The sequence below is a fragment of the Streptomyces sp. NBC_01298 genome (assembly GCF_035978755.1).
GTDB lineage: Bacteria > Actinomycetota > Actinomycetes > Streptomycetales > Streptomycetaceae > Streptomyces.
In genome coordinates this window covers 226988-342330 of sequence record NZ_CP108415.1, presented here as the reverse complement: position 1 = coordinate 342330, position 115343 = coordinate 226988, and the positions used below count along the sequence as shown (strand labels likewise).

The following is a 115343-nucleotide window of genomic DNA, read 5'->3' as shown; positions in this document are numbered from 1 at the left end:
GGACGGCCAGCGTGGCCAGGAGCGTGGCCGTGGTGCCCGAGAGGCTCTGTGCGATGGGGTCGAGGATCTCGGGGAGGAGGCCAGGCCGCTGAGGATCCTCCGGGGTGGCCATCGCGACGTGCGGGAGGTCGCTGCCGGCCTCGGGACGGTAGCGGCCGTTGTGGTCCAGGGCGAAGTGGAAGGCGGCAAGGGGCGAGAAGAGCTTGCCCCTGCCCCATTCGGTCGAGAAGTAGGCCTCCATGGCGTACCCGTCCTCGGCCGGGCGGCTGGTGACGAGCCAGCCGATGGCTGTCACCGGCCCCAGGGAGTTGAGCTTTTGCGCTTCGATGAACGTGAGCTGGTGCCGGGGAAGAACGGATTGGTGGCGCAGGCGTGCGAACAGCTCCGGTGCCGGGGTACGGGAGACCTTGTCGTGGACCGCTTCGGCGGCGACGACGCGGGCACCGTGGAGTTCGCGTACGGACAAGCCGGTGCCGCCGGGCCGGACCTGGCGGGCCAGACGCGCCGCTTCCGGGGAGGCCAGCAGCCTGCGGACTCTCATCGCTCGGGGGCTGTCGTCGCCAGTTGCCTGCACGGTCTGCAGGAAGTCGTAAAGCGAGGGCGGCTGGGGCTGGGCGAGTTGCCGGTCGAACAGACGCGTCATGGGGGCCTCTTTGTGGTCAGGCACGGCTGGGGTCAGGACCGTGCTGCGCGTGCGGGGCCGCCGGGTGCGGGGGTGCCGCACCCGGCGCGGCGGTTGGGCTGGATCAGACGGATCCGGCGCCGGTGATGTGCTGGGGGGCGAGGCCGCCCAGCAGCTGCTGAGACAGGGCGCCCGGGTCGATCTGGGCGGCTTGGTCGGGAGCGGTGGCCTGTTCGCCCTTGCCGACGCGCAGCACCAGGGCGAACTTGTTGCTCTTGGCCGTGTCCGCGAGCGGGGCGAGGTCCACCGATACCGTGCTCAGGGCACCGTTCTTGATGGCGAAGTCGGCGGTGACGGGCTTGTCCGGGGCGCCTTTGAGGTCCTGGCTGGTCGGCAGGTTGGCGCCCGGCGGAAGGTCGCCCGCCAGCGGGCGGAGTTCGTCGACCAGGCCGGTGAGGAGGGTCTTGAAGGAGGCGGTGGCGGTGATGTGGTCGGCGCCGTTCTTGGTTCCGGTGTCCTTGAGCTGGACCTCGCGGGTGATCAGGTCCTGCAGGCCCTTGATGGCCTTCTTCTTCCGGGCGTCGGCGGCGGGGTCGCTGGAGGGGCCGGTGTCCTTGCCCGGGGCGTTCTTGGTGAGGCTGTCGGCGGGCATCTTCACCCAGCCGCCGCCGAGGATCTCCTTGAGCGCGGTGGCGTCCGGGGGCAGCTGGCCGGGAGCGGGGAGCTTGCTGCCGGCGGCCTTCTCGAGCGCCTTCACCCCGGCGCGCAGGTAGGCCCAGTCGCCGACCTGGCGGTACTCCAGCAGGTCGCCGTCCGGGCCGGAGACCTTCACCGCCATGCCGGTGATGTCGGTGTCGGAGGAGTCCTGGAGCGGCTTCTTCGACTGCACGGAGACCGACACGCGGGCGCCGGCCAGGAGCTGGGCAACCTGGTCGGGCATCTCCTTGCCGGGGGCGGAGCCGGAGTCCAGTTTCTTGAGGGTGGCGGCGTCGGTGTCGAGGCCGAGTTCGAGGGAGATGGCCTTCTGCCGGCCGAGCTTGTCGACGGACTGGTCGAGTTTCTGCGCGGCGGTGAGGTTCTCGGCGGTGCCGCAGGCGGCGGTGCCCGCGAGGACGGCGGCGGCGACAGCGGTGGCGGCGAGGGTTTTGCGTATGGCGGGAATGTCGGTCTCCGGAAGGTGGGTGGGTGCGGCAGTCGCTGGCCGCTGGACGTTGCGCATGACACCCGGCATGGCCCAAGGTCCTTGTGGGTGCGCGCTGTTGAAGGCATCCCGCCGAGCGGGCGGGGGTGTTGCGGTGGCCCCCAGCGGAAACACCGCGGGGCGCAGGAGGCTGCAGGTGCCCGCGGACCCGTGGTGCGGCCCGGGGCTGGGGGTCAGCTGGAGGGGGCGCGGAACATGAAGACGCCGGGTCCGGGACTTGAGCCGGTGGTGATCGTGGCCAGGCTGCCGGAGGCGTAGTCGATGATCGCGGAGTTCAGCATGAAGAGGCTGTCGGGGGCCTTGACGGTGCTGATCTTGGTGCGGTCGCCGGTCTTGGCCGAGTACGCGTAGAACTCCATGTCGGAGATGCTCTTGCCGCCGAGGACGTAGACGGTGTCGTCGTCCGCGCCGACGAAGCGGGGCTGGGCGGCCGCGCCGACGGGGCGGGTCCAGCGGTGGGCTCCGGTGGCCAGGTCGAAGGCGGCGACCTGGGTGGGGGCGCCCTCCATACTCAGGCTGTCGCCAGCGGCGACGTAGACGGTGGTGTCGGTGAGCTGGACGTTGTACTTCTCGGCCCGGCCCAGCAGGTTGAACTGGCCGATGGTCGCGGGCCCGGCCTGCGTTGCCAGCTTGATGCGCCGGGCGACGGCGCCCTCGCGGGTGAGGGTCACCAGCTCGGGCGGTGTGGTGTGGTCGAAGGAGTCCGGGCGGACCAGCGCGGTCATGGGCGCGGCCGAGACCAGGTCGATGCTTCCGTCCTTGGGCGTGGGCATCGGTTCGGGGGTGGCGGAGAGCTGCTTGCCGTTCGCGTCGAGGGTGGCGATCTCGTAGGTCCAGGTGGCACCGTGCTCGGTGCCGAGCAGGACGACGATGCGGTCGGGGCCGATGGCCATGTCCCAGTTCAGGACGTAGGTGTCGGTCCGGACGCCGGGGTTCTTCCAGGTCCAGGCGGTGGACTTGTCGGTGCGCAGGCCCACGACGGTGTTGCCGGTCATGACGGCGAGGACGTCACCGGTGAAGCCGAGGCGGGTGGTGTCGTCGGTCAGCGGCTTGCCCCCCAGGAGTTCGGCGCTGACGGTGGTCGTCCACCGGGCGGTGTTGCCTTTGCGGGTGTCGATGAGGGTGATGTGGTCGCAGGTGGCCTTGGGACTGTCGGGGTCGCCCTTGAGCCAGGCGAGCGCGCCCAGGCCGTCCTTGCTCAGGCCGTCGCTCATGCCGCAGGGGCTCATGCCGGGCTCGGGCGGCTCGATGGTGCCCAGCTGCTTTCCGGTGACCGGGTCGAGGACGGTGATGCCGGTGCCTCGGCCGACGTAGAGCGCGGTGTCGGTGCGCCAGCTGCCCAGCAGCTTGGTGCGCAGGAGGTCGCCGGTGACCGGGGCGCTCTTCCAGGCCTGTTCGAGGCGCGGGGGCGCGAACGGGCCCTTCGGGGCTTTCGTCTTCGTGCTCGGTGTCGCGGTGGGCTTCTTCTTGCTGCCGGGGCCGGGGGCGGCGTTGTTCGCGCAGGCCGTGAGCGCGGCGGCGAGGACGACCGCGCCCAGGCCTGCGGCGAGGACCCGGCGCCCGCCGCGTCGTCGTGCGGTCCTCCGGGCCTGGCCGCTACCGGGGGCCTGCTGGAGGTTGTCGTGGGAGGGGGTGGTCATCGGGGCGCGCCTTCCTGCTGCTTGATGCTGTCGTGGACGCGAAGGCCCTCGGCCGCGGCCCGGCGCAGGGTCCGCACTGCGCGACGCATCCAGCCGGGACGGGCGGCGCGGCGGGCACGGCGCTGGCGGCGGCGCTCCGCGGCCGCGGCCGCGACGAGGCGCTGATGGCCGGCGACGCGCAGCCGCTCCTGCATCTCGGCCTGGATGGCTTCGGGGGTGTGGTGAATCAAGAGGAGGCTTTCCGTTCGGGTCCAAGGCGCCTTTGGTCCTGTCCTTCACGGCGAGTGTGCTCAGAGGTGGGCCGACCGGGAGCCCGGCGGCAGCCTCGTCCCGTCGGGCGGGACGAGGGGGCGGGTTGATGTGCTTCCGGTTGCGCAGGGCGGGAACGGGGCCGGACCGGGCACCGGTTGGGGCAGGCCGGATCTTGCTCTCGGTGGGCGCGGGTTCCGTCGGTGTCTCTGGCCGGGCAGTGGCATTTGATCTTGATTGCCCGGGTGACGGTCATCCACTGGCCGGCTGACGGCAACCGGCCTTCCAGGGAAGCCCATCGGCATCCTGTTGCCGCTTTTCCTGCGGATTGAAGTATTTTGACCTGCCGGTTCTTCATGCCCGCAGGACTTGTGTGCTCATCTACCGCGTGTTGTTTGACCAGACATGCGTTTCTGGAGTTAAGTGACGCGCAGCTTCAGGTGGCAGAGGGTCACTCACTCTGGGGCCTGTTCGTTTCACGGTCGGCCGGTGGCGGCCGCTCGCAGATCAAGGGCTTTTGTGATGTTGGACTTGGCTGAGTTGATGCGGCCGCGGTCGCAGCGGTGGGTCGCTGCGCGCGCCGGGGTGGGAACGCAGACTCTGCGCAACCTGCATCGGATCGGGCTGATGCCCGCCGCCGAGGAACTGCAGGCCGTTGACGCCGTCCTGGCGCTCTGTGCGACCACCCTGAGTGCCAACCGCTCCACGAACCGCAGGACGAAGGCCGGCGCGCGGACCGAGGAGGCTCTCGCGCGCGACCACCAGGTGATGGCGCTGGCGCGGCAGATGCTGGAGGCCGGCTCCGTCGAGGCGCGGACGACCCTGGTGGTCGACGGCAACCGGGTGGAGGCGCAGCACGCCCTGGAGGCTGTCGCGGACTGGATGCATCAGGACGTGGAGGCGCCCGAGCCCCTGGTCCTGATCCCTCTCGGCCGGTGGGCCACCTCGATGCTGAAGGTCGTGGCGGAGGAAGGGGATGGTGACCTTGCGAGCGTTCCCGCTCTGGTCGGCTGACCCCTCTTCGTTCGCGACGGCGGCCGGTTGGCCCGAAGGCGCTCCCGGCGCCGGAGCCGGCCGCGGCGGCGCGCTGCCGTACGGGGAGGCGGGCGGCCGTGGAGAGTAGGGCGGGCGAAGTCGCCGCCTGGTGCGCCCGGCGGGGGTGGCCGGTCTTCCCTCTGCGCGCTGGCCACAAGACGCCCCGGCCCGGCTGCGGCCGGTGCCGGCTGTCGAGCACCCAGTACGAGCCGCACGCACCGGCCGGGTGCCCTTGCATCGAACAGGGGCGCTGGTGCCACGGCTTCTATGCCGCCACGGTCGAGCCCGAGCGGATCGCCCGGTGGTGGAGCGAGCAGCCGGTCCCCGGCGTGGGCGTCTCCACGGGGGCGGCCGGTCTCGTGGTGGTCGACGTGGACTGCCATGTCGACGGCCCGGTGGAGGCAGAGCGTGTGCTGCCCGGCTTCGAGGTCTCGGCGGAGGACGCGCGCCAGGTGCGCACCGGGCTGGACACCCTCATGCTTCTGGCACGCCTGGCCGGAGGGCCGGAGGCGGTGGAGGACATGGGGACGCTGACGGTGCAGACGCCGTCCGGCGGCCTTCACCTCTGGTTCGCCGCTCCCCGCAACACCCGCTGGGCCAGCTCCGCGGGCGGCGACCACGACGGACGGGCACTGGGCTGGCAGTTGGACGTGCGTGCTCAGGGCGGCTACATCGTGGCGCCGGGGACCCGTACCGACGCCGGGGTCTACCGGGCGCTCGGCGACGTCCGCGTTCCCGCCCTGCTGCCGAGCTGGCTGGCCGGTGCCCTCCAGCGCACCGGCCACCTGCTTGGCGCCGCTCCCCGGCCGCGCGTAGCCCGGGTTCCGAACCTGGCTCGGCGGATCGCGGCTCCGCAGTCGGAGTCCGCGTGGGCGAGCGCGGTGGTGACCACGGCGCTCGCGCAGGTGGCCGAGTGCGAGCGGCTGTCGGAGGGCAGCGGCTGGAGCAGCAAGCTCAACAAGGCCGCCTTCACCATGGGGGGGCTGGTCGCGGCCGGCTTGGTGCCGAGCGATGCGGAGGCCCGGAACGCCCTCATCGAGGCGGCTGTGCAGGCCCGCCCGCACCGTGAACGAGAAGCGCACCGGATCATCCAGTCCGGGCTGATCGCTGGGCAGCGACGCCCCCTGAACCCGACGAAAGACCGCTGAGTCATGAGCTACACAAGCGCCAGCTCGGCCGTACCAACGAGCCGGGTCCCGGGCGACGCGTCCTACCAGCCGGGCCGCGCCGCCCACCAGCTGACGGCTGGGACTGCCCTTGCGCAGCCCCAGCTCCTGCTTCCCGAGAGCCTCACCGACTGGGGCATGGCCCATCTGTTCCTGTCCGTGTACGGCGACTACTACCGGTACGTGCGCGACATGGGCTGGTACCGGTGGGCGGACTACCGATGGCTCCCGGACAGCAACACCACCGGCATCCGGTACTCCGCCATGCAGCTGGCGAACAGCATGCCCCGCAGGGATCCCCGGACCGATGAGAACGTGCGCTACCCGGACGGCGAGATGGCTCGCTACCGCAAGCGCGCCCTCAGCGCAGCGGGGGCGGCCGCCTTGGTGAAGATGGCCGAGACCCTGCCCGAGCTCACCCTGGAGCCCGAGGAGCTGGATTCCGATCCGTACGCCCTGTGCACCCCTGGCGGGGTGGTGGACCTGCGCACGGGCGGGATGGTGCCGGCCTCCCCATCGCAGAGCCACACCCACGCGACCGCCGTCACGCCGCGGGTCATGCCCACACCCATGTGGAACCGCTTCCTGACCGACACCTTCGGCGACGACGAGGCCGGAGAGGAGATGAAGACCTACCTGCAGAGCCTGTGCGGGTACTCGATCTCCGGCGATCAGGCCGCGCAGATCCTGGCCTTCCTCTACGGCCTGGGGCAGAACGGCAAGTCCGTGCTGGTCGACGTCCTTTTGTCCCTGCTCGGCGAGTACGCCGACTCCGCACCGCCCAACTTCCTCATGGCCTCCCCCTATGCCGACCACCCGACCGAGCTGGCCGACCTCCAGGGGCGGCGGCTGGTGGTGTGCTCGGAGATCAATCAGGGATCCAGGTTCGACGAGGCGAAGTTCAAGCTGCTCACCGGCGGCGACCGCATCAAGGCACGCCGCATGTACGAAAACTTCTACAGCTTCGCGCCCACGCACAAGCTGTGGCTCGTGGGCAACCACAGGCCTGTCGTGCAGGCCGGCGGATTCGGCTTCTGGCGGCGGATGCGCATCATCGAGTTCAACCGCATCGTCCCCAGCGAACTGGTCGTCGACAACCTCGGCCACCGGCTGGTGGAGAGCGAGGGGCCCGGCATCCTGCAGTGGCTGGTCGACGGGGCCAAGCAGTACTTCAACGGCAAGGATCTCCAGCTCAACGGCCCTCAGCGGGTGAGGCTGGCCACGCAGGACTACGAAGAGTCGGAGGACTCCGTCGGCCGGTTCCTCAAGGACTGCTGCGTGATCGGCAGCGAATACCGCGTGCTCCAGCCGCATCTGGGGAAGGCCTACCGGGCGTGGTGCCAGTCGGAGGGCCTGACGCCCGTGTCCCCTCGGGACCTCGGTGGCGCCGTCCGGCAGAAGCTGAACATTCCTTCCGGAGAGCTGCCCAAGACCAACGGGCAGCGCTACTTCCCCGGCCTCGGGCTGCTGGCCCCGGGCGCGGACGAGAGGACTGGAGCATGAGGCAGGGGCTCATCCAGGGGCCGATGCAGGGGCTGTCCGCACACCCCGTCCCGCCCTCAGGAAACCGCAGGTCAGAGCCCTTCCCGACCCTCCCACAGGGGCTGAAAGGGGCCGACTTTGGGGAATCTCCTCCAATCACTAGTCCCACCTTTGCAGCTCAACAATCTAAGAAGTCAGCCCCTTTCAGCCCCTGCGAGCTTTCCAATGACGCCTGAGAACCTCTCTGACCTGCTGTTTTCCTCACAAGAGGGTGGCAGGGGCGCAGGGCGCGAGTCAGCCCCTTTCACGGCCCCTGTGCCGGCCCCCCGCCACGAACTGACGTATCCGGGAGTGACACCGATGTCCGACGCAGGGGCGACGAGCCTCTCCCAGGAGGTGAAGATCGTCTGGGTCGAGGGCTGGGCGACCGTCGACGCCAAGTACGACTACGTCCGCTGGATGTTCGAGAAGACACGGAACCGGACGGGGAAGCCGCGTGGAGCGATGAGGGCAGGCCGCATCGTGGGGTACGCCGAGCTCGAGGAGACCGCGGAGCCCACGGAGCCGTCACGGCGCTACCGCCGGCGCGTCTTCTACGTCAAGGACAACGACCGAAGCGAACCCGGTGGCCAGTATCAGGACGCGACCCCGCACGAGGCCGTGGACCCCCGAACACTGCAGCCCGGGGCCAAGGGCAAACTCACCGACCGCGCCCGGGGCCGTCGCGTGGGCAAGCCCGATTCCAGCAGCGCGGAGTCCGGTCCTTCCGACGGCATGCTGTTCTGACCGCACTTTTGGCGGAACCCGGCCCCTTCAGCCACTGCCCCCGCTGACACCACGACCGGTGAGGATTGCATGCCCTCGGCCCCTTCAGCCCCTTCCCGGAGAGCCGCAACGCTCTGACCAGCACTTACGTGGAGGGGCCGACCGTGGCTGAGGCTCCACCCCACGGGCCTTGTGAGCCCCTCAGCTCGCCTGTGGATGCCCCTGCTCATCGCGGGCGCCTTCAAGGACCTTGCGCCAGGAAGTGACGTCGGGCCTGCGGCGCAGCAGTGCCCGGCGTTCGCGTTCCGTCATACCGCCCCAGATGCCGAACTCGATGCGGTTGTCGAGGGCTTCGGCCAGGCATTCTGTGCGGACCGTGCATCCGGTGCAGACGCTCTTCGCGCGCTTCTGCTGCGTGCTCTCCACGAACATCTCGTCGGTGTTTGTGTTCCGGCAGGCCGCGTCCTCGTCCCAGTGCGCTCCCGTGCTCGGCACCTCTGCCCTCCCCCGTCGAACCATGATCCCCACAGCGAGCCTATGCCGTTCCGGCGCCATCTGTTGATGAGCGAACCAGCGGGGTCGCGCGGGACTGCCCATGGTGGTCCCGCCACGATGTGTGCGCCTGGTCATTTCCGGCGCCGCCGCCTCGGAAGCCACCAGCCCCTGGGCCGGTCCGGTGCTGGGGCGGGGGTGGGGGCGGGGGTGAGCTGCAACGGATAGTCCTCCGTCAGCGGCGTCTGCAGCCGGGCCTGGACTGCGGCCAGCTCCTCTTCACGGAGGCGCTGGTCCTCGCGGGCGCGCAGGTCCGCCTGCCGTATCTCCTCCTCCAGCTCGGCGGCATACTGCGCGGCTCTCTCCCGTCTCCGCTGCTGCTCCTGCTGGCGGCGGCGTTCGGTGTCCTGGCTCTGCCGCTCCTGCAGCGCGTCCAGGCGTTCTTGGGCGGCTTCCTGATCGGCGAGAAGCCGGATGCGCTCCTGGCGGTGCCGTGCGCGTGCCGAGGTGAGGAGCTCGCCGGCAGACAGGTCGATACGGCACTCCTCCAGTGGATCAGCCGCGATGTAGCAGGCGCGGAAGTTGTGTTCCGGGGGCAGGGCGTAGAGGGCAGGGTTGCGGACGAGCCGGCTGGTCCGGCTTCGGGGCGGTGCGGCGGGGGCGAAGAGCGCGGTGGCGGTACCTATGGTGCGGGCCGTGGGGTCGAGCCACAGCGGGACCACCTCGTCCTGGAGCATCGCCTGGTGCAGGCCGCTGAGGCCGACGGCAGCCGTCCAGCCGGGATCGCGGTGGGCGAGCTCCTCCCGGCGGGCTGGGCCGGAGGCTGCCCGGCTGCGCCACTGGGGCCCGTGATGGGCGAAGACCCAGATGTCGACCACACCGGCCCGGGCGTAGAAGCCGTGCCGTGCGCGCCACTCTTCCCCGGTCAGTGTCGAGTACTGGACCTCCAGCGCCACTCGGGCGGAGCCGTCCGGAGAGACCGCCAGCACGTCGGGGCGCCGCCAGCCCTCGGGCATGGAGATAGGGGTGTCGTCGATATGCAGCCGCCAACCGTGCAGGCTCGGCTCTGCGGCGGCCCACCGGGCCAGCAGTTCCTTCGCGCTCAGGTGCCACAGGGTCTCCGGGCCGGTGCCGCTGGCGTGGTCAGCACCAGCCCGGTGGGCGAAGTGGTGCCGCCTCGACGGGCTCGCGACGACGCGGGCGAACGGCCCGCAGCCGGGCATCGGGCACAGCAGCATGCCGCCCCGGATGTAGGCGCGCCAGGTCACTCCCGGGCGGATCTCGCCGTCGGCTTGGCCGTCGGGCAGGTACACCAGCGCCTTGGTATCCCCGTCACGCGCCCACACCTGCCGCTTCTCCTGCTGAAATGCCCGAGGGAAGTCAGCGTGACCGCTCTGCCCCTGCGTACTCATGCGCCCATCCCGCCTGCCGTGCCCACCCGTTCCCCTCCATGGCCAGCCGTCGTTGCCCGCAGTCTCCGCAGAACAAGAGGCTGTGGGGCAGGTCGTGAACTGTCGTCCCGTACGACGGGAGGTCCGGCGGAGCCGACACCTGGGGACGTAGCGCTCCACGGAATCCACGCCGGGCGGCTGCCCGCGGGCACGTCCTGGCACGGTGACGGATGCCAAGCTGCTACCGTGCCGGTTCAGGCCGCTGCTGAGCGGCCCGACCGCTTGCGCCAACGCCCAACCCCGGCTACCTGGCGCTTCTTCGGGCGGCGAACCGTGCCACGGGCTCGGGCCTCACCTCACACCCACAGGACGTCTCCTTGAGCCTGCGGTGCCGGGACGCAGGCTGGCCAGGAGTTCGCCATGTCCACCAACACCAGCCGCCGCGCCCGCCTGCGAAGCGCGTACACCGGCGAGCCGCACCAGACCGCCTTCCACCAGGTGCGCAGCCACCGCGGCCTCGTTCCTCAAGCCGCCAGTGATGCCCAGCGCGCTCTTGAAGCCCGCACGCTGTCCGCCCTCGTCGCAGAGTTCGGCGCCCATCACCCCGGCGCCCTCGGCGGTCCCTTCGCGCTGTCGTGGGTGGGCCCCCGAGAGGACTCACTCCTCCTCTCAATCGCCGAGCCCCACCGCGAGCGAGTACTGCGCCGCCTGCTCAGCCACCTGCCCACCAACCCGGCCGGCGGGCAGTATCCCGAGCCTCAGGGCGGACGAAGCACCGTGCTCGAGCTGACAGTAGGCGGGGGCGCGCTCCTCTTCCCGGCGGACCATCGCGAGGCCCTTGCCGCCGCGAAGGCAGCTGTACCGGCACCGTCAGCGCCGGCGTATCCAGCCTGGATGAACCGGCCTGACGGCCAGGGGGCAGCCAGTACCGTCCTGCGCCGCATCCGCCTGTTCGCCGAATCCGGCCTGCTGGACTTCAGCGAACACCTGCCGGCGCCCGGCATCCTGGACGGGCCGCACCCCGAACAGCTGCACGCTGCCGCCCGCCCGCGGATCATCTCGGTCTGCAACGCCAGTGGCGGCCACGGCTGTACCTCCCTCGCGGCCGGTCTGGCCGAGGCGCTCTCGCAGCAGGGGCACCGTGTCCTCCTCCTACGGACCGCCGTCGCCAGGACGGGGCAACGGTCGTGGGATGGCGATCACCAGAGCCACGGTCCCGATGCCCCGTCCCCACTTGGGGTGATGATCGAGGACCCAGCCGCCCATCTCCACCAGCCCCCTGGTTCTTCCCACACCTTCGCGAGCGTGTCGGTAGACCGAGACGGCGAGGAACAAGCACGCCAGCTCGCGCTCCTGCTGCGCCACCCTGACCTCGACGCCCGGTTCAGCCATGTCGTCATCGACGCCTCCCCCACCGGACTTCCGGCGGCCGCAGCATCCGGCGCGGACCTCGTTCTCGTGCCCTGGCGAAACGCGCCCACGAAGGCGCCCGGCTCCACGGTCACCGAGCGCCAGCTGACCGAACGCGGCGAGATCTGGACGTGGCTGTCAGACACTTACCAGCGCTGGTCACCGGGATCTCTGTCCGGCAAGGACGAGGAGCCCTCCGACCTCGACGAGGACGACAACCCCTTTGGCGCTGGAGACACCTACTCCCCCAGCGACCAGCACCTCGACGATCTCGAAGCCCGGATCCAAAAGCAGTTCCTGGACGAGGTGGAACCGTTCGCCGCCGACCGCTGGGGTGCGAGGTGGGCAGACGCACTAGCCGGATGGGCCGCTCACCTGCAGCGGGTGGAGAGCAGCCCCAGGGGGTGGGACACGGAGGCCGGCGCGGACGTCACCCGCGAACTATCCGCTGAGGAGCAGACCGCCGCTGCCGAAGCGAGGGTCGCGCAATCCGCCGGATGGTGTCTGGACGGCCTTCCCCCACTCCGCGGCCGGCACCGGTATGTGCTGGTGCCCACGACGGACAGGGCCGCGCAGCCCAGCCCGGAAATCCGCGCCGCCTGCGACACCCTGGGCCACGCCGTTGCTTCCACCGCCCTGCCGCTGATGAGCAACTACCCGACCAGCGGATCACAGGAGCGGTACCAGAGGGCGGTCGCGGGGCTCGCCGAGGAAGCCGTGGCACTGCTCCCCCGCTGAGTACCCGCCCACTCCGTCGGCCCGACGCGCGGCAACCCGCTGCGTGTGGTGTGCGCAGTCCCCCGCCGGAAGTACGCGACCGTCGGGGGATTGGGCAGAGGACGGTATGAGTGATACGCCAACCGGCTGTGGCCTGCAACGAGTAGCATCCGGCACCAACGCACATCCCCTTGAGGAGCGAGGACTGCCGTGGCCAGTGAACCGGTCAACACCCCGATCCAGAGCAAGTATGCGGAGCAGCTGGCCGCCGACCTCGCATCGAACCAGGCCGAGCAGGCGACGCTGACCGCCCGCCTGTCCCAGCTCCATGCCGAGGAGAAGTGGCTCACCGCGGCGATGGAGTCCATGCCGCCCGTGGGTGATGCCCCGGCACCCACGGGCGCCGATCTGGTGGCCGCCGCTCCGGTGGCCGTCGGCGTAGCGGAGGCTGCCGTGCCGAAGCCCCGGGCGAACAAGAAAGCCGACGGCGCGGGTCCGGCGAAGAAGACCGCGGCCAAGAAGACCGCCGAGGCCCCGGCCAAGAAGACGGCGGCCGCCAAGAAGGCCCCGGCGAAGAAGACCGCGGCCGCCAAGAATGCCGCGGCCACGGTTCCTGCAGTTGAGGAGGCCGTGAAGCCGTCGGAGCCCACCCTCGGGCAGCTCCTGTCGGACGTGCTCTCCCTGCAGCCTGGCGAGCCGAAGAAGGTGACCGAGATCCGCACCGAGCTGGAGGCCGCGCATCCCGAGCGCGCAAAGTCAGACCCCGTCGTCCGCGCCGCTCTGGAGAAGCTCGCGACGAAGGGCGTGCTCGAGAAGAGCAACCAGCAGGGCACCGTGTTCTACACGTGGCCGAAGGCCTCCGCTCCCGCGGCAGAGGTACCGGCGCAGGAGAACGCCGAGGCGGTCCCGGCCGGCGCCTGAGCGCAGCAGCCGGATCCTGGCGGCCGGGTTTGGTGCTTCAGCGCATTCCAGGGCGCGGAGCGCTCTGCGGGACCTGGCCGTCGTGGATGTGCCCGGACGGCTGGGCCTTGCGTGAGAGGCCTCCGACGGGTTCGGCCTCGGAGGGTGTGTGCTGGGCTCGTTCGCGTGACTGGGCGGTGATCTGCGCGATGCGGGCGGCTCGTCCCTCCGGGCCCGTCGGGGCGAGCCCCTTGATCCGGTCGAGTGCGTTGAGCGCTTCCAGCGTGCGGGGCTGGCTCACCGAGAGGTCGTCGAAGTGCTGCTCGGCGGCGGCATGGCGGGCGGATGCTGCGGCGACCTGCTCAGCGGTGACCGGGGGCTGCCCGAACTCCGCTGTCCCGCTCGCCAGCCGGCTGCTGAGCTCTTCCAGGGCCCGGCCGGTGTCGCCGACGGCCTGGTAGGCCTGCTGGTAGGAGTCGGGACCGAGGCCTGCGCGGTCCATGAGGCGTGTGCGCAGCTCGTACATGGCGGTCTGGGGGAAGTGCCGCTGCAGGGCGTTGCGGGCATGCTGGCGCTGCTCGGCCAGCACCTGGTCGATGCGTTGTTCGGCTGTGGTGACGTGCGCCATGAAGGCGTCGTGGTCGGCTTCGGTCTCGGCGACGGTCGTGCGGGGTGTGAGCGGCAGGGTGGCCTGCGCGGCGTCCACGACGGCCTGGTGCTTGGCCTGCACGGCGGCCGTCTCTGCCTCGGCCAGGACGGAGCCGTGCATGAGCACGCTGTGCCGGGCGTTGAGGTCCTTGAGTCTCTGCTCGAAGTAGTCGCGCGAGTCGACGGCTGCGGCTTCGGCGGGGTCGCGCGGCCGGGCGTTGAGCCATCCCACCCCCTGTGCCGCCGCATCTGCGGAGGCGGTGACCAGGCGGGTGTGCGCGCGGACCAGGTCGTCCATGTACATCTCGGCATCGCGGCGCGCGGCCGGCGAGCGGGCCCGCCAGGCGGCGGCCGCCTCGAGGTCGGTCAGCAGCCTGGGGTGGCCGGGCAGCGCCGTGGGCGGGCCGTCCGGGGCGGTCGGCTCAGTGCGGGCAGCCGATTCGGCGATGGCGGCGGTCAGCGCGTCGTGGGCCTCGCGTACGGAGGGGTTGTCCGGGTGGGGGCCGGGGCCCAGCCGTGCGAGCCGGTGCAGATAGGTCGCCGCGGCCTTGCGCACGGGGTGCTCGGGGTCGGGGTGGGTAGCGCTGACGTCGGCTGTCTCGGGCAGGCGGGTGGCGAGCTGGTTCAGGATGTTGTCCTGCGCGGGGAGCACGAGGGCGTGCAGCTGTCCGGCGGGGAAGGTGAGCAGTTCCAGGCGTTGGTAGGCCTGGAGGAGTTCGGGCACGTCGGTGCCCTGGGGTGACTGGGCGGTGGCGAGGGCGTCGAGGGTCTGGCGGGCTGCGGCGCGTGCCTGGTCGGGGCCTTCGGGCTGCGGGTCGGCGTACTGGGCCGTGAGGCGTTCGAGGACGGGGTCCGGGGGGACGGTGCCCAGGGCCAGGGCCCAGACCTCGCCGCCGCGTTGCCAGCCGAAGAGGGTCGGGGTGTCCGGCCGGTAGGGGGCGGGGTTGTCGGGTTCGACGAAGCGGATGCGGCGGTCGATCCACGCGGTGGCGTCCGCGTCGAGTTGCTCGCGCAGCGCGGCCGCGGCGTGCCGTACGGGTTCCTCCGGGCTCTGGGCGGCGGAATCGAGGTGCTGGAGGGTGTGCGCCCACAGTTCGCGTGGCGGCAGCACCTGCCATGTGGCGCCGTTGTCGGTGCTGATCCGGGCGGCGACGGCGAGGTTCTCCTCCTGCTCGTTGTCGAGGTACCAGCGCGCGGCCATGACGGGGTCGTTGATGAGCAGGGAGGGGCCGGGCTCGGCCGGCCACCAGGGGTTGGTGTAGGTGCTGGTGAGCGCGTACAGGCGGCTGGTCTCGGGCACGGTGCTGTCCTTCGGTCCGGGTGTCCGCTGTGGCCTTTCAGCGGGTGACGGTCGTGGCGGCGCGGCGCCGGGCGGCGGTGAGGACGGTCAGGGCGGTGGCGGCCCCGGCCAGGGGCAGCGTGGCGGCGGCGAGCGGGTGGGCGGCGAGGGCGCCTGCCAGGGCGGTTCCGGAGGCCGTTCCCACGCCGAGGGACAAGATCATCCAGGCGTACGTCTCGGTGATGTTCCCGGCGGGTGCGAGACGGTCCGCAGTCATGAAGGAGCTGGTGATCACGACGGGGAGGAAGAGGCCCGGGAGGAGGGCGAGGGCGATGGCCGGGTGGGGGCCGGGAAGGGTGAGCAGGGGCAGCCAGGCGGCGGCGAAGGCGGCGGTGCCGGCCAGGAGGTGGGAGACGGTGGATCCCGGCCAGGGCCGTCGGCCGTAGAGGAGGCCTCCGATCAGTGAGCCCGCGGCGTAGGCGCCGGGGATGAGGCCGGTGAGCATGTCCATCTGGTGGCGCTCGGCCATTCCCACGGCCCAGACGGTTACCGCGCCGTTGGCGACGCCGACGCCGGCCAGGGCGAACAGAAGCTGGAGCAGCGCGCGGTTGTGCAGGGCGCTGCGGGTGCCGTGGTGCTTGGCGGGGGAACTCCAGGCCCGGGAAGGCGCGGAGGTCAAGACGATGAGGGAGCCGGTGACTCCGGTGGCGGCGGTGGCGGCCAGGGCGGTCCCCGGGCCGTACTGGCTGGCGAGGAAAGCGGCCAGGAGGGGGCCGGTCACGAACAGCAGGCCCTGGCTGCCGGTGTCGGCGGCCAGTGCGGCCCGGCGCTGGCCCGGGTCGGGCAGCACGCTCGACCACAGCGCGCGCAGGCCTGCCTCCAGCGGGGGCGTGCAGGAGCCCGCGAGGGCGACGAGGGCGGTGGCGAGCACCGGCTGGGACTGGGCGCTGACCGTTGCGAGGGTGAGCAGGCTCAGGGCGTTGATGAAGGCGGCCGGGCCCGAGACCCGGGTCTGTCCGTAGCAGTCCAGCAGGCGGCCCTTGACCGGCTGGGAGAGGGCGGAGGCCAGGATGTAGAGGGCGCTGAGGATGCCGCCGAAGGCGACGGAGCCGCCGGAGTGCGTGATGAGGAGGACGAGTGCGGCGGGGGCCATGCTGTTGGGCAGGCGGCCCAGGAGCGTTCCGGCGAGGAGCCGGGCGACGTGCGGGGTGGCCATCACGTCTTTGAGGGCGGTGGGCGGGGCCGGGGCCGGGCGGCGGCCGGTGAGAGTCATCTGGGACAACGGAGTGGCTCCGGTGGAGTGGTGAGCGGGGTCGCTGCGGGTCGGCGCAGTGGCGGGGAGGGGTGGCCTGCCCGTGCCCTGCGGGTGGCTTCGGGCTCCGACCGGGGTGCGGAGCCCGAAGCGCAAGGTCGGCGTCAGCCGCTGTGGGTGCGGGCGAGGCGGCGCCGGTTTCCGGCCCACACGGCCGTGCCTCCGGCCGCGAGGAGCACGCCGCCGGCCGCGATCAGCCAGGTGGTGCTGGAGGCGCCGGTGTGGGCGAGCTGTCCGGAAGGGGCCGGCGGCTGGGCGGCCGGGGGTTTGGCCGCGGGCGGCGGTGTGGTGGGGGGTGGGCTGATCGGGGTGGGGGACTTGGTGTCGGCGAGGGTGACGGTGACCTGGGCGCCGGGCTTGGCGGTGAACTGCTGGGCGGCGGCGTCCGCCTCGTACCCGGCGGGCGGCTTGGCTTCGGTGGCCCAGTAGGTGGTGCCGTTCTTGAGGGTCACGTCGAGCTTGAGCTTGGCCGTGCCGTCCTTGCCGGTGGTGAGCTGCGTGAGCTCCTTGCCCTTGGTGTGCTTGCCGGACGCGTCGACGGTGTCGGCGTTGATGGCGATGACCGCTCCGGCCAGCGGCTTGCCGGTGGCCTTGTCGATCTTCTTGACCAGCAGCTCGCCCTGCTTGAACGGGTCGACGATCGTGATCGGGTTGGCGGCCGCGGTCTTGCCCTCGGTGATGGTGATGTCCTGGTCGGGCACCGTGGCGTGCAGGGGGCTGCCGCTGTCGGTCTCGCGCAGCCGGTAGGTGCCCGGGGCGAGGTTGTCGAAGACCAGCACGCCGTCGGCGCCGGTCTTGCCCTCGGCGACTGTCTTGCCGGTGGCCGGGTCGAGGAGCTGGAAGGAGGTTCCGGCCAGGGCCTCGCCGCCCGGGTCCTTCTTGCGGATGGTGACACCGCCCGGCGCGGCGGTGACCTTGATGGCCGTCTGGTCCTTGGCCGTGGTGGTGTCGCCCGCCAGGAGCATCCGCTGGGCGGTGTCGTCGCGGGGGGCCAGGACCTTGAGCTGGGAGCCGGGCAGCCCGTCGGCCTCGGCGCCCACGGTGGTGGTCCCCTTGGCGTCGGCGGTGAACTCCCAGGTGGCCGTCCCGTCCTGGCCGGTGGTGACCTGCCCCTTCTCGCCGTCCGTGCCGGACTCGGTGAGGCGGACCTTCACCCCGGGCACCTTGGTCCCCGAGAGCGTGGCGGTGACGGTGGCCGTGACCGCGACCTTCTTGCCCGCCGGGGTCTCGGTGACCTTCGGCGTGAGGGTCAGGCGGTAGGGGCCCGCGTACTTCTTGGCTTCTTCCAGGTAGTCGGCGGCCAGGGTCCGGGCCGTGGACGACACGTTCGGGTAGCCGAGGCGCTGCTTGCCGCGGGCGCCGTCGATGCCATAGGCGCCGCCGGCCAGCCACTCGTAGACGACCGCGTCGACTGCGGCCGCCTGGGCGGCGTTCTGGGTCTGGCCGTACTTGCCGACGATGTAGGAGGCGTAGGCGAGGTGGGCGTCGGGGACCTGTTTGCCTGTGACGGAGGAGGTCCAGTGCTCGACGGTGGCCGGGCCGCTGTACCCGCCCGCGGCGTCGGGCCCCTTGCGCTCGGGGTCGGCGCAGTAGGTCTCCCACTGGCCGTAGACCGTCATGCCCGGGGGGCCGTAGGCACCGATGTGGGAAGTGGCGGCGTTGCCGTCGCTGTCGGGGATCGCGTAGCCGGGGCCGTACTTGTCCGACTGGGCGGGGGCGGCCGCCGCCGACCAGGACAGGGTGCCGGCTGCTGCGGCGGCGATGGTGATGGCGGTCAGGCGCGTTGTCGCGCGGGCGAGAGGTGCGTGCATGGGGAGAGGGGGCTCCTTGTGCTGGTGGCGGGATGCGCAGGGTCCGGACGCGAGAGCGCCCGCCCGGACTGGCTGGACGGAGGGCCCGGGCGGGCGCTGAGGGTGGGACGCGCCGTGGTCGCTACGGGCGTCTGCGGCCGGCTAGCAGGGGCGCGCGGAGAGCGTCTCGCCGAGGCCGGCGGTCACGGTCAGACACGGGCGGTACTTGAGCGGGCACTGGTTCATCGTGGGGCTCCTTGAGAAGGGGCGACGTGTGGTCGGACAGCAGTGATCTCAGCAGGGACGCCCCTGCTCCGCCAGGGACATTTAGGGGCATAGTCCGCTTATCCCTAGGGGTGGGAAAGGAGTTGGCCCCGCGGTCTCGGTGGCGGGAGAAACCCGGCGGCCGCCACTGGCGGCGGTCCGTCGTACGGACCGTGCGTGTTGGTCGGCAGATGGACACGAGGCCCGCTCCGGACGGGGAGCGGGCCTCGCGTGCGCGGCTGCCTGCGAACGGTCGGCCGCTGGCGGGAAGTCACAGTCAGCAGGCGGGGTCCTCGGGGATGCACGTGTGGATGTCCTCCTCGGGGTGGTGCATCAGGTCGCTGCGGACCCATCCCGTCACGCCCGTCCGGTCGATGCGGAGCTTGTACCAGGACTGGCCGCCCACGTACGCGGAGTCCCAGGTGGTACAGCCCCAGCCGCGGTAGGCGACGCCGTTGATGCGGGCGCCGGTCGACGGGCTGGAGCGGACGTTGGCGGCGGAGGCGGTGATGTAGCAGCCGCCGGCCGCGCTCGCGGAGGTCGCGGTGACCAGGCCGCCGGCGGTCAGCGCGAGGGCGACGGAGGCGGTCGCGGCCATGCGGGTGCGCATCTTCATGGTGATGGTCTCCTGGGTGAGAGGGGTGTTGGGAGGCTGTTCATGGGGAGCCTGTGGGCCCGGAGTGCGGGCGAACGGCGCGAGGGCGGTGCGGTGTCAGGGCCCGGCACGGTCATCTGAGGGGTGGTCCCGGCGTGCGGGACCGGGCCGCGTCGGGGCCACTCAGGCCGTGGCCGCGGCCGCCGAGGGGCGCAGGGACATGCGGGTGCTGAGCAGCAGCGTGCACAGGGCGGCGGCGAGCAGGGGTACGGCGAAGTGGCCGCCGAGGGGCCCTGCGAGGGCGGTGCCGGCTGCCAGGCCCAGGCGCATGGCGCTGGAGAGCCAGCCGACGGCCTCGGTGGAGGTGCCGGGAGGGGCCAGGGAGGTCAGGGTGAGGCTGGCCACCGTGAGCAGCGGCACGAACAGGGCGCCCGGGAGCATGGCCGCGGCCAGGAGCAGCGGGGCGGGCAGCGGGGCGAGCAGCGGGAGCCAGCAGGCCGCGTACAGGGCGGCGATGAGGGCCAGGTGGCGGGGGCGGGGGGCGGTTGAGGGCTGGAAGCGGGCGAAGAGGATGCCGCCGAGGATTCCGGCGGCGGAGAACGTCGCGGGCAGGGCGCCGGCCAGCCAGGCCGCGTTCTGCTGCTCGGCGGAGGCGATCCCGGCGACGTCGAGGGCGCCCACGGTGGCTCCGAGGAAGACCAGGGCGGCCAGCAGCGGGCGCATGGCGGGCGGGCGTAGCGCGCCGAGCCGGTCGGGGTTGCGGGATTCGGCGCGCCAGGTGCGGGCGGGGTGGGCGGTGGCGAAGGCGAGGGATCCGGCGAGGGTCGCGGCGGCGGCCAGGGCGAGGGCGGCGGCCGGGGAGACCGCGCCGGCCAGGGCGATGGCGAGGGCGGGGCCGGTGACGTAGACGATTTCCTGGGTGGAGGAGTCCAGGGTGTAGGCAGTGCGTACGTGGGCGTCGTCGGGGAGCACGGTGGGCCACAGGGAGCGCAGTCCACCCTCCAGGGGCGGGCATCCGGCGCCCGCCAGCAGGACGCACACGGCGGTCAGCGGGAGGTTGGCGGTGCCCGCGAGGGCGAGCACGCTCAGTGCCGCGGCGACCAGGCCCGCGCCGAGGTAGATGGGAAAGGGCAGGCCGCGGTGGTCGGCGATGCGGCCCAGCAGCGGCAGTCCCAGTGCGGGGGCAATGCCGTACAGCGCGGCCAGGACGCTCGCGGTGGCCAGGGAGTGGCCGTCGGCCTGCGCCGCGAGGATCAGTGCGACGGGTGCCATGCCCAGCGAGAGGCGGCCGGTGACGGAGGCGATGAGCAGGCGGCTGCAATATCGGTGGCGCAGTACGGCCCGGAAGGACGGCGGAGTGCCGGCTGGCGCAGGCGCGGGCGCGCGGGCAGGGGCAGGGGCAGGTGCGGGCGTGGGCGCGGGGTGGGTGAGGCGGCGGAAGTCGGACGCCTTCGGGAAGGGCCCCCGGGCCGGAGTCGTGTGCGCAACGGCGCGGGCCGGAGCGGGCATCGGGTGGGCCGGGCGGCGGAAGTCCGTCGCCTTCGGAAAGGGCCCGCGCGCCGAGGCGGTGCGGGGGACGTCGCGGACCTGCGCGTGGGCCATCAGCTGCCTGCCTCGGTGCGGGGGTGGGCCTGTCGGTTGAGGCCGCCCGCACGCCGAGGCGCTCATGGCTGGCGCGCGGCGTGCGGGCGGCGGCAGCGGGGTCGGGGGGCTCATCCGCTGTGTCGGCAAGCCCAACAGGGCCGTGGCCGGGCTTCAACGCCGCTTCCCCGCCTGCGGGCGGCCGTGGTGGCTGCGTCCCAGCTTCTGGTGCTGCCACCGGCGCCGTCGGTCCGCCACGTGACACCGGGCCCGGGCCCGGCCGCCCCGGGGGCGGTTCGCTTCCCAGGGCCCGCAGAAGGCGTCGCGGCTGAGGGGGCCGGGGTGCGGGCGGCTATCGGATGTGGCGGTGGCCAGGCTGCTGGCTGCCGAGGGACTCGGACTGGGCGTGTGGCAGCTGTGCGGTGGTGTCCGGGGTGTGGGAGGCGCGCCGCTGTGACTCTGCCGCGATCTGCCGGGCCCGGTCCATGAAGTGGCTGAAGGCGGCTACCGGTGGCGAGAGCGGCGTCTGTGCAGTTGCCGGGCTGGCGGTGGCCGGGGGTTGGTGGAGTAGTGCGCTGAGGGTCTCGCCGCTGACTCTGCCGTTCCTCTCCAGGAGCGCGCCGGCGGCGAGGATGGCCGCCCAGTGGCGGTCACGCAGCGCCAGGGCGGTGGTCTGCGCCTGCCGGAGCTGTTCTGGAGCTGCCCCTGTTGCCGCGGCCGCCGCGTAGTCGTGGCTCGCCAGGGCCTCCACCGCGGAGTCTCTCAACGGACTCCACAGCTGCTGCTCGTGGAGCCACCGCTGCTGGGCGGCGGCCCCTCCGTACAGCAGGGTGAGGTGGGCATCGAGCGAGTCCCACCTGAGCTCCGTGTACGCGGAGGCCTCGTCCCCGGATGTGGTCTTGGTCGGGGCGATCACGCACTCGGAGACGGAGGCCTTGCCCGTGGCCAGGGCGACGATGGCGTGCCCGGCTTCGTGGAGAGCGGTGAAGCGGCGCCAGAGGGAATCGTCGAACTGCAGGGCCTGCTCTACCGTCATGCGCCCCCGTGCTTGGGGGGCCGCTTGGGCCGGATCCTTGTCCGCTGCCATCGTCGGGTAGGGGCGGCGGCGGGTGGCTCAGCCGGCCAGGTTGACCAGTCCGTCGTTGCGGACCCATCCCTTGGTCCCCTTGGGGATCCCGGACGTGGAGCGCTGCGAGAGCTGGCTGTAGTTCCAGTCGCCCCGGCTGCACAGGACGGTGAGCTTGTCTCCTCGGTAGAGGTAGCCCTTGCTGGCGTAGCCGGTGCCCGGGCCGCTGCGGTAGTTCCAGGCGTTCTTGCTCACCGAGGCGCCGAAGTTGGGCCAGTTGACGGTGCACTGGCTGTTCTCTCCGACGGCGTGGGCGGCCGGGGCGGTGGTCACGGTCAGGGTGGCGGCCGCGGCCATGGCCAGGGCGGCGGGGACAACGGAGCGGATCGCGGTACGGCGGAGCATCGGCGGGGCCTTTCAACGGGGACGTCGCGGACGGGCGGGGCGCAGCCGATGCTGGGCGCGGTGCCCGGCCCGATCGCGGGTGTCCAGTGGCTTGTCCCGTCTGCCGGGTCGGCGACTTCGCCGGGTGTCCCGTCGTGCGGGCTCGGGCGGATGCCGGGGCCTGTGGCCGCCGCCGGACGCGGCCCGGCGCCCTCGGGACGGAGGTCCGCGGGGCGGGAGCCGGAAGGGGTTGGCGCACCGTGTTCTCCCGCCCTGCGGTGCCCACGGCCGCCATCACGCCCACGACGGCGCGGGCCGGGCGTAGATGGGATGCCCCCTTGCCGTCGACCTGCGTGGAGCCGCTGACGTGAGCGCACACCCTGCCCCGATCCCGCTGGATGCGGGTCTGGCCATCGAGGATCTGCCGTCGGACACAGCCGCGGACGTCGGCCGGCTCCACGCTCTGGCCTCTGTCATGCGCGACGAGCGAGAACAGGTGCTCGGCTTTCCCGGGAACCTCGACTTCTCGCTGGAGGAGCTCGCGCCGCTGCTCGGCATGCTGTTCAACAACGTCGGAGACCCGGACTGCCGCGATGCCTCCGACATCGGCGCCAAGCTGTACGAGCTCGCCGTGCTGGAGTACGTCACCCGTCTCGCGGGCGCGCTGCCGTCCGACGTCTACGGGTACGTCGCGTCCTCCTCCAGCGAGGCTCTCCTGCACGGGCTCGCCGCAGCCCGCCGCCGCATGCCCGACGCCCCGGTGTACGCCTCCGACCAGGCGCACTACAGCATCGGCCGTGCGTGCGAGCTGCTGCGCATGGAGCTGGTGACCGTGGCGTCGCTGCCCGACGGATCGATGGACGCCGCCGATCTGCGCCTGCAGGTCCTGCTGCGGCGCGGCACGGCCGGCGGCGCGATCGTGGCGGCGACCTGCGGGACGACGATGCGCGGCGCGGTCGACGACATCGCCGCGCTGCGTGGTGCGGCCGCCGCGGCCGGCCCGGTCCATGTGCATGTCGACGCGGCCGCAGGCGGGTTGGTCGCCGCGCACACCAGCCCGCAGCCCAGCTGGTCATTCGCGCACGGCGCCGACAGCCTGAACATCTCCGGCCACAAGATCCTCGGCCTGCCGGTGCCCGCCGGGATCTCCCTGACCCGGCGCGAGCTGATGCCGCAGGTCATGGGCGGCGAGTACGTCGGGACGGCCGACCGCACCCTGGCCTGCTCGCGCTCAGGCCTGGCGTCGCTGCTGATGTGGGCACGGCTGCGATCGCTGGGGCGCAGCGGCATGGCCGCGCTGGTGATGCGCTGTCAGGACGTCGCCGCCTACGCGGTGGACCGGCTGGAGGAGGCCGGGGTCCGTCCGGAGCGGGTGCACGGTTCGCTGACGGTCACCTTCGACCGGCCGCCCGCGTGGGTCGTTCAGAAGTGGCATCTGGCGTGTGCCGGGCCGATCGCGCACCTCGTCGCGGTCGGTCACGTCACCCGCGCGGCCGTCGATGAGCTCGCCGCCGATCTGGCCGGGGCCCGCTGGGAGGCCGCCGCGTGACGCCTGCCGTGCCGCTTCCCGCTTCCTTGCTCGCCCTGTCGGTCAAGGTCGGGGACATGATGGACCACACCCCGGAGTCCGCCTACGCGCACCTGCGCGACACCCGGCCGAGCTGGTTCCTCACCCCGCCCGGCGAGGGAGGCATCAGCATCGTGCACTGGCCGATGACCGAGGGGCAGGTCGTCTACCGCGACCAGTGGTGGATCCTGCTGCAGGACCCGGTCGTCTTCCCCGACGGAACGCCGGGCCGCTACCTGCGCATGCTTGCGCCCCATACCGACCCCGCAGTGGCCGTGCTGCCGGTGCTGGACGAGGGGAAGGTGGTGCTCATCGAGCACTTCCGGCATGCCACCCGGTCCTGGCACTGGGAGATCCCCCGCGGCGGCGGCAGTCCCGGCCTCGACGGCGAGGAGAACGCCGCCAAGGAGCTCCAGGAAGAAGTCGGCGCCTCGCCACGTGAGCTGATCAGCCTGGGAACCCTCCATCCCGACACCGGGATTCTCGCCAGCGAGGTCGAGCTGTACGCCGCGCGGATCGACGCGGTCGGCGACCTGGAGAGCGGTGAAGGGGTCCGTCGCGCGCGGACCGTCTCCTTCGCGGAGGCCGAACAGATGGCAGAAAGCGGCCGGATCACGGACGCCTTCACCATCGCCGCGCTTTTCAGGGCCCGCCGCGCGGGACTTGCCGCTTGACCGGCTGAGCAGGTACCAGGCGGCGGGGCCCGGTCCGGTGCCGGGCCGCGAGATCGAAGCAGGCGGCGCACGGGGTGAGCACGGCGAACACGGCCAGTCCCGCCTTCCCTGCCATGGCCAGCAGCGCGGCCGCCACGGTGGCCACGGTCAGCAGCCCGAGAAGAACGGCCGCCGTACCGCCGTTGCCTGTGTCGGGCCGTACGGCCACCAGGCCCCGGCCTGCCGCCACCACGGCTGCCGAGGCCGACAGCGCGGCCGCGGACCCCGCCAGTGCCATGACGGCCAGGGCAAGGCGGGGCAGACCGCGCCGGACCAACGGCGCCACCAGCAGGGTGAGGACGCGGGTCACGGCTGCATACCGAGCGGGCCGGACTGCTGCAGATTCAGGCCGTGGTCGTGGAGGACAGACGGCAGCAGCACCTGCCCTGTGGCCGGTGCCGCAGTGGCGGCCATGATCTGCTCCACCCGCCGCCGGATCGCGTCCTCGTCCAGCCCGGCCTTGAGACTCTCCCCCACGGGCAGATGAGGGACGACGGTGTCCCGCACTGCTGTCAGGAGGGCAAGCTCGCCGGGGGTCGCCTTCCGCCGGTGCGCCGGGATGGGCTCCTGCTGCAGATAGCTGATCTGCCCGTCCAGAGCCGTCAGCGCCCGCTCGTGGGTTCCGAAAGCATCGGCCAGACGCCGCGCGGGCACCTGGAGCGCGATCTCACGCAGGTCTCCTGGCACCTCGTGGGGAACGGATAGGGGGGCGGCCAGGCGGCCCAATGCATCGTGGACCATGTCGATCCGGCCCTGCCACGCGGTCAGGTAGACGGACTCGGCATGCAGCCGCTCCGGGTCGGCGAAGTACGCCGTGTCGTCCTCGGCCGTCGCCGCGGCGCGGCGCGTCGAGACCGCTTCCAGGGCGTGACGGGCGGTGAGCGAGACCTGCCGCCATGCCTGTGCCGGTGCGCTGGCCTCCAGCGAACGGGCGGGCGCGGGAAACACGTTGCGCAGCAGATCCGCTTCCTCGGTGCGTCCGGAGTAGAAGGCGGCGGTGTAGGAGCGGACGGTCTGACGGGCCTGCGCCAGCTGGGCGGTGCGGGCCGCGTCGAGAGCCGGGCCGGGAGCGTGGAGGGGGCCGCCGGCTATCCGGAGGTCGCGAAGGTGATCGCTGATGTCGGGCTCGAGGACGGCGCGCAGCTGCTGCGCGGGGGCGTCGCGCAGCGCGATCTGGTCGAGCAGCCAGTCCGCTCCCGCCCTCAAAGCGGGGACGGCCGCAGCCAGGGGCTGGATGGTCCTCCAGTCCGCGACCAGGTCGGCGCGGGTGCGGTGCGGTGCGTGCATCCGGTCGATCAGGTCCGCGAGCTTCAGGCTGGTGCGCACGATGAGCTCGTCCGTGGCCGGGCCGTCGTCGCCCGCGAGCTCGCGGGCGGCGGAGAGCACAGCGGTCAGGGGGACATCGGCCAGCGCGCGCATGTGGCAGGTCCAGGCGGCGGCCGCGGCCGCCCATCCCGCCTCCATGCTCTGCGGCCCCGGGGCGAAGCGGCGCGAGAACCAGCGGCTGATCGCCTGAAGGAGCTCGGCGTCGCCGGACGCGGAATCCCGCAGCAGGCGGGCCGCCAACTCGCCGGGCGTGTGCTCGGCCGGGGCCTGCCCGGTGGTGACCAGGGCCAGTTGCCCCTCTCCGTCGTCCAGCTCCAGCCACCTCAGCAGAGCCTCGCGCCGCCCCTGGCAGACCTGCAGAACGGATACGCCCTCCCCCGTCGACCGCGTACGGAGCAGGCCGGTCTCCCCCACCACGGGTGCCGGTGCTTCCTCCCAGGTGACCAGGTCGAGACCGGTGTCGGTCTCGACCAGAGCGACGGCATCGGGTCCGGCGGCGGCCAGGAGAGAGGACAGGTCCTCGGGCAGGGGGGAGGTGGGCTCGCTCATCGAGGGACTTTCTGCTCGGCGGTGGGGGCGCCGCGCGGGTCCGGGAACGGGCGGCTGGCCGCAGCATGCCCGCGATCATCAACGCCCTGCGCACTCCAGCCGGGTTCTCCCGTCCGGCGGGAGCACCCGACGCGGTATTGGCGGATCCGTCCCGCCGGGCGGGACGCACCCGCCGTGGCCCCACACTGACGAAGGCCTGCTCGCCCAGCCGGTTGCCCGGTAACCGCGAGGGCGCCGCCCCGGTGAACATGGGCAGAACTGCGACAGGCAGGGGCCGTACCCGCGATAGTGCTGAGGTGACTGCACCCCACCCGCTCGAGACACCCGCGCGCCGCCGACGGCACGCGCGACTGATCGCCACCCTCGCCGAACTGATCGGCGACTGCGCCAACGCCGCCGGCACGGTGTACAGGCCCATCGCCAACGCCGCACCGGAGCAGGGCGACGTGCCTTTCAACCTGCTGCCGATCGTCGTGCTCGGCGCGGCCGCCGGCCCCCGGCTGGATGCCGCCAGGCAGGAAGATGCCGCGCGCTGGCCGGACGCCGTGGCCCGGGAGGAGACGGAGGGGCAGCGCACCTTCGAGGCCCGGTGCGCGGCCGCCGAAGCCGATCAGGTCCTCGTCGATGCGGTACTCGGCCCGGTCGAAGACGACCTTCCCGGACCGGGCGCGATCGCGCTTCCGACCGCCTCGCAGTCAGCCGCCATGGCGCTCCCCGCGATCAGCGCGGACTTCCTCGCCTCGTTCTTGGACGATCCCGAAGCCGCGATCGGTCTGGTGAAGGCAGCGACTTCCACGGGTGAGTTCACGGTGGGGCAGATCCTCGACGATGCGGTCGATACCGCTGTCCTGGCCGGGCTGATGATCCTGCGCGGGCTGCAGAATCCGACCGATCCGAGCGCGGCGGCGGAAACCTGCTTGATGGCCACCCGGCAGTTCACCCAGGCGGTCATCGTGGCGTCCGCCGACCTGGCCGACGTCGCCGTCTGACACCTGCCCGCGTTCAGCGGCCCTGGCGGGGACTGCGGCGGGGACTACCCGCGCCGCTTCGGGACGGCCGCACTGCATCGCGGCCGGAGTCGGCGACGGCACCGGCAGAGGAGAACAGGCCCATCACGTCCGGCCGGCCCGCAGCGGGGACCTGCGCGGCGGGCTTGACCGTTGCGGGCCGGGCGGGAGCGGTGGCGCGGGCAAGGATGCGGGCGTGCGGGATCAGCGGTGCGCAGCTCTCGCAGACTTCCTCGACGATCCAGACCTGCCCGACACTGGGGTCGTGGCGCAGGACCATCACGACGGAGCCGGCGCAGTGCACCTTGTGTGCGGCGTGCGCGTCGCAGCGCTGGGAGCGGCAGTGACAGGAGGCGTTCGGACGGACAGTGGCCGCCTTGGCGTGAGCGGCCGCGTGCTGGGCGGCGAAGCGGCGCAGGGTCGCCAGGTCGCGAGAGCGGGCCGGCATCCGGCAGGTCGCGGTGCAGGTCACGGTTGCCGAGCGGTCGGTATGGCCGGTGAGCCGGACCGTCCATCCCCGCCCGGGGATGCGCACGGTGGTGGAGGATTCGCTGTTGGCGGTCGTCACGCGGCTGTCCGTTCTCGCTGCTCGATGGTGAGTTCGAGGACCACTATGTGCCACCTGCATGCCGTTGAGGCCACAGGTTTTCTCCCCGTGGGGGTGTGTTCCCAAGCGGTGAGTCAGCTCTTTCAGGGTGCGTCCCACCAGGCGGCAAGGACCCGGTGCACGACGGGCAAGAGGACGCACCGCTCGCACAAACAGCACGTGCCGCACGGGCTGACCGCGAGGCCGTCGGCTCCGGGCGGGGCAGGCGAACGGCCCTCGGCCGAGGAGCGCCGGGGGCCTTCGCCTGTGCCTGGGCGCAGTTCACGCACACGCCGGGCAGACGCTGTTCATGAAGGACCGGGCCAGGTTCTTCTGTACGGTCCGCGCGGGTCTGCTGCTCGCGCGGGGATTACGGCTGGTTCTCCACGACCGGAAGGCTGACGTGGGGGTGCTCGACTTCCACGCAGATGTCGTCCTCGGCACGCAGGTATTCGGCAACCTGTTCGGCGATCGCCACGGAGCGGTGCCTGCCACCCCTGCAGGCGACCGTCACTTTCACCAGACGGCGGCGTGGCTCGGCGTAGCCGTATAAGACGGCCCTGGTGGTGTCCATGATCTCGTTGATCACCCGGTTCGCGCCGGGCGTCGTCAGGACGTGACTGCGGACTTCGGGCTCCAGGCCGGTCCGGTAGCGCATCGCCGGGTCGTGGTGCGGGTTGCGCAGGCGGCCGCCGATGTCGAAGAAGAGGCCGTCGCCGATGAGTTCGACTGTGCCGGGGTGGAGCGTGCCCGCGGACTGCAGGACGACCTGGACAAGGCCGTTGTTCTCGGTGTGGTTTCGGGTCATGCCTCCATCGTTGGCCCGGGCCGGACCGGGCGGAAGGAGTTGCCTGTTGCCTCTTCCTCATGTGCGCGGCAAGTCCAGCTCGTGAGCCGCCCGTGGGGGCGCCGTGAGTACGATTGGTGCTGCGGTGCTCGACGCACCGCGTCCCCCGCGCGGTAGGCGGGGTGGCACGCCCACGGCTTCGGTGGGCCCAGGGCCCGGCACGGCTGCCGGGGTGAGGATCGCAGCCCAGCAGGGCCCTCTGCCGCGAGCAGAGGGCCGGATCGCTGACATCGTCACCCACCCTGCGCGGAGACCCCCATGGACACCACGTTCAGCAAGCCGCTCGACGCCGGCCGTACCGCATACGTCACTCCCCTAATCACCGTCTTCGGGGCGGTCAGCTACGAGGCCGTCGACGGTGACGGCCAGCGGATCGCCAGTGGCTGGCTGGAGGACGCCGCTCAGCGCGGCGTTGCGGAAGAAGACATGCCCGCCGGGTGCACACATCTCATTCCCGCGTTCCCGAAGCCGCTGTGGTTCACGCCCGAGGAGGCCGCGCGGCTGACCGCCCTGGGAGAGACGGCCAAGGCCGCCTTCGACGCCTCGGCCGAAGGGCAACAGCTCGACGAATGGCGTCGGGACCAAGCGGAGCGGACAAGGGAGCACGCCGCCCGCACGGCCGTCCTGCACTCCCCGCAGGGCAAGACCCTGATGGCGCGGCGCGCCCGGCTCGTGAGCGCGGCGGCCGCCGCGCTCGACACTGACTCGGAGCAGCGGGCTCGCGCCCACGACGACGAGGGCGGCGACCCGGGGGCCTACTACCGCGAGCAGCAGCCCGGGAACGAGGCGGCCTACGAACAGGCTTGTGACGCGCTCGCTGCGTTCGACGCCGATCACCCGCAGATCATCGCGGCCCTGAAAGAGCAGGAGGCCGCCGACGTACGCCGCCGTCTGGAGTTCGACTGACCTCGTGCGTCCCCCCGCCAGCGGTAGGGATTCACATCGAGATTGGTCGCCTCCTTCTCCAGGTCAGGAACGGTGGCGGAGGCGGTCCAGATCGGCGTCGAGAACGGCGAGGTCGGGGTGATCCCGTAGCTGCTGCTCGCGCGCCCAGTGGCCGAGGTCGGCCTTGTGAGCACTGCCCACGTCGTCGATGGTGGTACCGGTAAGCATCGCGAGGGTGTCCAGGTCGGCGCTGTCGAGCCCGATGTAGCGGTTGGCAGGGGCGTAGCTGGCTGCGATGTCCGCCGCGCACGCGGTGCCGGCCGCGGTGAGGTGCTCGCGGAGCCACCTCCGAAACGGGGTTTCCTGGTGCCGCCAGTCGGGGTCGTAGTTGTCGTACTCGGGGTCGTTGTAGCCGGGGCCGATGGCGGGCATGGCCAGTCCTCTCCAGGGGTCAGTGGTACAGGGGCTTCGTGGTGGCGCCGGTCCGGGCAGACCGGCATCCCGGACAAGCGGGCGGGATGCCGGTGTGCGCAACTCCACCTCTTGTTGCGTGTAGTTGGCCTCCTTCCCGTTCTCCTACGCCTGGCCTTCTGCTCGCCTACACTCGCTACCCGGTCCGTCGTGAAAGGGAGTGCCGTGCATCAGTACGACCCGGCGCGCTGGGCATCCGGCGACACTCCGATCTACGCGTCCCTCATCCGGGAGCGAGGGGACGTGCCCGCGGAGGCCAAGCGGGTCGCGGCGCAGCTGCTCGCCGAGACCGGCCGGGCCATTGACTTCCGGTCGGTGCGCACCCTCTGAGCAGAAGGGACCGGCCGCCCGGAGCGGCCGGTCCGGACGGCGTCAGGCGGTGCGGTGGCGCATCGCGATCACGGTGCAGTCGTCTCGGTAGCCGTCGGCGTCCTGTGCGGCGGCCGCGACCAGGGCGCTGGCCAGGGCCTGCGGATCGGCGGCGTGCGTACGGCACAGCTCCGTCATCTCCGCCGCGTCCACGTGGTCGGGGATGCCGTCCGAGACGAGCAGGACCAGGTGGTCTTCCGGGATCTCCGCGACGCTGCAGGTTCCCCAGCCGGCCTGTGCGAGGCCCAGCCGGGAGCAGTCGTCGTAGACCGCGGTGAGGTCGGGGGCGAAGCCGCGCCGGGTCCTCAGGTAGTTGGCCATGGTCATGTCGGTGGTCACCAGGGTGACCGTGCCGTCGTTGACGGAGTAGACGCGCGCGTCGCCGATCCAGTACACGGCGGTGGTCCGGTCCGGCTCCATGCTCACGTACACGGCGCTGGTGTGCGGCACCGTGTCGTGGGCCTGCGCCATCATCCCAGCGGTGGTCAGCCCGGCCAGGCCGCCTTGGACCATGCCCATCTGCGTGATGACCGCGGGCACGGTCGCGGCGTAGCGCACGGCCTCCTTGCCGTGGCCTGCGCTGTCGACGACGGCGGCCGTCACACGATCGCCTCGCCGCTGGTAGTCCGCACCGTCCGCATACGGCGGCTCGGTGCCCGGCCGCCGCGCCACTCCCACAAGCACGGCCCCGGTGGGCGCCGTCGGGTTGGTCGTCTTCGTCACCGCTGTGTCTCCTTCGCCTCCACGGGGCCCGGAGTGGCCCCGCTGTGAGTACGGGTGGGAGCACTGGAGAGGCAAAGAACGTGCTACTTCACGAAACTGGGGCTGGTGGGACGTGTGAGGCGGCGCTACTCACCCTCTTCCTCCCGGTGGATGAAGACGTAGCGGCCCGTGGGCCGGTCAAGGACCAGGACGAGCGGTTCGGAGGCCGACGGCGCCTCTTCCAGATCCGTGACGACCCAGTCGGAGTCTTCGGCTCCCGCCGGGTCGTTGGGGCGCGGTCCCAGGCTGTGCGGAATCGACGCGGCCACGAGCGTGTCATCCGGGAGGCCGGCCAACGCCGCCCGCAGCTGCCCGACCGTCCATGCCGCGACCCTGTGGTGGTAGCCCTCCGAGTCGATGCGACGCGTGCTCATCTGCCCCTCTTCCTCTTCCCCATCGCGCCGAAGCGCCTGTGCCACTGACCCCAACGAACCGCTCCTGAAATGGACGCCGCAAGCAGGAACCGGTCAGCTCGCCGCGCCAGGACGGGCCGTCGGGTGCGGGGGCCGGATGAGGACACGCGGGTTGAGAGGCCCGGGGGTGAAGCCTCGGCGGAGGTAGGCGCGGTGGGTGGCCGGGCTGCTGGCCACGACGACCAGCCCTGCCTGGTGGGCGTCGGCCAGGTGCAGCGCCTGGTGGACGAGGCGGCCGGCTGAGACGGGGTCGTTGTCGTGGCCGGCGAGGTTCCCGGCTTCCCACCAGGTGCCTTCGGTGTGTGCTCGCAGGTGCCGGCGGGTGGCGGTGAGGGAGGTGAGCGCGCGGGTGTGCTGGAGCAGGTTGCCGGTCTCCACGAGCAGGGAGAGCGTGATGCCGAAGCCGAGCACGGCGATGGTGAGCGGCCAGGTGTGGCTCTTCAGGGCCCAGGCGGCGGCCTCCAGGGGAAGCCAGATCCACGCGAGGTGGGCCGCGAGGCCTGCGGTGAGGACGGCCGTGCAGGCGGCCCGGCGGGTCCAGGGGACGCGGGGGCCGGTAACCGAGACGGTGGCGGTGCCGTGGGCGAGGAGGCGTCCGGCGGCGTGCTGGGTGGCGAGGGTGAGTAGCCACAGCCAGCAGGCGGCGGGCCGGGTCAGCGGGTGCAGGGGCGGGGGTCCGAGGCGGCGCTGGAGGAGGGCGGCGAGGCGGGGCAGGTCGCGCCAGCGTGGCCTCAGATGGCCGGGCAGGTGCAGCTGGAGGGTCATCGGTGGTCCGTTTCAGCGGGTCGGGCGCTGCGGGCCCGGGCGGTTGTTGTCCGGCCGGGGATGTTCGTGGAGCGGGGAGGTCGGGGGCAGGAGCTGGGCCCGGGCCGCGGCGGTGCGCTCTCGCATCTGCTCCAGGCGGCGTGCGACGCGGGCGTGGGTGTAGAGGTCGATGGCGTCGGTGAGGTGGTCCCATTCCTCGCCCGCGAGGCCTTCGGGGCGGGGGCCGAGGATGTCGGGTCCGGCGCGGTGGTGGCGGCGCCGGTAGTCGGACAGGGCGCTGATCAGCCTGGTGAAGGTGCGCTGCTCGTCCTCGTCGTCCTCGCCGGGCGGGGTGATCTCCTCCATCCACCCCTCGGGGGCGCTTTCGCCGGCGAGGGCTGCGGCCAGTGCGGTGCGGGCGAGCTTGGCGTCGAGGGCTCCGTAGCTCAGGGGCGCGACGCCGAAGGGATCGCGCAGCGCCGGGTGTGCGGGCAGGGGTCCGGCCGGGGGCGGGGTGTCGAGGTGGTCGAGGGCGGCCGCGAGGACCTGGTGGGCGGGCGCGCCGGGGGGCGGGAGGTGCCCGGAGGGGCGGCGCCGTCCGGTGAGGGCGCGGATGCGTGCGTCGAGGTCGTCCCAGTCGGCTTGCTGGTCGGGGTCGGCCGGGCGCGGGCCCAGGCCGGGGACGCCGGTGATGGCGTGGCGGGTGCGCCACAGCTCCACCAGGGCGGCGGTGGTGGCCCAGGCGTGGCGGCGGCGCGGTGAGCGGGTGGAGGGCGGCGGGCCCAGTGGCCGTGCCCAGGCGGGCGGGTCGGCGGCGAGGGTGTGGCCGCGGTCGGCGAGCGAGCGGGCCAGGATGCGGTGACGTTCAGCGAGATGGGTGCGCCAGTGGGCAGGGGTGTCGGGGTGGGTCAGGGCGTGGGAGTCGGCGACCCAGTCGGGGATCTCACGGTGGACGCGGGCGGGCGGGGCGTGGTCGGGCAGGCGTTCACGCAGGCGCAGTTCGGCGTCGATGCGGGCGCCGGCGGCGTGGGCGCGCGTGAGGGCGGCCCGGGCCCAGGCCTGGCGCTGGTCGGTGGCGGCACGCTGCTTGGCGGCCTGGAGGCGGGCGGCGGTCAGTGACTGGCCGCTGCTGTGGGGGCGGTTGGGGGAGCGCTCGCGCTGGTAGTCCTCGCGGGCGCGGTCTCGCCAGGTCATCGCGCGGCGCAGCTGGGTCTCGGCGGTCAGGGCGGTGATGGTGGCCCGGGCCGCGTCCGAGAGGGGGCGGCCGGTGGCGGCCGCGCTGCGTACCTGGGTGCGGACGGCGGCCATCTGGGAGGCGAGCTCGGTGCGGGTGAGGGGGCCGAGCGGCCGCTCGGTCCAGGCGGGGTGGGTGGTCGCGCGGCGGGTGGTGACGGCGGTGGGCAGGTGGGTGAAGGCGGCATCGGCGGCGCGCAGGGCTTCGTTGGCGGCGGCGCGGTGGCTGGCAGCGAGCTGCTTGAGATGGTCGAGCTGGGCTGTGGTGAGAGCGGCGAGGGCGCTGTCGCGGGCGGTGTTGCGGGCTTCTTCGGCGTCGGTCAGGGCTTCGCGCAGCCACCATGTCAGGAGGGCGGCGACGTCGTCGGCTTCGGTGAAGGAGAGCCTGCGGGTGGCGCGGGTGAGGAGGCGGGGCAGGGCGAACCCGGCGCGTTCGGCGTCGTGGAGGGCGCGGATGAGGGCGGGGTAGGCGTCGGCGGCCAGGAACATCGCGGCCCGGTCGGTGCCCAGGATCTGCTCGAGGACGCCGGTGAGGCGGGCGGCGGTGGCGCGTTCGGTGACGTCGGCATACTCGGCGGACAGCTGCCCGGGGCTTGCGATGTCGCGCTGCAGGGCGGCGATGTGCTCGGTCGCGGTCAGCTGGGCACTGCGGCGGGCGGCGACGGCGGCGAGGACGTCGTCGAGGTGGTCGCCGTCGTCGATGGCCATGTAGAGGCGGTTGGTGCGCCGTCCGCGGGTCAGCTGTACGTAGACACCCTCGCGGTTGGAGCGGGCGGAGGCCAGTGCGTGGGAGGTGTCCACGGTCATGCCCTGGGCGCGGTGGATGGTGGAGGCGTAGCCGAGCTCGGTCTGGGTGGTGAGGTAGTCCGCGGGCAGGGTGATGCGGCCGCGGTGCTGGGTGTGGCGGACGACCGCGGCGCCGTCGGCCAGGAGTTCCTCGATGACCCAGGTGTCGCCGTTCTTCACGAAGTCCTTGCCGCCGCGCACCGTCATGCGGCGCCGGTTGAGGCGGGTGACGATGATGTCGCCGACGTGGGCGCGGGATCCGGTGCGCAGCAAGGCCCACCGGCTGGTGTCGAGGTCCTGTCGGTCGATGTGCCAGGCCTGGGCGCGGTGGTTGAGGTCGGTGACGGTGAGGTTGTCGGCGGCGGTCATCAGCGAGGCCAGGCCCCGGCTGATGTCGTGGGCCCACGCGGTGAACACCGCGTCGCACATCGCCTCGTGCCGGCCGGCGACGATGCGGCCCTTGCTGCGGTACCAGTCGAACACGGTGCGGGCCTGCTCGCCGTCGCGCAGGATGAGGGAGGCATCGCCTTCGCCGGGGGTGGTGAAGCGGTGCAGCCGGTCCAGTTCGACGGTGGCGCCCGCCTGCGAGATCAGGCGCAGCGCTCCGCCGGCTTCGACGGCGGCGAGCTGGTGCGGGTCGCCCAGGAGGCGGACGACGGCTCCGGCGGCGGCCGCGTCGGCGAGGATCCGGTCCAGGAGAAGGGTGCCGGCCATGCCCGCTTCGTCGACGAGGACGACGTCGCCCGGGCGCAGCGCGAAGTCGGCGCCGACGCCGTGGCCGTCGGCGGCCTGGCCGCGCTGGTGGAGCCAGGAGTGCAGGGTGTGGGCGCGCCGCCCGAGGTCAGTGGCGAGGACCTGGGCGGCGCGGGAGGACGGCGCGAGGGGGATCAGGCGGCCGCCGGCGGCGTCCACGGCGGCTGCGGCCAGGCGCATGGCGGTGGTCTTGCCCGCTCCGGCGGGGCCGAGTCCTGCCAGCAGCAGCCGGTCGGACAGGACGAAGGAGGAAGCCAGGGCCTGCTGTCCGGCGTCCAGGGGGCCTTGGTGGAGGGTGGCTGTGCGGGCGAACGTGCCGTGCGCGACGGGCGGGATGACCCGCGTACGAGCCCCGGCCAGCAGGCGGTGCTCGGCGGCCAGGAGCGAGTGGGTGGTGTAGGTGGCCGAGCCGATGGGCCGGTAGATGCTGGAGCCGTCCGGGCGCAGCAGGTCGGGGTGGGAGGGGTTGATCTCGGGCGGAGTGATGTCCAGGCAGTCGCCGTGTGCCAGGACCCGGTCGGTGATCTCCTCGGCGAGGTGGGGTGCGGCGGCTGCCCCGCACAGGGTCCGCATCAGGTAGCGGCGCGCCTCGGCCAGGACATGGCGGCGCCGGAAGGTGGTGCGTCGCTCGGTCACGGCCGCCAGCACTTCGCCGGCGGCGGCGGTGACATCGAGGACCGCCTCAGCAGGCAGTCGGGCGCCGGGGGCCAGGGCCGCGGCCTGGGCGGCGGTGAGCAACTCCTCGACGGTGGTGCGGTCGGTTGCGGCGATGGCCCGGCGCCGCCAGCGGGCCAGCAGGTCGTCCAGGGAGCGGGCTTTGCCCTTGGGCGGGCGGGTCATCAGCGTGGCCCGCTGCTGCAGGCGGATCCGGGCGGTGGTGTCGGGCTGGCGGCCGTAACGGCGCCGGTAGTCGTCGAACAGGGACTCGGCCATGGTCCGCACGGCCCCCGACCTCTGCGCGAACTCGGCCCGGATCCGCGGGTCGATGCCGACGATCCGCATGACCGGCCGCCTGCCGGGCGTGACCACCACCTCCTCGGCGGCCAGCCCCAGACGGTCGCAGATCAGCTCCAGTGAGCGCTGGTTGAACAGCTCGCTGGCGGCGACGATCTCGCGCAGCAGCAGCCGCGAATCCAGGTTCCGCCACCGGCCGTCCGGGCCCTTCACACGCGGACTGATCACCACGTGTTCGTGGAGCATCGGATCCCCGGCACGCGATTCGTAGTGGAGGTAGACCGTCGCCATCAGCGCCGGCTCGGCCCGCTGCTGGGCGATCCCGCCCGGGCCGGTGCGCACCGCCAGCGCCTGCTCCTCCAGCGATGCCAGGGACTCCGACCGCGCCTGGGCCAGCACCTCGAGGACGATGCGCCGTACCTCGGGACTGCCGAGCGCGAACAGCAGCGAGAGCTCTTCCGAGGCGAAAGCCAGGTCCCAGCCGGTCACCGCACGGCGCCGGCTCCCGGTCCGCGCGGCCAGGTACCGGCCGAGCTCCTCCCCGTCGGCCGGTTTCCGGTGGTACTCGGTTTCGAAGGCGAGCGCCGCGGTGCGGTGGGTCAGCTCGCGGCGCTCTGACTTCGTCAGCGGCCGGCACAGCCGCTCGGCCGCGAGGTCGAGGACCTCCTCGATCTGCTTGTCCAGCGGGGACTGATCGGACAGCCGGGGCACGGCCGGCCCCAGCTTGGCCGCCTTGAGTGCCTGGCGGGGCGAGGCTCCCCTGGCCAGTTCGGCCGCGATCAGCTCCTCGGCGTCCGGGTGCATGCCCAGGCCGAACAGCGCCCGCATCTGCGGCTCGGTGACCTGACCGGCCAGCCCCAGCGCGGCCGCGGCCCGCCCCGTCCACACACCGGCCGGGACGCCCGGCTGGCTCGAGGACACGGCCGGCCCACCACCGTGGACCCCGTCGCCAGCGGCGACGTTGCTCCGGTAGTAGCGGTAGTTCTCGGCCGTCACGGCCGCCCCGGTCATCCCCACCCCGGCAGTCGACCAGCCCGGCAGGACTCCGGAAGGCACCAGGCGGGTTCCTCCCAAGGGCTTGGAAGGCAATCGCCCCAGCCGTTCCGTCCGGCGGGAAATCCAGCCCCGCGAGGGGTGGACGGGCCAAAAGTGCCAGAGGTGTGCTGCGCACCAACGGCCATCAACCGGAGACCGGCCTCACCCCCACCACCACCGACCGGACACACCGCTGCCACGCCCGGGCCAGCACTACGTACGACAGGACGGGGAGCACCGAAGTCGTGACCCTGGCTGTGCTGTGCCCGTCTCCGGCTCCGTGCTGGCTGGAGGGGCTTGTCCCGTGAGCGGGACCGGGCGGGGCGACAGGAGTGCTACGGGGTGGGACGCGGGCGGCCGGGGCCGGGCCGGGGCGTGGCGGCGTATCCAGACTGGCGGCAGGTGGGTCCGCGCCCGGCGGGCCCCTCTTGGCCAGGAGGTGGCGTGTGGCAGCGAGTAAGAGCAAGGCGCGGGGCGGCAAGGAGCTTATGGCGCGGCGTAGCGCGGCGTTGGAGCGGGCTGCTGTGCGGGTGGCGGCGGAGCGGGAGGCCGCGGCGCGGGCGGAGGAGGAGCGGCTGGCGCGGGAGGCGGAGTTCGACGAGCTGGCGGCGGACTTCGAGTTGGCGCGGGAGGACGAGGACCAGGTCGCGGCCGAGGTGGAGGCGGAGCTGCGGCTGGTGCGCGAGCGCGGGCAGGCGCGGATCCAGGAAGTGCGGCTGGTGGCGGCGCGGGTGGTTGTCGCGATGGGTGACAAGGGCGAGACGGTGGCCGGGTGCGCGCGCCGGTTGGGGGTGGGGGCGGAGCGGGTCAAGGAGCTGCGCCGGTTGGGCCGGGAGGAGGGGGGTGGCGGTGAGGACGGGGACTCGGACGCCGTGGACACGGCGGGTGGGGTGGTCACCGGCCAGGAGGCGGGCGGGAGGCGGAAGGCGGACGGGGCCTCGACACGGGAGCGGGAACCGGGCCCGGGGCCGGGGACGGGGGTGACGGGCGCGGCGGGGGTGTCTGGGGAGCGGGGGGTGCCGGTGGCTGCTGCTCCCCCGCTGCCGGCCGGGCCGTCGGCGGCTGGTGCGCCGGTGTTGCCGGGTGGTGAGCGGGTGTTGTAGCGGGGCGCCGGTGACTGAGCGGGGTGTGGGAACGGCAGCGGCCCCGGCTGCCGCGGGAGGGGTGCGGCGGCCGGGGCCGAGTCGTCGGGGCGGGGGGTGGGTTACTGCCAGGGGGCGGCGGGACGGCGCGGGGCCGGGGCCGGCTGCTGGGCCTGGGGCTGGGCCTGGGGTGCGGTGGGCTGGGGCCAGGGCGCGGAGTGCTGGGGCGGTGCAGCCTGGTGGGGGGCGGCCGCGGCCGGTGCGGAGTGCTGGCCGGACGCGGGGGCGGGGGCGGGGGCGGGGGTTCGGTAGTAGACGGTGACGGGCGCGCCGTCGGCGACGTGGATGCGCTCGTGGATGCCGGGCGGGGTGAGGACGAAGACGACGGTGTCGTCGCGCAGGGTCCGGGTGCGGATGAGCGGCGGGGGGAGGGTGACTTCCTCGGTGATGCCGGTGCTGGGGTCGGTCTCGGGGACGGTGATGCGGTCGACGAGGGTGAACAGGCCGTCCAGGGCGGCGAGGTCGTTGATCGTGGTCTGGTGCTGCACAGGGGCTCCCCTTTCTACGTGGCGGGTACGGGTGCGGGCGGTGGCGGCGGTCTGGTCGCGACGGTAGACGCGGCGGCGGGGGTGTGCGGGGGTGGTGGGCGGCCGGGTGTCGGGGGGTGGGACGCGGGCTGGGGTGGCGGGTGCTGGAGGCGGGAAACGCGCGTCGGCCCCGCGCCTGCCGGTGGTGTCCGGGAGGCGCGGGGCCGGGCTGAGGGTGGGGTGGTGACGGCTACGGGGTGGTGGCGGCGCGGAAGGTGTGCAGGTCGAGCGTGTCGTCGGTCAGGGTGAGGGTCAGGGTGTTGTGGCCGTCGTGCTTGGCGTTGATCAGGTCGGAGTGCAGGCACTCCCTGGTGGCCGGGTCATGCAGAGGAAGGGCGTGGATGATCCCGTCGTCGGCGCCGAGGACGCCGGAGGCGTCGTTGCCGTCACCGGGGCCATACCCGCGGGCGTAGGCGTCGTCGGGGGCGCCGGTGTGAGTGGAGTTGCCGGTCAGGTAGGTGCCGGTGCGGTCACGCAGCCACCACAGGGCGGCGTGGACGCTCTCCTCGTTCAGGCACTGCTCGTAGGTGGGGCGCAGCGTGTGGCTGGGGGCGAGCATCGAGTGGGTGGCGACGGCGACGACCTCGTCGAGGGCGAACGTGAACTTGGACATGGGCGGGGCTGCCTTCCGGTCGGGGGTCCGGGTGTCCCGGACGGGTGCGGTGGGCAGCACGGTGCGCGGGCGGGGTGCAAGCGCGGCAAGAAGACGGAGGCGCGGCCGGCCGGGGGCGCTGGTGGGCCCACGGCCGGGCGGGGCGTGGCGCGTTGGCGAGCCCTGGGGGCCGGGCGTGCGGCGGCCCCGGCGCCGCCAGGAGCGGGGGCCGGGGCCGAGGCGGGTAGTGCCAAGCGGTCCGGGATGAGGCGCCCCGGGTGGGGTGGCAGGCGCCGGTGTTGGTGTGGCGGGCGGGGAGGGTCAGGGACGCGGTGTGGCGGCCGGGGGCGTGGTGGGCTGCGGAGCGCGGTCCAGTTTGAAGGCGAAGCAGCGGGGGACCTCGTGCCGGTGGTAGTGGCGGGGCGGGTACCCGTTGTGGAAGTCGACGAGGACGCCTGAGTTCTCCACGGCGGTGACCGTGCCGGTGGGCCAGTGGCCGGAGGCGAGCCCGTCATAGGTCAGCCGGTCGCCCACCCCTACGGGGGCCTGGAGCTCTCCGCCGGTGTACCGCACGTAGCGGACCAGCACCTTGGGGGTGTTGGCGGGTACCTGCAGGGCCCGCTCGGTGAGCGTGTCGGTCAGGTGCTCCTGGATCAGGGCGTACAGCGGCTGGGTGCGGTACGAGTTCTGCGGGTCGTAGACGCCCCGGGCCAGGCGCTCGAAGAGGGGGCGCAGGTGTCCGGCGTCCGGGGCGAGGCGGGCGAACGCGAGCCGGAGGCCCTCGTCGTCCAGGGTGGGCGGGTAGCCCCGGTTGTCGGCGTCGGCGAGCAGGGTGTTGGCGCACTCGCGGGCGGTGTCGGCCGGGTGGAGGGGCGCGCCGGGGGCGGCGTCGAGGATCGTGCGGCAGTCGGTGCAGGTTGCCGGGGCGTCGGTGAGCTGGGCGGGGTCGAACAGCGTGTACGGCTTCACGACCGTGTAGCGGGTGGCGTCGCAGGCGACGTCGATCAGGGCGTCGGTGTGGGAGTTGAACAGGGCTTCGTGGATGCGGCCGTTGAGGCCGGTGACGTTGCGACGGTCCATGTGGTGCTCCCCTTGAGGTACGGGTCTGGTGGCGTGGTCCGAGCCGGGGCGGTGCGGCTGCTTGGTGTCCGTACGGTGGCCCGGGAGCCGGCAAGCCTCACAAGCGGAGCCGTCACCGATGGGGGTGTCCCGGGCGGGCTTCCGCACGGTGCACGGCGCGGGCCCGGGACGCTCGGGGGGCGGGCCCGGCCGCCGTGCGGGGCTGGGGGCGTGGACATGGAAAGCCCCGGGCCGCTGGACGCGGGCCCGGGGTCGCGGGGGCGGTGCGGCTGCTCAGTCGGACAGGTGGAGGTTCTCCCAGGGTCCGCCGTCGGTGCGCCGGACCAGGTAGACGCCGGGCCACACGGTGCATGCCGTACGGCCTGGCGGCGGCGCCGACTCGGCGCTGAAGCCGGTCGGGCGTGGGTCGGGGGACGTTCCCGACGGGGGGCGGGGTGGGGGCGCAGCGCGGTATGGGATGGGGCGGCAGGCGGGTCGCGGCCGGCCGGGTTACAGGACGTTGCCGTCGCAGTCAGCGTGGCCGTCGGCAGTGACGTGGGCGCCGAAGCAGTCCTCGTGCCCGTCCCCGGACTGCGCGTCGGCGGTGTTGCTGGCCTCGACCAGGGCGGTGAGCTGTTCCTCGGTGGGGTAGTCGTCGAAGCTCTCGGTCTCGGTGAGAAGGTCGCCGGTCTCGGCGTCGATCACCTCGAAGCTCAAGCCGGGGTGGTCCTTCCACGTCAGGCGGTGCACTTCCACGCGGCGGCCGTGGATGGTGTGCTCGCCGACGGTGTGTTCCGATGCGATGTTGTCGCTCATGCTGGGCCTCTCTCAGCGGGTGGTGGGCACGCGGGTGCGGTGCGGCTGATGGACGGTGCCCGGTGGCACGGCAAGGCCGGCAAATCAGCCGGGGCGGTGGTGCCACAGGGTGGCCCGCCCAGTCGGTGTGATCGGGCGGGCCGGTCCAGCCGAGCAGGCGTCAGTGGACCTCGAAGCCTTCTCGTTCCTTGGAGCGTTCGAGGTAGGCGATCCACTGCATCCAGCGGTCGATGTCGATGGAGCCGCCTTCGGCGGAACTCAGGATGGCCTTGACCTCCTCGCCGGTGTGGGTGCGGTAGGCGGTCAGGGCGGTCTCGATCTCCTTGGGGGTGACGTGCCATCCGTCGTTGGAGGTGAACTTGTGCGCCGCGATCCCGGTGAGGTGCTCCGGGTGCCAGGACAAGTGCGCGTCAAGCGCGTGGAGGTAGTCGAGGGCGGCGGCCTTCACGGGGAGGGTGTCGTCCGGCGTGTCCGGGGCTTCTCCGGCGGCGTCGATGTCCTCCCATGTGAGGCTGGCCGGGAGTTCGGGCCAGGAGGTCGGCTCGTAGTCGGTGGTGAGCATGCCGAGCCTGTCCATGACGTCCAGGTACCTGCCCATGCCGTAGTTGCTCAGGCCGAAGTGGGAGGTGTGCGTCTTCTGCATCCTGTCGTAGGCGGCATCGACCTTCCGCTGTGCCTCCTGCTGCTGCGGGTCCCCGGGCAGTCCGTTGCGCTCGGCTACCGCGGCGTCGAAGGCCGTGCAGGCGGCCTGGTGGAGGGCCTCTTCCTGCTTCGGTGTGGCGCCCTTGGTGTACATGTCGAAGGTCACGGGGACTCCCTTGTGCCGTGGGTGGCATCGCTGGTGCGGGCCGGTGGGAGGACCGTGGCGGGGCAAGGGGTTAGCGCTGCAAGCATCAGGGGGGCGGACACGGCGCGGCCGGGCGCGGGTGCGGGTTGCGCGGCCGCTGCTGGGCTGCTGGCAGGGGGGAGCCGGGTGAGCCCCGCAGCCGGGCGGGGGGCGTCCGGGGCGCGGGGCCGGGCTGGAGCGGCAGGAGTGGTCCCGGGGGCAGGGGGGCGCGGGGGCGGGTGTTTAGCGTGCCTGCCAGGGAGAGCGTTCCAGGCCGCCCTTGGGCGACAGCTTCCACAGCTCGTCCGGGGTGTCGGTGAGGTCCGGGACCGGTTCGGCGCTGCGGCGGCGCCACACGTGCAGGAGGGCGGTGCGGTCTGCCTGGGGGAAGTCCTCGGTCGGCTGCGGGGTCCGGCGGACGACGCCGTCGTAGTAGACCCTGCTGGTCTGGTGCTGGGCGCGGTGCTGGAGGGCGCGTTCGGGGACGAACAGGTTCGGTGCGTGCTCCATACGCGCCTCGGGGCTGGGATGTTGGGGGGTCTGCGGGAAGAACACCCAGTACACGGTCATGCCGATGCTCCTGACAGGTTGCGGCTCTGGGCGGCCGGGGGGTGGGGGTGGTCACCACTCCCCCGGCCGGTGACCCGACGCTGCCGGGCAGGCGGGTAAGCCCCGCAACACCCGCCCCGCCGGGCAGCCCGGGGCCGCCAGCAGCGAGCGGGGGCGAGCGGGGTGTCGCCTCTGGTGGGTTGGCGGGCAGGGCGGGCCACCGTGCTCGTGGGGTGGGGGCGGGCGTTCAGGTGAGGTCGGACCGGGTGCGGCGGAGCTTGCCGATGGCGTGGCGGGCGTCGGGGCCGGGGTTGAGGATCTCGCGGATGCCGTGAGCGGCGGCTTCGGCACCGGAGGCGAACAGCGGGACTGGGGAGACGTAGTCGAGGATGGTCTGCGCGGTCTCCAGGCTGATCTCACCGAACGCGTGCGCCAGGCGGAGGCTGAGGGACTCCGCCATGTCGTGGCATCCGGCCCAGCCGCCGCAGACGCGGGCGCTGTCGTCGTCGCGGTCGTGGACGTGGCATTGGAACAGCCCGGGGGGCTGAGTCCAGGTGGGGCCGTCGTAGAGGGGGAGTTTGGCGTAGTCCTCTTCCGACCAGACACCGGAGGGGACTTCGGTCTTGTAGGGGCAGAAGGTGCAGGGGCGTGGTGCGGGCGGGAGGGTCGTCACGGGGGTGGCTTCCTGGTGGTGAAAGGGGGGCCGCCTGCTGCGCCTGCTGGCCGGGGGTGGGCATCGCGTGGCCGGAGACGGGGTGGCGGCGGGGTGGCGGTGAAGTTGCCGCAGCGTGCTCGAGGTGGGGGCAAGCACCGCAACCACCTCGGTCGTGCCGGCCACGGGACGGTCCGGCCCGCGCGCGACGTTGGCGGGAAGGGGGCGGGGCGCGGTGGGGCGGGGCGTGGTGAGGCGGCGGCCGGGCGGCCCATGACGGCCACGGCCCGGGGCCCGGGGGTGGCGGGCCCGCAGGCATGGAACGGGAGTGAGCCGCAGGCATGGGACGGGACGGCGGCGGGCCGGGCGGGACGCGACGGGAGCCGCAGGCATGGGACGGCCCCGGCACCGCGGGTGCGGGGCCGGGGCCGGGGGGGCGGAGCGGGGAGCAGGCCGGGGTCAGCGGGTGCGGGCGGCGGGCGCCTTGGGGGCAGGGCGCAGCTGCTTGGGGGCGGCCGGGGTCTTCGGGGCGGTCTGTACCGGGCGGGGGGCGGTGGTGGGCCGGGGGTCGCCGGGAACGGTGGCGGGGGTGGTCGGCTTGGTGGCGCACTGCGTGACAGCAGCGGCGGGGGTGGCGTGGCGGCCGGTACGGGAGTCCTGATCGTCGATGGAGAGCAGAAGAACCAGGAGAGCGCAGAACATGACCACCAGCACGGTCAGGACCACGAGCAGGGTCTCGTTCTTGTTCAGACGGACAGACGACATGCGGGTAGGTGCCTTTCGGGGCGGTGGGATACGGAAGTGCGCGGATGGCGCGGGAGAAGTGCGGGGTGGTGTCCGGCAGGTCTGGACAGTGACGGGGCGGGGCGTTGGGCGGCCGAGGGGTGGGGGTGGTCACCACTCCCCCGGCCGGTGCTCGGACAGTGCCGGACGGACCGGCAAGCCCCGCAACACCCGCGCGGCGGAGCCGGAGCCGCCGGCCGCGAACGGGAGCCAGGGGCGCGGCGGCCGGGGGGAGCGACCCCCCGGGCCGGGCCGCGAGAGCGGGTGTGGAACGGCCCCCGGCACCGCCAGGAGCGGAGCCAGGGGCCAGGGGGCCCGAGCCGGGGTGCAGCCGGTCAGACGCGGATGACCGAGTGCCTCCTGACGAGCACCGCGTTGCTCTTGGAGGCCTGGCGTTCGTGGCCGGTCCGCAGGGGAACAGCGGGTGCTGCGTTGATCCCGAACATGTCGGCCAGGGCGGCTGCCAGGCTTCCGGCGAACCTCTTGGTGCGCTCCATGCCGTTGGTGTCGTAGATCTGGAACGCGTGGCGCGCGGCCAGGGTCCACGAGCCAGGCGTGTGGCGGCAGGGCACGTAGTGCATGTGCACGGTGCCCTTGGGTCCAGTGACCTGGATGGTGTATCCCGCGTCGGTAGCGGCGGCGAGCACATCGATCGTGCCGTTGTCGGTCTTCCGCTCGGCAGCGTTGCGGATCCGGTCGAGTATCTGGCGCACGGCGTGCGGGAGCTGGGTCTCGTCGTTTATGGGCGTCAGGGTCGGGACTTCGGAACGCCCGCCCGGGCGGGACAGGACGTCGGGGTCGTTCCAGATGTGCATGAAGTCCTTGAAGTCACGGGCCAGCTCACGGGGTGTGCCATCGACGGTGAGGGTCGAGTGGTTCCACTTCCAGGCGCCGCGGTGGTTCCGGCGCCAGGTAACGGTCAGAGCGACTCGCTCACTGGCCAGGGCCAGCCGGTAGTGCTGGGGTGAGGTGCGGTGGATGTCGGCGCTCTGGCGGGTTTCGTTCTTCAAGCGGTTGCGAAGCTCGGCGATCTGCTTGGGCAGAAAGTCGGTCTGGGGCAAGTACTTGGGCATGTGGCTCCAATGCGGCGGTGATCGCCTGTGATGGGAACGGGGACGGCGGGATCGGGGGCCGCAGGCGAAAACTGGTCGGCGTGCTGCGGCTGCTGCCGGACGGGGCATCCGTGTCTGGAGGGCCCTGGGCCCTTCGCTTCGTGGTGCGTTGGGAGTTGAGCCCTTGGGATGCGCCACTCCCCCGGCCAGCAACCTCACCGTGCCGGGCCGTGGGCCTAGCCCCGCAACACCCACCCGCTGGTGGAGCCGGAGCCGCCGGCCGCGAGCCAGGGGCGGCCACCGTGTGGCGGGGGTGTGCGGAACGCGTCGGCCCCGCGCCCGAGGAGGGACGCGGGGCCGGGAGGCCTGCGAGCGAAGCGGGACCGGGCGGGCCGGTGCCAGGCGTGGGGGCTTGGTGTCTAGGCGGGGAGGGCAGCGCCCTGGGCGGGGACTGCGTAGCCTGCGGGGTTGCGGTAGGGGGCGCGGTAGACCAGTCGGCCGACGTCCTTGCGGGTCAGGTGGTGGAGGGTGACCTCGCGGGCGGCGGTGGCGCCGCCCCAGGGGTAGACCCGCAGGACAGTGGTGCGGGTGAGGGCGTCGTGGGTGATGTCGACTTCGACACGGCGGCCGTTGAGGGTGCGGGAGTAGGTCCAGATGGTGACGCCCAGGGATCCGCCGTAGTGCCGCTCGGGGCGGATGCTGCGCAGTCGGCCAGTGGTGGGGCGCTGGATGCGGGTGGTCACGGGGTCTCCTCGAAGGCTCTGGGGTGCGGCAGGGAGCCGGGGCGGGGCGGTGTGTTGGGCGGCCGGGGGGTGGGGGTGGTCGCCACTCCCCGGCCGGTGACCCGACAGTGCCGCCCCCGTAGGCAAGCCCCGCAACACCCACCCGCCGGGGCGGAGCCGGGGCCGTCGGGCGCCTCGGGCCGCCGGCGCGCGCGGGGCGCCCACGGCGTGGCACGGGCGGGCGGAACACGGCGGCCCCGCACCCGGGGAGGGGCGCGGGGCCGGGAGACGATCCAGAAAGCCTGGAGGCAGGCCCGGGGCGGCCGCAGAGGTGGCCCGGGCGGGAACGCCGGTGCCCCGGGCCACAGGCAGCGGCCCGGGGCACCGGGGCGGGTGTAAAGGGTCAGACGGAGCGGGAGGGGGCGTAGATGTGCGGGGCCAGGAGCGCGAGGGCTGCGGCGATCGGCTCGATCAGGTCCGAAGGCAGGCACGCCTTCTTCAGGGCTTCGACAGCGTCGGCCGGGGCCATGGCGTCGACTCGGAGCATGAGGTCGTAGTCGTCGGGATGGTCGGACGCCTTGTCCCAGGCGGCCCTTCGTACCTCGTCGAACAGGGTGTGCGCGACGTCGGCGGCCGTGGTGGTGTCGGTGTCGTCGATGGGAGCGGTGACCGTCGCGGGGCGCTGGATGTGGGTGGTCAAGGGGTCTCCTCGAAGCTCTGGTTGCGGCCGGGGCCCGGCGGTGGTTCTCGGTGGCCGGGAGTTAGGCGGACGGGGGGTGGGGGTGGTCACCACTCCCCCGGCTGGTGACCTGACAGTGCCGCGGCCGCAGGCAAGCCCCGCAACACCCACTCGCCGGGGCCGCCGGCCGCCAGCGGGGCGCCCACGGAGCCGGGCGGCGGGGGCCCGTCTCATGTGGCGGCCCGGCGGGCGCACGGTGCGGCCGATCACGGGCCTGCCCCGCACCCTGGAGGGCGCGGGGCAGGCGAGGAAAGGGCTGGCGTCGCCTAGAGGGCGTTGCGGGTGGCGGTGATGGCGGGAGCGAACGCGGCGCTGTCGAGGCTGAACGGCCACAACGGCAGGTGGAGGTGGTTGTCCCGCCACCAGGCGGTGGCCGCCGCGATGGCGTTCTGGGTCTGCGCGGCAAGCGGCGCGGGCAGTGCGGCGAAGCTGCCGTCGTGGCGGTTCTCGGTGCCCGTGATGAGGGCGGGACCGACCAGGAGGTAGGGGAGCTGGGCGCCGCGCCAGGCGGAAGCGAGGGTCCAGGCGACCGGGTTGACCGGGAGGCGCTGGGCGAGGCCTTTGCCGTGGACGTGGAGGACGGCGTCCGGGTGGTAGTAGGTGGCCTCGGGGAGACCGCCGAGCTGGGCCATACGCCATCCGTACTGGCGGTCGGCGGGCAGGGTAAGGGACGTGTACGGCGTGTGGGGGGTGATGCGGGCCTGGGCGTCCAGGGCGGGGATGAACAGGGCGGCGGCCGGGCTGGCAGTCATTGAGATTCTCCGTGGTGGTCGCGGCTGTTGACGGGCCGCAACCTGCACGGGAGGCGAGCTAGACCGGCAAGGGCAGGCCCCGCGCCCGAGGGAAGCTGGCGCCGCCGCCAGCGCGAGCGGCGGCGGCCCCGGTGTGGCCGGGGCGGGCGGAACGCGGCGGCCCCGCGCCCGAGAAGGGCGCAGGGCCGGGCGACGAGGGCCGGGCGACGATCCAAGGGGCCCGCTCTTCGGGCCGGAGCGGGCCGCCGGGGAGCGGGGGCCGGGCGGGTGTCACGTAAAGAGGCGTCCGTCGCGAAAGCGGGCGGTGGGCGGCAGGTCGAAGCCGGGCACGAGTCCGGCGACCACGGGTCCCGGGGCCCCGGGCACGGTCTGTATGCGGACGCTGGGGTGCAGGGGCTTGACGGCCGTCATCATGGGGCGGGGTTGGGTCAGCGCCATCGCGCCGTCGGGCGTCGGGATCACGATGTGGTGCGCGCTGGTGTATCCCAGGCGCTGGTAGAAGTCGGCGAGTTCGGGCTTGTGAATGAGGGAGGCCAGCCGGTATCGGGTGCTGCGGGCGAGGGTCTCCGTCTTGGCTAGCAGCGCGCGAGCCATGCCCAGGTGGCGGTGTTCGGGTGCGACGGCCAGGCCGTAGATCCCGATGCTGGTGGCGGCGAGGAAGCTGGCCAGTGCGGCGTTGGCCTGGCTGATGGGGTGCTCATAGGCCCACTCCGGGACGGCGGCGAACACGGCTCCAGCCGGTGTGGTGGCGCGTCGGGTGCGGGCGGTCAGGCACAGGGCGGGGCCGTGGGTGAAGGGGTGCCGGAACGGGGCGAGAGCGAGAACCTGGGCGACTTCGGCGGGCACGCCCTGGTCGGAGGTGAGGTCGAGCAGGGCGAGGTAGGCGGAGTGGTCCGCGGGGTCCAGGGGCGCGATGTCGATCCGGGGAGCGTGAGGCCGGGACACGGTGGCGGTACGGGACACGGGAGTCCTTCCGGGCAGGGGCGGGGCCGGCGAGGCCAACTGAGGCGCGGCCGCGGCCGAGTGAGGCGGCCCGGGGCGGGGAAGGGCTATTGCCTTCCCGGTGGGCCGGTGATCTGCACAGTGACCCGGCACGGGGCAAGCCGGGCAAGCACCCACACGCGGCACCAAACAGCCGGGGCAGGACCGGCGGGGGCCCGCGCAGACGGCGGCCATCACGGCAGGCGAGACCAGGCGGACCGGCCTGATGGACGGGCGCGGCTCGACCGGGCGGTCGCGCGGCGGCCGGAGGCAGCAGGACAGGCGGGCAGGGCGTGCGCCGGAACGGCGGCTGGGTCACGGCGAGCGGAGGCGCGGGCGTGCACGAGCGACGGCCAAGACGAGCGGGCACGGGGCGGCCCCGGCACCGCGAACGGTGCCGGGGCCGGAAGCGCCGGGAGGCGGCGGACGGTCAGAACGGGGCGTCGGTGCCGTTCCAGGTCGGCCGGGTGCGCTGGGCGGCGGGGGCCGGGGTCTCGTCGGTGGTGGTGTGGTGGACGCCGTCTTGGATCCGGTCCCACTCGGTACGACTGTAGGCGACGCCGTCCACGATGATGTCGTCGGCGAGTTCTTCCAGGGTCCGCAACTGGTACTCCTCCGCAGACATCACCGGCGCCAGCGCCGGGACGGCGGCAGGGGCCGCCGGGGCGGGGGCGGGGTCGACGCGGACGGTGGAGTCCACGTTGAGGCTGACGGTCTCCTCGCCGTCGGTGAGGTATCGCTCCTCGGCGTCCTGGGCGGACGCGGCGCGCAGGCAGAAGGTGATCATCTCGGTGCGGAAGACGGTCACTTCGTAGACCTCCTCCGCACAGGCGCCGGACACCGGGGTGGAGGTGGGTTCGGTGTCGATGCGGACGGTGACGGTGTTCGAACGGGACAGGGGCGTCGTCACGGCGGGTACTCCCATCAGGATGCGGCTGGCTGACAGTGGGGATCGTGGGGCGGCGGCCGGTAAGGCGGGCAAGGCCCGCCAGACGCAGGGCTGGGTACGCGACCGGCTCCCCCGCACACGGGTGCGGGGGCCGAGGGCTGGTCGGGGTGCTGGGCTTCGGGCTCCGGCACCGGGGACTCGGTGGAAGCGCACGCCACGCGCTGCGAGGCGCGGGCATGCGACAGGCCCGGGCACCGCGAACGGAGCGGCCTGTGCATGGCTCGGCCCCCAGCATCGCCGCGGTGCGGGCGGGAGTGCCGGGGGCCGGGAGCGGGCGAATGCCTGCGCGTGGTCTACGCGCTGATGTTGGGGTCGCAGTAGCTGCCTGCGGGGAGGCTGCCGGAGGCCACTTGGGCGTCGAGCGCGTTCTGAGCGCGGGTGAAGTCGGCGCAGCGCTGTATGGCTTCCTCGGGGGTTCGGGTGGTCGCGACGTGCACCTTCGTCCAGGTGTCCATCACCAGGTGAGGGCTGCCGAACAGGCTGCCGAGGCCGCTGTTGTCGTCCTCGACGACGGTGTAGCGGGGGGTGGTGGGGTTGGCGGGGATCTCGGCGAAGAAGACCATGTAGGCGTCCGAGGGAAGGGTGACGGCCAGGCCGGCGGCGGCCAGGGCCTGCGCGAGTTCGATGCGCTTGGCTTCCTGCTCGGGGGTGTCGGCGGCAATCTTCTCCTTCAGGTCCCACACCGCGATCGGCCGGTCCGAGCGGGTCAGGATGAGCCATCCGTCCTGCTCGCCGGGGACGTGCCGGGAGAAGCGGGCTGCGAGGGCGGCCGCCGCCCGCTCGAGGGTGGCGGCGTGCTGCGGCGGGGTGCGGAAAGCGTGGTGCATGACAGCTCCTCAACGAAGGTTGGTCGTGGCGTGGCGCGCCGTGGGCGCGTGGGCGGCGGCGCTGTGTACGGGTGAGGCGGGGGCCGGGCCGCCCCTGGGGGTGGGGGCGGCCCGGCGGCCGCGGGCCGGGCCGCACCCGGGAACGGGGCGGCCCGGGGGCGGTCGGGAGGGAGGGCCCGAGCGGGGTGAGCGGCTACTTCTGGGACTGCTTCGCGTTCCTGCGCGCTGTGATCCACCGGGACGCACGAGAGAGGGCCAGGAGGAGGCTTGCGGCAGCGATGGCGGTCCATCCGTGGAGCGCGGACCCGATCGCCAGCTCGGCGAGGCCGGAGACCGCGATGGAGACGGCGATGGCGTCTTCCGCCATGTCCCGAGCCCAGTCGGAGAAGCGGGGCGAGAGGCCCACGTACAAGGCCACGAGCACGGTGGGCACGGGGATGAGGGAGAACAGGATGTGGGGCACGAGGAACCTCCTGGAAGGGCGTCAGCAGACGGCTTGTAGGCCGGGCAGCGGGGCGGGATCTCGCTGCCGAAACGCACTGTGGAGGGGGGCCAGGTAAGCCCCGCAAGCCGTGCCTGCTGCGGCTGGCGGTGGTAGCTAGGCGCAGCGCGGGTGCACAGCGGGGTGCGGCTCGGAAGGCCGCTGGTGGCGTCGACTGGGTCGGCCAGGCGGTGCGTTGTCTCGACGGCACCGGTGTGACGGCGGGCTCAGGGTGCGGGCATGGGACGACCCCGGCACCGCCGAGGCGGGCCGGGGTCGGAGTCGGGGAGGGTGGTGGGGGTCAGGTGGTGCGGGATGTCGCGAGGGTGCCCGCCAGGGGGACGCGGGCGGTGGGCGGCTCGATCTCCCGGAAGCGGACGCCGTCGATGGTGAAGAAGGTGGCGGTGCCGTCGGGGGAGGTGACCTCCAGGACATCGCCGATGGACAGCGGGCGGACGTCGGCGGGCCAGCGCCGGCCCAGATCATCGCAGGCGTGGCCGATGCTGACCTCGAACGCGGTGGCGGCCGCGTCGTGGTGGTCGGCCACACGGCTGCGGGCGAAGAGCAGGCGCAGCGAGGTGTTGTCGACGGTGGTGACCTCTGCGACCCGGCTGGCGGGCTGGTAGCCGTGGAAGGGGAACTCCTCGACGCTCACGAACGCGGTGACGGTGAACCCGCCTGGCGAAGCGGGGGCGGTGTCGATGCGGGCGGTGACAGTACGGGAACGGGACACGGCGGTCGTCACGACGGAGACTCCCATCAGGGTGCGGCTGGCTGACAGGGCTGATCGTGGGACGGCGGCAAGTAAGGCCGGCAAGCCCCGCCGACCCGGAGCAGGGGCGGGCGGCAGGGTCCGCGGGCGGTCAGCCGAGGAGGGGAACGCGACAGGCCCCCCGCACACGGTGCGGGGGGCCTGTGGCCGGGCGGCAGGGTCCGCGGGTGCAGGGGGCCGGGCCTTCGTGGGGGTCAGCTCTTCGCTGAGGTGTCGTCGCGCTCGCGGTCGCGGTTCTGGTCCTGGTCGCGGTTGCGGTTGCGGGGCAGCGACATCAGCAGGACGAGCGTCAGGGTGGCGAGCGGGATGACGTACTCGTCCTTGCCGCGGAGGAAGGACGACACCGCGAGCAGGGTCAGCGCCGTGCACTGGACTGCTATCGACGCGGTCGCGGACATCAGGCGGAAGACCCTGAACAGCAGGGGCAGGATGACGCCTGCCATAAGCAGCGCTTCGAGCAGATCGGCCCAGTTCATGTCGTGTGACTCCTTTGGTAGTAGAGCGGGTTCGGCGATACGGGCCGGTAGGGCCCGTGCCGGGTGGCCGCACTGTCCTACGGCAGCCAGCAAGCAACGCAACCCGAGCCGGACGGAGCCGGCGCCCGGCCGCACGCGGACGCCAGGCCGCGCGTGCGGGAGGCCAGCGCAGAAATGCCGGTGCCCCGAGCCACTGGCAGCGGCCCGGGGCACCGGGGACGGACGTAGAGCACAGTGGAAGCGCGGACCGGTCGAGGCTCTAGGCCAACAGGCTCCGAGGTCTACCGCTGGCCGGTGGCCGGTTCGTCTTGATCGGCGTGGAGGGTGATCAGCTGGGCTGACAGGCGCAGGCCGGTCGGCGACAGGAGTGGGCCGTCGTCGAAGTCTGCCTCGTCGAGGGCGTGCAGGTAGCCGGAGAGGCTGAGGAGCTGGCGGAGCTGGTCCCCGCGCGTACCGGCCGCGTTCTGTAGGCCCAGCGACACAAGGGCCGTCAGGACGCCGCCCGGGCGCAGGAAGCGGTAGGCGTGCAGGATGTGCTGGACGGCCAAGTCGCGGCGGTGGGGCGGGTACATGACGACGGCATCGTAGGTGGGCTGCGCGGTGACGGTCAGGAAGTCGGTGGCGCTCACGTTGCTGGCGATGCCTGCGCGGGTGATGTCCGCAGCGCGGTGGGCGTCAATCTCGTGGCAGTCGACGGTGCATCCCCGGGCTGTGCCTTCGGCGGCAAGCACTCCGTGGCCCGCGGAGGGTTCGAGTACGCGCCAGCCGTTGAGGTCGCTGGGGAGGTTGAGGCCCCAGAGGGTTTCCGCGATCGACTGCGGGCAGGACACCATGCCGCGGTCGGGCCGGTTGACGGCGTGGCGGCGGTCGATGATCAGGCGGACCAGGTCGGCGGCCTGCCCGAACGGGAACAGGTCGGCGAACATGTAGCCCTGGTGGCGCACGCTCCAGGTGGCGCCGGAGCGGGTGAGGACCCGGTGTACACCTTCCCTGCCGGCGTCGGTGGCGTCCCAATGGAGGCGGACTACGGGTCCTTCGCAGGCGGCGCGTTCCAGTTCGGTACGTGTGGCCTTCGAGATCTGCACAGGTAGTTCCTTCCAGGTGAGGTGAGGTGCGGTACGGGTGGGACACGGACGCAGCAGCAGGAGCGAACACGGCCCTGCTGCCCGGGGCCGGTGTTCCGTACGGTGCGACAGCGGCCAGCAAGCAACGCAAGTGGGCCCGGACCGGCAGACACAGCCCGGCCCGGAGCTCGGCAGGGTGCAGGAGCGCCCCCGGCCGACCGGGGACGGACAGCGGGCGCCGGTTGGCGCGCACCGCCAGGCGGCGTGTAGGGGAACGACCGGGCCGTCCGGGAGCTGGCGCGAGCGGCGGCGGACCGGCGCCAGCAGCCGCGCGGACGGACGGCGGGCCACGGAGCGGGTGGGCCCGGCGGGGGCGCGGTGGCGGCACGGCACCAGGTGGGCGGGGCGAGGGCCCCGCGGGCACGAGCGGGCAGGCACGCAGGCGCGGGCATGGCGCGGCCCCGGCACCACGAACGCGGTACCGGGGCCAGAGCGGGAACAGAGGGTCAAGGGGCGGCCTGATGCCGCCCCCGCCCTCCGGCCGGTGAGCAGATGGTGCGCGCCCCGGGAGCAAGGCACGCAACTCCCGGGCTCGCGAACCCGCCCCGGCCTGTCTGCCTCACCCGGCCGGCCCGCCGTGGAACAACCCTGACACCGCGAGGGCGCAAGGCGGGATACCAGGGTGCGGGCGGGCCCGTGTCTGGAGCATGGACAGAGCGCGCAGCGGCCCCGGCGCCGTGACTGCGGCACCGGGGCCCGGCGGCTGCCGGTTAGCTCTGGGAGCCCTGTTTGGCAAGCCAGTCGAGGAGCATGCTGGCGGGAATGACCCGGAACATGTCGCTGCAGAATTCGGCCTTGGGGGTGAGCTCCTGCAGGATCTTGTGCAGGTGACTGGCGCAGGCGTAGTTCGTCTTGACCTCGTTGGCCACTGGGTCGCCCCAGTAGATGATCCACACGGCCGGGTCGACGCAGATGCCGCTGTAGCTGCTGCGAGTGCTCTCGCAGTACAGATCATTGGAGCTGGGCTTGCGGGACATCAGGGACGCTCCTTGAGGATGTCGCGGATATCGGAGAGAAGTGGGCGTTCACGCTCGGGGTACTCGCCCTGGAGGTCGGTGAGCGTCCACGAGGTTGGGCGGGAAACGCTGCCACCCCGGAGACTCGGCCCATGGTGCGGAGTGACCTTGTATCGGCCGTCGCTGCTGACGTAGCCGTTGGCGCTCGTGGCGCGGCGAAGGGTACGGGGCTTGGTTGCCATGTCAGAACGGTGGTTCGTCGTAGTCGCCAGCCCGCATGGGGCCGGGGTTGTTGTCCCAAACGGCCGGCGGGGCTGCGGTGCGGCGGCGCGCAGTGAGCCAGTGGCGCAGCCGGTCGAGGGAGTGGACCGGCCACAGGGGAATGTCCTCGAACACGCGGCGGTAGGCAGGGCAGGTCGGGCAGGGGACGGCCGGCGTGGCTGTCCCGTCAGGTGCGGTGCGCTCCCACCAGGGAAGGTGGCCGCTGCCGTGGCAGCGACGGCAGGAGCGCTTCCCGCCGATGGAGTACTTGGGGCCCCGCGACAAGGACAGAGTCTTGCTACCGGGTGTGTAGAGGAGTTCGAGGTACCCGTATCGCCAGGCCCATTGGGCGGGGTGGTCAGGGTCGTCGTAGGGGTGGCCGGGTTCGGCGAGCAGCACGAGCATCTCCTGCATTGTGAGTTGGGCGAGATCCGGACGCGGGATGTTGCGGGTCCGTTGTGTCCCAACCTCCGCACGGCGGAGCCCAAGCGGTGCAAGGCACGGGGGGCGCAAGGCTCACGAGCAGTGCATAGCGGAGCGCCGGGATGACCGCTTTGATCGCAGGTGCGGCACGCCATGGCCCCGGCTCCGCCAGGAGCGGAGCCGGGGCCATTGAGGTGTAGCCGGAGGGCAGGTATCGGGTTCGTCGTCAGCTTTCAGCCGTGTCCTGATCGTGCTTGGCGAGGGCTGCGCGGACTTCATCCATGTCACCGTGTCGGGCGATGGTGCGCAGCTGGCTGATGAGGCCGCGCAGGGAACGGAGCTCGGTATCGTCCTGCTCGGTGGCCTTCGGGCTGTGGAGGGGCGGCCGTGTCTTGCTTGCATGATCCGACCTGATCAGGCGCTCAAGATCATCCCGCCGCTTTTCGGTGGTCGGGGCAAGAGTGCCGTCCTGGCGCACCCAGCCGTAGCCATCGCTTCGGGATTCCATGGTCTGGAACGTGTAGGCGAGCACGGTGCCGTCGTGGTCGGTCACGGGCTGGAAGTCCGTCGGGCTCAGGTAGTTCCGGCTCACGGTGTAGCGGCCCTGCTCCTCGGTGAGAGGGGCCGGGGTGGGGGTGCACTCGGCGGCGATCCACTCGGCACCGGCGCCGACGACGACGCGGGCCGGCTCGCCGGGGCGGTGCGTCATGCCCTCGACGGTGCGAGTGCGGCCGTCGGCGCACACGACCCGGTCACCCTTGGTGAACAAGGGGGCTGCGCAAGCCGTTCGAAGGGCTGCTTCCGCGTCTTCCCGGGAGATGTGGCCGGTGAGTCCGTCGAGGCTGGCGGAGCGCGTCACGGCTGCATAGGTGGCGTGGGTGCCGTACCCGTCGCGGAAGGTCCAGCCGATGGGGAAGGGTTCTCCGTCCAGGACGACGGGCCGGGTGTGCGCATTCAGGTTCGGTGCGATGTGGTCGGCAATCAGCCTCCGGGCGGCGGCCTCTTCGGTGAAGTAGGTGCGCAGGGCCTGGGCGGCCGGGGTGTTGGCCGGGGTGGTGCGCTCGACGCGGCCCCGGTGGGTGTTGCTCGAGGCCACGTAGGACAGTCGGTCCCGGAGGCGCCATCCGGTGGCGGCCAGGACATCGTGGACGTTGTGCCCGGCGGCATGCGGCAGACGGAGGCTCGTACCGTCGGTGCTGCCCGCGGCGGTGATCGTGACGCGATCCTCCCGGTATTCGGGGTGCGCGAGCACGGTCTCCGACTCGGCGTAGTAGCGCTCTTCGACGGACGGTTCTCCGATTTCCGGGGTGGGGGTGGTCTCGGTGTGGTCGGGCATGAGTTCCTCCTCCTCGGTGCCGGTGTCATCCATGGTGCTGCAGTCCTCGCAGGTGTCGGCGGGCTGCTCGTCGTGGCTGGGGCAGATCAGGGCCCATCGGTGGAGATTCTCGCCTGTATCGGTGTCAAGCTCGGCAGCGTGGTTGGAGGCGGCGACAGCGCAGTCGAAGTACTCGACGCATCCCTCCTCGGTGAAGACACCGACGCGGACACTGGCTCCCTTTCGGTCGCAGGCGGCGACCGGATTGGTGAGGTCGGCCGGACGGATGCTGACCTCGTGGAGGCACCGCGGTTCGTTGTCTTCGGCCTGCTCGGTGGCAATCACCGGGCGGGTGTGGGGCGTGGTCATGGGATGGGCTCCTGGTGAGGTGAGTGCGGCTGCGTCCGGGAGACGTGGCCCGGCTGAGGGTGACTGTCGGGCGCGTTGGTGTAAGCCCCGCAAGCCCCGCGGGCTCCGCATCGGGCAGCTGGCCTGCGCGGCTGGGAGTGAGGGGGCGGTCGGTGTCTCACGCGGCGTCTGCGTGCGGGTGCGGGCGCTTTCGCGTAGGGCGGTCAGCCGGCCACGCTGTCGGCCGATGCCCAGGTGGGCCAGCGGGGTCTGGGCGTTGGGCCAGACCACGATGGCCCGCTGCGTGTACTGGCTCGGGGTGAGCAGCACCACGTCGGCGCCGGTCAACCTCAGGTCGACGGCTTGGGCCTGCAGGTCATCGACAGTGACGCTGCCCTCGTCCTTCCATGTGTGGTCGTACGGCTCGATGACCTGGTCCAGCGGCAGGAGGCCGTGAAGGGCACTGAGCACCAGGATGGTGCCGCCCTGGGCAGTGAGAGCATCGGCGGTGCGGCGGGCGTGCTTGTGGAGCGATCCGGTGTAGAGCTGCCCCGCCGCGGCCGGGTGGCTGGTCTTCGCTCTGGAGCAGGGGATGACGACGACCAGGCCGGATATGGGCTGCGGGGCAAGGTGTGCGTCGTCGAACAAGGCCAGTTGCTCGCCGTGCTTGTTGGTGACCGGCCAGCGAGAGGCCGGGGTCTTGACCCTGTCGGCGTTGTCGAGAAGTCGTTGGGCGGTATCGGGGTCGTAGGCGTCGCGGATCTCTACCCAGCCGTATTCGCCCAGCACTCCGCCTAGGGTCTCGGCCTGCTCCCACAGGGGCAGATTGAGGTCCACCTCGGGCACGACGATGTCCTGCGGGCCGACCAGGACCTCAACGATCCGGCGGAAGGCGGCGGCACGGAAGTAGGCGGCAGCGTGGGGCCCCCGGGCACCCAGGCCCTCGAAGTGGTCGGTGTGCTGGGGCTTGCGGGCACACTGGCTGTACATGCGTGCGGCCCAGCTGGCCAGCTGCTCAGCGTGGTCCAGGACACGGGGGAGCGCGGCGGCGTAGCGAGCCACCGCATCGGGACGGCCCGTGATGCGCAGCGCGCGCCCGGACCGGTCCAGGCGGCGGACGTCGAGTCCGAACCGAATGGCTATGGCGGCGGCTGCTTCGTGCCGCTGAGGACCGCGCCCCACGGCGTAGGGGAAATCGAGGCGGGCTGCGGCGCGGCCTCTGGCCTGAAGCTGCAGGCGGTCGATGCTGACGTACCGTGCGCATCGAGCGGCGTAGGCGGCGGCGCGCTTCGTTCCCCAGCCGGTGTCCCACAGCGGTCGGCGGGCGGTGGTGCGGCGTGCTTGGGGCGTGGTCACGGGCAGGACCCCTCGTGTGTTCATGCGCGAAGAAGTTGCGCCGGTGGACGGTGGGCGGTTGGGGCGGGTCGGTCGGACACCACGCCCAGCCGGTGGCCAGACAGTGCCGGAGCGACGGCCAAGGCCCACAAGCGCGCGGCGGATGTGGCCGAGGCCGGCGTGCCTGCGGAGGGCGCGGGTACGGGGCGGCCCCGACTCCGCGTTTGCGGAGCCGGGGCCGGGCAGCGAGGGATGGTCAGTGTGAGCGGCGCACGCTGTGCGGCGGGGTGTCTGTGGCCGCGTCAGCGGGGCAGGACGGCCTGGACGCGCTGCGCGAGCCAGCGGGCGACGTTGACGGGTACGGCGTTCCCGACCTGGAGGCGCTTGTCGTGCTCGGTTCCGGCGAACTCGTGTCCGTCGGGGAATCCCTGGCAGCGGGCCTTCTCCTGGATCGTGAGGGGCCTGTACTCGCAGTCGTCGATGGTCAGGCTGGCGTTCGGCCGTACCAGGTAGTGGTGGCCTCCTCCCTGTGCCGAGAGTGTGCCGATGGGGTCATCCAGCGAGGACGCCGAGCAGTGGTTTCGGAGGGTGGCTATGAAGGGCTTGCCGCGGTACCTCTCCAGCCCGGCGGCGACGCGGTCGCGAGTGGCCTGCCCGTAGGGCGTGCGCGTGGTGCGCTGCTTGCCCTTGAAGTAGCCGTTGCCGAAGTGGTCACCGGATACGGAGGGGTCGATGACATCCCCGATTCCTCGGATGACGGGCTCGACTCGGGCGCGGCAGCGTCGGTCGGGGCACACGTAGTAGTACTGGCGGTTGGGTCCGTACTCACCCACCGGGAAGTCGGGATTCTTCTTCCAGCGCTGGACACCCTCGACAGGGCCGCAGGTGGGGCAGATTGCGTCGCAGGTCGGCCGGAGATCGGGGAGGCCGTTCCTGGCGACAACGTCGTTGCGCAGGAAGCACCACACCAGCCGGTCGCGGGACTGAGGCAGGGGGCGTGCGCCAGGGACCTTGAGGTGGGCGGCGTTGACCGATGCGAGCGTGGGCGTGTAGCCGAGCGCGTCCCAGACCTGAAGCCATGCCTTGAAGAGCGGGGAGTTGCCGAATGCGGGGACGTTCTCGCCGACGTAGGCGAGGGGGCGGTGGAACTCTGCGTAGCGGACGGGCTCCCACATGGTGATGCGGGTCTGAGGCCAGTCCGGGCCCGGCTTGGGGCGGCCGTTCTCGTCCAGCTCGATCGCGGCACGCGGTGCGGTCTTGCCGCTGTTCGGAGATGCCTCGGTGCAGATGGGCGATGCGACCAGGACATCGGCCGACGGGACGTTGCGCATGTCGATGCTTTGCACGTCGGCCTCCTTGACGAGCAGGCCCGGCCAGTTGTTCCGGGCGGTCTGCACGGATGCCGGATGGTGGTTCGCGGCGTACAGGGACTTGAATCCGGCCTGGGTGAAGCCACGCATGTCACCGCAGCCGCCGGTGAAGAAGTGAGCAGAGGTGTAAGAGGGCTTGATGCCGAACTGAGCAGCCATCGCAGGAAGGCCCTTTCCGGGCGGTAGAGAGTGTCTGGAAGGGGCGGGTCGGTGGGCACCGCTCCCCTGATGACCGGACCTTGGCCAGCTGGTGGGCAAGGCGCACAACACGACAGGGAACGCGCGGCGATGGCGGCCCGGAGCATGCGTGCGGCCCCCGGGCTGGGTCGTCCGGGGGCCGCGCGGTGGGGTGTGCAGGTCTGGTTTCAGGGTTCTTGCTGCGTGGGGGAGGCCGGTTCGGCATCGCCTGTCGGATGCGAAGCCTGCGGTGTCCGGTCGGCCGGTTCGGGCGAGTCAGCTCAGAGAAGTGATGATCCTGGCGCCCAGGTCCATGTGGCGGATGCACACGAACACGGCGGGGTCGGCCTCGATGCTGTAGAGCATCCCGAGGCCTTCGGTCCCGGAGCCGACAGCACATGTGGGCCGCTCGACCCAGTCGGGGAGTTCCGTGAAACGAAACCCGTCCGGCACCGGGTACTCCGTCACGGTGACATGAGGGCTCTGCTGGTCCTCGCCGGGCGTCGGCATGGCCCAGCAGGGTCCGGCGGCGGACGACGAGGTCGCGGTTCCGTCAGATTCGGCCCGACGGAGCTCGTCGGCTCCACGGTCAGGGGCTCCTGTATTGAGCGTGGGCGCAGCGTGGATGTCGGTCATGTTCTGTCCTTCCAAGTGGGTGCCAACCCCCAGCGACCGGCGCGGGCCCGATTGGTCGAGCGCGGGTGCGGCAGGGCAGGTGCCGGGTCTGGGGAGGCCGCCAGCGTCCTCGAGGGGTCAGTAAGCCGCGCAAGCACGTGGGCCGCGCCGGCCGCGGCCGTGGGCTGGGGGCATCTGCGACGCGGGGCGGAGCTGGGCGCAGGACCGGATCACCGTTGCTGGACCGCAAACAGCGGCGCCCCGGTCGGAGGACCGGGGCGCCGCGGCGGATCGGGGTTCTAGACGGTGCGGGTGAGGCTGCCCTTGGGGGCCTTCGCCACTGCGAGCACGCCCTTCTTGAGCTTCTTCCGGCCCGCGACCAGATCCTTGAAGTTCTGCCCCGCTCGGAAGCGGGGCACGTGGGTCTTCTTGACGCGGATCCGCTCGCCCGTCTGCGGGTTCCTGGCGTACCGGGCCGGGCGGGCTACCTTCTCGATCGAGCCGAAGCCGGTGATGGAGACGCGCTCGCCCCTGACCACCGCCTGAACCATCGCGTCGAGCACGGCGTCGACAGCGTCGGTGGCCTGCTGGCGGCCGCCCATCTTCTCGGTAATGGCTTCGATCAACTGGGCCTTGTTCATGGCCAGGTCCTCTCATGGTGGTGTCAACGAAGGTGCGCAGACGGCTGCTGCACCCGGCTGGTGAGGTGGATCGTGCGACTCGGCCGGGTTAGCCCCGCAACATGCGCTGGTGGCGATGGCTGTCCGGGCCTGACGCTCTGCGGACCCGCGGCGCTCCGTGCCGGAGAGGAGTGGTCGCCTGGCCGCACGGGAGGGACGGGAGTGCGCTGCTGGCCGAGGGCGCGGGCATGGGACAGCCCCAGCATCGCGGAGGCGGGGCCGGGGCTGAGGGTGGTGGGCTCGGGTCAGGGGGCGGATCGCGCGTCGGCGGCGGCCATGTAGGCGGTCTGGACCTCGGCGGGCCACTCGATCTCGCCGCAGAAGATGCAGTCTTCCCAGTGGCCGCCGTGGTCGCAGCGCGGCGCACGATGGAGGACGTGCACCGGGGACGCGCTGGTGAAGTGGCTCGTCCGAATCGGATCAGCCCGCTGATGGTGGACGCTGAAGCTGCCGTCGACGCAGTCCCAGACGTACGAGACGGTCACCTCATGGCTGTGGCGCTTGTCGCGGGCGTAGTGTGCGATGTAGCGGTCGCCGATGCCGAGGGTGGTGGCTGGTTGCCTGCCAATGCCGAAGGCCTCAGCCGGCGTCTTGCGGGGTGCGCGGTGAGTGACGGACGCGAGGGCGTCCGGCTTGTACGTACCGGCGCGGTCCGAGCGGCCTTCAAGGTAGATGGTGATGGCGTCGGTGAAGCCGTCCCGGTGAATCCTGCTGACGGTCACTTCGAGGGGCTTTCGGTCAGGGCCCGTGGCCAGGTAGCGGTCGCCGACGCCGAGTGTGTGCGCGGGCTGTCGTCCGGTGGTGAGCGGCATGGGCGGGACCTCCGTTGTGCGAGTGTCGGGGCGGGGGCGGACTCAGTGGGTGTTGTACGTGTCCAGGGGCGGACCGGCTGTGCTGGCGGGATGTACTGGGCCAGGACAACCCGGCAGGTCATGACCCTGAGGGAGGGTGGCTGTCACCACTCCCCTGGCTGCTGACTGGAGAGTGCTGCAGGGGTGGGTTAGCCGCGCAAGGTCCACTGACGCGGGGGCAGCGGAGAGCTCGGGCTGGGCACCGCGTAGGGCTGTCGTGCCGGGCCGATGCCGACTGGTGTGGACGGAAGTGGGACGGGAACGGCCTCGGCACCGTAGGGGGTGCCGAGGCCGGGGATCCCGCGGTCGAGGGCTAGCCAGTGCAACCTGCGCGGCCGGAGGTCCCGCACCTTGGCGGTGCGGGCCAGACCGGGCCGAGCTGGCCTGTCTTGCTAGCGGTAGGAGTGGGCGTGCGCGATCAGGGCGATGCGGGCACCGTGCAGCTGGCCGCGTGCGAGGTAGTCACCGTGCCGGGTGCGCTTCGCCTGATCGGGGTTCAGTCCGATGCGGCGCAGCCAGGAGGTGAGGCCCTTGTCGTTGCTGCCGAGGCGGATGTGCACGTACAGCAGGGTTTCGGTGACTGGCTGGCAGATAAACACCATCGGCAGATCGACGAGTTCGGCATGAGCCTGTCCGGCCGGCGACGTCAGGGCGGGCAGGAAGAAGCAGTGGTCGTAGGCACCGTGCTTCTTGGTGTCGTGGTCACTCCAGCTGCTGGCCCACTCCGTTTCGGTCTTGGTGCCCGGGGCCGGGGGCCTGACCGAAATGTGGCGGTGGCCGGGGTGGCCGAGGTCGAGCTGGCAGAAGGAACCGCCGCGGCGATCGTTGCACGGGCCGGGGTCGGTGTTGTCGAGGAGGGCTTGGACTGCAGCGGCCGGGGTGCCGAGGTCAGCTAGGTACGCAGTCATGCGGTCGAGTGCTTCCTGCGCCTGCTGCAGGGAGGTGAAGTCAGAAGCCATGGGGGTGGGTCCTCTCGCGGGTGCTGTCCCGCCGCCAGGCGGCGCGGGGTGGCAGCACGCTGGCCCATGGCTACGCAAGCCCGGCAACCTGTCGCTCACGTGCTGAAACCGGGCCCGAAAGCTGGTGGCGCAGCTCGGGGGTGTCGGCCACGGCAGACGTGGAGCGTGCGCCTGCGGGAACGGAGCGGCCCCTGGACTAGGTCCGTTGGCGGGACCGGGTCCAGGCAGGACATGGGAGCGGCCCCGGGCTGGAGCGCCCGGGGCCGCGCGACGTGGTGCTGTTCAGGCCTCGTCCTGGCCTCGTACGGGGAGGTCGGGACGCAGCTCGCGCAGGTCCTCGGCTGAGATGTCCCGCGAGAGGCTGGCGGTGTTCACGAACCGTGCGCCGCAACCGGCGCCGGGCTTCGCCTGGTATCCGGAGATGTCGGTGTGTCGGTACGCGCTCAGAAGGGTGGGTTTGTTGCACTTTCCGCAGCGGGATTCAGACCAGTCGATGCAGAGGGTCGCGGTGATCTCGGTAGCGGTGGCCCGTAGGGCCGCGGAAGGCTTCTGGGATGCGGTCGGCTGGTTGGCGGTGGGGCGCGCCCGAGGGGCATCGGTGGTGTACCCCAGGGTGTGATCACGGACCGTGCAGAGCTCGCCGGGGTCGAACTCCATGGCGTCGATGTCGGTGGGATGGCCGCAGTTGGTGCACCGCCACTGGGCTTCGGGAGCGTCCCAGGCAGGATCGGGCTGCTGGTCGTCGCGGTAGGGGCCGGCCGAGCACTGGGAGTAGATGAGGGTCATGAACACGGGTGCGGGGATCGCGTGATGGGTGACGTCGGCGCTGGTCGGGATCACGGTTGCCGTCAGGGCGACCGGGCGCGGGGAAGGGGCAGGCATGGTTCTCCTCAAGCAAAGGCGGGACTGTGGGGAGGGCGCGCGACGCGTTGGTCAGCGCAAGAGGGCCGGGATGCGCGGGACGAATCGGATGGGAGCCGTGGCCGCATCGCTGCCGGCGGAACTCACCGGACCGTGGATGGCGGTTGGTGCCCGACGGGACGACTCTCTGCCAGGACCGGGTTAGCCCCGCAACCGGCCCGGCCCGGCCCCTGGCCAGCAGACCGAGGGCGGCTCGGCAGCGGCCGCACGGCGTGAGGTGACGCTCCTCCTGGCGATGGGCAGCGGTGTGGAATGGCATGGCCCCTCGGGCCGCGAGAAGCGGTCCAAGGGGCCATAAGGGCTGAACGCAGAATGGCTCAGTCGGTGCGCAGGACTGTGCTGGGAGGGCAGTGCCGCCGCATGGCCGCTTGGGGGCGGGACACAGCCGTCTGGCGACTCATCCGGTGCGGCGGGCTCGGGAGTTGCGCTGATGTTCGGCGCGCCTTGCGAGCGTGTCGGGGTCGTCTGCGTCGACGAAGACAAAGAACGATCGAGCGGAGCAGTCGGTCATGGTGTTGGAGCCGTGATCGGCGTTGTAGGCCTCGCCGACCGCCTTCAGCTCACCCTTGAGATCCTTCAGGGCCTGAGAGGGTGCCCACCGGGTCATCTTCTCGTCCCGGTAATCGGTGATCTCCTCGGCGACCCACCCCCATTCCTGGGGGATGTTGTCAATGCGGATGCGGATGGAGCCGTAGCCAGCGCCGATGTGGACGCGGATCTTGATCTGGTCGGGCGCCTCGCCGATGGGGTCGAACCGGTAGGTCCCCAGCGCCTGAGCCACCAGACCGGGCCCATCCTTCACGAGGGGGGCTTTGCCGGCCATCCGCGCCATCTTGATGTCCGCACGGATTCCTGCGGTGCGTTCCTTCATGGGCTGGCCGGTACGGTACTTCGCCCCCATGCGGTAGGTGCTGCCGTGCGAGTCGTAGCCGCGGGCGTAGATGTCGGCCCAGGTCTTCGCGTGCTCATCAGCCTGGTTCTCGGCCGCGATGCTCAGCTTCTTCAGCAGGCGTTCGAGCATGTGACGTGCGGCGGCCTTTTCGCCCTCGTGACGGCAGGTTCCGGACTGCTGGCAGGTCGGCGCCGTGCACTCTGAGTCGATCACTGCCTGAAGAGCCTCGACGCGGGTGGGCCTCTTGGACGGCTTCGCCATGGGTGCGCACTCCTGGGTTCGCGTAGGGGTGGGAGAGTTCAAGGGACGAGGCCTCGCGAGTGTGGAGACCTGAGTCCGTCGCCGGTCCTGCCGTTGGCAGGGTTGATCACCGACCGCCGCACGAAGGCATCCGCGATGGCGGTCCCCGGGGAAGCACACCTTCGTGCGCGGCCGGGTTAGGTGCGCAACCGCGTGCCGACTCGTGCAGGGGAGAAATCGGCGGGCCCCGGGCCGCTGGCTGCGGTCCGGGGCCTGGAGTGAGCCGCTAGGGGGTGGCGCGATCGGAGAGCGCGTCGTGGAGGCCGCGCAGGGCGAGGACGGCGGCGCGTTCAGCGTCTGTGGGCCAGGTGGGATCGTGGTCGCGGGCGTATCCGAAGTCCACGTTCTCGTCCAGCCGTTCACACAGGTAGGCCACGTCCTGGGCGGCAGCCTGGTAGTCGGTGTCCGAGGCAGTGAAGACCTCGGGGTCGGGCGCAGGCAGGATGTCGGAGCGGTAGGCGGCGTTGCCGGTGGTCAGCGTCCCCAGGGCGCTGGCGGCCAGGGACCACGCAATGTGGCAGGTCTCGCGCGTGGCGGGAGTCAGGCACAGGGTGGCTGCGGCGGTGGCGGCGGTGGAACCGTGGCGGGTGATGAGCGTCTCTGCTGTGATGCGAGGGCCGAGGTTCGCGCTGCCCGCGAGCACGCCGGGCTGGTCGTGGGCGTGGGGTCGCCAGGTCCAGAAGGGCGTGCCGTCTTCGTTGGGGTCGAGAGTGCCCAGGCGGTGGAGGGCGGCGAACCAGCGGGGGCCTGTGATGCCTGTGGCTTCCAGGGTGACAGCGCCGCTACCGGGCTCGATGGTGACGGTGCCGTTGACGGTCATAGCGGCCCGGACACCGGGGCTCGGCTCGAAGAAGCGCAGACCGGTGACCTCCTTGTCGTCGATGGCTTGTGCGGCGAAGTGGGACGAGTCGAGGACAGCGGCGTACAGGGCGCTCCAGGCACGGGTGCCGGTGAGCTCGGCATCGAGAAGGCTGTGGGTGTCGAACACGGGTTGGTGTCTCCCCTGGGGTTGAGGCCCGCGGGATGCGGGCCAGACGGGGAGGACGGTGCTGGGGCGTGGGGCAAGCCGCGCAAGCGGCACCGCATCTGGCCGGCGCGCCGAGTGTGGGTTCCAACGCCCCGGACACCGTGTGGCTGTGGGCTCCAGGTGATCGCGAGGCTGGCAGTCCTGTGGCCGGGGGCCAAGGGGCCAGGCACTCCGCGCGAGCTCCACGCGACGGTGCCGACCGTCGCGCTGTATCTCCTGGGGCCGCCGGAGTAGAAGCACGCGAACGGCCCCGCACTGTGGGGAGTGCGGGGCCGGGGCAGCGGGCAGGGCTCTACGTGGACTACTCGGCGCGGGGCGTGGAGTCGGGCACGGTGTGCGCGAGGGCGTAGACGGTGGTGTCGGTGTCGGTCTCGTAGGCGTCACCGGCTGCGGTCACTACTCGGATCCACGTGATGCGAGGCCGGTCTATCGTCCCCGGGCGTGTCCCCTGGCCGGAGTGCGCGACAGGGAACTCCAAGGGGCCCAGGTTGGCGGGGTGCAGGGCCAGGACTGCGCCGTTGGGGATGTCCTCGGCCCGAATGGGGACGAGCGGGCCCTGCTGGTACTTGTGGCAGCGGCACCGGGGGGCCGTGCAGCGGGTCGGTCCGTAGCGGCCTGCGGCGTGACGGGTGTCCAGGTGCAGGCAGCAGCGTCCGGGCTGGGGGTGGGTGCCGCTGTTCTCTTCCCAGTGCAGCTTGTTGGCCTCGGAACGCTGGTCAACGGCTTGGAGCGCCGCGCGGACGGCTGAGGCCCTGTCCCCCCATCCACCAGTGATCTCTTCGCGGCTCTCGGAGGTGATGTTCCAGAACACAGACCAGCCGTAGACCGTGGGGCCGGAGGCGGCGAAGCCAGTCGGCCGGTAGGTACTGAATGAGAGCCCGCGGTGGGTGAAGTCCCAGCCCGTGCCCGGGGCCGTCGCGGCCTGGAACCTCGGTAGCGGTCGCGGCTGGGCCGTGGCGGTGGTGGGTGTGCTCATGCGGGTGTCTCTCTTCCTGCTCGGAGGCGAGCCGAGGGGCGGCCCTGAGGGGTGTGTCCATGGGCCCGGTGCGCGTGGCCCGGGGTCTTGGCCGCACCATGACGTGGCCGTTGCCAAGGCCCGCAAGTCCACGACGCTGCGGGCGGGAGAGCTGGAGAGCGCTGATATGCGCCGCCGTCCTGCCCTTCTGTCCTGCGCATGGCGGAGTGATCCACGCAGGCTCGGTGGGGTGGGTGGCGTTGGTCGCGCACGTGCTTCGGCCCCGGCCGCTGGGCGGTCCGGGGCCGATGTCACAGGTGATCTGTCAGTGGTAGGCGACGTAGTCGTAGCGCTCGGTCAGCGCGTCCTGGACGGCATCCTCGGCGTTGGCGGCCAGGCCTTCGGAGACCTCGACGAGTGCCGCTGTGTAGAGGCCGTGGGAGCGGAAGTCGGTGGTGTTGGCGTCGCTGCTCCACTGGTCGGCGAGTGCCGTGGCGTCGGGGTGGTTGATGCGCGACAGGGCGCCGAGCAGAATCGTTTCGGCATTCTGACGGTCGGTAGGGAAAGGGCCTCCACCAGCGATGACCTGGGCGTCGGCGCCGTCGACGCGAGCCACGACCCATGTCCAGGCCTTGGCCAGCTGGTTGGCGAAGAGCGCGGGCATGTGCTGCTCCCATGCCTCCTGGGGGCTCTGGCCGGGTGCGACGGGAAGGACGTGGGCGCTGTAGATCCCGGCGTAGGCAGAGCGGGCGAGCGCTTCGGTGTCCGGGGCCGGGAGGGCCTTGAGCACCTGGACCACCTGCCGGGCATCGGTCTCGTACGTCGTGTGTTCGCCGAGGAGCGTCAGGAAGTCGGCTGCCTTCTCCCGCGCCTCTTCGAAGTCGGCTAGGGCGTCGAAGGCGATCGCCGGGACGGGCTGTCCGCCGGGGGTGGTAACCGTCACGGCCCAGGACCAGGCGGCGGTGGTGGGGGTCATGCGAACTCTCCTTCGCTCGTTGCGGAGTGGGGTGACGGGAGGACGGTGGCGCAGCGCGGACCAAGCTCCGCAACCGCTGTCAGCGGGCGACTGGAGAACAGAAGCTGCCCCGCGCCCTGGAGGGGCACGGGGCAGGGACGACGGCGACGCGAGGGGTTCAGCTCTCGGCGGGTCAGCGGCAGCTCAGCTCCGTGAGGCCCTCGACCGCGTGCATCAGGTAGGGGATGGGGAGGGTGAAGTCCCCCGTGATGCTGCCGTCGGGCTGCACTCTGATGCGCTGGGTGGCCCGGTAGAGATGGCGCGTGTGCGTGCTGGGCGTGGTCTCCGCCAAGGGGGAGTCGAAGACGTCTCCGAAGTGGATCTGTCCCCTGGTGGTGAATGCCTCGACGGCTCCCTGGTGGAGGCCGGTGAAGTGGACCTGGGCGGTGGATCCGTCGCTGAGCTGGATGGTCACGCGGCCGCCGTCAGGCAGGTCGGCGACCAGGTGAGACCAGGGGGCTTCCTCGTTGTGGAGCTCTCGTCGGAGGAGCGGCTGGATCTGGATCAGGAGGCAGGCGGTCAGGGTGCGGTAGGCATCGCGGGCGGCGTGCCAGGCCATTTCGGCTGCGTGCTGAGGGGTTTCCGGTGTGTAGGTCACGATCGGGCCTCTCCGTGCGAGGGGCTTCGTTGCCCCTGGGGCGTGGAGGGTGACTGTCGGCCTCCTGTCGGTTAGGCCGGCAAGCGGCTTGCCATAGGGACTGGAGGGACCAGCCGGGCCAAGTGGTGAAACCTCGGAGAGGCCCCGCACCGTGTGCGGGGCCTCTCGTATGTGGATCAGCGGACTGGGGCCAGCGGTCCGGCGCGCCTCGGTCGAGTCGTTGTCAGCTGGTCGGGCTGGTTACGTCGGGGCGTGGCTGGGGTCCAAGACGTGGAACGACTCGGTACCGCGCATCTCCACCTCCCAGCCGCGGTGCGTGAAGGTGTCGGCAGCCGCGCGGGCTGCCTCCTCGCGGGACTCCCGGCCGAGCCCCCGCTTGCTGATCACATCGATCTGAAGCCAGCCGGGGCGCCAGGACACGGGGCTGGGGGTCGTGTAGCCGGGTACTACCGCCTGCGGTCGCGAGGCGGCGTGGGTGAAGCCCGCTTCGTACAGAACACTGACGGCACGGTCGACGGGACCGGCGCCCTCGGGCAGGGGGAAGAGCACGTAGCTCTGGACGCGGATCGTCCCGCCGCCACTTACGGTGGGCTCCAGTTCCTTGGCCGCGAATCCGTGGCGGCGCAGCTCGGCGATGGCCGCGCGCTTGAGAGCGGGCGTGGCGGTCGGGAAGGTGAGGAGCGTGAACTCGGCGTGCTCGTCGCTGTCGTCCTGGGCGTAGAAGAAGCCCGGGTTCCCGGTGGGGTAGCCGCTGGCCGTGAAGCCGGGCGCGGCAAGGAGGAGCTGGGTGATTTCTCCGGCGGTGGCGTCGGGGGAGATCGCGGTGGGCTTGATCGGTCCGGCCTGGTGGGAGGGGCCCTTGACATTGATGCCGAGCCTGGTGAACCAACCGGTGAGCAGGTCCACAACGTCGGCGCCGTCCCAGCTGCCGTCGGCGTCCTCGATCGCCTTGACGTCGTCGAACAGGTCAGCGATGGCCTTGCCTTCGGGGATGGTCGGGTCGTAGTTGAGGGTGTTGGGCACCGTCTTGTCCTTCGGTAGGTGGTCCGTGAATGCCTGCGGGTGTCTCCGGTTCGGGAAGGTGCTGCCGGAGTGCCTGGCGGGATGGACGGTGGCCTGGGGCAGGGTTAGTCCTGCAACCTCGCGGGACGCTCGGCGTGGTTGGGCAGAAGTTGGCCGGACATGCGGAAGGCCCGCCCGGCCGAGGTCGGCGGGGCGGGCTCTGGGGTATCTGGTGTGTGGGGGAGCGAAGTACGCGGCGAGGTGCTGCGTGGCCGTGCCGCGGACGGAAGGAGGTACCTGGCCGGTGGGCTCCCTTTGGCGCCGGTGGGCTGGCCGCCGGTCGTAGGCCTCGCAGGTGCGAGCGGATGGGTGCTCCCCTCCCGGTCGCGGGGAGCCGCGGCGGGCCGCCCGTCACTGTCGGACCGTGGGCCTGTCCGGGGGCCTCGTCATCCGGTAAGTGCTTCCTCGTCCTCGATGAGCCGCTCGTAGGTGTCGTCCGCGTAGTTGCTCAGCGCGAGGTATGCGGCCTTGGGATCCGCGTAGGCGTTGGCGAGTTCATGGATGGTGTCCATGTAGTCGGCGAGGAAGGCGCCGCACGCCTCGGGGGCCAGGGTGAGCGCGTGGGTCATGTCGGTGCGGATGCGGACGCGGGCATCTGAGGAAGTCTCGGTGTGGGTGCGGTTCATGGCGGTTGTCCCCCGGATGGGTTGGAGCAGCTGCTGGCAGGTGCCTGGCTGCTTGCTGCGGGGACCTTGCCGAGCAGGTGGGCTACTGCGGCAACCTCCGGCGGCCGGCTGGGGGGGCGGACGAGCGAGCCCTGCCCCGCGAAGCCGGGGAGGCTGCGGGGCAGGGCTGGGGTGCGCGCGGTCAGGGCTGACCGAGGGGGACGTAGCGGGAGCGAGGAGCGGCATCGAGCTGGGGCTCGTCCTGGTCCAGGCCCGTCTGGCAGAGGGGGACGGTGACGACGAGCATGGTCCCTTCTGCGTGTGCGGTGGCCAGTCCGCGACGTAGGAGGAACTCGATTCCGTCCAGGACGTGCTCTTGGCTCTCCGTGTTGTGGGGCTGCCAGGATTCTCCGGCTCCGAGCTGTGTCTCTGCTCGGTAGACGGTGGCGAGGGCGGGCAGGCCCGCAAGGCCCGATCCAGGACGGATCAGGATGGGGACTTCGGCCGGTGCCGCGGTGGCAGTCGTTGGATCGTGCGGGATCCCGGAAGTCTGGGGGCCGTCAGTGGTCAAGGCGGAAACCTCCTGGTGTGGGCGATGGGTCGCGTACCGGCCTGGTTTGGCGGCCGACGGAGGGACCTTGACCAGTCGCAGGTCAAGGTCCGCAACACCCGCCTGAGAGACCGCTGCCGAACCTGTGCGCTCCGGCGGGTGCGACAGGCCCCGAGTCAGCTGCTGTCGCGGCGGGCCTTGGCGCGGGCGCGGGCGCGTCGTGCGGCCGCCTTGATGTCGTCGATCTCTTGGAGCTCGCCGAAGGAGTGGTCCTTGAGCCCCTTTCGGGGGCGGTTCGCCGCCATGCCCACTCGGGGGGGCCCGAAGACGGCCAGGAGGTCGGAGGCCTCTTGCGAGGAGTAGCCCGCCGCTTCGAGCGACGACGTGTCGGGGAAGACATCGGCGTGGCGGTCAAGCTCCTTGATGATCAGGTGATCCTCCTTGCCGCCCAGGGAGTACACGAACTTGAAGTTGGCAGGGCAGTTGGGTTCGACCAGGCGCTGAAACCGAGAGACCTCCTTGGTGTAGGCGTAGAAGGTCTGGCCCTGCGGGGCGCCGCGTATCAGTTCGAGCCACTGCATGGTGTAGGAGTCCTCGAAGAAATCGCCCGCGTCGTGGATGCGGATTGCGGCTCCTGAGTACCGGCGGTGGCGCAGTTCGGCGGCCATGCGCTCTTGCCAGACCAGGGGGGTGTCGAGGACCAGGCGGAGGTTGTTCTCGTGGCGCTGGCGGACGTTGGGGTAGCGGTAGGCGCCGTCGAGGGCGTAGCAGAACTTGGCGCAGACGCCAGCCTGGGGGCAGACGTTGATGTTGCGGGTGGTGATGGTGCCGTCGGGGGCCTCGTCCTTGAGGGTGACGGCCCATGCGGGCAGGGTCCAGTTGAAGATTCCCTGCGCCTTCATGCGGGAGTTCTGGGTGAGCAGCCAGTCGGTGGCCATGGTGGCACTCCACGGGTGATCCGGGGTCGGATGGGGTGGTGTGCGATGGAGGAGGCAGTCGGTGAGAAGGTCCGGCCGATGGCTACGGAGTCTCGGTGCCTTGCCAGCGCCCGGTCCCGTGAGAGGAGTGGGCTACGCAACGGTGCGAGCAGCTACGCGGCGCGGTGCGCGGCGCGCTGTTGTTCGCCGGTGATCACAGTGGCCCGCCGCGGGGTTAGCCCGGCAACTCGTGGCAGCTGCCAGGTGGTGTTCGAGTGGTCGGGCCCGGAGTGCGACTCGGCCCGCCGCGTCGTGCGACGTGGCGGGCCGATGGTGTCCGGGTGCTGGTCAGGTGCTGGTGCTCGCCCTGGCGCGGTCCCATGCCAGGAGGTGCAGTGGCATGGTTCCGCGCAGGGTCGCGGTCACCTCCCGGGTGCAGTCGTCCATGGTGACGGCGATGGTGCGCTCTTCGAGGTTGCCGAGCCACTCCCCCAGGAGGCGCAGCACCTGCCACGAGTGCGCGGGGTCGGCGGTGCGCAGAGAGAGTTCGAGTCCGCAGTCGTCCCCGTTCTGGCTCCACTCCGCGATGAGGTCGGGAAGGTCCAGCCTCGACGACAGGGTGAGGGGGGCCGATCCGAAGGCGTCGCGGTAGGCGCGGTGGTTGGCCTCCGCGCGCCGGATTCGGGTGAGGGTGGTGCGCAGCGCTCTTTGGGCGGCCTTGAGCGCTTCGGGGTGGAGATCGGCGAGGGGGCCTTCGTACCGTTCGGCAGTCCAGTCTTGGGGCAGGTTCACGAAGGTGCTTCCGGCCTCGCGACCCGCGGCATCGTGGAGGGTCAGCGTTCGGCATCGGAGGCTACCGGCGGCGATGGTGGCTGTGAGGCCAGTGACGTCGAGCGGCGGAAGGGTATGTTCGGGCACGGGGCCCGCCAGCAGGGTGGAGTAGTCGTCGAGGAGGCTGCGGAGTCCGGCGCGCAGGTTCAGGTCCTCGATGTCAGCGTCGACTGCGCTGAGAGGTCCCCGCGGCCCGCGGGGGAGGGAACTCGCCGGTGCCCTGAGGGCGCGAATGGCATAGTTCCAGCCCTTGTGCGTGTTCTGGAGGGCTGCGATCACCATGCCCGGCAGGTTCGGGTTGGTCTCAAGGAAGAGGGCGATGTCGCCGCTGACGTCGAAGCGGCACGCCACCGCGTAGGGGGCGGCCTGGGCGGACGTCGGTGCGGTCTCGCGGTCCTTGAGACTGTCGGTGCTCCGTGGAGGGACTGGGGTGGTACTCACGTTGCTGCTCCGCTTCTGTTTCGGCAGTGGTCGGACGACTGGACGATCTGGGGCCGGAGCGTTAGACACGCAACCATGAGGCGTGAAGCCTTGGCCGGGGTGCGCAGGCGAGCCGCTGGCCGCATGGAGCCGCTGGGGCTTCGAGCGGCCGCGCACAGAGGCCCGCTCGCCGAAGGCGCCTTCGGTGAGCGGGCCTCTGTCGGGTGGTGCGAGCCCTACCGGCGAGGAGTGTCCTTGGGGTCTGTGTCACCCTCCGCCGTGTCGGAAGCCGCCTCGGCATCGGTGGCTTCGGGGCCGGAGCGGTGGGGCCGGTGCCAGGCGTAGACCAGCCCGGACTCAACCCCGGTGAGCACAGCGAACAGGACCGTCCCGAGGATGCTGCCTCCGCCCACCAGGCTGAGCACGGCCGCTGCGAGGAGAAGCACCGCAGCGGCGGCCAGAGTTACTGCGGTGAACGTGCTGCGAGGGCGCAGTTGGCCAGGAGCAGACCCGCGGAGCACAGCCTTGAAGTCCGGGCTGGGGCTGAAGGCCGTCTCCAGGACGAGGGCCCCGAGCGGAAGGAGGTGCAGGAACAGGGCCCAGAGGGCGCACAGGGTGATGGCTTCGTCAGTGGTCATGAGGTATCCGCTTCGTTAGTTCGGGACTCTGGGCGTTCCCGGGGTGCGGTGATGCTGGTCGGCGGGATGCCTAGCTCCGCAACTGGCGGACCTGTGATCGCCCCGGGCGGAGATGAGCGTGTCTGGCACGCCGACCGCACGGGCCCCGCCTCCCGTTCGGGTGCGGGGGCGGAGGCCGGATCTGGAGACGGTCCGGAAGGCGTGGCGTGCCACGCACCTTGCGCTACCGGTTCTCCCCGCGCCTTGTGGTGGTGTGAAGGGGGGTCCCCTTGTTTCGGCCTGCGGTGTGCAGCACACCTCTGGCACTTCCGTCGCCCAGTCTTCTGGAGGGTCTGGATTTCCCGCGGAGCGGGACGAAATCGGGGTGGCTGGCCAAGTCCTGGGAGGCGACGCCGGAGCTCCTGGCTTCGCTCCGGCGCCGCGTACCTCGGGCGCTGTCTGCGGCGCCGGGCGGATCCGGGTCCACCTCCCTGAAGGAATGTGGACCCGCTTCGGGGAGCTGGTGGGCTCCTCCCTCCGGGCTACGCGCGGGCCGGCGCGCCGTCCGTGATGGGTCCGCGCGCGGCGCGGGTGCGGCGGCGGACGAGCCCACGGTTCTCCAGCACGCTCCGCCCGCGGGTGGCGAGGGCCTCCTCGTCCTGTCGAATCAGGGCAGCGACCGAGTCGACGGCTATCTGCGCCTGCTGGGCCTTGGTGTGGAGCCTGGTGGGGATGACCGCGGTCGGCCTGATGGCGTCAGACCGCAGGTCCCTGAGGACCTTCATGTGGCGGGCGTGCTGTTTGCGTATGGCGGCCTCGCTCATGCCGCCGGCCTCGCCTCGCCAGATGCGTTCGAACTCGGCGACTTCGTTGGGGTGCAGGTGCGGGGAGGGTGAGGTGGTGGCGTAAGGCGCCATGGCTCTGCTCCTTGGTGGGGTGCGCGTCCTGACGTGGTGGGTGGACGTGCACGGGCGGGAGGCGCACGGGTGTGCGTCCGGCGCCGGACCGTAGGGAGCGGTCTACTTAGGAGGTCAAGGGCGGGGCGCACCGGAAACGGCAGCGGCCCCCGGTGGTGTGCATCCCCTTCGTCGGGATGAACACCACCGGGGGCCGGTTGTGTGTGGGGCGCCTCGGCCGGGGTCAGGTAGTGCTGTCGGCCTGGACCTCGTTGAGGTGGCGGTGGTGCCGCTCTCGGTGGGCTTCTTCTGTGTCGGGCGTGGGCTCGAGCAGTCCCCCGCAGGCGCAGGCGAGTTTGCACAGGCCGTGGCCGGCGGGCTGGAGGACGAGTGCGTGTCCGGGCTGGCACGATTCGGTGGTGGTCTGGCTGTTGGACATGGGTTCCTCATTTCGGATGGCTGGTGCTTGGTGGGACGCGGTCAGACAGCGAGTTTGGCAAGGTAAGCGTCGGCGGCGGAAGGACCCAGGTGCCTGCGAAGGGCATCTCCGCGGCTCCAGGTGAGGGGGCCGTCGAGTGCGTCGAGCATCCGGGCTGCGGCAACGACTCCGCCGAGGGTGAGGTTCTGCTTGAAGCTGTGGTTGATCTGTCGCTCAAGCGCGGTGTACAGGTCTGGGTGGGGCAGCCCGAGGGCGAAGCAGATCCGTGTTGCCAGGACGAGCCAGTCCGGGCCGGCCAGCACGCAGTACACGCATGACAGCCTCTGTAGCCCGGTGTCGTAGATCGGGTGGTATTCGAGCACGTGGTCCGCGATTTCCCGCCAGACCTGAGATTCGGAGAGCTCGTGGATGATGTTCCAGGTCAGGACCAGGCGGTTGGAGCTCGAAGTCCGGTCATCGAGGGTCAGCCGGCTCTTGCGGGCCCGTGAGCGGGATTCCGCGCCGCGGACGCCCATGACGTTCAGCACGATCGCCTGGCGGTCCAGGCCCAGGCCTTCGACGAGTTTGGTGATGACGGGGCCCGTGGGGTCCCGCTTCAGGTAGGCCGTGCACAGGCGTCGCGCGGAGTCCGGCCAGAGGCCTCGGTCTTCCACCATGCCCAGGAAGCCGCCTTCGCTCTCCACGAGGATGAAGGGGATTCCGTATCGCTCTGCTTGGCGGCGTGCGAGTTGCCGGACTCCGGGCCACTCGGCCTGTCCAAGATCGCAGTGCATCACCCGCAGCTTGTGCATGCAGCCGGCCTTGCGGGCGGCCGCGACTACACGGTGCAGCGCGACCACGGAGTCCTTACCCGCCGATGTTTGTATTACTACAATATCGGCGGCCTTGATCAAGGCGACGTCATCGTCGGCCAAGTGCTCAAGCAGATTCCTGGTGGCGTTCCGGCGGTGGTGTTCGGTCGGGTACCGGTTCAGCAGCGGACGCCAGGGGTGGAGCTTACTGGCAGCGAGCTGAAGCCGTCGTTCGGATCGAAGGGTGGAGCTCTGGGCGGCTTCGCATACCTCGCCGGCGTCGTAGGAGAAGAGCGTCTGGGCGGCGCGGGCTTCATGGAGCTCACGCCAGGCGGCTCGATGGCCGCTCACGCTTGCGGTGGCGCGTCGGATCATGTCGACGGTGCGCAGAACATTCGTCGCGTTCATGGGAGGACCTCGTGGAGTTCTGACGGGCTGCGGAGGGGTGCGCGGCAGCGGATGGTCGTCGTAGGACCGGCTGTCGGCGCGCAGAAGGGGGGATCAGGCTGGCGCGGTGGCGCTGCGGTGGCCTGTCGTCCCGGTCCGTCCCGCGGAGTTCAAGGTCAGGGGCATGAGGCGACGTGTTGAAAGCTCCGCGGCGCCGGTGTGGTGGACGGGCCGACGGAGTGGAAGGTAGAAGTGCCGGGTTCTAGGGACGCAACTCGGCGTCTCCTCCGCTGTGGAGGCTTCTGGCGGGTTCGCTGCGACGCGAGGCCACGGCGATCTGTGGTCGCGTCTCTCCGATGCCGAGTCCAGGCCGCAGGCATTGGTCTCGGAGTTCGGGGGGGCAGGGCAGGCTCGACTGCCCCATCAGTTCGAAGGCTGTGGGCGAGTCCTCTGGCGATCGGCTCCTGTTCGGACTTCAGGAGGTGCCGGGGACGTCGCGTTTGACGCTGTCAGCTGGTCGCGAGGGCAGTGCACAGGCTTGTGGAGGCCTTGGGGATCCAGGCAGTGGTGCCGGCGGGAAGGCCGGAGGCTGAGCGGTAGCGCAGGCGGAGAAGTACCCAGCCCGCTTCCTCGCGGAGGTTGCTGCCGCGGTCGAGGAAGAAGAGCTGGCCGACGGCCGGGTAGCCCGATCCGGGCCCTGTTCGTGCCTGAATACCGTCACGGTTTACGTACCGGGTGAGGGAGTGGACCTCGCCGGGCATGGTGGTGTCTGTGATGGAAACGGTAGGGCGTAGGCGCCTGGCCAGGCGGTGGCCGACAGTGCTGGCGAGGTTCACGTCAGGCCTTCCGGGACGTCGCTGGCAGTGAGATCAGGATGCTGTGGGAGAGCCTGGCGTGGCAGCACGGTTCTGGGAATCGCCCCCTCCCCCGCTGCGGCCCGTCCAGCCGGCCGGTCCCGTCCGAGGAATGCGCGGCCCTCCCCCGTGTTCCGTCTCCCGGGAGCCTCTCGACCAGCCGGACATTGGGTCGCCTCGCGCCCTTGCGGGCGGGTGCGAGCAGCGAAGAAGGCCGCCAGGGGCGGCCTTCTTGGTGGACAAGCGGCTGAGGTGAAGGTTCAGTCGGGCATGCAGGGTGAGAGGGCGCGGAGCGCTCGGGCGATGATCTCGAGGTCGGACGGGGTCGGTGCGGTGACTCCCCAGGCGCCGAGATCGGCAACTGCATCGGCCGCGAGCGCGGCGAGGGAGTCGGTGCGTTCGGTGGGTACCGCCTGCTCCACGGCCGCGAGGTAGAGCGCGATGGCGAGGGGGCCTGCCGCTTCGTCGATGTTTCCGAGGGAGCGGAGCTGGTCGATGGCTCGCATTCGTGCGGGCCCGGTTGCGCTGGCCTCGTTGGCCTGGCTGCTCCGGTGGGCGTGGAGCAGGAGCTGACGTCCCAGGTTCCAGCCGTGATGGACGGCGCTGGGGTGGAGGTCGGGGTGGCTGCTTCGGGGGAAGAGCTGATGGGAAGTGGGGATGCTCTCTATGCGGATAGGGGGCATGGTGCGGTCCTCGTTGCCGGTGACTTCCAGGCACGGAGTCGGCCTGGGCGGTCGGACGGTACGTGGACGGCTCCCTAGCCGGGCAAGGGCTCTCCGGTAGGTTGCGCCGGCTCGTGCTGTCTGGGCAGCGGGCTGCTGGAACCTTGCGCTGGAGCATGAGGAAGCCGGCGGCCGCGGTGAGGCCCAGGGCGAGGCTTCCCGTCCACATGAGTTCGGGACCGCCCGTCTTCAGGGATGCCGCGCTGATGAGCGGCGCGAGGAGTGCTGAGATGCCCATGGTGGATGCCCAGACGCCGGTGTATCGGCCCTTGGCGTCTGCTGGGGCGAGGCGGTCGACCATGGTCATCACGGAGCTGAAGAAGAGGACCTCGCCCATTAGTCCACAGGACCGCCGCGGCAGAGTATGCGGTGAGGCTGCCGTGGACGACGAGGTGGCTGCCCATGCCGGCGCCCAGGGTGAGTGATGCTGCGGTGCACACGGTCAGTGGTGTGCGACGGTCGGCCCAGGGCTGGATGAGCGGTTGGAGCAGGACTACGGCGATGGCGTTGACCAGGCTGGTGGTGCCGTAGCTGGAGGGCTCCAGTCCGTCGCGGTCCATGGCGACGGGAAGTCCGAACAGCACCTGCTGGTACACGCAGAGGAAGAGCAGCGTCCGGCCCGTCAGGGCGAGGAAGGGGCGGTCTCGCAGCAGTGCGCGGTACTTGGTGGGCTGCGCGTCGGCATCGTGGGGGCGGGCGGGGGCGGGGGCGCGGGTCCGTCCCGGCTGACGGTCCGTGGCGAAGGGACAAGGTCTCAGGGGATGGGATGGTCGCGCCCTGGTGGGGCATCCCCGGTCTGGGGTGCGTCAAGGTGGAGCCGCCCTCCCCCGCGCGAACGACAGATCGGATCCCTGGATGGACCTGCTGGACAAGTGCCGCGTCGTCGGCGCAGCGGACGACGCGCGGGCGCTCGGCCTCTACCCCTACTACCCGGGCTCCCAAGGTCCTGCGGGCCGCGGCCAGGTGCTGCTGGACGGAGCCGAGGTGTGCATGCTCGGCAGCAGCGACTACCGGGCACTGAGTTCCAACCCTCAGATCGTCGCCGCGGCTCAGGACGCGCTCGCGCTGTACGGAACGTCGGCGACTGGGCCGAGGCACCAGAGCGGCAATCTCGAGCTCCATGAAGAGCTGGAGGCCGACCTCGCTGGCTTCTTCGGCTTCGAGGCCGCGCTGGTCTTCTCGACCGGGTACATGGCGAACCTCGGCGTTGTCTCCTGCCTCGTCGGCAGGGACGACATGATCGTGGTGGACGAGCGGGCGCACGCGTCCCTGGTCGACGGCGCGCGTTTGGCCAGCGCGAACGGTGCCGGAGTGCTCTCCTACCAGCACTGCAGCCCGGACGCCCTTTCCGAGGCCTTGGCCACCGCTCCAGGGCGCCCGGCGCTGGTCGTCACCGATGCTCTCTTCGCTGATTCCGGACGGGCGGCACCGGTGGCACAGCTCGTGGAGGTGTGCGCGCGCTTCGGGGCAACGCTGCTGGTCGACGAGTCCCACGGTGTGGGCCTTCTCGGCCGCGGGCGCGGGCTTGTCCATCAGAGCGGCATGGCAGGCCAGGTGCCGTTGATGACCGTCTCGTTCGGCACGTCACTGGCCTCGCAGGGCGGCGCCGTGCTGTCCGACGCGCGAACCATCGACTACCTGCGCCATCACTGCCGCCCCCAGCTCTACTCGGCCGGCCTCAGCCCGGCAGAGACCGCGGCCGCGCACGCCTCCCTCCGGGAAATCCGGCGCCACGCTGAACGGGTGCCCGACGCGCTGGCGGCCGCAGAACGTCTGCGGGCGGCGCTGGAGGTGATGGGGTTCGACGTGGAGGAGAGCCTCGGGCCGATCATCCCGGTCCGCTTCGCCAGCGAGCAGGCGATGCTGTCGGCGCAGCGCCTGCTCCTGGACCACGGCATCTACGCGAACGCGGTACTGGCGACGGCCGGCGCGGGACACCGGCTCAGAATTGTGTGCACTGACGCCCACACACCGGAGGCCCTCGACGCCGTAATCGCCGTATTCGGTCAGCTGCGTGAGGCCCTGATCCCCCCGCGGCGCCAGCCCGCATAAGCGGACCGGCCGCCCGAGAACCTCCTGTGCCCGCCCGCACAGGCCGGGATGGCCGCCAGGGGTTGTCAGGCCGCAGGGAGCTTGCCCACAGCCTTGTCGATGTGGCGGTCGACGAGGCCCGGAGCACCGACCAGGATCACGGCGACGTTCCCCTTGCGAACCGCAAGGGTCTTCACCACCTGGGGCCCGGTGGGCAGGTTCAGGGTGGAGGAGTAGCCGAACTGCTCATCTCCCACCTTCGGTAGGGGCGACTTGGAGACCTGCACCTCGATGGGGGTGCTACCGGTGTTCAGGGTGTACGAGGAGCAGGCCAGGTAGGCGTCAAAGAGCTTGCTGAGCTTGGCGGAGAGCACCGACGGGCGATCGCTGTGCAGCTCCTCGCCCAAGGTGCTGGTGTCGTAGGTGAAGCTCACTTCCGCCTTGGAGGCGAAGTTGAGGTCGCTGTCGCTCTTGCCGAGCTTCTCCAGGGTGGAACACCCCTGAGTGGTCACGTCGTCGTTCTTGTCGTCGGCGAGGTTCGGGTTCTGGATGTACCCGTAGCCGAGGTCCGTCGACGTGAGCAGCAGGGGGTTCAGTTCACCCGCGGCGAGCGGCTTCGGCTCTTCCTTCAGCGGTGCGGCGTGACCGCCAGCGCCAGCGCTGGCTCCCCCACCGCCGTTTCCGCCGCTGCTGCAGCCAGAAACCAGGGCACCACATATGACTGCCGTGGCGGCCCAGCGTCGAGTCATGAGTACTGTCGTGCGCATCGCTCAACTCCTCCCCGAGTACAGGTACATGACACTACTGCCTCTGGATGGGTGGACCCGAACGCCCATGAGCACCAGGCGCCGGAAGACACCGCTTCTGGGCGCCCAGCAACATGTGTAGGCGGTGTGGCGCAAGGTGAGCAAACTGTGGGATGGGCGGCCTCTACAGACCGCGCATGACGGCTACGACCTTGCCAAGGATCGAAGCCTCGTTGCCCAGGATCGGCTCGTAGTCGCGGTTGTCCGGGTCGAGCCACACGTCGGTGCCGTCCCGCCGCAGTCTCTTCACTGTGGCTTCTCCGTCGATCAGAGCGGCCACGACTGCTCCCAGCTCGGCGACGGGCTGCCTGCGCACAACGACCACATCCCCATCCAGGATGCTGCCCTCGCCGGCCATCGAGTGGCCCGTCACGGTGAGGGCGAAGAGGTCACCGTGGCCGACCAGCTGCCGCGGCAGGGGAAGGACGCCGTCGACGTCCTCGGCCGCGGTGATGGGTGTGCCTGCGGCGATCCGACCGATGAGAGGCACCTCGGCAACCTGGCTCTGCGGCGTGGTGGTGGTCACGTCGTGGACTCGGTCATCGGAGTTTGCGGCGTCGCTTTCGGATGAAAGGGGGCGGAGGGGCGCGTAGGTACGGGGCCGGTTCGGGTCCTTGCGTACGAAGCCCTTCTTCTCGAGAGAAGCGAGCTGGTGAGAAACGGAGGAGGTACTGGTCAGGCCCACAGCCTGGCCGATCTCGCGCATGGACGGCGGGTAGCCGCGGGTGCGGACCGAGCTGGTGATGCAGTCGAGAACCTGACGCTGGCGATCCGTGAGGCCGTCGTCTCCGGTACGGACGCCGCCCGGCGGGCGACCCGCGCGTGGCCGGATCATGCTGGCTTCCATCTGGTCCCCCTCGGTTACGTGCTGGAGCCAACGGTAACCCGGCACTCTGCCACGGCGCCTTGATAATTCGAGGTCAGCGGGCTATGCCGTCAGCAGCTGCGAGCGGCCTTCTCCGTGGCCTGGGAGGGTGAGCTGCGTACGTGCGCCGGTGACCAGTTCTCGCAGTAGGTCCGCGACGAGGTCCGGGCGCTCGCCCGGGAGGCCGTGTCCGGCGCCTTCGGCGACGTGTACGCGGGCGTGCGGGAGCTCGGCGGCCAGACGGCAGGTGTGGATCGGAGGGATGAGTCTGTCCTGGGCGCCGGTAACCAGGTGGACAGGGGCATTGGCGAGTGCGTCCAGTGAGCCCGATACGTCGTAGCTGAGGATCGCCCGGTACCAGGCGGCGGCGACATCCAGTGGGGGCCGCGGTTCATGGGAGGGGCGCAGGGTGTTGCGGAGGTACTGAACAGGGCGCGGAGCGGTGGCGCAGGCGCTGGCGATGACACTGCGCGCGCTTCCGAGGGCCCGGGTGAGCGCTGGCTGGTCGTGACGTCGTAGGTCGAGGCGTCCGCTGCTGGGGCTGGCCAGCAGGACACCTGCGACCTGGGGTGAAGCCACGGGGGCGGACAGGAGGGCGTGCATCATGACCGTCATGGCGCCCATGGAATGTCCGGCAAGGACGACGGGGAGGTCTGCGGCATGCGCCCTGAGGACGGCGGCCAGGTCGCGGGCGAGGACGCTGATATCTGCCGGAGCGCGGCCGTGGGTCGATGCGCCGTGCCCGCGCTGGTCGTATGTGACTACGCGCAGTCGGCCGTCGAGAGTCGTGCGGCTGAGGACGTCGTTCCAGACCCGGGCGGAGGCCTGCCATCCGTGCACGAAGACCACAGAGACGTCGGCGGTGTCCTCGATCGGGTCCCGCTGGTAGACGGCAAGGTCGGTGCCGTCAGGTCGGCTCAGCCGCTGGGGCTGCGGTTCCAGGAGCGGCACGGGCTCACGCCACCGAGAGGGAGAAGTCGAGGGTTGTGCCCCCGGTGCGGGCGGGTGTGGCTCCGAGCCCGCGCATGATCTTGAGCATCCGGACGTTGTCCGCACCCGTCATGACGACCAGGGAGGAGCACCCTAGGTTCCGGGCTGCCGCGCGTGCCTGGGCTGCGAGTGCGGTTCCGAGCCCCCGCCCCTGCCAGCCGTCTTCGATGAGAAGGCCGAGCTCGGCCGTGCTGGCGTCCGTGGTGCGGACCAGGTTCATCGTGGCCACGATGTCCTGGGGGTCGTGCCGCGGGTGGGAGACCCATGAGCTGGCCCGGTCCGGATTGGTGAGGTGGCTCCACTCGGCGAAGCGAAGGTCCCGGCGGGCGCTCTGGTACCGGGCGAAGCGCGATGCCAGGGAGCTGCGGTCGTGGAGCTGGTTGACGGCATCGTAATCGGCGAGTGTGGCGGGTCTCGTGATCGTCTCGGTTGCGGCGTGCTCGTAGCTCCAGGGCACGGTTTGCGGCGCGATGGGCTCGGCGGCGTAGAGGGCGCGGGTGGGCACGGTTGTCCTCGGCTCGTGTGTCGGGGGGCAGGGGGTGGCTGTGCACACGTTGCCGGACGGGGGTGGCAGCCTCGGGCCGGCGCCGGGGCTACTGCCCGGGGTCCGGCACACGGACTTGGTCCTGCGTGCCTTGTGACGGGACGCTGCCGGGAGACGGGCGGTGAGTCAGGGGCCGAGGTCTGGTGCGCTCAGGTCGTGCGGTGCGGGTGGGCCTTTCGAGAGGGGGTCGCCTGGGCGTGCGGTGGTCCGGGCAAGGGGCGGTAGTGGTGGGGTGTGCCTGCCGGATCGAGTTGGCGCGATCGTCTGCCAGCACGCAGAGCCCCGGGGCCTCTCTGCCTGTGGGCGGGGATGCTCCGGGGCTCGACGTTCGGATCGTTGCAGTTGGGGGTGTCGGTCAGCGTGCGGCCCAGCCTCCGAGGTTGTTCTCGCCGGCGGCGGCCGCTCGGGGCAGTGCGTCTGTGGATCCCAGCAACACCTGGGGCAGATAGGCGGAGTGGACGTCCAGCTGCCAGCCGTGGACCTGGACTGCGAGGGCGGCGAGGGCGAGGGGAGCGAGGGGCAGCATCGTCCTGGGGGCGGGGGCATCGCCGAGGCCGTCACGGTGCTCGTTGAGGCGGGTGGCCAGCGCCTCCTCGAAGGCAGGTTGGTCATCGTTGAGGAGGCACCGGAGCAGGCTCTGGTCGGGCGAGAGGGGGCCTGCCGCATCCAGCCGCAGGCCTGCCTCGGCTCGCTCATCCGCGTCCGGCATGCAGAGGGCGACCGTCGGCCAGTCGCTGGGGCGGTGCCCCGGCGAGAGGGTCAGGTACCGGGCCAGGGCGTCCATCTGGGCTAGGTCTGCTGGCTGGGAGACCGAGTTGAACGGCGAGTACGGCACGCCGCTGCGGATTGCTGGTGCGTAGTCCTCTCGCAGCAGGGGGCCGATGACCCGCCTCCATTCCCAGACCAGGCCGCTGATCAGGCAGAGCTCGAAGGTCTCCACCCAGTGAGTTGCCGTGGGGGCCTCGGTGATGAGATCGCTGAAGGCCGTGTCTTCGCTGCTGATCTGCTCGTCGATGAACGGGAAGCGGATCTCCTGGTCACCATCGGGGAAGCAGCCCACGCTGAGCAGCCCGAGGGCGCATTCCGCGGCGGTGCGCAGCACCTCGAACAGGGGCGTGCCGGGCTCGGAGGCGCTGGCGAGCTGGGCGGCGGCGTGGTCGAGAAGTTCGTCGCGCATCGCCCCCAGGTCGTCCAGGCGTATGCCCCCGTACTGCATGGTGTGCCAGCGTCCGAAGGTCCGCCGCTTGATGTCCTCGAGCGCCTGGGCCATCTGCTGGGCGTCCACCTCATGAGAGGCCACTTCGTGCACTACCGCTGTCCCTTCTCGATCAAGCCGGTTGAGGCTCTGCACGCTACCGGTGGGGGCTGACAGGGTGCCTTGCCGTCTGCGGGTAGGCGAAGAGGGCTATGCGTCACACCGGCACCGGCAGCTCGATCGCGGCGGGGGTTGTCGGCCGGGCTGCCGACCGGGGAGGAGCGGTGGCCGTGGGGGTCCGGCCTGTTCCTTGGCGGAGGCCTGGGGCGTTGGGCAGTTCGGCGGTGAAGAGGGCCCTTGAGCACATCTGGGACTCCTGGGTCAGGTGGTGGCGGGCAGGGTCTGCATCTCGGCCACGGCGTTGCGCAGCCTGGCGATGCACTGAGGGAAGTCGGTGCCGGATACGAGGAGGTGGCCACGTCGGGGTAGGGGACCTGTGCGGCTGTCGGCGTTGTACCGGTCGAGGCGCGCGTAGGGCGTGATGGTGGAACGCGTGGCCGGGGTGGAGCTAAGGCGGCTGGCGGCGGTTCCCTGGACGTAGCGGATGGCGGCCGCACCCAGTGGGGTGGCTTCGGCCTCGACCGGCAGACCCCGTGCGTGCCGGCCGGAGGCAGCGATGAGGTCGATGCCGGTGACCTGTTCGATGAGTGTGGCGACGAGCGGGTCGGTCAAATGGGTGGTGAGGCTGAGGACGCGGGGGCCGGTGGGGGTGATCCGGAGGCGGATCTGCGCGATGCCCTGCCGGTGGCCGGTTACCTCCAGGGCTCGGGCGACAGTGCTCTCGATGGCGGCGGCGCAGACATCGTCGGCATCTACGACGACTTCGAGGGGCATCAGGCTCGGCTCTGCTTCGGGGTCGAAGGTGGCATGGGAGATGGCCACGAGGCGGGAGTCCAGGGTGTATGCGGTGGCTTCGATGCCGTCGAGCCTTGGTTCGACGATGGTGCCGGCCCCGGGCCACGAGGCCGCCGTCGCGGCGGAGAAGGCTTCGGCCAGCTCAGTGGCACTTTCGACGACTCGTGCGGCGAAACGTCGTCGCGGTGCCGCCGGCTTGCACACCAGGGGGAAGCCGACGGTGTGGGCGGCTTCGAGGGCCTGGTCGAAGGAGTCGGCGTGGATGCCGCCGCTGTTGAGGGTTCCCGCGCGGTTCAGTAGTTCGAGGGTGCGGTGGCGCAGGCTGGTGGCTGCCAGGACGCCTGCGTTGGGCCCGGGCAGCCCGAGACTTGCCCGGACAGCGGCGGCCGCTCGTATATGCGCCGGGTGGAAGTGGAGCACCGCGGTGATGGTGTGTTTGATGGCGAGCCAGCGGGCGGCCTGCTCGACCTGCTCGGGCTTGAGCGTGTTGGCGACCCGGGTCGCGGACGCATAGTGCCGCTGCCAGGTCGCGGGTGTGTCGTCGATGAGTAGCAGCGGGGTGGCCTCCGCCAGGCGCTTGAGGGCGGCCTCCCATTCCGCCTGCGGCCCGCTGCCGAGGACGAGGAGGTGCCCTGGCGTGCGCGGGTCCTCGCGGCGAGCCGTGTCGGTGTTCACGGAGACGCTCCAGTGTGATCGGCAAAGTGTGCGGTCAGCGATGTGACCGGGTGTTGATCACTGTCTCCGTCGGGGGCGGAGGGCGGCAACGGGCGGGAGCGCGTGGTCCCTGGACGTGGTCACCTTCGGTGGCAGGGTGTCATCCAGCGGGACGGAACCTGAATTGGTGGTGGCCGCTGGCGGGATACGGTCCACGAGATGGGAAGACTTCTCATTTCCGCAGGTCAGCACGCCACTGAGGTATCAGTCCGCGGGACGGGCCGCTCCTTGCCCTCGGCGGTCGAGTGTGGCAACCGTCAGGGGTCAGCGAGGGGACCGGCAGGCGGGCCCGGCTATCTGACCTGCACTTTTGCAGTCCGTCGGGCTGAACATCGCTTCTCCATGGTGCGGTTGGCGTCTGACAGGAAGAGGTGCTTCCAGGAAAGGGCGGTTCCTCCACAAACTCGACCTTGACCGGTAGAGATGTGCCTGTCGGGGCCCGTGAGACGGGAACAAGCCCTGGCAACGTCAACGGGGAGGAACGTCAGTGATCGACTCCGGCTTTCTCGACACAGCCGACGTCGCCGGTAGCGCGGACGACGGGATGACGGCTCACGGGCGGGTTTTCCACGTCCTGCAGACCCTGAACAGCATGGGGCCGGGCCTGCACCCGCTGCGCCGGATCATCGACGAGTCGAGGGTCACGAAGTCCACCGTGCACCGCATTCTGCGCGCCGGCGTCGCGGCCAAGCACCTGATCTACCGGGCGCCTGGTCGGTACGGAGTGGCAACCGACGTCGCCAACCACCGCCCCGACGCCAGCGTCCACCTCAACCTGGCTCACGACAGCGCCCTGGACCGCGAGACCACCGTGCTGCAGCGGCAGACTGCCCAGGTCGCCATGGCGTTCAGCGCAGTGATGGTCGACGACACGCCGGGCCGGCTGATGGTGAACCACACCTACGGACGGCGCAGCGACTTCCAGGCGGCCTTCAACCACACCGATGTCGATGCCAAGGTGGCCCTGCGGTACTCGCCGTTGACGGACGACGCGGCGGGCCTGGCGATCCTCTCTCACCTGGACGGAGCCCCGCGAGGGCACCTCATGCGTGAGATCAGGTCCGAGGGCTATGTGATGACCGAGTCTCCCCTGCCGGACTGGAAGATGATCGGCGTCCCGCTGTGGCGCGGGTCGACGGTCTACGGCTCGCTCGTCGTGATGGGACTGCGCCCCCAGATGGAGAGGAACCGGCGGGAATACGCCGCGGCTGCCCTTGCCTGCGCGGCCCGTCTGAGTGCCCGCTGCGAGCTGGCCAGCGGTGCCATGCGTATGAGTGCCTGACCGGGCCCGGTGCCCGGCGCACTGACGGCCGCGGTGTCCCCTCCCCCGCCACGGTTCGAGCTCGCCTCTGCGGTCCCGGTCCCCCCCGCGGAGACCCTGCGGCGGCGGGAGCACCCTTCCGATGATTCCTCTGAATCATGGCTCGAGGCCAACAACTCACTGGAGACGCTGCCATGTCGAACGACCCGCCTGGCGCGCTGGAGGGCGCACGCCACCTGCTGGAGGCCGAGGCTGACCGGCGCGGGATCAGCGTCGAAGCCCTGGTCGACCAGCTCGCACGCGAAGGCCGCCGCACCGGCCTGACTGCCCCAGCGCCACAGGACGACTTCTCGCGCTGGACCACGCCCCCTCCCTGGGCGAGGGTCGTGAGCATGGTCGGCTGGCGCGGCACGCCGAAGACCGCGGCCGAGGAGCCTGCAGAGGCGTTCGACCACGAGTCCGTCCTCTTCGGAACGATCAACAGCGGGAAGACGAGCATCGCCACCCTGACCCGCGCCCGGCTGGAGATGGAAGGCATCCCCTTCGACGAGACCGTGTGCACCACCGACTCGGGGGATCGGTACATCGAGTTCAGGATTCAGCGGCCGGACCACGGCAAGGAATGACGCGCCTCTTGCGAGGGTGAGCGTGCCTGGGGCTCGTATATCCAGGCTGCGGTGGAACGCGGCGGCCGCCGCGCGGGTGTTCCTACCTGCTCTTCCTAGACCCCGCAGGGTGCATGCCTGGGGCCCATCAACTCGGCCGCACCTTCTGTGTCCAGCTCGGTGAGCACGAGCGTGATCCTCGCCAGGCCGCGTGCCTGCAACGCGCGGGGCGTCTCCTCCACGAGACGGCAGCTCTGCAGCCCGATGACCGGGTCGGGGTGGCGAATGATCCTGGCTGTTCCCTCGTGGTGGACGAGGTCGGCGCCGGCGCCGAGCACCCAGGTCTGCATGTCGTCGAGGTAGGCCTCACGCAGTGCGGGGTCCAGGTGGACGTCACGTCGAAGGCGCCTCAGGTTGATGTCCTGGTCGTAGCGCTCCAGGCTGGTGGCGAGCTGGGCCAGCATCGACAGCTGCCAGTTGCGGTAGTCCACAAGGATGGCGGGCGCGTCCGGGTGGAAGAGTCCGAACCGCAGGAAGTTGCTGGACGGCATTGCCGATGGGTGGTGGCCCATGCCGCGGAAGAGCTCTCGGTACGCGGCATTGGCCGACTTGATTTCCCAGCGGTGGTCGATGAGGAACGTCGGCAGGGAAAGGGCTTCCATCATTGCTGCGTAGTCGTAGAGGAACGCGTCCAGTGACGGGCCTTCCACGCATCCGCGCCCGCCTATCGGGCGCGTATCGGGAAGCCGGTCGACCGCGATGAGGAACAGGCGGACGGTCTGGAACTCGGTCATCTCCAGTGCTTCCGCCAGCTGGAAGAGCTTGTCGTCAGTCCATTCCTTGACGACTCCGCGCTCCCAGTTTCCGTAGTTTCGCGCACTCATTTCGAGGCGGTCAGCTACTTCCTCCTGACGGAGGTTGAGGAACTCGCGCCGGCCCACGATCAGGTTTCGCAGGCGCTGGGCCCGCATTTCCGCGGCAAGGTCGTCGTCCACTGCAGGTGCCCCGGTCTTCGTCCCGGCGTTCAAGGCGCTTCCCCCTCGGCGTAGCGGCTCATCAGACAACTTTCCCCACACTGGCGTGTCAGCCTGCCCCTCTCTCGACAGCACGGGGGCCTCACTATGTCCATGCTCACGACAAAAATGCAAGCAAGTATTCCCTTTCCCGACCCCCTCGGGGAAGTATCGGATTGAATTTTCTCAATCCCGCCGAGGTTGGAATCTTCCCTCAGTCGCGAAAGCGGGCAACACAAAAATGCGGTAGGCCAGTGAATGATCCCGGAATAGCGAATCGGCGTGACGAGTTTCCCTATTCCTGGGCTTCGGCGGACTAACGCAACGCGGCCGAGCACCCGGCCCGGCGGAGTACCGCAGTGCCGGGTGCTCTGCGCGTGAACGCAGGGCGGCTTACCCCCAGTCGGAGTCCCGCGGATGGATCTGCGGTGGCGCCGGCGGCACGGGAGCCTGCACTGCCACCTCCCCCTCAGCTGCGACGCCCCAGTTCGTGTCGGCCGAGCCAGTGGCCGCGACGGCGCCGAGTCCGACGACGGCCAGGAGCGCGAGCAGCGCAGCAGTGCCCGTTGACCGGATGTTGCTGGAAATCAAGGTGATGAGTCCTTCCTCAGTCGGTCCGCCCCCACGGAACCGTGGGCGGCAGCGCCCATCTGTGCACCACGGGTCCTGTGGCACACGGTCCAGCCTGTATTGAGTGTTGAACGCGATCAAGGTTCGGGATACTGCGTGCACCCGCAGTTCAGGAAGAGGAAGACGCAACTCATGTCAGAACGGGAAATATCGATCACGCCCGACACGTCCCGGCTGACCGAGACGGAACTTCACACCTATCGGAAGGCCTTGCAGGGAGAAGAACTGCCCGCCAACGAACCAGGCCTCGCGTCGCTCCTCGAGCGCGCGGTCCTGCTCCCCAACACCCACCAGACAGGCACATACGTCCCTGCGCACCCGGGGTACCTGCAGACACAGCTGACCACGGCCGTCCTCAATGTATTGACCGAGGCGCGAGACGCGCTGGCCGGCATTCCCGCCCACGTGCGCGAGCTCGAAGCCGAGCAGGAGCGGTTCAACCACAGCCCCGGCCCGGTCGGCACCCTACTTCTGAACTCCATTCCGGATGTCAACGCCGAGACCATCCGCACCATCCAGGGTGCCGAGTTCGAGATCCTCACCTCACAGCCGGGCTACCGGAAGCCCCGAGTGCTCAAGGGCGCCCTTCCGCGGGACCTGCAGGCAGCTCAACGCGGGGTGACGGTGCGGACGATCTACAGGACGAGCGGACGCTCCAACTCGACCCAGCGGGATTGGGTGGCGGTCATGACACACGCCGGCGCCCAGGTCCGCACCCTCGGCGAAGACTTCCTGCGGTTGATCATCGTGGACCGGAAGCACGCATTCTTCGAGGTCTACGGGGAGGACGGCGCAGTCCAGATGGAGACGGCCGCCTGGTACACGCAAGACCGCGGCGTGTGCGCCCTTCTCGCAGCTCACTTTCATCAGCAGTGGGAGCGAGCCGATCCATGGGTGCCGGAGGAGGGCGAAGGCGCCGCCGGGCCCGAGGAAGACACGAAGACGACAAAGGTACAGAGGACGATCCTGCGGGGCATCGTTGCGGGCAAGAGCTACGCCACCATCGGCCAGCTCCTCGGGTACAGCGAACGCACCGTGACCTCCCATGTCTCGACACTGCGCGAAGCCTTGGGCATGAACTCTGTGGCCCAGGTCACCCATTGGTGGGCGACGTCCCCCGAACGACTGCTGCCATAGGGGATCGCCGGTCTTGGTTAGCCCTACCGGACGGCGATGAGCCGGCTTGGCAGGCTTCCGGCCCGCCGCCCTGCCACACCCCCCACCGGCGGAAGAGGCACCAGCCCTCGGCCAGCGCCACGCGCCCCGATGGCCACCGCGCATCGCAGCCCGAGCGCGGCTGGCCCCCGCAGCTGCGGTAATGCGAGACGGCGGTCCGTTGGCCCTGTCTACCAGCCCTGTCGCGGACGCTCCCCTGAAGGGCCCAGCGGCACTCCGCTGGGGGCTCCCGGGGGACCGTACCCGCCCTGGGCCGGATAGGCGCCGAGGCCGTGAGACTGCGCTGAGGAGGGCACTGCGTGCGAAGGCGCAGTGCGTCTGCTGGCGAAGCCCTCCGCAACGAGCGCGGTGAGATCGAAGTACGCCTCTCGGACCTTGGGCCGGATCATGTCCAGGTCCACCTCACTGCCCGTGGCCAGGTGTTCGTCGAAGGGCACGGAGACCACCCCGCGGCAGCGGGCGCTGAAGTGGGCCACGATGTCCTCGACCTTGACCATCCTGCCCTTCTCCCGCACCCCCGACACGACGGTGAGGCTGCGGCGCACCAGGTCCCCGTAGCCGTGGGCGCTGAGCCAGTCCAGGGTCGTGCTGGCGCTCGAGGCACCGTCCACGGAGGGAGTGGCGACCACGATGAGCTGGTCGGCCAAGTCGAGAACGCCCCGCATCGCGCTGTAGAGGAGGCCGGTGCCCGAGTCGGTCAGGATGATCGGGTACTGGTGGCCCAAGACGTCGATGGCCCTGCGGTAGTCCTCATCGTTGAACGTCGTGGAGACCGCCGGATCGACGTCATTGGCGATGATCTCCAGCCCTGACGGAGTCTGCGAGGTGAAGGGCCTGATGTCCATGTACGTGTGGAGGGTGGGAATCGCCTGTACCAGGTCGCGGATCGTGGCTCGCGTCTCCCGGCGTACACGTCGGCCGAGCGTGCCGGCGTCCGGATTCGCGTCGATGGCGAGCACTTTGTCCCGGCGCTCGCTCGCGAGCGTGGATCCCAGGACTGTGGTGACCGTCGTCTTACCCACCCCGCCCTTGAGGCTGATCACGGCGATCCGGTAGCACGTGTGGACGGGCGTCTGGATGAGGGCGAGCTTGTGCTGCAGATCGGCGTCCGGTCTCCCTGCGCCGATCCTGAATCGCGTGCGTGTTCCCGGTCTGGCGCTGCGCGCCTTGGCGGTGGCTCCCGGCCGGAGAAGTCGATCGGACGACAGCTCGGTAGAGGCTGAGTAGCCCAGTTCCTGGGGTACTCGCTCTGCGGGCGCGGCCTGCGCTCGGGGCACGGGGGGATACGGCCGGTGTGGTGCGTACGCAGCCTGCGGCGGCCCCGGGTTCGCGTGCCCTGTCGGGTGGTACGGCCCCGGGACGGCGTGCTGAGGTTGCTCAGGGCGGGGTGCCGGCTCGCTGTAGTACGGCGGCTGCGGAGCGCCTGCGCCCGGCGACATCAGCGGCGGGCCGGCGGGGGCCGGGTGCTGAGGGGCTTGCAGGGGCGGCACGGCAGCCGGAGCGCCCGCAGACTCGTTCTGGAAATGAGGGGTTCCGGAGGGTGCTTCCGCCGCCCCTCGGGCCATCCCGGGTGTCTGTGCTGTGTGGTGGAGCCTGAGAGGGGTTTCACTCACCGCCGGCACTGGCGGCGGGCTGCTCATCGGGCCGGATTCGGTGTACCAGTCGGGGGGTGTGTAGGTCGCCTGGAACGGACCGACTTCGAGTGCGGCCTCGTCTGCCCCGTCGGGTGACGAGAGGGTCAGCGTCCCGGCCAGGCCTGACGCCTCACCTGCTGGAGTGCTGCGCATACTTCCTGACCTCTCTTCACCCACGGCTGGGGATGGCTCCAGTAGCCGCGGACTCGGGATCGACGGCTCGTGATCCTGCGCATCCGCAGGTTGTCGGACGGAACGCCGGCCGCCAGCGCTAGCCGTCGCCTGGCCGCTCGCGATCGACGTTGGGGGTCCACCTTGCCTGACCGTTCGCGCACAAGGTCGGGCTGTACGCCGGGATCCCGTCCGATGGGACGGGACCTCTCTCCCCGTCCCGCTGTGCGACGTCGCTGGTCCGCCACAGGCCCGAGAGAGGCCGCTCCACTCCTCTCCCCGGCTGGCTGTGCCTACCGACGCGGCAGTGCGGAAGATCACGCGGCTGGGGCAGAGCGCGGCCAGGTCGGTCCCTCACTCAGGCACCGTAGGACAAGGCCCCGAGGAGGAACCCCAATCCCACCATGCTGAAGAGCGCGCCCATGGCGACGAAGAGCCACCAGAAGGCGCTGCCGTCAGCTGGGAGTGTCCAGTGGGTCGGATCTGCCGGGTCATAGCGGATGTCGATACGTGCCCCGACGGGACGGACCTTGCCCGCCGGCCGAGCGATACGTGCTCGGCTCTCCATGATGCGCCCGTCCGCCGTAGCCCAGGCGACGACCGGGTAGTAGACGGTCGTTCCGAAGGTCCTGGTGGTGCCGTTGTTGTCCGAGCCGGGAGCGATCTGGGTCCGCTCCAGCCGAGTGACCGTGCCCTGTGCAATCGTGCCGTGGCGAAGCAGCCGCCGGGCCTGGAGAGCGTTGCGGCATGCGACGCCGCCGACGACGGCTCCCGCAGGAGTGAAGAGCAGCGCGAACAGCCAGAGGACGTGGGACGGGGACATACGGGTCTTCTCCAATCTGGAACCGAGGTGCACCAGCCAGTGGACCAGGTGCCCGACCTCACGACAGACACGTGTACAGCCACGGCCCGCTCGAACGGTCCTCCCGAGTGAGGGTCAAGGGCCCGGACAGCTTGGCGAAGCCAGGAAGGCGGATCGGCTGCTCACCGTAGCCGCCTCCATCCGCGTCTCTGGCGGAATTTCCTGGCTGTCGCGCCCTGAAGGTGCCTGTCGGTGGTGTCCCGTTCCCGGATGCGCGACAGGGCCTGGTGTCCCGTGGCCAGGGATCGCGGCCCTGTGCACCTGAGCCTGCCCACTCGACGAGACACCCGATATGCCGGGATCACGCTGCTTGCACCTCGCGATGCGTGCATTCTGCGAAGGCTCGGACCTCTCGGTTCACGACGATCTATCGATAAATCGCGGATTCGAGACGTGGAGCTTTTGTGCGCACAACACTACGGAACGCACTGACATTTGGGCCAATACTGATTGCTTCTACCCGTGCTACTCACCCCTGGTCACGAAGGGTTACAGGAAGAGCCTCTTCCTGGAAGAGCCGTTTCCTGGCCAATGCCCGGTACGCCCGGTAGAGATCATGCGAGAGACCACCAGCACCAACTGCCCCGGCTGACGTGCTGATTCGGCACCACCCGGGAGGACCAGTGGACACCAGCACCGACACCACCGGCGCACGCGCGATCCGGGACCGCAAGTTCGCAGTCCTCACTGCCCTCTTGAACCTCGGCCCCGGCGCCCACAAGTTCAGCACCATCGCCGCGCGCACCGGGATGCGCGACGAAGCGGTGCGCCGCCGCCTCGAACAGCTCGTCGACGCTGGCCTGGCCACGCGAACGCGCCGCGGCTACTACGAGCTGTGCCAGACCACCGCCGTGATGTCCAGGGCGTCCGGCCTGCTCCACCCGAGCGCAACGCCCCTGCTGGACGCTCAGCGACTCCTCGATGGCCTGCACCACCGCACCAACCAGGTTGTGCTCCTTCACACCTACGCCCCCCTCACCGGCGAGCGGCTCTGCATCGGCGCTGCTGGCGCGACGAGCCTCGCCTTCCGCCGCGAGCTCGCACTCGCCCCCGGGGCGGTCGACGAGCTGCGCCAGGCGCCGCTCGACCTGGACGCACCCGGCCTGGTGATGTTGGCCAATCTGGTATCGAGTGACAGTCCGGTCCGCGAGGACCTCCGCCGGATCCGATACATGCAGGTCGCGCACTCCCCCGCGGCCATACCTGGCTGGTCTCTCGTCTCCGTGCCCCTGAGGCGGCTTCCCGGCGCTCCCGCCATTCCCGGCGCCGAGCCTGGCGTCGTGGCGTCTGTCAGCATCCTCGCCCCTGAGCACTCGCACGGTGCCCACCTCGTGGCCTACGGCCGACTCATGCACAACACCGTCCGTGCGGCCACCGACTCATCGGTCGTCCTCACACGACACTCGGCCATACCCAGTCACGCCGCATGAGTAGGCCCCGCCAGAAGAGGCCTTCGGACAGGGGGCCAGTCAGCACAGGACGTCCCGCCCTCGGCCGCGGACATGCCCACACCGACCAGCGAACGGATACGGCGCACGAACCAGAAATGCGCAGCCCTCGACCGGCTTCACCCAGTACGGAGGGACCGATGACGTAGCACTCCCCCGCCGGCCGCTGGCTCGCAACGCCACTACGGCCCGGCGGCCGTGGGCCTGGTGCGGTGTTCGAGCACCGCACCAGCAGGCCCCTCGTCATCGCTCGACCTGCCAGTCGAACGAGTCCCGGTCACTCCCAGAAGAGCGCCCGGGCGAAATCACTCCAACCTCGGAGCACGGAGCCCCTGCAATGGGGCTTCGACGTTCCATCAGCACGGGGAACGGATCGCCCTCATGATGCAGCAGACCGCTGCCGCTTGTCACTCACCCTTGCCCATTTGTCTAGACTTGGCCCACCCCGATCGGGCTTCGGCGCGCGCGACACGCTTCGCTGTCCGGGTCATCAAGCACCGCAGCGGACACCACCGGGCTCTCCTTTCCGCGACCCCGCGCGTCAGGAGTTCGTCTTGACCACCTTCACGGCCGACGGCACGGGACAGCCCCAGAGAGGCACGAGTAGCCGACGGCCGAGCCTCAGCCGCCAGGGCACCATGCTGCGGGGTGTACACACCCGCCGGGATCCAGTGCAGGGGCGAGACTCCGCCGCCCGCTCCCTGCCCAACTCCCAGGCACGTACCGGCTTCCTGGCTTCCCTCCCGGCGCTCTCCCCGCGCATGCACAAGCTCCTGGTCCACGGTGACCAGGAATCTGCCTACTCCCCCAACAACCGCCAACGCGGCGGCAAGAACACAGCGTCGTCCGACCACGCATGGGCCGTAACCCGAGCGCTGGCAGCCGACGCCGTGCGCGTCGGATGGGATCGCGCCTCCTTCGTCCAGGTCCTCGTCGACGGCCCCTACAAGGCCGGCCACCACGCCCGCAGCATCCAGCACCGCCGCGGCTACGACAGGGCTGCGGAGTGGGTGCGCAGGGCTTGGGACGGCGCAAGAGAGCACGTACAGGCCACCGACCGCATCTGCACCCGCCAGGATTTCCACGGCTCCCTCGCCGCCTTCAGGGCCCGGGTCGAGCGCACCCCCTGGAAGGGCATCGCCGGCAAGACCGACCTCCGGAACCTGATCGCACGAATGGAGATCTGCACACGATCCGGAGGCTGGGATCACACCGTTTCAGAACGCGAGCTCGCCGAACGGATGGGCTGCAGCCGGACCACCGCCCGAAACAGCAACCAGCGACTCCAAGACGCCCGCCTGCTGCGCCAGCTCGACCACGGTTCGGCAACCGAAGGAGCACGCTGGATGCTGATTTCGCTCGTGCAGACCAAGTCTCACGCCTGGACCACCCCCCAGGGGCCGAAGGCTGGGGGGGTCATGAGTGGTCCAACGGTGATACCACCACCCGCGGAGGCAGACATCGACTCCCGAGCGGCGGCCAGGTTGATGCACCTTGACGCCTTCGCCCACCGAGGTCTGGGAGGAAGCGGTCTTGCCATCCTCGCAGCCCTGGCGGAGAAGGGCGTGCAGACCGTTCAGGAACTGCAGGGAACGGCGTCCATCTCACGCCCCACCGCCTACCGACAGCTCAGGCGGCTGGCGGAGTTCGGGCTCGTTGTGCGCGAAGGAGAGGTCTACGCGCTATCTCCCGCAGCGGTAGACGGAATCGGGGCATCCTCCAGCACTGCGCCCACGCCTGTCGGCAGTTGGGCCGAGGCTGCGGGCCGGCTGGGTACGGAGGGTGTGGCGGATCGCCGACGTCGCCGGCATGAGTTGGAGCGGCTGAGCTGGGCCCGCCAGCAAGCGTCCCTTGCAGAGCGTCGGCGTGTGTCCGAGCTTGAGCCGACGCATCCTGGTGTAGCTCAGCTGGAGCATGTGCGCGATGACGGGATAGTTGTCGATCCTGCGACGGGTGAGGTCATCGAGGGTCTGTACGTCGCGACCGACGGGAGATGGGTGTTTCACGAAGCCGGCGGGGCAGCCTCGAGCTGAGGGTGAGAAGAGGCGCGCGCGTGCGATCTGAGCTTCCGAGCGCCCAGAACCGCGCTGTTGGCCTCAGAATGAGCGTTCCTGGATCACGAAAGCCGCTGTGCGCCCACATGACGGCCTAACCCGACTGCCGACGTCCAATCACTCCAACAGTTCAGAGATAGGCCCTCTCGTGAGGATTTCCGCAAACATGCAGGTCAGAGGGTCATTACTGAGCCCTGGAGCGCCCGTTATGTGCCATATAGCCGTTCACTAGCGAGTGAACGCTCGTCGCGCCGGTCAGCGGCGAGGAGCACTAAGCGCGACCAGAATGCTCCACACGGGGGAACGCGCCGGGTCGGAACTCCGGTCGGGCCTGGCGACGCGCCCACACTCCCCCGTCGCGAAACAGAAGCCTTCACACGCGACCTTCCGGACGCGCCGAAGGTATGGAGCACCACCCGGTCAGGCTTCAACGCCTGAGCTCTCCAGCCGCTGAGCCTTCCGCTAGCTGGCCAGCCATAGGCACAGCTTCAGAACGAGTGGTCTCGAAACCGAGCGCTGCCCACCTGCCCCACATCTGAGGCACTGGGGCCACGCAGCCCCAGAACACACTCCATGTGAACGCGTAGATCTGCAGACTCCTTCATCCGGCCCTCCCCGCCAGGTCGCCCAGCCGAGGGCTCACCCGCGGAAGCAACTGCGTGACTCGTCGCTTGCATGCTCAGCTTTGGTCGTCAGCCGGATCCGCGTCGTCCGGGCCACCTGCTCGGTTGCCCCGACAAGAGCCACGTCAACACAGCACTTTGCCCGGGAGGAGTTAGCGGTGGGCCAGGGAAGCCCGTCTGCCGGCGAACACCCGAGCATCTCGCGAACGGCTGCTTACACAGTTGAGTCACCATCACCGTGGAAGGACTCACGTGGATCTGCTCCGCCACCACATCCGACCACCGTTGACAGACTGGCACTAAGCGCAGCCCGGAGCCTCGATTCCCGATGTGGCGAACGCGACCTGTGTCTCCGCCCGCAGTGAATGCCGTGGGCCCCATCCTCAAGTTCGCGCGAGAGCCTCACGCTTGGGCTGTGCGTGCCCTCGACTCGCCAGTACCTCGCAGTCCACATCATCCAGGAAAGCCTCGCCGATCAGGATCGGGTCCGATCGAGCGTGGCCGTGCCGACCTACATCACTAGAGCGCATTGAGATGCACGGCATTGGCTCCAAGGCAGCAAGCAGCCTCGCATTCAGGAGTGCGATATTTGCCCCACCAGTCGTGGACCGCAGCACACCACGAGCATCCCAGAACTAGTTTTGTGGACATATTTCACAAGGAACCTGGTGGCTGCCAGGTGGAAGTCGGCCAGGGGTAGCCAACTCGGGCATTCCGCAGTCTTCTCACCCGTGTCGATGAGCTTCTTCAATCCGACCTGCACGGATGCGCCGGCCTCATGTATGAGGTCCTGGCTTTGTCAGGGCTAGGCGGAGGACGATACTGCTCAGCTCTCTTCGCGATCAGGATGATCTGAAGGATCGTGATTCAGAATCACACAGCATGAGATCGTCCACACGGCAGCTGCCAGCATCTGCACGGCTGGGGAGACCTCGCGTTCGCAATAACCGAAACTCCTCGATCAGTGCCACTACCGTCCGCAGCTCGTGACTGATCACCCTGCACACAGTGAGTCGATGCCAGCAACCAGATGTGGGTGATCCGGTGTTAGGGATGGTCGCTCTCGTCGCGCCCTCTGCGGCCGAGACGGGATCCTATCGATCAGTTCAGACCGTCGCTGCTCCGTGCCAAGGCTGCTTGAGATCCACGAACACATACTTGGACGCTCCAATGCCGAGCTGCTCCAGCGTAGGTGTGAGGAGCAGCTCGGAGACAGAGAGGCGAAGACAGTCTCCTAGCTCCTACCCCACAGACCTCAGGCTCTTCATCCCCTCAAGCACCCGTCTAGGCGACAGGGAAGCCCGCGCGAACTCGGCATGACCGATGCCGAAGGAGATCAAAACTGTGCCATACATGGCTGTGTGACAGATCAGGCTCGCCACGTCTTGAGGGAAGGGCTACCGCACTAACGGCCGCCTGACCTGCGATGATGTACCCAAGGGTTGATCGTTTGACGTGACAACAAACAGCAAAACAAACACAGCAACACACATCTGTACATGTGTGTTGACACACAGACTGTCACCCACGGAGGGATTGATGTAAGACCGTCGCTTCACCTGTCATGAACGCCCACATGGGCCCAAGACCACCAGACAACCTTCTTGCTCGTCTGTGCCATGGCATGCGTCAAGCCTTGAATCCCCGCAAGCCGATCCACGCGTGACAGTGCAGGTTTAACCTCCTTGGACACCTCCGTTGTTCAAGCATTTCACCCTGCTATGCCACAGGCGACAAAGACAGCAGGCACAACGGGTTGCGACTCTTCTGTTGGCCAGCGATTGAAGAAGACGGTAGGAAATGCAGGGGTGTTAGCGTGTTTTGATGTGTGTGTAAGTGCTTCCACACACCTCTGCCAGCATGACTCGGTACATGGTTGCGTTGAGGGGTGACGATTTGAGTCGACATCAGTGTGTTGACAGACCGGAGTGTCAACGAGTGCATAAGTTTGGAGTAGGGCACGACAAGAAGGGGAGAGTAACGGCTGAGTGTAAACGTGCACTGCCACCTGGTGCGCGGCTCGGTTACCTTTCATTTGACAGGCGTGCACCCTTACTCAGTTCCAGGCAGGGGCTACTACTTGCCTGTGAGCCCGTTGACCAATTGGCGTCCCCATGGGTTAAGCCACGGGCTCCTAGGACCGTGAGCGTGCCTGTGGCCTCGGAGGGTGATCAGACAGACTTGAAACGTGGCTACAGGTGTGTTTGTCAGGCGACTTACAAGCGCTCGCACTTGCTTGTGTCCGAGCCTGATGAAAATCCTGCCTCCAAAGAGGCATGTCTCCTGGCGCGGGAACATGTGACTATCCCGGCCCATCCAGGTGGAGCGATGCAGGGTGGTCAGCTTGTCTCTGAGTGGGCGTCGACGAAGCCTGAACCCGCTGATGCCACGCGTTTCATCCAAGTTGAACGTGTGCATGCCCTGCCCCAGGCACTGTCGCTTAAGACGAAACTCGCATTACCTAAGGCGTAGATACAGGGGCACCTGTAGGCGGGCACTTAGGACTCTCAACAGGCATCAGACCCGGCTGCTCTGCCTTCAGGTCAACGTGTAAGCCACTCCATGCACAAGCCGGTAGAAAGTCGTTATTGCCTGCGCGGAGACACTCATGGGAGATCGACTGTGACTAACCATGAGGCTCCGACGGTGTCCACGATGGCTGGTCCTCGCAACAGCCGTTGTGCTGGACGGATGGTGGGGGCGTGTGTACTCTCACGTGCTGATCGGATATGGCTGCCGGCGTGTCTCCACGCTTGGCGTCATGACGATCTGCCAAGATGCAAGAGCCCACCAGGGCCTCGCCGACTCCGAAAGTGAGCCCCGCCCGATGACCTTCGACCTCGCCGACTATGGGATCGAATACGACCAGTTCGGCAACGTCTTCGTGATGGCCAACGGGAAGGGTGGCGTGGGTAAGACCACGCTGACCGCCAACGCCGCGGCCAAGACTGCTCGCATGGGGCTCCCGAGCCTGGTCATCGACGTGAACGGCCAGGGCAACATGCACCGGGATCTCGGGTTCGGAGAGCGGGATCAGGGTGCGGCCTTCGCCGAGTCGATGACCAAGGGGGCTCCTCTGGTGCCTCTCACCGGGGTTCGCGAGAACCTTGACGTCATCGTTGGCGGCCCCGAGGTGCGGAAGATCAACGGTGTTATCACCGACGTGGCACGCAATGAAGGCCTCATGGCCGCCTACCTGCGCATGGCTGTTTGCCTCGCCCCGCTACTTCCCCGATACAAGGCCGTCTTCATCGACACCCCGCCGGAGAACCCTGACCTCCTTCGGCTGTGCCTGCTGGCCGCTCGTTTCGCCGTGGTGCCCGTGAAGTACGACGCTGCGTCGCTTGATGACGGCCTCAAGGACTTCGGTCAGGCCTTCAAGATGGCTGTCCAGGTCAACAGGCAGCTGCGGATCCTCGGGGTGGCTCACTGCTTCTCGCCGCGCAACTCGACGCAGATCCACAAGGAGATCGTGAAGCGCTCGCAGGGCATCTTGGGCAAGCACGCGTACGTGTTTCCGCGGGCGGTAGGCCACTCGTCGACGATGGCCGGCCTCATTCGTGACCGTGGTCGCACGGCCTTCGAGCTCGAGCAGGAGCGTGTGGCCGGCTCGAAGGGAATTCCGGACTCGGCACAGCCGCTGGCCGAGGACTACGAGGTGCTTGTGACACAGATCTTTCAGCGTGCGGCTGAGCTGAGGAAGGCCGCCTGATGTCGAAGGTAGATAACGTGGGATTGCAGGACGCCGAGGAGCAGGGCAGCCCGGGGGCACTGGAGGACCTCTTCGACGCACCACCGGAGGGCGCAGGGGCGCCTGACGACCCCTTCTCGGGCTGGGGGGACAACCAGCCTCCAGCACCCCCTGCTGTTCCCGGTCAGAGCCCCACTGCTGTGGCCCCCGGGCGCGCTCCTAGTGCGACTCGCCCGCAGACGCCGGCGCCCATGTTTGATTCAGGCGATACCGGTGAGGAGGACCAGGACTCGCCTGGCGGGCAGAGTGGCTTCCGTGTGAGTCAGGACGTCTCCAACCGCCTCAAGGACTACCGCCAGGAGCAGGACCTCAATGTCACCGAGGTCGTGATCCAGGCACTCGACCACGTGGCGGACGAGGTCCCTGACGCCATGGCTCGCGCCAAGATGCCTGCCCGGGTTACCCCCACCCGCAGCCGCTTCGCCGCACGCGGCAGCAAGGGGCCCCTCAAGGGAACCGGCCCTGTCCAGCGATGGTGGCAGCCAACCAAGGAGGACAAGGCCATCCTCAAGGAGATGGCCACGGAGGCTGGCGTTCGTGGCACTCCGGGAATCCTCATCGCGGTCGCGTTGAATGAGTTCCTGCCTGGGGGAGCCATGTGGCTGGCTGGCGTGCTCCGGCGGCAGATGGGTGAAGATCCGACCTTCCAGGTACCGAACGATCTGGCGCTCTCGCGGGCGTACAACGTCTCCCGCGAGATTGCTCGATTGGCGCTGGTACAGCTGCAGGTCGAGGGACTGCTGCCTGTCGACCAGGCGTGAAGGCCCTCGACAGCAAACGTCTCGCTAGGGGCCACTGACGCCACGCCCAAGGTCTAGGTCAACCTTGCCTCACGGCCCCCGGCCAACCGGCAAGGTTGGCGGCCAGCTCTGGGCAGAGTCTCGGCAACGTCGTATACTGGAGCCTACCTAGTTACTCAAGCGCGAACGCCCCGCCAGATCCTGGCGGGGCGTTCTTCGTGTTCTAGGCAACTCGCAGTCTGCGATCGCCCTCAGCCGGCGGGACCGTCTGGTACTCGGGCAGGTTTAGACCGACGAGTCGGCCAGCCCTCATGTCGAGAAGGGCCTGGTGCCAGCCAGCTTCCAGGGCTTCCATGCTCTCGTACTTGGCGGCGAGCGGGTGAAGGCAGTACGTATTGCCCTTCTTGCCGACGCCCCCGGGCGCGCGCAGGACGATGTTCAGCTCCACGAGCTGGTCCAGCATGACGCTCACTGTCGAGGGAACGACCTTGTACTCGATCGCCATCTGCTTCTGTGGAACAGGGATAGCACCACCAAAGTCACTGCGGTAGACCAGGTAGTTGAGGAACTTGACAGCAGCCGCGCCGATGGGAAGGGCCCAGATCCGTTCGCTCACGAGCGGGGAGAGGACGGGGATGTCCATCAGTCGGTTTCTCCTCGATCACGTCGTAGTCGTCTTCGTTGGATATCACCCGGCCACGTCCCGTTTCGCTGGTCGAGTGACTAGGTCTGGGAAGTCGAACGCCTCCTGGCCGGTGAGGTCACCAGGACCGATTCGGTACGGGAAGGCGTGCGGGTCATTGTCATGATTCGCGGCGATCTGCCCCAGCACATCCCTTTGATCGTCACTGTTCCCGGAGAACCAGAGGCGAACATTCAGCTGAATCCGACCGTAGCCCGCGCTCTCGAGCCACCCGTACTTGCACAGTGCCTTGACCGCCCGGTTGACCGTCGGGCGTGTGATCGCCTTGGCGCCGGGCTGCTTCTTGACCTCTACGTTGAGAGCATCGGTGATCTCCTGCTGGGTGTAGGACGTGACCCCCGTCCCGCGCTTCTGGCCGCTGGCAACATACAGGAACACTGCGACCTGCGACGGGGTGATGCGATTCGCGATGATCAGCTGGGCGAGCTTTGCGGTGAACCAGTTGCTGGCGAGGCTGTAACCCTCGTCGCCTGCCATGTCATGGATAGTGGTGGGCTGATCCTCGTAGTCGATGCGGATCTGCTTCACCTTGCGTGGGGTCCGCCGGCTCTCCCTCCTTGCCCCGGGTGGCGTGATACTTGAGGCCTGCCCCATCTTCATGGCCAGCGTTGTCATGACGTCCTCTAGAAGGAAGTCGCCACGGTTTGAGGGCTCGGTGGGGGTGTCTACGGGCCGACGCGGTTGACGCGTCGGCGGATCAGGCGTCACTCGTACCTCCTTGTTACTCAAGCGCGCCTGAGCTTAGCTCAAAACTTCGGCTCAGCCGAAGTTTTGAGGCGGTGCGGCGTGTCGACTTTCGCCTACCGAAAGGTTCGACTGAGCCGAACTTTTGCGGTCAGTCGCAGGCTTCGGGTCGGCGAGATGAAGTCGCCCGCTCCAAATATTCGGCTCAGCCGAACTCAACGAGGCAGCGAGCGCCGAAACTTCGGCTCAGCCGAAGTTTCTGTGCCCTCTAAGCGCACACATGCCCATGTGTCGACGACGCTTCAGCACCCGCTCGCAATGCAGCCAGGCAATCCTGACCTGCAGGTTTCTCGCGTGCGACTACGTGTCAAAAAAGTTCGACTGAAGCGAATTTATAGCCGATCTGTGCTGGGCGCGTTAACACTTTTCCCCCATGAGTGTGTCGGCGAGAGCCACTCGCACTCGATAAAACTGCAGGTCAGAGGCCTGCGATCCTTCGCGCCTCTTATAAAAGAGGGCTCCTGACACACCCGCCGCACACCTCCGACTGTCTCAACCAGCAGCCTTCACAGTGCCCCTTCACCCTCGAGGATCATCCAAACAACCATCCGACGGCCACGCTTGGGACTGCTGAGCTCCAGCTTGCTCACAAACCAACCAGGCTGACGAGGCTTCGAGGGGAAACCCCGATGCCGTCCAACAGGAGTGCTCGAATGCGGCGCTAGGAAGTCACTCAGGCCATCGTGCCCAGTGAGGGCGCCCTGCGCCCGAGGGGTGCGCGTCCGACCGTTAGGGAGGTAAGCGCAGGGCGCGATGGGGGGCGGGTCCAGGGCGCCAAAGCGCCTGGCGCTGGGGGTCTGGGGGGCGAGTAGGCCCCCAGCGGGGGGTGCAGGGGGCAACGCCCCCTGACGGGGTCGGGGGCTGGCCCCCGCGCTGCGGGTCCAGGGGCCGCTCGCCCCTGGCGGGGTCCAGGGGCAGCGCCCCTGGGATATCCACCGGCTAGCAGGTTGCCAACGACCAAGACCAGCCTGATTCTCGAACCCGCTCCCGACACACGAACGCGCCCTTTCGGCCGCGCTCTGTGACCAGGGTTCGTCCGTCACCCATTCCGCAGGAAGGGAGCGCCAACAAGATCATGGGGACTCGGTTCCCGCCCGGCGGAACCTAGCGTCTCCACTTCGTTCGGGGCGCCGCTCAACTCGAACCATCGGCTCTGGTAGCGCAGGAAGGAACTGCAAGAGAACTGGTACCTCTGCGCTGCCCACGGGACGTGGGGAGTGGTGGAGTGAATCAGTACGGGCGGATCGCGGAGCAGCACTGGCAGGACCACCGCCCCCAGCATGTTGCCGAGCTGGCGAACCCTGAAGAGTTCTTCACCTCGCTCGGCGTGGATGTCCAGCGTGAGGTACAGGAGCGCTGGACGAGCCAGCGCATGGCTGTCTCGACCGTGGTGGGGGAGTCCCACCTGGAGCGGCTGGCCCGTCTCACCCAGTCGAGGTGGGAGATCGAGGGCGAGGTCCTTCGCGAGCTCGTGCTCCTGCCAGCCGACAACGACCCGGGCATGGGCGACGACCCGTTCCTGTCACCGGAGGAACTTGACGAGGAGCAGTGGCGTGAGTTCCACCTCCTGGAATTGATCGCGGGACGGACCCGGGCTGCGGCGTTCAGCGCTGAGGAGAGGGCGCGACTGCGCGCCGGAGCCGTTCCGCGGCTGCTGGAACTGGCTGGCCTGTCGGATGAGGCCCTGCGCTCCGAGGGACTGCTGTAATGGCGGCCGAGCAGGGGGCGTTCCGTCCCGAGAGCCAGAACGACCTCGCGCCGGCCGCGCCGATGGCTCGTCTGGAAGCCAACCTCGCGGCACTCCGGCTCCTGCGTGTGCTGCAGGCCGAGGAGCGGGCCGCGACCCAAGATGAGCGCCGGGTCCTGGCGCGGTGGTCGTCCTGGGGTGCGCTGCCCAACGTCTTCGACCCGTCCAAGGAGCGCAGCAAGAGCCGCCGGGCCCAGTACGAGGCCGCCCGGGCCGAGCTCACCGGCCTGCTGAGTGAGGCGGAGTACGCGCAGGCCCGGCGCACCACGCTGAACGCGCACTACACAGATGCAGCGTTCGTGAAGATCATCTGGCGGGCGTTGCAGGCCCTGGGCTTCACGGGTGGCCGCGTCCTGGAGCCCGGCAGCGGTGCCGGCGTGTTCATCGGCATGGCGCCCGAGGGCACGCAAATGACGGGCGTCGAGCTGGACTCGGTGACCGCCGGCATCAGCCAGGCCCTGTACCCGGGCGCACGGATCCGCAACGAGGGCTTCGAGGACACCCGGATCAAGCCGGGGGAGTACGACGCGGCCATCGGCAACGTCCCTTTCCACGCAGCGCGGCTGACCGACGCCCGGCACAACCCTGGCAACTTCCCGATGCACGACCACTTCATCATCAAGGCGCTGGAGGCCGTGCGCGTCGGTGGAGTGGCAGCGTTCATCACGTCCACCGGCACGATGGACAAGTCGTCCAAGGCCGCGCGCGCGGAGATGGCCGAGCTCGCCGACCTCGTGTGCGCGATCCGGCTGCCCAACGGTGCGCACGCCGCCGCCGCCGGCACCGACGTCGCAACCGACCTGCTGGTGTTCCGGCGCAAGGCCCCCTCGCACAACAAGAGGGGGGCTGCCTTCTCCAAGACCGAGACGATGTCGGTCGAGGGCAAGCCGATGGACGTCAACGCCTACTTCCTTCAGCACCCGGCGAATGTGCTGGGGACCTTGCAGCCGGGTCGCGCCCGGGGCGACAAGCACCGTCCGGAGGTGGTCTCCGGCGGCGGCGACACAGCGGCCGCCCTGGACCGCGCCCTGTCGAAGGAGATCGCGGCCGCGGTGGAGGCCGGGCTCGTCATGAGCGACAACCCGGTCCGCCGCGAGGAGGAGGTGCGGGGGCCGGACGCCTACGAGCTGTTCGGCAAGGACGCCGCTCGGTTCGACGGACGGATCGTGGAGCTGACGGACGGCTCGTTCTGGTCGGCCCGCGTGCAGGACAGCGAGCCGCACGCCTGCCCCAAGACCCAGCGCAAGGAGCTCGCGGCACTTCTGAAGATCCGCGATGCGGTCTCCGATCTCCTCGACGCCGAGACCGGTCCCGACACCGACGAGGGCTGGCTGGTCTTCCTGCGCTCCCAGCTCAACGTGCACTACGACGAGTACGTCGCCAAGTACGGGCCGATTACCCGCTTTAAGCGCGTTGAACGCACCCGCAAGCCGACCTGGGATGACCTGCCGGAGGAGTTGTCCGAGCAGTTCATGGAGGCCGCCCTCGACGTGTCCGGGCGTCTGGGATCCAAGCAGCAGGCCGTCATCGACAACCTCGGCGACGGCGTTCATACCGACGAAGACCTGGACCTGCTGCTGAAGTGGGATCCCGAGAAGGCGCCCGCCACACTGCGCGAGCCGCTGGCCGACCTGCGCAAGGTCTACGCCGAACTCAAGGACTCCGGCGCGCTCAAGGCCTGGTCGCAGGTGCCGGACCCTCAGGGCGGCTTCGCCGACGACCCTCACTCCCCGCTCGTCTACGCCCTGGAGGAGTACGACGAGGAGACCGGCACCGCGCGGAAGATGGAAATCTTCACCCAGCGCGTCGCCGCTCCCCGCCAGATCCCCGACCGGGCCGGCACGCCCGGCGAAGCCGCGGCGATCAGCCTCGACCTGCACGGCGAGATCCGCCTCGGCGTCGTCGCACGCCTCCTCGACCTCCAGAGCGATGAGCAGGCCCGCAACGCACTGGGCACCGACGTTTTCGAGGAGCCGCATACCGGGCGCCTGCTGCTGGCAGCCGACTACCTCTCGGGCAACGTCCGCACCAAGCTCGCCCTGGCCAGGGACGCCGCCGACATCGACCCTCGCTTCCAGGTCAACGTCGCCGAGCTCACCCGCGTGCAGCCCGCCGACATCCCGCCCGCGGAGATCAGGGTCAAGCTCGGAGCCCCATGGGTCGCGGCTCCGTACGTCCAGGAGTTCCTGCGCGAGACCCTGCGCGATGAGTCGATCAAGGTCGAGCGGGCCGCCGGTTCCACCTGGACGCTCTCCAGCAGTCGCGAGAAGACCGTGATGACCACCAAGGTGTGGGGCACGGAGGAGATGAACGCGGTCCAGCTCGCGACCGCCCTGCTCAACCAGCGCCCCATACGCATCGTCCCGAACTTCCCCGAGGAAGCCACCCGCGAGCAGAAGGCACGCCTGCGCGCTGAGGCGATGACCGCGACGACCATCGCCAACAAGCAGGCCGGCCGTCTCAACGACGCCTTCCGCGCCTGGCTCTGGAAGGACCCCGAGCGGGCAGAGAGTCTCGCCTCGCTCTACAACAGCCGCTTCAACTCGATCGTCCTGCGGAACTACGACGACGTCCCGGAGATGGCGTTCCCGGGCCTGTCGACGACCTTCACCCCCCGCCCGCACCAGCGCGCGGCTGTCGCCCGCATCCTGAACGAGCCGGCCGCCCTCCTCGCCCACGAGGTCGGCGCAGGAAAGACGCTCGAGATGTCCATGGGCGCGATGGAGCTGCGCCGCCTCGGCCTGGCCCGCAAGCCGGCGATTGTGGTGCCCAACCACATGGCCGAACAGTGGACCCGCGAGTTCCTGCAGGCCTACCCGGGTGCCAAGGTTCTCACCGCCTCCACCAAGGACCTCTCCTCCCGGCGCAAGAGGAAACGATTCGCCGCCAAGGCCGCCACCGGCGACTGGGACGCGGTCATCATGACCTACGGAGTGATGCGGGCCATCCCGCTCTCCGCCGGCGAGCACCAGACGTACATCGACAACCAGCTTGCCGAGTTCGAACGCGACCTGTCGCGGCGGCGCGCCAAGCTCATTGCCGCGGGCGAGGACCCCGACAAGGACGACACCGTCAAGGAGGTCGAGGGCAAGAAGCTCGTCCGTGAGCAGGCACTCAAGCAGCGGATGCGCTCGATCGCCGATTCAGGGCTGTCGTGGGAGCAGCTCGGAATCGACTACTTGTTCGTCGACGAGATCCACAACTTCAAGAACCTGTACAACCCCAGCAACAACGCTGGGCTGTCGATCGCTGGGTCGATCCGGGCGACCGACCTGCACATGAAGCTCGAGTACATGCGGCGCACCTACGGCGCCCGCGTGATCACCGGCGCCTCGGCCACACCCGTGGTCAACTCCATCGCCGAGGCGTACGTGTGGATGAAGCTGCTGCGCCCCGACATCCTCGAAGACGAAGGCCTGGAGAACTTCGACGACTGGGTCGCCAACCACGCCGAAGTCGACACCAGGATCGAGATCGCGCCCGAGGGCGGCCTGCAGACCAAGTCCCGCTTCGCCCGGTTCACCAACATGCCGGAGCTGCTGACGGCCTGGTGGGTGCCCACCGACGTCAAGACGGCCGAAGACCTGGGACTTCCCACTCCCGAGGTGGTCGGCGGCGGGCCGCAGATGGTGAACTGCCCGCCCACCAGCGTGCACGCCGAGATCGCCGAGGAGGCCAAGCGGCGTGCCTCGCTCATCCGGTCGCGCGCGGTGGACCCCAGCGAAGACAACATGCTCAAACTCGCTTCCTGGATGCGGCAGGGCGCCCTCGACCCGCGGCTGATCGGCTACGCGCTCGAACCCGACGAGCAGACGAAGATCTCCATCGCGGCGCAGAAGATCGCGGACCTCTACCACCAGCACAAGAACGACATCTACCAGGGCCCCAAGGACGCGGTTCCCGACGAACTGCCTGGCAGTCTCCAGCTGGTCTTCGCCGACCTCGGAACTCCCTCCAAGGAGGCCCTCCGGCAGGGCAAGTGGACGGTCTACGACGGGCTCTTCATGGAGCTCGCCGCCCTCGGCGTGCCCACCGACGGCATCCGCTTCATGCAGGAAGCCAAGAGCGACCGCGAGAAGGCCGCTCTCTTCCGCGACTGCCGCAACGGCAAGGTCTCGGTACTCATCGGCAGCACCGAGACCATGGGAACCGGAACCAACGTGCAGCGGCGCGCCATCGCCGTGCACCACCTGGACTGCCCGTGGCGCCCGGTCGACCTGCACCAGCGCAACGGCCGAGTCGTGCGGCAGAAGAACCTGAACTACGACCTGGGCCGGCCCGTCCACGTCTACAACTACGTCACCGAGAACAGCTTCGACGCCTACGTGTGGCAGCTCGTCCTGGGCAAGGCGAAGTTCATCCAGCAGCTGATGAGCGGCAAGATCACCGACCGCACCATTGAAGACATCGCCATGGACGACCTCGACTACATGCTCGAAGCCGTCAGCATGGGCGCCGGCGACTCACGCCTGATGGCCATCGGGACGCTCACCAACGAGATCCTGGGCATGGAGGCCGACAAGCACGCCCACAACGCCGCCCAGGAGGGCCTGAAGTACACCATTCGCACCGAGACCCTGCGCGCGGAGCAGCTCCAGACCAAGATCGAACTCCTCACGGCCATCGTCGGTGACGCCACCACGCCCGGCACACGGCGCTCCACCCGCGACACCGCCTTCCACATCAGCGTGGACGGACGCTCCTACACCAAGCGCAAGGACGCGGCCTTCGCCCTGGCCTACGCGCTGACCGGCGCCGTCGAAGAGATGACGGGCAAGCGCGGCCATCTGCCGGTCGAGGTCGGCGTCCTCGGCGGCGTGCCTGTCTTTGCCCGGCTCGACTTCCTCGACCTGCGCCTCAACTTCGGCGCCGGCCAGGACGTCGTCGTCGACATCAAGAAGCTCCGTAACGAGCCGGGATCCGTCTCCGGCACCCTCCAGTCACTCGAGTACCGTCTCGCGCACCTCGAAGACGACCTGGCCGTGGCCAAGAGCGAGCGGGCCCACGCCCTCAGCGAGATCGAGAACGCCGAAGCGCACCTCGGCGGCGACTTCCACGACGACGACAACCTGGCCAAGGCGCAGGCCGAGCTGGCCGTGCTGATGGCGGAGCTGGAATCAGAGGCGGCACCCTCCAGGTCCGGTCCGGAAGGAGCCGTGCCCAGCTACGCCACGGCCGGAGCGGAGGACGTGGTCGTGTCCGCCGGATCCGGCGGGGGAGGAGGAGGACGATCCTCCCGTCGCTCGCGCCGCAGCAGCGGCGCAGGCGGAGGGGCCGATGGTGCATCGGCCGGTTCCGGCGGCGAGCAGGATGAGCAGGAGGCGTTCACCCACTACACCGACCGGCTCGGCACTCTCATCGCAGAGCGCATCCTCGCCGAAGCGCTGGCCGCCGTCGTGCAGAGCCACCCTGGCCTCGCCACCGCGCCCGGCGGCCGCAAGCTCGCCACCGCGGTCGAACGCCTCGAAGAGGAAAGCCTCAACATGCGCCGCCAGCGCCTTGAGGGCAGGCCACTGACACCGGTCGCCTCGATCGTGGCACCGCACCTGTGGCGCCAGGCCATCGCCGAGGCGACGGACGCGCTCGGCCGCAACCCCGCCGCGACCGACCTCAAGCGCCTGGACCGCCTCGCAGCCCTCCACGAGCAGCGCTGGACCGCCACCCTCTCCGACCCAGCAGCGCTGGCTCGCTGGGAGGACTCCAACGAGCCGGACCCTGACCCGGGCGGCGCAGAGGACGGACGCGAGTACGTCCGCCTCGACGACCTCTCCCTGGACGGCAAGTACCTGCTGGGCAACGAACCGATGGCCGCCCACGCCCTCCTGCGCCGCCTCATGGACACCAGCCCGGCCGTCCTGTCCGTCACCAGCCAGGGCCGTCACCTGCGCACCCGCCTGCGCGACGGCGACCGCTGGGAAGCCGTCTCCAACGACGCCCGTACCACCGGCCTTGCCCGCCGCCCCGCCACGCCCACAGCCGGCACCGCCGCCCAGCACAGCGATGCCCAGGACTCCACAGTCCCCGAGCCGCCCCAGGAGACCCGCGACATGCAGGGCGAGCCCGCCCAGACCCCCGAGGCACAGCCCGCCGCAGCCCCGGACAGCACTCCCGACACCCCGGCACCGGTTCCGGCCCCGGTGCTGCCGTTCCCCAACCAGCGCGCCTGGAGCAACGCGCTCCACCAGGTCGAAGGGGCCTCGGTCACCCTGCTCGCGGCCTCCCACCAGATCTGGGACCTGCACACCGTGCCCGCGGCCTTCAACCGTCTGCGCCACAAGCTGCATGCCGCCATCGCTGCCCACGAGGACCGCGACTTCCACGACGCAGAGGCGTCCCTGGCCGCCTCGCTCACGGAAGCCGAGCGCCTCCTGAAGACGCTCAAGGGCCGCGACCGCACGATCATGCAGGAGCCGCTGCGCGCCTTCAGCGACCTGGCGAAGGATTTCCTGGCCCGCCACCGCGCCACCCTGGAGCGCAGGGAGGTGGAGGACGGCGCCGCGCACCGCATCGACGCCGAATCCCGGGCACAGATGGAAGAGTTCATCCGGGAGTGGGCGGCCAACAACCAGGAGCTCATCGCGGCGCTGGACCGCGGCGACGAAGAGACCTTCCGCGCGCTGGTCAACGCGGCCACCACCGAAGAGACCACCCCCCAAGCCAGCCAACCCGACCCCGAGCCTGTGCCCGAGCCGGCGCCGGCGCCGGTCGTCGCCCCCCAGCCTGACCGCGACACCCCCCGCCAGCCGGAGGATGTACGGGCCTACCCTCGGCCGGAGGAGACCTGGGAGTTCGGCGACGGCCGGGCCCAGCCGTTCGGCACTACCGCGTTCGACACCCCGAACTCCTCCGCCGACAGGCTTCACCAGAGCTACGCGCAGTGGACCCTGGAGTACGGCCAGGACATCGCCGAAGACCTCCAGCCTGCCCTGTCCGCGTTCCATGCTGAATGGGCCGCTGCCAAGGCAGTCCCCGCGGATGACTGGGCCAGCCAGCTCATGGCCTACACCCGAGCCGAGCGCGCCACCCTTCGGCTTGCCGCGCACGACCTCGGCGGCTACCGGGCAGCACCACGCCTTCGCCACCTGGCCCGGACCGCCGCCACGCACACCGAACGGCTCGCTCTCACCACGCCTGACCTTTCGCAGGCGTGGATCCAATCCCTGGCGGCCGGATGGCCGCGCTTCCACGCGCCCCAGGAGATCTCCGAAGCTCTCGAGGCAATGGAGCGCGCTGCGGGCCGTACACACAACGTGGACGGCACGGCGAAGGCCGATCCACAGCTGAACCCCGCCCTTCTCGCCACTGCCCGCACTCCCCAGACCGCAGCCGCGCACCTGGCGGCCATGCACAACCTGGCCCAGGCCGCCCAGCCGAAGTCAGGCACACTCGCCACCTACGTCGGCCGCCTCGCCGCGACACTGCAGGCCGATCCCGAGCTGGCCGAGACCGCATGCACGACGGGTCCGCGGCCTGTCGCGGTGCCCTACCGCGCTCTTGCTCCTGCGCCGCCGTTCGCGACAGCCGCCGGAGCCCCGGACCACAAAGCCCTCCAGGCGGCACACGAGACCGTCACCAGTTGGGCGAAGCGAGTTGCCGCAGCCGCTCGGCCGCACAGGTCCGCCGCCGAGCGGCAGCTCGCCCAGCTCACCCAGACCATCCAGCGCCTTCCCCTCGGGCCCACGGCAGGGCAGATCGATGCCGCCTGGCCTCACCTTCTGGGGGCCGTCGCTGACCTGGCCCGGCAGGTGAGCAAGGAGTGGGACGACGAAGGGTGGAGCCCCAACGCCCGGCAGGACCTCCCCGCACTGGGTACCTCTGCCATGCGTCTGGCCCGGCGGCTGCACACCCACCTGATCGAGACCGACGGCCGGCTCGACGACGAACTGGCCGCGCTCACAGCCGAAGCCCTCGCCGACCGGCAGCTGAGGGAGGCTCTGGGCACCCCTGCCTCCCCGCTCACCGGGTACGCCGGCGTGCCGTTTGCCCCGGCCATGGTCGACTGGGTACGCGAGCGCGCGGGAGCGATGTCGCCGCTGCTGAAGCATGCGCTGGCCGCAGACGCCACCGGCAACGGGTGGGTCGGTGCCTTCGGACGCCTCGCACACACCGTCACCGAACAGGCCACCGCCCAGACCCCCGCAAGCCAAGGGGGCCGGTTGCCCGTGCCGACCCTGTGGGAGCAGCACGCCGCCGAAGTCGACGAACTCCTCGACCACGCAGCCGACGACGAACGACTCACGGGCTGGCTGATCGACAACAACCCCGACGAGATCCGCGACACCATCCGGGAACGCGTGGACGATCTTGTCTTCCGGATGGTGGAGGACCGTACGGAATCGCCGTTCTCCCAGGCCTACTTCAACGGCTCTTTCGTGACCCGCGACGTCCTCGTCTCCCACGTCACCGCGCAGACCGCCCAGACAGCGCGGCTGGCCATGCTCCCCGAGCCGGCAACGCTGTATGTAGTCCGGCGCGGCGCCGAACTGGTCGTATGCCGCGGCGCTGACCTCGAACAGGTGCTGGGGGACGGCTACACCCTGCGCCTGTCGGCGAACCGACTCGACGGCTGGACCATCGGAACCCCTGAGCGCAAGCGCGCCGGCACGGTCGGGGCCCTCGCAGACCAGGACCAGGCGCTCCGTTTCACGGCCGCGGCCGGCCACCTCACCCCCGACGCCGCACGCGCCCTCCTCCACGACAACCAGCACGACTGGCCCGGCCTCCTCCAGCTCGACGAGCCGCTGCAGGCCGCCCTCATCGACCACGCCGCCGCCGGAAGCCCGGCCGCGGCGAGTGCCACCGGTGTTGTTGCGGTCGGCGCGCCGGATGCGGAGGAGTGGCTGGTCGGCCTTCCCGCCCCCACCCCGTACGCCCCCGGAGCCGTGGACGGCACCGACGCCGCGGCGGCCCTGGTGGCCGATGTTCAGGACTGGCTCGGCCAGAACGGTCCCGTGGCCCGCAGCATCGACGCCTGGTCGGGCAACGCCGCGCCGGAAGCCTGGGCCGCAGCCGCCGCTACCCCGCCCGCCGCCCAGGACCAGGACGGCTGGCAGCACTGGCTGGCCATGGCCAGCGCCCATCTCCACCTCGAAGAACTCCACACGCAGTGGAGTTCCTCTCCCCTTACGCGCCCCGAACCGGCACGGCTCGCCGAACTGCGCGTCCTGCTGCGCCGCAGCGACAACTACCTCGCGCGGGCGGCACAGCGCCCCGTGGCCGCCCCCGCTCCGGCCGCATCAGGGACCGAAGCCAGGCCTGCTGCGCCGTACGCGAGCGTCGAGGAAGCCGTGCAGGAGGACGCCCGCGTCAAGCAGTGGTGGCGTGAGCTGGTTGCCGACCGGGTCGGCCCGGTCTCCATCGCCTTCGACCACAACACGTCCCCGTACCCCCGGATCCATGCCCTCCTGGGAGACCGGTGGCACGACGGCGACCCCGCGCGCTACCTGGCCGCCCTCACCCACGCATCGCAGCTGGCGATGGAGAGGGCCGCGATCCGGGAAGAGACCGACCCGGCCATCGCCCAGGCCCGCGTCCCGGACTGGTACACCGTCGCACACGGTCTGAACCACCACACCAGGCGGTGGGCAGCGACCCTCGCCACGGCCCCCGCGACCACCCGGGAAGCAGCGCGGCACATCCACGCCCTCCGGCTGAACGCGGACACTGTCGAACCGGGAATGCCGCCCACCAGCCCCAAGGACATGGCCCCGGCATACACCCGCTTCCTTGACCGTGCCCGTGAACTGGCCTCAACCGACCTGCTCCGCTCCCAGGAACGCAGCAGTGAACGTCTCCTGCACCACCTGCTCACTCTGGTCGCCGGCGAGTACCCCGAGCCGCAGGCCCGGCCCGAGCTTCCCGCGCTCCTGAACCACATCAGCCGCATCGCGGGCGAGGTCGCCACCGAACAGGCAGACGAAGGGCGCCGCCACCCGCAGCTGGAGAACCTGCGCACGCTCGGCGCGTCCGCGGCCAGTCGTGCCCGCACCCTCCAGAGCGCCCTCGACCAGGCCCACCCCGACGTCGAGCGCGAGCTCGCGGCACTGGCCGAGCTGGCCCTGGCCGACCAGGCACTGATGAGCACCGTGCACTACACCTCCTCCGAGGCCGGCGTCCTGCCCTACGCACCCGCCCTGTGGCTGTGGCTGCAGGACCGCGAGGACAGCATGTCCCCACGGCTGAAGCGGGTGCTCGACGGCAACGTCACCCCTGTCGCGCTGGTGGGCGCGTTCGGCGCCCTGTGGGAGCGCCTGCTGGAAGCCGCCCCCTCCACCGGCACCGCCCCCGCACCACTGCCGGACGCGGGCACCCCCGTACCCGATGCCTGGGCCCAGTGGCCGGACGAGATCGCGGCGCTGGCCGACGCGGCCAGCAGCGACATCGACCTGAGGCTGCGCCTGGCCCCCGGACGGCCCGAGAACCAGGACGACCTCGTCGCCGTCTGGACCGAGCAGCACGCCGAGCGGCACGCCCAGGACTCCTGGCCCGCCACGATGCTCGCGCAGTACTTCGACGAGAACGCCGCCCCCAGCGAAATGCTCCACGCCTACCTGCGCACCGAGCTGGTCGCGCGCCTGGCCGCCGCCCAGCCGTCCACACCACCGGACGCCGCGGTCGAGGCCGCCCTCCCGGCGGCCGCCATACGCGCCTGGCGCCTGGACAACCCGCGGGGCATGGGGGAGAGCGAGGATGCCTACCCCGACCAGGCCGCAGCCCGCGACGGCGCACTGAAGCTCGCCGCGGCCCTGGGGAACTGGACCCGCGCCTGGGGTGGGGAGCAGTACCGGGCCGAGAAGTCGATCAAGGAGATCGCCGACCAAGCGGCAGCCGCGCTGTGGGCCGATGCCCTCACCGGGCCGATCGGCGCACACCCCGATGCGGGCCGGCTGACCGTGCAGATCGCCGACCTCGCCAGCGAGTTCCTCGTCCAGCTGGAGGACGACTCACGCAACCACCCTGCCGCATACCAGCTGACCGATGCCGCCTACGACCACGCCGCCCGCATGCACGCCACGACCGTCGCCCTGGCGGACGGCATGTGGCCGACAGGCACCGCCATCGCCGAACAGCAGCAGGCGCTCGAGCTCGCGCAGTCCATCGCCCGCGTCATGCCCGCATCCCAGCTGCTGCGCCGCGTCGGCGCCGATCCCCTGGAAGCGACCGCCACCTACACGGCCGCCGAGGTCTACGCGCTCGCTCTGCAGCCCGGCGCCTCCGCGCCG

Annotated in this window: 99 protein-coding genes and 2 pseudogenes (2 of these 101 running past the window's edge); 23 read left to right on the top strand and 78 right to left on the bottom strand. The window is 70.6% G+C overall.

From position 1 onward, the window contains the following. The 4 genes from OG730_RS42715 to OG730_RS42700 form a co-directional block, all read right to left on the bottom strand. Positions 1-643: the 5' portion of a hypothetical protein gene (locus tag OG730_RS42715; RefSeq protein ID WP_327309747.1), read on the bottom strand. Its footprint begins 155 nt before the window's first position; 643 of the gene's 798 nt are visible here — the first part of the coding sequence; its start codon is at positions 641-643; its stop codon lies off the left edge, out of view. Positions 644-746: 103 nt separating this feature from the next. After that, positions 747-1853: a hypothetical protein gene (locus tag OG730_RS42710; protein WP_327309746.1), complete on the bottom strand. Its 1107-nt coding sequence runs from the start codon at positions 1851-1853 to the stop codon at positions 747-749. Between the two features lie 143 nt (positions 1854-1996). Further along, the gene (locus OG730_RS42705) at positions 1997-3463 is read right to left on the bottom strand and encodes a hypothetical protein (RefSeq protein WP_327309745.1); all 1467 of its coding nucleotides are present in this window, start codon (positions 3461-3463) and stop codon (positions 1997-1999) included. Further along, positions 3460-3693: a hypothetical protein gene (locus OG730_RS42700; RefSeq protein ID WP_327309744.1), complete on the bottom strand. Its 234-nt coding sequence runs from the start codon at positions 3691-3693 to the stop codon at positions 3460-3462. The genes OG730_RS42705 and OG730_RS42700 overlap by 4 nt, the downstream gene beginning before the upstream one ends. Before the next feature lie 646 nt (positions 3694-4339). Here OG730_RS42700 and OG730_RS42695 point away from each other — a divergent pair. From OG730_RS42695 to OG730_RS42680, 4 genes are all read left to right on the top strand, one after another. Further along, on the top strand, positions 4340-4726 hold the full coding sequence (locus OG730_RS42695; RefSeq protein WP_327309743.1) for a hypothetical protein: 387 nt from the start codon (positions 4340-4342) through the stop codon (positions 4724-4726). 98 nt (positions 4727-4824) lie between these two features. Continuing rightward, complete coding sequence (locus OG730_RS42690) at positions 4825-5895, top strand: bifunctional DNA primase/polymerase (protein WP_327309742.1); 1071 nt, start codon at positions 4825-4827, stop codon at positions 5893-5895. A 3-nt stretch (positions 5896-5898) separates the two neighbouring features. Then, entirely contained in the window at positions 5899-7416 is a 1518-nt protein-coding gene (locus OG730_RS42685) for a DNA primase family protein (RefSeq protein ID WP_327309741.1), read from the top strand. 339 nt (positions 7417-7755) lie between these two features. Then, positions 7756-8181, top strand: a complete 426-nt coding sequence (locus tag OG730_RS42680) for a DUF6009 family protein (protein ID WP_327309740.1) — start codon at positions 7756-7758, stop codon at positions 8179-8181. 180 nt (positions 8182-8361) lie between these two features. On the opposite strand, the gene OG730_RS42675 is transcribed toward OG730_RS42680, so the two are convergent. Beyond that, the gene (locus tag OG730_RS42675; RefSeq protein WP_327309739.1) at positions 8362-8679 is read right to left on the bottom strand and encodes a WhiB family transcriptional regulator; all 318 of its coding nucleotides are present in this window, start codon (positions 8677-8679) and stop codon (positions 8362-8364) included. Between the two features lie 107 nt (positions 8680-8786). Beyond that, positions 8787-10064 carry a competence protein CoiA family protein gene (locus OG730_RS42670; protein ID WP_327309738.1) on the bottom strand — a complete coding sequence of 426 codons (1278 nt, stop codon included), beginning with the start codon at positions 10062-10064 and terminating at the stop codon, positions 8787-8789. Positions 10065-10463: 399 nt separating this feature from the next. On the opposite strand from OG730_RS42670, the gene OG730_RS42665 reads away from it, so the two are divergent. Then, positions 10464-12191: a hypothetical protein gene (locus OG730_RS42665; RefSeq protein ID WP_327309737.1), complete on the top strand. Its 1728-nt coding sequence runs from the start codon at positions 10464-10466 to the stop codon at positions 12189-12191. 189 nt (positions 12192-12380) lie between these two features. After that, on the top strand, positions 12381-13091 hold the full coding sequence (locus OG730_RS42660; protein ID WP_327309736.1) for a hypothetical protein: 711 nt from the start codon (positions 12381-12383) through the stop codon (positions 13089-13091). Positions 13092-13128: 37 nt separating this feature from the next. Here the strand turns inward: OG730_RS42660 and OG730_RS42655 are convergent, their stop codons facing one another. From OG730_RS42655 to OG730_RS42625, 7 genes are all read right to left on the bottom strand, one after another. After that, the gene (locus tag OG730_RS42655) at positions 13129-15018 is read right to left on the bottom strand and encodes a hypothetical protein (protein ID WP_327309735.1); all 1890 of its coding nucleotides are present in this window, start codon (positions 15016-15018) and stop codon (positions 13129-13131) included. A gap of 37 nt (positions 15019-15055) precedes the next feature. Further along, entirely contained in the window at positions 15056-16270 is a 1215-nt protein-coding gene (locus OG730_RS42650; RefSeq protein ID WP_327309734.1) for an MFS transporter, read from the bottom strand. Between the two features lie 143 nt (positions 16271-16413). Then, positions 16414-18120, bottom strand: a complete 1707-nt coding sequence (locus OG730_RS42645; protein ID WP_327309733.1) for an MSCRAMM family protein — start codon at positions 18118-18120, stop codon at positions 16414-16416. Positions 18121-18640: 520 nt separating this feature from the next. Then, positions 18641-18979 carry an SH3 domain-containing protein gene (locus OG730_RS42640; RefSeq protein WP_327309732.1) on the bottom strand — a complete coding sequence of 113 codons (339 nt, stop codon included), beginning with the start codon at positions 18977-18979 and terminating at the stop codon, positions 18641-18643. Positions 18980-19141: 162 nt separating this feature from the next. Continuing rightward, positions 19142-20560: an MFS transporter gene (locus OG730_RS42635; protein ID WP_327309731.1), complete on the bottom strand. Its 1419-nt coding sequence runs from the start codon at positions 20558-20560 to the stop codon at positions 19142-19144. 331 nt (positions 20561-20891) lie between these two features. Then, positions 20892-21575 carry a hypothetical protein gene (locus OG730_RS42630; RefSeq protein WP_327309730.1) on the bottom strand — a complete coding sequence of 228 codons (684 nt, stop codon included), beginning with the start codon at positions 21573-21575 and terminating at the stop codon, positions 20892-20894. A 78-nt stretch (positions 21576-21653) separates the two neighbouring features. Next, a complete protein-coding gene (locus OG730_RS42625; protein WP_327309729.1) occupies positions 21654-22010 on the bottom strand; it encodes an SH3 domain-containing protein in 357 nt (118 codons plus the stop codon). 346 nt (positions 22011-22356) lie between these two features. Between OG730_RS42625 and OG730_RS42620 the strand changes: the two genes are divergently transcribed. Beyond that, positions 22357-23538, top strand: coding sequence for a pyridoxal-dependent decarboxylase (locus OG730_RS42620; protein WP_327309728.1), 1182 nt, complete (start codon positions 22357-22359; stop codon positions 23536-23538). After that, the gene (locus tag OG730_RS42615) at positions 23535-24230 is read left to right on the top strand and encodes an NUDIX hydrolase (protein ID WP_327309727.1); all 696 of its coding nucleotides are present in this window, start codon (positions 23535-23537) and stop codon (positions 24228-24230) included. Before OG730_RS42620 ends, OG730_RS42615 begins: the two co-directional genes overlap by 4 nt. On the opposite strand, the gene OG730_RS42610 is transcribed toward OG730_RS42615, so the two are convergent. After that, positions 24199-24579 carry a hypothetical protein gene (locus tag OG730_RS42610; RefSeq protein WP_327309726.1) on the bottom strand — a complete coding sequence of 127 codons (381 nt, stop codon included), beginning with the start codon at positions 24577-24579 and terminating at the stop codon, positions 24199-24201. The genes OG730_RS42615 and OG730_RS42610 overlap by 32 nt on opposite strands. Next, a complete protein-coding gene (locus OG730_RS42605) occupies positions 24576-26144 on the bottom strand; it encodes a hypothetical protein (RefSeq protein ID WP_327309725.1) in 1569 nt (522 codons plus the stop codon). The genes OG730_RS42610 and OG730_RS42605 overlap by 4 nt, the downstream gene beginning before the upstream one ends. 296 nt (positions 26145-26440) lie before the next feature. Between OG730_RS42605 and OG730_RS42600 the strand changes: the two genes are divergently transcribed. After that, the gene (locus OG730_RS42600; protein WP_327309724.1) at positions 26441-27133 is read left to right on the top strand and encodes a hypothetical protein; all 693 of its coding nucleotides are present in this window, start codon (positions 26441-26443) and stop codon (positions 27131-27133) included. A 13-nt stretch (positions 27134-27146) separates the two neighbouring features. Here the strand turns inward: OG730_RS42600 and OG730_RS42595 are convergent, their stop codons facing one another. Further along, complete coding sequence (locus OG730_RS42595) at positions 27147-27719, bottom strand: hypothetical protein (RefSeq protein WP_327309723.1); 573 nt, start codon at positions 27717-27719, stop codon at positions 27147-27149. A 388-nt stretch (positions 27720-28107) separates the two neighbouring features. Beyond that, positions 28108-28545 (bottom strand): RapZ C-terminal domain-containing protein, encoded by a 438-nt coding sequence (locus tag OG730_RS42590; RefSeq protein WP_327309722.1) that lies wholly within the window; start codon positions 28543-28545, stop codon positions 28108-28110. 297 nt (positions 28546-28842) lie between these two features. Between OG730_RS42590 and OG730_RS42585 the strand changes: the two genes are divergently transcribed. After that, positions 28843-29490 carry a hypothetical protein gene (locus OG730_RS42585; RefSeq protein ID WP_327309721.1) on the top strand — a complete coding sequence of 216 codons (648 nt, stop codon included), beginning with the start codon at positions 28843-28845 and terminating at the stop codon, positions 29488-29490. Between the two features lie 63 nt (positions 29491-29553). Here the strand turns inward: OG730_RS42585 and OG730_RS42580 are convergent, their stop codons facing one another. Next, positions 29554-29901: a hypothetical protein gene (locus OG730_RS42580; RefSeq protein ID WP_327309720.1), complete on the bottom strand. Its 348-nt coding sequence runs from the start codon at positions 29899-29901 to the stop codon at positions 29554-29556. 204 nt (positions 29902-30105) lie between these two features. Here OG730_RS42580 and OG730_RS42575 point away from each other — a divergent pair, with 204 nt between their 5' ends. Next, on the top strand, positions 30106-30270 hold the full coding sequence (locus OG730_RS42575) for a hypothetical protein (RefSeq protein WP_327309719.1): 165 nt from the start codon (positions 30106-30108) through the stop codon (positions 30268-30270). Positions 30271-30312: 42 nt separating this feature from the next. Here the strand turns inward: OG730_RS42575 and OG730_RS42570 are convergent, their stop codons facing one another. The 4 genes from OG730_RS42570 to mobF form a co-directional block, all read right to left on the bottom strand. After that, on the bottom strand, positions 30313-31032 hold the full coding sequence (locus OG730_RS42570) for a PP2C family serine/threonine-protein phosphatase (protein ID WP_327309718.1): 720 nt from the start codon (positions 31030-31032) through the stop codon (positions 30313-30315). A gap of 125 nt (positions 31033-31157) precedes the next feature. After that, complete coding sequence (locus OG730_RS42565; protein WP_327309717.1) at positions 31158-31445, bottom strand: DUF6225 family protein; 288 nt, start codon at positions 31443-31445, stop codon at positions 31158-31160. Positions 31446-31538: 93 nt separating this feature from the next. After that, a complete protein-coding gene (locus tag OG730_RS42560; RefSeq protein ID WP_327309716.1) occupies positions 31539-32249 on the bottom strand; it encodes a hypothetical protein in 711 nt (236 codons plus the stop codon). 12 nt (positions 32250-32261) lie between these two features. Then, positions 32262-37010 carry a MobF family relaxase gene (mobF, locus tag OG730_RS42555; RefSeq protein ID WP_327309715.1) on the bottom strand — a complete coding sequence of 1583 codons (4749 nt, stop codon included), beginning with the start codon at positions 37008-37010 and terminating at the stop codon, positions 32262-32264. A 425-nt stretch (positions 37011-37435) separates the two neighbouring features. Here mobF and OG730_RS42550 point away from each other — a divergent pair, with 425 nt between their 5' ends. Then, entirely contained in the window at positions 37436-38092 is a 657-nt protein-coding gene (locus tag OG730_RS42550; protein ID WP_327309714.1) for a hypothetical protein, read from the top strand. Between the two features lie 101 nt (positions 38093-38193). Here the strand turns inward: OG730_RS42550 and OG730_RS42545 are convergent, their stop codons facing one another. From OG730_RS42545 to OG730_RS42330, 44 genes and pseudogenes are all read right to left on the bottom strand, one after another. Continuing rightward, positions 38194-38619, bottom strand: coding sequence for a hypothetical protein (locus tag OG730_RS42545; RefSeq protein WP_327309713.1), 426 nt, complete (start codon positions 38617-38619; stop codon positions 38194-38196). A 229-nt stretch (positions 38620-38848) separates the two neighbouring features. Continuing rightward, positions 38849-39271 (bottom strand): hypothetical protein, encoded by a 423-nt coding sequence (locus OG730_RS42540; RefSeq protein WP_327309712.1) that lies wholly within the window; start codon positions 39269-39271, stop codon positions 38849-38851. Between the two features lie 300 nt (positions 39272-39571). Next, positions 39572-40330, bottom strand: a complete 759-nt coding sequence (locus OG730_RS42535) for a hypothetical protein (RefSeq protein WP_327309711.1) — start codon at positions 40328-40330, stop codon at positions 39572-39574. Positions 40331-40819: 489 nt separating this feature from the next. Then, positions 40820-41125, bottom strand: coding sequence for a hypothetical protein (locus OG730_RS42530; protein WP_327309710.1), 306 nt, complete (start codon positions 41123-41125; stop codon positions 40820-40822). Positions 41126-41285: 160 nt separating this feature from the next. Next, a complete protein-coding gene (locus OG730_RS42525) occupies positions 41286-41933 on the bottom strand; it encodes a hypothetical protein (RefSeq protein WP_327309709.1) in 648 nt (215 codons plus the stop codon). Positions 41934-42194: 261 nt separating this feature from the next. Further along, positions 42195-42521 (bottom strand): hypothetical protein, encoded by a 327-nt coding sequence (locus OG730_RS42520; protein WP_327309708.1) that lies wholly within the window; start codon positions 42519-42521, stop codon positions 42195-42197. 226 nt (positions 42522-42747) lie between these two features. Continuing rightward, positions 42748-43173, bottom strand: a complete 426-nt coding sequence (locus OG730_RS42515) for a DUF6283 family protein (protein WP_327309707.1) — start codon at positions 43171-43173, stop codon at positions 42748-42750. Positions 43174-43611: 438 nt separating this feature from the next. Next, the gene (locus tag OG730_RS42510; protein ID WP_327309706.1) at positions 43612-43917 is read right to left on the bottom strand and encodes a hypothetical protein; all 306 of its coding nucleotides are present in this window, start codon (positions 43915-43917) and stop codon (positions 43612-43614) included. Between the two features lie 353 nt (positions 43918-44270). Continuing rightward, a complete protein-coding gene (locus tag OG730_RS42505) occupies positions 44271-45008 on the bottom strand; it encodes a hypothetical protein (RefSeq protein WP_327309705.1) in 738 nt (245 codons plus the stop codon). Between the two features lie 398 nt (positions 45009-45406). Then, positions 45407-45730, bottom strand: coding sequence for a hypothetical protein (locus OG730_RS42500; protein ID WP_327309704.1), 324 nt, complete (start codon positions 45728-45730; stop codon positions 45407-45409). A 382-nt stretch (positions 45731-46112) separates the two neighbouring features. Then, positions 46113-46409, bottom strand: a complete 297-nt coding sequence (locus OG730_RS42495) for a hypothetical protein (RefSeq protein WP_327309703.1) — start codon at positions 46407-46409, stop codon at positions 46113-46115. A gap of 305 nt (positions 46410-46714) precedes the next feature. After that, positions 46715-47200, bottom strand: coding sequence for a hypothetical protein (locus tag OG730_RS42490; RefSeq protein ID WP_327309702.1), 486 nt, complete (start codon positions 47198-47200; stop codon positions 46715-46717). A 270-nt stretch (positions 47201-47470) separates the two neighbouring features. After that, positions 47471-48163, bottom strand: a complete 693-nt coding sequence (locus OG730_RS42485) for a GNAT family N-acetyltransferase (protein WP_327309701.1) — start codon at positions 48161-48163, stop codon at positions 47471-47473. Positions 48164-48611: 448 nt separating this feature from the next. Beyond that, positions 48612-49091: a hypothetical protein gene (locus OG730_RS42480; protein ID WP_327309700.1), complete on the bottom strand. Its 480-nt coding sequence runs from the start codon at positions 49089-49091 to the stop codon at positions 48612-48614. A gap of 332 nt (positions 49092-49423) precedes the next feature. Further along, positions 49424-49957 (bottom strand): hypothetical protein, encoded by a 534-nt coding sequence (locus OG730_RS42475; protein ID WP_327309699.1) that lies wholly within the window; start codon positions 49955-49957, stop codon positions 49424-49426. 193 nt (positions 49958-50150) lie between these two features. Then, on the bottom strand, positions 50151-50420 hold the full coding sequence (locus tag OG730_RS42470) for a hypothetical protein (protein WP_327309698.1): 270 nt from the start codon (positions 50418-50420) through the stop codon (positions 50151-50153). Between the two features lie 319 nt (positions 50421-50739). Continuing rightward, positions 50740-51183, bottom strand: a complete 444-nt coding sequence (locus OG730_RS42465; protein ID WP_327309697.1) for a hypothetical protein — start codon at positions 51181-51183, stop codon at positions 50740-50742. Positions 51184-51404: 221 nt separating this feature from the next. After that, positions 51405-51686: a hypothetical protein gene (locus OG730_RS42460; RefSeq protein ID WP_327309696.1), complete on the bottom strand. Its 282-nt coding sequence runs from the start codon at positions 51684-51686 to the stop codon at positions 51405-51407. Positions 51687-51967: 281 nt separating this feature from the next. Then, on the bottom strand, positions 51968-52771 hold the full coding sequence (locus OG730_RS42455; RefSeq protein ID WP_327309695.1) for an SAM-dependent methyltransferase: 804 nt from the start codon (positions 52769-52771) through the stop codon (positions 51968-51970). A 749-nt stretch (positions 52772-53520) separates the two neighbouring features. Further along, positions 53521-53787 (bottom strand): hypothetical protein, encoded by a 267-nt coding sequence (locus OG730_RS42450; protein ID WP_327309694.1) that lies wholly within the window; start codon positions 53785-53787, stop codon positions 53521-53523. Positions 53788-54009: 222 nt separating this feature from the next. Next, positions 54010-54432, bottom strand: a complete 423-nt coding sequence (locus OG730_RS42445; protein WP_327309693.1) for a hypothetical protein — start codon at positions 54430-54432, stop codon at positions 54010-54012. Between the two features lie 244 nt (positions 54433-54676). Continuing rightward, on the bottom strand, positions 54677-57493 hold the full coding sequence (locus OG730_RS42440; protein ID WP_327309692.1) for a DUF6884 domain-containing protein: 2817 nt from the start codon (positions 57491-57493) through the stop codon (positions 54677-54679). Between the two features lie 257 nt (positions 57494-57750). Further along, the gene (locus OG730_RS42435; RefSeq protein ID WP_327309691.1) at positions 57751-58977 is read right to left on the bottom strand and encodes a DNA cytosine methyltransferase; all 1227 of its coding nucleotides are present in this window, start codon (positions 58975-58977) and stop codon (positions 57751-57753) included. A gap of 294 nt (positions 58978-59271) precedes the next feature. Further along, on the bottom strand, positions 59272-59505 hold the full coding sequence (locus OG730_RS42430) for a hypothetical protein (protein WP_327309690.1): 234 nt from the start codon (positions 59503-59505) through the stop codon (positions 59272-59274). A gap of 416 nt (positions 59506-59921) precedes the next feature. Next, positions 59922-60251 (bottom strand): annotated as a pseudogene (locus OG730_RS42425) (HU family DNA-binding protein); the annotation flags it as partial. Between the two features lie 284 nt (positions 60252-60535). Next, positions 60536-61102 (bottom strand): hypothetical protein, encoded by a 567-nt coding sequence (locus OG730_RS42420; protein WP_327309689.1) that lies wholly within the window; start codon positions 61100-61102, stop codon positions 60536-60538. A 431-nt stretch (positions 61103-61533) separates the two neighbouring features. Beyond that, entirely contained in the window at positions 61534-62100 is a 567-nt protein-coding gene (locus OG730_RS42415) for a hypothetical protein (protein ID WP_327309688.1), read from the bottom strand. A 282-nt stretch (positions 62101-62382) separates the two neighbouring features. Continuing rightward, entirely contained in the window at positions 62383-62982 is a 600-nt protein-coding gene (locus OG730_RS42410; protein ID WP_327309687.1) for a hypothetical protein, read from the bottom strand. Positions 62983-63418: 436 nt separating this feature from the next. Further along, entirely contained in the window at positions 63419-64174 is a 756-nt protein-coding gene (locus OG730_RS42405; protein WP_327309686.1) for a hypothetical protein, read from the bottom strand. Positions 64175-64439: 265 nt separating this feature from the next. After that, entirely contained in the window at positions 64440-65201 is a 762-nt protein-coding gene (locus OG730_RS42400) for a hypothetical protein (RefSeq protein ID WP_327309685.1), read from the bottom strand. A gap of 340 nt (positions 65202-65541) precedes the next feature. Further along, positions 65542-66216 (bottom strand): hypothetical protein, encoded by a 675-nt coding sequence (locus tag OG730_RS42395; RefSeq protein ID WP_327309684.1) that lies wholly within the window; start codon positions 66214-66216, stop codon positions 65542-65544. A gap of 304 nt (positions 66217-66520) precedes the next feature. Next, a complete protein-coding gene (locus OG730_RS42390) occupies positions 66521-67171 on the bottom strand; it encodes a hypothetical protein (RefSeq protein ID WP_327309683.1) in 651 nt (216 codons plus the stop codon). Positions 67172-67343: 172 nt separating this feature from the next. After that, positions 67344-67808: a hypothetical protein gene (locus tag OG730_RS42385; protein WP_327309682.1), complete on the bottom strand. Its 465-nt coding sequence runs from the start codon at positions 67806-67808 to the stop codon at positions 67344-67346. Positions 67809-68048: 240 nt separating this feature from the next. Continuing rightward, positions 68049-68831: a hypothetical protein gene (locus tag OG730_RS42380; protein WP_327309681.1), complete on the bottom strand. Its 783-nt coding sequence runs from the start codon at positions 68829-68831 to the stop codon at positions 68049-68051. 425 nt (positions 68832-69256) lie between these two features. Further along, the gene (locus tag OG730_RS42375) at positions 69257-69496 is read right to left on the bottom strand and encodes a hypothetical protein (protein ID WP_327309680.1); all 240 of its coding nucleotides are present in this window, start codon (positions 69494-69496) and stop codon (positions 69257-69259) included. Positions 69497-69677: 181 nt separating this feature from the next. Further along, the gene (locus tag OG730_RS42370; protein ID WP_327309679.1) at positions 69678-70046 is read right to left on the bottom strand and encodes a hypothetical protein; all 369 of its coding nucleotides are present in this window, start codon (positions 70044-70046) and stop codon (positions 69678-69680) included. A gap of 155 nt (positions 70047-70201) precedes the next feature. Then, a complete protein-coding gene (locus OG730_RS42365) occupies positions 70202-70963 on the bottom strand; it encodes a GP88 family protein (RefSeq protein WP_327309678.1) in 762 nt (253 codons plus the stop codon). A gap of 327 nt (positions 70964-71290) precedes the next feature. Next, positions 71291-72214 (bottom strand): hypothetical protein, encoded by a 924-nt coding sequence (locus tag OG730_RS42360; RefSeq protein ID WP_327309677.1) that lies wholly within the window; start codon positions 72212-72214, stop codon positions 71291-71293. Between the two features lie 215 nt (positions 72215-72429). Further along, positions 72430-72831: a hypothetical protein gene (locus OG730_RS42355; RefSeq protein WP_327309676.1), complete on the bottom strand. Its 402-nt coding sequence runs from the start codon at positions 72829-72831 to the stop codon at positions 72430-72432. Positions 72832-73352: 521 nt separating this feature from the next. Next, the gene (locus OG730_RS42350; RefSeq protein ID WP_327309675.1) at positions 73353-73727 is read right to left on the bottom strand and encodes a hypothetical protein; all 375 of its coding nucleotides are present in this window, start codon (positions 73725-73727) and stop codon (positions 73353-73355) included. A gap of 223 nt (positions 73728-73950) precedes the next feature. Then, a complete protein-coding gene (locus OG730_RS42345) occupies positions 73951-74145 on the bottom strand; it encodes a hypothetical protein (protein ID WP_327309674.1) in 195 nt (64 codons plus the stop codon). 41 nt (positions 74146-74186) lie between these two features. Continuing rightward, positions 74187-75344, bottom strand: coding sequence for a phosphoadenosine phosphosulfate reductase domain-containing protein (locus OG730_RS42340; protein WP_327309673.1), 1158 nt, complete (start codon positions 75342-75344; stop codon positions 74187-74189). A 488-nt stretch (positions 75345-75832) separates the two neighbouring features. Further along, a complete protein-coding gene (locus OG730_RS42335) occupies positions 75833-76084 on the bottom strand; it encodes an SH3 domain-containing protein (RefSeq protein ID WP_327309672.1) in 252 nt (83 codons plus the stop codon). Between the two features lie 353 nt (positions 76085-76437). After that, positions 76438-76860: a hypothetical protein gene (locus OG730_RS42330; RefSeq protein ID WP_327309671.1), complete on the bottom strand. Its 423-nt coding sequence runs from the start codon at positions 76858-76860 to the stop codon at positions 76438-76440. Positions 76861-77015: 155 nt separating this feature from the next. On the opposite strand from OG730_RS42330, the gene OG730_RS42325 reads away from it, so the two are divergent. Further along, on the top strand, positions 77016-77324 hold the full coding sequence (locus OG730_RS42325) for a hypothetical protein (RefSeq protein WP_327309670.1): 309 nt from the start codon (positions 77016-77018) through the stop codon (positions 77322-77324). Positions 77325-77754: 430 nt separating this feature from the next. Continuing rightward, positions 77755-78951: an aminotransferase class I/II-fold pyridoxal phosphate-dependent enzyme gene (locus OG730_RS42320; RefSeq protein WP_327309669.1), complete on the top strand. Its 1197-nt coding sequence runs from the start codon at positions 77755-77757 to the stop codon at positions 78949-78951. A 65-nt stretch (positions 78952-79016) separates the two neighbouring features. On the opposite strand, the gene OG730_RS42315 is transcribed toward OG730_RS42320, so the two are convergent. From OG730_RS42315 to OG730_RS42290, 6 genes are all read right to left on the bottom strand, one after another. Next, entirely contained in the window at positions 79017-79697 is a 681-nt protein-coding gene (locus tag OG730_RS42315) for a hypothetical protein (RefSeq protein ID WP_327309668.1), read from the bottom strand. A gap of 163 nt (positions 79698-79860) precedes the next feature. Then, positions 79861-80583, bottom strand: coding sequence for a transcriptional repressor LexA (gene lexA / locus OG730_RS42310; protein ID WP_327309667.1), 723 nt, complete (start codon positions 80581-80583; stop codon positions 79861-79863). 81 nt (positions 80584-80664) lie between these two features. After that, positions 80665-81552 carry an alpha/beta fold hydrolase gene (locus tag OG730_RS42305; protein WP_327309666.1) on the bottom strand — a complete coding sequence of 296 codons (888 nt, stop codon included), beginning with the start codon at positions 81550-81552 and terminating at the stop codon, positions 80665-80667. A gap of 4 nt (positions 81553-81556) precedes the next feature. Beyond that, on the bottom strand, positions 81557-82096 hold the full coding sequence (locus OG730_RS42300) for a GNAT family N-acetyltransferase (protein ID WP_327309665.1): 540 nt from the start codon (positions 82094-82096) through the stop codon (positions 81557-81559). A gap of 394 nt (positions 82097-82490) precedes the next feature. Continuing rightward, positions 82491-83435 carry an immunity 49 family protein gene (locus OG730_RS42295; protein WP_327309664.1) on the bottom strand — a complete coding sequence of 315 codons (945 nt, stop codon included), beginning with the start codon at positions 83433-83435 and terminating at the stop codon, positions 82491-82493. Between the two features lie 276 nt (positions 83436-83711). Further along, positions 83712-84920 carry an ATP-grasp domain-containing protein gene (locus OG730_RS42290; protein ID WP_327309663.1) on the bottom strand — a complete coding sequence of 403 codons (1209 nt, stop codon included), beginning with the start codon at positions 84918-84920 and terminating at the stop codon, positions 83712-83714. A gap of 526 nt (positions 84921-85446) precedes the next feature. Between OG730_RS42290 and OG730_RS42285 the strand changes: the two genes are divergently transcribed. Then, positions 85447-86241 carry a helix-turn-helix domain-containing protein gene (locus OG730_RS42285; RefSeq protein WP_327309662.1) on the top strand — a complete coding sequence of 265 codons (795 nt, stop codon included), beginning with the start codon at positions 85447-85449 and terminating at the stop codon, positions 86239-86241. 173 nt (positions 86242-86414) lie between these two features. Next, on the top strand, positions 86415-86846 hold the full coding sequence (locus OG730_RS42280; RefSeq protein ID WP_327309661.1) for a hypothetical protein: 432 nt from the start codon (positions 86415-86417) through the stop codon (positions 86844-86846). Positions 86847-86941: 95 nt separating this feature from the next. Here the strand turns inward: OG730_RS42280 and OG730_RS42275 are convergent, their stop codons facing one another. Together OG730_RS42275 and OG730_RS42270 are read right to left on the bottom strand one after the other, a co-directional pair. Next, on the bottom strand, positions 86942-87853 hold the full coding sequence (locus OG730_RS42275) for a helix-turn-helix domain-containing protein (RefSeq protein ID WP_327309660.1): 912 nt from the start codon (positions 87851-87853) through the stop codon (positions 86942-86944). Between the two features lie 378 nt (positions 87854-88231). After that, a complete protein-coding gene (locus OG730_RS42270; RefSeq protein ID WP_327309659.1) occupies positions 88232-88429 on the bottom strand; it encodes a hypothetical protein in 198 nt (65 codons plus the stop codon). Positions 88430-88600: 171 nt separating this feature from the next. Here OG730_RS42270 and OG730_RS42265 point away from each other — a divergent pair, with 171 nt between their 5' ends. Then, on the top strand, positions 88601-89605 hold the full coding sequence (locus tag OG730_RS42265) for a LuxR C-terminal-related transcriptional regulator (RefSeq protein WP_327309658.1): 1005 nt from the start codon (positions 88601-88603) through the stop codon (positions 89603-89605). A gap of 218 nt (positions 89606-89823) precedes the next feature. Here OG730_RS42265 and OG730_RS42260 read toward each other — a convergent pair. Both OG730_RS42260 and OG730_RS42255 read right to left on the bottom strand, forming a co-directional pair. Beyond that, positions 89824-91287 (bottom strand): annotated as a pseudogene (locus tag OG730_RS42260) (nucleotide-binding protein); the annotation flags it as partial. Positions 91288-91807: 520 nt separating this feature from the next. Continuing rightward, on the bottom strand, positions 91808-92272 hold the full coding sequence (locus OG730_RS42255; protein ID WP_327309657.1) for a DUF3592 domain-containing protein: 465 nt from the start codon (positions 92270-92272) through the stop codon (positions 91808-91810). Positions 92273-92934: 662 nt separating this feature from the next. Here OG730_RS42255 and OG730_RS42250 point away from each other — a divergent pair. From OG730_RS42250 to OG730_RS42235, 4 genes are all read left to right on the top strand, one after another. Beyond that, positions 92935-93741 carry a hypothetical protein gene (locus OG730_RS42250; RefSeq protein WP_327309656.1) on the top strand — a complete coding sequence of 269 codons (807 nt, stop codon included), beginning with the start codon at positions 92935-92937 and terminating at the stop codon, positions 93739-93741. A gap of 779 nt (positions 93742-94520) precedes the next feature. After that, complete coding sequence (locus OG730_RS42245; protein ID WP_327309655.1) at positions 94521-95792, top strand: helix-turn-helix domain-containing protein; 1272 nt, start codon at positions 94521-94523, stop codon at positions 95790-95792. 3471 nt (positions 95793-99263) lie between these two features. Beyond that, positions 99264-100148, top strand: a complete 885-nt coding sequence (locus OG730_RS42240) for a ParA family protein (protein WP_327309654.1) — start codon at positions 99264-99266, stop codon at positions 100146-100148. Between the two features lie 296 nt (positions 100149-100444). Further along, a complete protein-coding gene (locus OG730_RS42235) occupies positions 100445-100948 on the top strand; it encodes a hypothetical protein (RefSeq protein WP_327309653.1) in 504 nt (167 codons plus the stop codon). A gap of 202 nt (positions 100949-101150) precedes the next feature. Here OG730_RS42235 and OG730_RS42230 read toward each other — a convergent pair whose 3' ends face one another. Both OG730_RS42230 and OG730_RS42225 read right to left on the bottom strand, forming a co-directional pair. Then, positions 101151-101570: a hypothetical protein gene (locus OG730_RS42230; RefSeq protein ID WP_327309652.1), complete on the bottom strand. Its 420-nt coding sequence runs from the start codon at positions 101568-101570 to the stop codon at positions 101151-101153. A 45-nt stretch (positions 101571-101615) separates the two neighbouring features. Next, entirely contained in the window at positions 101616-102158 is a 543-nt protein-coding gene (locus OG730_RS42225; protein ID WP_327309651.1) for a helix-turn-helix domain-containing protein, read from the bottom strand. A gap of 1441 nt (positions 102159-103599) precedes the next feature. Between OG730_RS42225 and OG730_RS42220 the strand changes: the two genes are divergently transcribed. Both OG730_RS42220 and OG730_RS42215 read left to right on the top strand, forming a co-directional pair. Next, positions 103600-104082 (top strand): hypothetical protein, encoded by a 483-nt coding sequence (locus tag OG730_RS42220; RefSeq protein ID WP_327309650.1) that lies wholly within the window; start codon positions 103600-103602, stop codon positions 104080-104082. Further along, a protein-coding gene (locus tag OG730_RS42215) for a helicase-like domain-containing protein (protein ID WP_327309649.1) crosses the window boundary here: on the top strand, positions 104082-115343 show its beginning. 15198 nt of this gene lie beyond the right edge of the window; 11262 of the gene's 26460 nt are visible here — the first part of the coding sequence; the start codon lies at positions 104082-104084; its stop codon lies beyond the right edge, outside the window. The genes OG730_RS42220 and OG730_RS42215 overlap by 1 nt, the downstream gene beginning before the upstream one ends.

Coding starts and splice junctions, on each gene's coding strand:
- OG730_RS42710 (WP_327309746.1), bottom strand. CDS start 1,853: ATGCCGGGTGTCATGCGCAACGTCCAGCGGCCAGCGACTGCCGCACCC.
- OG730_RS42705 (WP_327309745.1), bottom strand. CDS start 3,463: ATGACCACCCCCTCCCACGACAACCTCCAGCAGGCCCCCGGTAGCGGC.
- OG730_RS42695 (WP_327309743.1), top strand. CDS start 4,340: ATGCCCGCCGCCGAGGAACTGCAGGCCGTTGACGCCGTCCTGGCGCTC.
- OG730_RS42685 (WP_327309741.1), top strand. CDS start 5,899: ATGAGCTACACAAGCGCCAGCTCGGCCGTACCAACGAGCCGGGTCCCG.
- OG730_RS42680 (WP_327309740.1), top strand. CDS start 7,756: ATGTCCGACGCAGGGGCGACGAGCCTCTCCCAGGAGGTGAAGATCGTC.
- OG730_RS42675 (WP_327309739.1), bottom strand. CDS start 8,679: ATGGTTCGACGGGGGAGGGCAGAGGTGCCGAGCACGGGAGCGCACTGG.
- OG730_RS42670 (WP_327309738.1), bottom strand. CDS start 10,064: ATGAGTACGCAGGGGCAGAGCGGTCACGCTGACTTCCCTCGGGCATTT.
- OG730_RS42665 (WP_327309737.1), top strand. CDS start 10,464: ATGTCCACCAACACCAGCCGCCGCGCCCGCCTGCGAAGCGCGTACACC.
- OG730_RS42650 (WP_327309734.1), bottom strand. CDS start 16,270: ATGACTCTCACCGGCCGCCGCCCGGCCCCGGCCCCGCCCACCGCCCTC.
- OG730_RS42645 (WP_327309733.1), bottom strand. CDS start 18,120: ATGCACGCACCTCTCGCCCGCGCGACAACGCGCCTGACCGCCATCACC.
- OG730_RS42640 (WP_327309732.1), bottom strand. CDS start 18,979: ATGAAGATGCGCACCCGCATGGCCGCGACCGCCTCCGTCGCCCTCGCG.
- OG730_RS42635 (WP_327309731.1), bottom strand. CDS start 20,560: ATGGCCCACGCGCAGGTCCGCGACGTCCCCCGCACCGCCTCGGCGCGC.
- OG730_RS42630 (WP_327309730.1), bottom strand. CDS start 21,575: ATGACGGTAGAGCAGGCCCTGCAGTTCGACGATTCCCTCTGGCGCCGC.
- OG730_RS42625 (WP_327309729.1), bottom strand. CDS start 22,010: ATGCTCCGCCGTACCGCGATCCGCTCCGTTGTCCCCGCCGCCCTGGCC.
- OG730_RS42605 (WP_327309725.1), bottom strand. CDS start 26,144: ATGAGCGAGCCCACCTCCCCCCTGCCCGAGGACCTGTCCTCTCTCCTG.
- OG730_RS42590 (WP_327309722.1), bottom strand. CDS start 28,545: ATGACCCGAAACCACACCGAGAACAACGGCCTTGTCCAGGTCGTCCTG.
- OG730_RS42585 (WP_327309721.1), top strand. CDS start 28,843: ATGGACACCACGTTCAGCAAGCCGCTCGACGCCGGCCGTACCGCATAC.
- OG730_RS42580 (WP_327309720.1), bottom strand. CDS start 29,901: ATGCCCGCCATCGGCCCCGGCTACAACGACCCCGAGTACGACAACTAC.
- OG730_RS42565 (WP_327309717.1), bottom strand. CDS start 31,445: ATGAGCACGCGTCGCATCGACTCGGAGGGCTACCACCACAGGGTCGCG.
- OG730_RS42560 (WP_327309716.1), bottom strand. CDS start 32,249: ATGACCCTCCAGCTGCACCTGCCCGGCCATCTGAGGCCACGCTGGCGC.
- OG730_RS42540 (WP_327309712.1), bottom strand. CDS start 39,271: ATGTCCAAGTTCACGTTCGCCCTCGACGAGGTCGTCGCCGTCGCCACC.
- OG730_RS42535 (WP_327309711.1), bottom strand. CDS start 40,330: ATGGACCGTCGCAACGTCACCGGCCTCAACGGCCGCATCCACGAAGCC.
- OG730_RS42530 (WP_327309710.1), bottom strand. CDS start 41,125: ATGAGCGACAACATCGCATCGGAACACACCGTCGGCGAGCACACCATC.
- OG730_RS42520 (WP_327309708.1), bottom strand. CDS start 42,521: ATGACCGTGTACTGGGTGTTCTTCCCGCAGACCCCCCAACATCCCAGC.
- OG730_RS42510 (WP_327309706.1), bottom strand. CDS start 43,917: ATGTCGTCTGTCCGTCTGAACAAGAACGAGACCCTGCTCGTGGTCCTG.
- OG730_RS42505 (WP_327309705.1), bottom strand. CDS start 45,008: ATGCCCAAGTACTTGCCCCAGACCGACTTTCTGCCCAAGCAGATCGCC.
- OG730_RS42490 (WP_327309702.1), bottom strand. CDS start 47,200: ATGACTGCCAGCCCGGCCGCCGCCCTGTTCATCCCCGCCCTGGACGCC.
- OG730_RS42475 (WP_327309699.1), bottom strand. CDS start 49,957: ATGCACCACGCTTTCCGCACCCCGCCGCAGCACGCCGCCACCCTCGAG.
- OG730_RS42460 (WP_327309696.1), bottom strand. CDS start 51,686: ATGAACTGGGCCGATCTGCTCGAAGCGCTGCTTATGGCAGGCGTCATC.
- OG730_RS42450 (WP_327309694.1), bottom strand. CDS start 53,787: ATGTCCCGCAAGCCCAGCTCCAATGATCTGTACTGCGAGAGCACTCGC.
- OG730_RS42445 (WP_327309693.1), bottom strand. CDS start 54,432: ATGCTCGTGCTGCTCGCCGAACCCGGCCACCCCTACGACGACCCTGAC.
- OG730_RS42440 (WP_327309692.1), bottom strand. CDS start 57,493: ATGAACACACGAGGGGTCCTGCCCGTGACCACGCCCCAAGCACGCCGC.
- OG730_RS42435 (WP_327309691.1), bottom strand. CDS start 58,977: ATGGCTGCTCAGTTCGGCATCAAGCCCTCTTACACCTCTGCTCACTTC.
- OG730_RS42430 (WP_327309690.1), bottom strand. CDS start 59,505: ATGCCGACGCCCGGCGAGGACCAGCAGAGCCCTCATGTCACCGTGACG.
- OG730_RS42420 (WP_327309689.1), bottom strand. CDS start 61,102: ATGCCGCTCACCACCGGACGACAGCCCGCGCACACACTCGGCGTCGGC.
- OG730_RS42415 (WP_327309688.1), bottom strand. CDS start 62,100: ATGGCTTCTGACTTCACCTCCCTGCAGCAGGCGCAGGAAGCACTCGAC.
- OG730_RS42410 (WP_327309687.1), bottom strand. CDS start 62,982: ATGCCTGCCCCTTCCCCGCGCCCGGTCGCCCTGACGGCAACCGTGATC.
- OG730_RS42405 (WP_327309686.1), bottom strand. CDS start 64,174: ATGGCGAAGCCGTCCAAGAGGCCCACCCGCGTCGAGGCTCTTCAGGCA.
- OG730_RS42395 (WP_327309684.1), bottom strand. CDS start 66,216: ATGAGCACACCCACCACCGCCACGGCCCAGCCGCGACCGCTACCGAGG.
- OG730_RS42390 (WP_327309683.1), bottom strand. CDS start 67,171: ATGACCCCCACCACCGCCGCCTGGTCCTGGGCCGTGACGGTTACCACC.
- OG730_RS42375 (WP_327309680.1), bottom strand. CDS start 69,496: ATGAACCGCACCCACACCGAGACTTCCTCAGATGCCCGCGTCCGCATC.
- OG730_RS42365 (WP_327309678.1), bottom strand. CDS start 70,963: ATGGCCACCGACTGGCTGCTCACCCAGAACTCCCGCATGAAGGCGCAG.
- OG730_RS42355 (WP_327309676.1), bottom strand. CDS start 72,831: ATGACCACTGACGAAGCCATCACCCTGTGCGCCCTCTGGGCCCTGTTC.
- OG730_RS42350 (WP_327309675.1), bottom strand. CDS start 73,727: ATGGCGCCTTACGCCACCACCTCACCCTCCCCGCACCTGCACCCCAAC.
- OG730_RS42345 (WP_327309674.1), bottom strand. CDS start 74,145: ATGTCCAACAGCCAGACCACCACCGAATCGTGCCAGCCCGGACACGCA.
- OG730_RS42340 (WP_327309673.1), bottom strand. CDS start 75,344: ATGAACGCGACGAATGTTCTGCGCACCGTCGACATGATCCGACGCGCC.
- OG730_RS42335 (WP_327309672.1), bottom strand. CDS start 76,084: ATGCCCGGCGAGGTCCACTCCCTCACCCGGTACGTAAACCGTGACGGT.
- OG730_RS42330 (WP_327309671.1), bottom strand. CDS start 76,860: ATGCCCCCTATCCGCATAGAGAGCATCCCCACTTCCCATCAGCTCTTC.
- OG730_RS42325 (WP_327309670.1), top strand. CDS start 77,016: ATGAGGAAGCCGGCGGCCGCGGTGAGGCCCAGGGCGAGGCTTCCCGTC.
- OG730_RS42320 (WP_327309669.1), top strand. CDS start 77,755: ATGGACCTGCTGGACAAGTGCCGCGTCGTCGGCGCAGCGGACGACGCG.
- OG730_RS42315 (WP_327309668.1), bottom strand. CDS start 79,697: ATGCGCACGACAGTACTCATGACTCGACGCTGGGCCGCCACGGCAGTC.
- lexA (WP_327309667.1), bottom strand. CDS start 80,583: ATGGAAGCCAGCATGATCCGGCCACGCGCGGGTCGCCCGCCGGGCGGC.
- OG730_RS42280 (WP_327309661.1), top strand. CDS start 86,415: ATGTCGAACGACCCGCCTGGCGCGCTGGAGGGCGCACGCCACCTGCTG.
- OG730_RS42265 (WP_327309658.1), top strand. CDS start 88,601: ATGTCAGAACGGGAAATATCGATCACGCCCGACACGTCCCGGCTGACC.
- OG730_RS42255 (WP_327309657.1), bottom strand. CDS start 92,272: ATGTCCCCGTCCCACGTCCTCTGGCTGTTCGCGCTGCTCTTCACTCCT.
- OG730_RS42245 (WP_327309655.1), top strand. CDS start 94,521: ATGCACAAGCTCCTGGTCCACGGTGACCAGGAATCTGCCTACTCCCCC.
- OG730_RS42240 (WP_327309654.1), top strand. CDS start 99,264: ATGACCTTCGACCTCGCCGACTATGGGATCGAATACGACCAGTTCGGC.
- OG730_RS42230 (WP_327309652.1), bottom strand. CDS start 101,570: ATGGACATCCCCGTCCTCTCCCCGCTCGTGAGCGAACGGATCTGGGCC.